The sequence below is a fragment of the Arcticibacter pallidicorallinus genome, assembly GCF_003002875.1.
GTDB lineage: Bacteria > Bacteroidota > Bacteroidia > Sphingobacteriales > Sphingobacteriaceae > Arcticibacter > Arcticibacter pallidicorallinus.
The window spans coordinates 57,672-173,014 of sequence record NZ_PVTH01000006.1 but is presented as its reverse complement, the minus strand read 5'-3'; the positions used below and the strand labels follow the sequence as shown (position 1 = coordinate 173,014).

Here is a 115,343-nt window from a genome sequence, read left to right as displayed (position 1 = left end):
TAGTTGCCGTACGGTTTTTCATATTAAAAGGCATTGAGTTACAATGTATGGATATAAATATATCCGCTTTGATGCGGTTCGCCAGACCAATGCGTTCGTACAGCGGAATAAAGACATCCTCTTCCCGGGTGTATACAACCTTAATGTCGCTGTTGCTTTCGGAGATCGCTTTTCCCAGTCGCAGGGCCACCTGCAGGGCAACGTCTTTTTCTTTAGCGAACAAGCCTCTTGTGGCTCCGTCTCTGCCACCGTGACCTGCATCAATTACTATTGTCTTTATGCGATAAGAAGCATTTTTAGAGTTATAGTCGAATGAAACAAGGGGAAATGCCAGTAACAAAAGGAGTACAGCGTAAATCGATCTCTTCAATGGTAATATTTTCATTAATTTTGGAGTTGTAAGAATATATTTGCAAAAGTACAATTCATTGTCAGATTTAAAATTCGTCAGAAGCCTTTTTGTGAGAAACATACACATTCTCTTTTTATTGCTGTTTAGTTTCAAACTAAGCGCTCAACCAGCATTAAATCGTCCGCCAGCAAATAGAACTGATACAGCAGGAACACGTTCAGCATTAACTGATTCGGTCAGACCTGACTCTGTTAGAACGGATTCTGTTGTTAAAAAGTCTGCTACAGGTCTTAATTCGGAAATTCAATACACAGCGGTGGATTCAATTAACTTCAGTATAGACGGAAATATCATTTATTTATATGGGAACGGACGTATAGCTTATGAAGATTTGGAGCTTGATGCTGATTATATCCGTATCGATCAGAAGAATAAGCTCTTATTCGCAAGGGGTAGAAACGACAAATACAACGTGTACCGGGGAAGACCGATATTTAAGCAGGGGGCAGATAATCCGGTAACAACGGACTCACTGTTCTTTAACTTTGAAACAAAAAAGGGGACGCTGTTTGGTACGGCCACTTCGATGGACGGCGGATTTATACAGGCACGGAAGTCAAAAAAGAACGAGTACAATGAGGTGTCGTTGAAGCATGGTATTTACAGTACCTGTAACCTGCCCGAGCCACATACACACTTCGGTATCCACATTACTAAAGGGCTCGTAACCGACAAACAAGTGATCAGCGGACCCGCTTATCTGGAAATTGAGCATATCCCCATTCCTTTAGGGCTGCCCTTCGGATTCTTTCCTAAGATGAACAAACGTGCATCGGGCTTTCGTTTTCCCAGTTTTGGGGAAGATGCTAACCGGGGTTTCTATATGCAGGGTATAGGCTGGTACCTGGGGATTAATGATTATTGGGATGCCGATATACTGGGAACGATATATAGCAAAGGATCCTATGATATCAATACCGCTGCAAGATACAAGGTGAATTATAAGTACAGCGGAAGCATGAATTTTGGCTATTCATCGATTAAGAGCCCAAATGCCATTGAGGGAACCGCTGGCAATACCGCCACAAAGCAATTCAATGTTCAATGGTCGCATTCACAGGATCAATCGGCGAATCCGGGAACTACTCTGAGTGCGAATGTAAACTTTGGAACGAGCTCATATTTTCAAAGGACCGCTGCCTCGGGGACCTATGATTATAATTCGATCGTCAGAAATAGTATGTCCTCCAGCGTTGCATACGGTCGTACCTTCTTCGACGGTCTTTTTAACTTTACATCGGCACTGAGGCATTCTCAGGATATAAGTGCGAAAACGGTGAATCTGACACTTCCTTCTTTCAACCTGAGCATGACCACGATTAACCCGTTCGATAAGAAAGACCGGGTTGGGGAGCAGAAATGGTTTCAACGAATTGCAGTAGGTTATACGCTGGAGGGTTCCAATACTTTTAACGGCCCGGAAGAAGGACTGTTCAAAAAAGAGAATTTGCAAAAGTTCCAGAACGGAATGCAGCACAATATACCGGTCAGTTTATCGCTGAACGTACTTAAGTTCTTGCAATTCAATACCGGGGTGAATTATTCTGAACGCTGGTCATTCCAAACGGTTAGGAAAGGCCTGGTGGCCGACTCTACAGTAAGAACAGATACCATTCCGGGCTTTGCACGAAATTATAACTACAGTCTTAATGGCGGCTTCTCTACGAAGATATACGGTATGAAGACGTTCAAAAAAGGCAATTTGGTAGCATTGCGTCATGTCATGACGCCATCTGTCAACTTCAATTATACGCCTGATTTTAGTGATCCGCGCTTTGGTTTTTATCGGGATATTGCTACAAATGGCTTTGCGGTGAATGATTCGGTAAGGAGAGTCAGCCGCTATTCCCGCTTTGAAGGGACGATGTATGGCAGTGCCGGACGAGGCAGGAGTGCTGCTATTGGCTTCTCGATAGATAATAATATCGAAGCAAAAGTTAAATCCAAAAGCGACACCAGTAATGCGTTCGAGAAAATACCTATTATACAAGGTTTGACGTTCTCGGGAAATTACAATTTTGCGGCCGACTCTATGAAACTGTCGACTATTACTTTTGGTGGAAGGACAGCGTTCTTTAAGCAAAAGATAGGTATCAACTTCTCCGGTAGTTTCGACCCTTATCAGATTATGAATGAAAACGGCAGGGCCGTTAGGATCAACAGATATCTGATTAAAGATGGGAAGCTCGCAAGATTGTCATCTCTATCGCTTTCAACCGACTTTAGCTTCAATTCCTCCGCACTGAGAGAACGAAATGAAGAACTGCGGAAGCGTCAGGATGATCCCAACATTACGCCATCCCAGCAACAGGACATTCGCAATATCCTGAACAATCCCAACTACTATGTCGATTTTACCGTTCCATGGAACTTCAGCGCTGCCTACAGCTTTAATTATTCAAACGATGGATTACGGTCTACTATCACAAACACGCTTAACTTCAATGGCGATTTAAGTGTTACGCCAAAATGGAAAGTAGTGTTCAATTCGGGCTATGACTTTCGGGCAAAAGAAATCAGTTTAACCCGGTTTAGCATAAACCGTGACTTGCATTGCTGGGATATGTCCTTCGGCTGGACGCCTTTCGGAATGTACAAAAGCTATAGCTTCGACATACGCGTCAGAGCATCCATTCTTCAGGATCTCAAACTCAGAAGAAGAAGTGCTTTACCTCTAAATTATTAATCCATGTTAGCAGAAATAATAACCATCGGGGATGAAATTCTGATCGGTCAGATCGTTGATACCAATTCTGCATGGATTGCTACGACACTGAACGATCATGGGATCCGTGTCAAACAGATTACATCAGTATCTGATAGCAAAGACCATATTCTGGAGGCTCTTGAAGCGGCTTCGCAACGTGCGGAACTGATCATCATTACCGGCGGGCTGGGACCTACCAAGGATGATATTACCAAAAAAACGATGGCAGAGTACTTCGGTGTTGGCTTCCGAAGAGACGAAGAAGCTTTGGAGAACGTAAAGCGCATTTTTACCCGGTCTAACCGACCCGTGTTAGCCATTAACGAGCAACAAGCTGACGTTCCGCAGAATGCTGTTGTATTGCAGAACCAGAACGGTACCGCTCCGGGTATGTGGTTTGAGGCAGGGAAGCAGGTATATGTTTCACTTCCGGGTGTTCCGTTTGAAATGAAATATCTGATCGAGGAAGAGGTATTGCCAAGAGTGAAGAGTCATTTCAAACTGTCGGCTATCGTTCATCATACTATTTTGACAGCAGGCCTGGGGGAGTCCTTTCTGGCTGAGGCTATTGCGGATATTGAGGACAGCCTGCCCGCGTATATTCATCTGGCTTATCTACCTAAGCTTGGGCAAGTAAGGCTTCGCCTGAGTGCATATGGACTAGAGGGGGATACTTTATCCACGGAGATCCAAAAGCATGTAGCGGAAATTATCGCCCGGATTCCTGAATATGTTATCGTTAGCGAGGATATACCGCTTGAAGTGGCTGCAATGAACCTTCTGGAAGAAAAGAATCTGACGCTCACGGTTGCCGAAAGTTGCACGGGAGGGTTCCTGTCTCATTTGTTTACTCAGCACAGTGGCGCAAGCAGCGTTTTTCTGGGCGGCGCCGTTACTTATTCGAATGAACTGAAAGAAAGGTTGCTGAATGTACAGCATTCAACTCTGCAGAGCTTTGGTGCGGTTAGCGAAGAGACGGTTGTAGAGATGGCAAATGGAGCGTGCCGGAACTTTAATTCTGACTACGCCATCGCCATCAGCGGAGTGGCCGGGCCAGGTGGTGGAACTGAAGCTAAGCCTGTTGGTACTGTGTGGGTTGCCGTTTCGGGAAAGACCAAGACCATTACTCATAAGTACTCATTTTCGGGGCGCAGGACGCAAAATATTGAGCGCGCGGCGATAAATTCAATCGTATTACTGCTTAAATTAGTTAAGGAAGAGCACAACTAAGTGCTAAAAAGGTGTAATTTTGCAGCTATACCCAATTACGACTCGTATGGCTCAATTTGAATTAGTTCTTCCGAAAATGGGTGAGAGTGTTGCCGAAGCTACCATTATTAAATGGTTGAAGAATCCCGGAGACACTGTTCATGAAGACGAAATTATAGTCGAAATAGCAACTGATAAAGTCGACTCAGAAGTTCCCTCACCGGTTTCCGGAAAGTTACTGTCACAAACCGTAAAAGTTGACGATGTAGTCAATGTCGGTTCTGTAATCGCTGTAATAGAAACAGAAGATGTTAAGCTGAACGAGCGTGAAAAGGTTCAGGAACCAGAACCGCCCGTTGCAGTAGCAGCGCATAAGGCTCCTGGTATTGATTTGTTGTCCACTCCTCCGGAGGCTACATCCAGTTATGAGAACTCATCCCGCTTTTATTCCCCCCTGGTTAAGAGCATCGCTGCGGAAGAAGGAATCTCTCTCGAAGAACTTGATCATATTACCGGAACGGGATCTGATGGGCGTGTAACCAAGCAGGATATTCTGGATTATATCAAAGGCCATAAGAAAAAACCTACTCAGACAGTTGCACCGGAGCCTTTGAAGAATAATGGTTCTTATATCGCCCCCTCGGTTCAGCATCAAGCCACTGTTGTCAGTGGAGGAGATGAAATTATTGAAATGGACCGTATGCGCAGACTTATTGCAGATCATATGGTCATGAGCAAGCAGGTAGCACCACACGTTACCTCGTTCATTGAGGCCGACGTTACTAATATTGTGAAGTGGCGGGAAAAGATTAAGTCTTCCTTTGAGAAGCGGGAGGGGCAGAAAATCACTTTCACTCCGGTCTTTATTCAGGCCGTGGCGAAGGCTATAAAAGATATGCCCATGATCAATATCTCTGTCGAGGGGAATAAGATTATAAAAAAGAAAAACATCAATATCGGAATGGCGGCAGCCCTACCCAGCGGTAATCTGATCGTGCCGGTTATCCGGAATGCAGATCAGCTAAATCTGATTGGTTTGACTCGAGCTGTCAATGATCTGGCAGCACGTGCACGAGCCAATAAGTTATTGCCCGACGAAGTACAGGATGGTACCTTTACGCTTACCAATATTGGTTCGTTTGGAAACGTCATGGGCGTTCCTATCATTAATCAGCCTCAGGTAGCCATAATGGCGGTGGGTGCAATTCAGAAAAAGCCGGCAGTGCTGGAGACTGAGTATGGTGATGTGATTGCCATCCGTCATAAAATGTTCATCTCGATGTCCTATGATCACCGCGTAGTAGATGGCGCATTGGGTGGTATGTTTATAAAAAGGGTGGCTGATTATCTTGAAAATTGGGACGTCAGTTGTGAAATATAATTCTCATCACTTTTATTCCCCCATAAAATTGCTCTTTTTGTAAAAAATTCAATACAATGAGAGTTTATTATTCTAAGGCAGCCGCATTCGTCGTCGGCTGCGTTTCATTTCTGTCTTTAAGCAATCCATCGCTTGCACAATCTCAGGTCCACAGGGCAGTGGAGGCCGAAGAAAAGGGTTACAAAATTACGCTTGCCCTGGGGCATGCGCACATCCACGAAGGGATTGAGGATGGTAACGAAAAGTGGTTAATGATGCCGTCATGGGCTTTCAATGCCGACTATGTAATCAATAAGCACTGGGCATTCGGTTTACACAATGACTTAATCCTGGAAAACTTTACAGTGGAGGAGCATCTCAATAATGAAAGACATACCGTTCTGGAACGCTCAAGACCTTTCGCCACGAAAGTTGTGGGAACTTACAAGCCGGGATCCCATCTGGGTCTGATGTTGGGGGTAGGTGATGAAATTACGAAGGAGGAAAACCTGTTTTTATCTACAGTAGGAGTGGACTATGGCGTTCATATCCATGGGGGCTGGGAAGTCGTCGGTGAGCTTACCTATGACGTTAAGTGGAAGTCTTATGACACTTGGGTACTGGGATTTGGCATAAGTAAATTCATTGGCGGTCGCCATCATAAGCACAAAGGCTAATTTTGGTAGCTGGGCTAAACAGAGCATGCGGTTAAAATACTACTGAACCGCATGCCTGGTTGATATCTGAAACACCAAAAGTTTTTTAATTATATAAAGTCCCGAATTTCGACTTTACATCCGCTACGATCTGCTTCACCTGTTGCTCATGGGATTTCTGACATATCATAAGAGTATTGTTCGATTCTACCACAATATAGTCATCCAGACCCTGCATGATTACCAGCTTGTCTTTCGGAACCTTCACCATACAGTTTGATGAATCATACATCATGACATTCTCAGAAGGAATAACCGCATTTCCGAGATAGTCTTTTTGCGCCAGTTCATAGACCGATGACCAGGTTCCCAGGTCAGACCATCCGAAGTCAGTTGGCAGCACATAAACATTCGACGCTTTCTCCATGATTCCGTAATCAATGGAGATATTGGTGCATTGAAAGTAAGCATGGTGAATAAAGCCACTTTCCGCCTCTGTGTTGAGTTTACTGGCGCCTTCCCTGAAGATGTCATTCATATCGGGCAAATGCTCGTGTAGTGCGCTCAGAATTGATTTGGCCGACCATACAAAGATACCTGCGTTCCAAAGGAAATCGCCGCTTTGAATAAACGTCTGCGCTAGTTCATAGTTCGGCTTTTCGGTAAAGGTTTTAACCTTATGGAAGGAGTTTTCTATCGTTTGAGTGGTGTACTGGATGTAGCCGTAACCGGTGTCGGGCCGTGAAGGCTTGATACCGAGAGTGATCAGGCAATTGTTTCCTGAAGCCGCTTCAAGTGATAAAAGGATGTCCTTGCGAAAAGCTTCCTGATCCAGGATCAAATGGTCGGATGGCGAAACCACTATTGCTGCGTCAGGGTTCAGCAAGCTGATCTTGTGGCTTGCATAAGCGATGCAGGGGGCCGTGTTTTTCATGATGGGCTCGCCAAGGATCTGCTCCTCTGAAATACCGGACAACTGTTCTTTGACAAGGGGAATGTAACTTTCGTTTGTGGCTATGTAAATGTTTTCAGCCGGAATTATTTTTAAAAAGCGTTCGTACGTCTGTTGAATAAGTGTCTTTCCGGTACCAAGGATATCCAGAAATTGTTTAGGATGGGCAGACCGGCTTATGGGCCAGAACCTGCTGCCGATACCTCCTGCCATTATAATGGCATAAAAGTTCTTCATTTTAGCTCAATTGGTTAAATAATTCCTTCTCTTAATAAATCGTGCAAATGTATAATACCTTTGTATATTCCAGCTTCTAAAACGATTAATTGTGTAATATTATTTGCCCGCATCATAGCAAGGGCATTCACTGCCAGTTCGTCGCTTTCAATTGTTCGCGGCGCATTATACATAATATCTTTTGCCTGCAAGCGAGCCGTCGTTTCATACTTTTCCATCATTCTGCGAATATCACCATCCGTAATTATGCCGCATATTTGATCTTCAAGCAAGACCGTTACAGCACCTAAACGGTTTTTAGTGATTTCTATTATGACTTCTCTAATGGAAGCGTCGGGGCGCACCTTCGGTTTTTCGTTGTTGATATAAAGATCACTCACCTTAAGGTAGAGTCGTTTTCCCAGGGTACCTCCAGGATGATAGCGGGCAAAATCTGAACTGCTGAACCCTCTGGATTCGAGAAGGCATACAGCCATAATGTCGCCCATTACTACCTGTGCAGTTGTGCTCGATGTGGGAGCGAGGTTTAGCGGACAGGCTTCCCTTTCGACTGTAGTGTCGAGAACGAGGTCAGCGTTGCGTGCCAGGTAAGAATCAACGTCGCCAACCATGCCGATGAGTTTGCTTCCGGCAAGTCTTAAAAGCGGAACGAGAACCTTGATCTCCGGGGTGTTACCGCTTTTGGAGATGCAGATTACAAGATCCTCATCCTGAATGATCCCAAGATCCCCATGAATCGCATCGGCTGCATGCATGAATACCGAAGGAGTTCCGGTAGAGTTGAAAGTAGCGACGATTTTTTGTGCGATAATAGCACTTTTTCCAACTCCCGTAACAATAACACGACCTCTCAATTGAAGTATGGTTTCAATTATCACCACAAAGTCATTATTCAGTTTGGAGAGCAATCCGGAAACTCCGTCAAGCTCAATCTGTAATGTTTTTTTTGCTGTCTCAAGCACGTTTAGTGGGGCTTCCAAGGAGATTTATTTTAGAAATAGATACATTTTAACCGCAAAAATATGTTATTTTGGGGTTAAGTTTAGGTTTTCTAAATTTTTCCGAAGTGGACGATGGAGATCAAGAAATCATTATTTGATAATTTACAGAATTTTTTCGGCTTTGATAATTTCAAGGGCGAGCAAGAAGCGATAATCACCAACATAATACAGAAAAAAGACACATTTGTAATAATGCCTACGGGGGGCGGTAAATCGATATGTTACCAATTGCCCGCGTTGATGAGTGAGGGAACGGCTATAGTTATATCGCCGCTTATCGCCCTGATGAAGAATCAGGTAGACCAGTTGAGAGGGTTTGGGGGGACGGAAAGTATCGCACACTTCTTAAACTCTTCATTAAATAAATCTGAGATAGCAAAAGTTAAACACGATGTTCTTAGCGGGGAAACGAAGCTACTTTACGTTGCACCCGAGTCGTTGTCGAAACAGGAGAATATTGATTTTCTCCGGCTAATCACCATATCTTTTGTGGCTGTTGACGAAGCCCATTGTATTTCTGAATGGGGGCATGATTTCAGGCCCGAGTACCGGAAAATAAGACAAGTTATCAGTAATATTGGTGACCAGATTCCCATTATTGCGCTAACAGCGACTGCTACTCCGAAAGTACAGCAGGATATCATCAAGAACCTTCAGATGACTGACTCGACGTTGTTTAAGTCATCCTTTAATCGCCATAATCTTTATTATGAGGTGAGGCCGAAGCGAAACGTCGTTAAAGAAATCATCAGGTTCATAAAATCGCATTCCGGGAAATCGGGTATCGTGTACTGTCTTAGCCGTAAGAAGGTTGAAGAGATCTCGGAAGCCTTAAAACTTAACGGTATTAAGGCACTTCCATATCACGCCGGACTGGATCCGAAAACAAGGGCGGATACGCAGGACAAATTCCTGATGGAAGATGTCGATGTGATCGTCGCTACTATCGCATTTGGAATGGGCATAGATAAGCCGGACGTTCGTTACGTTATCCATCACGACATACCCAAAAGCATGGAGGGTTACTATCAGGAGACTGGCAGGGCCGGTAGAGATGGTGGAGAAGGTGTCTGTGTTGCGTTCTATTCGGAAAAAGACATCGATAAGCTGGCTAAGTTCATGAAAGACAAACCTGTCTCTGAACGGGAAATTGGGACGCAGATATTGAAAGAGGTGATAGATTACGCGGAGTCGGCTGTCTGCCGAAGAAAGCAAATTCTGCACTATTTCGGGGAAAACTTTGACGAGGCTGGTTGTGGGTCAATGTGCGACAACTGCAGAGCAGAGCGCAGTCACTTTGATGCAGCAGAGAAACTCAAGACGACACTCATCATGATACGCGAACTGGGAGAGAAATTCGATGATCTTCATCTCCTGAACATCCTTATGGGGGTCGATACTTCCCAGGTCAGCGCTTATCAGCATAACAAGTTGCCTTATTTTGGGAGCGGTAAGGCCGATGGCTTACTTTTCTGGAAATCGTTATTACGCCAGGCTCTCCTGAATAATTATTTATCAAAGGATATAGACAATTATGGCTTGCTGCGCTTAACGAAGTCAGGCAGCGGTTTTATCGATAATCCTCATTTTCTGAAGTTCGTCATGAACCGCGAATTGGGATCGATGGATGACGACTTTGATGACCCTGATCAGCAACCCGCCGGAGCACTGGACACCGAACTTTTCAAGATGCTTAAGGATCTTTGTAAACGAATGGGCGTTGAAAAGAACCTGCCGGCGTATGTCATATTTTCAGATCCTTCTTTGGAGGAAATGTGTATACATTACCCGATTTCCATTGAGGAATTGAAGCAGATTCAAGGTGTGGGTGCTGGAAAGGCGCTTAAGTTTGGCGCACCATTCGTGAAACTGATCAGCAAATATGTAGAAGAGAAAGAAATTGACAGACCACTCGACCTGATCATAAAAAGTGCTGCAAATAAGTCGGCATTAAAGGTTTCAATTATCCAGAATATAGATCGTCATATCGCACTTGAGGATATCGCTTCCTCAAAAGGGATATCCTACGAAGATATCTTACGGGAGGTTGAGTCAATCGTCAATTCAGGCACTAAGCTCAATCTGAACTACTACATCGATGAGATGATAGATGAAGACAGACAAGATGAGGCTTTCGATTATTTCAGGTCGTCTGAAGTTGATTCTATAGATATCGCTTTGAAAGAACTTGGATCCGACGACTACACTCGTGAGGAGCTGCAGCTCATGCGAATTAAATTTTTATCAGAATTAGGAAACTAATGATCAATCAAATTCCAGGTATTAAACATACCGATACCAATAACTTCTTCCTGATGGCTGGCCCCTGCGCTATTGAAGGGGAGGACATGGCGCTGAAGATAGCTGAGCGGATAATTAATATAACCGACAGGTTGGGCATCCCCTTTATTTTCAAAGGCTCATACCGGAAAGCAAACCGGTCAAGGGTTGATTCCTTCACCGGAATAGGTGATGAGAAAGCTCTTAAGATACTGGCAAAGGTAGGCCATGAGTTCGGTATTCCAACCGTTACAGACATTCACGAAAGCAATGAGGCAGCAATGGCCGCCTGCTATGTAGATGTTTTACAGATCCCGGCATTTTTATGTCGGCAGACCGATCTGCTCGTCGCTGCTGCGAAAACAGGGAAGTTTATCAATATCAAAAAAGGGCAGTTTCTTTCCGCGGGTTCGATGTCTTTTGCAGTAGACAAAGTGAGGGATTCGGGAAATTCGCAAGTGATTCTTACAGACAGAGGTAATACATTCGGGTATCAGGATCTTATCGTTGATTTTAGGGGAATTCCTGAAATGCGCTCGTTTGGCGTGCCTGTGGTGATGGATTGTACACATTCCCTCCAGCAACCCAACCAGCCCAACGGGGTTACTGGGGGTAAGCCGGGACTGATCGAAACCATCGCTAAGGCAGCTATTGCAGTTGGCGCAGACGGGCTGTTTATAGAAACTCACCCTGACCCTTTGCATGCAAAGTCAGATGGTGCCAATATGCTCCATCTGGAATCTTTGGAACAACTCCTTGAGAAACTTGTACGGATCAGGCAGGCGCTGTAAGCCACTCATCCCGCAAATGATATAATATTCGACATCAGCTTTAACCTTAATAAAGTACATTTACATATGACAGAGGAAATTCTGGCAAAATATGATCTGGTTATCGGACTTGAAATCCATGCGCAGCTCTTAACGAACAGCAAGATATTTTCATCGGACCCTGCGTCTTTTGGCGCCGGACCGAATGAGCATACTAGCATCATTTCGGTTGGCTTACCCGGAACATTGCCAAAGATCAACGAGAAGGTGGTGGCGTATGCGGTAAAAATGGGATGGGCAACCAACTGCACCATCAATAAATACAATCGTTTTGACCGCAAAAACTATTTCTATGCAGATCTTCCAAAGGGATATCAGATTACACAGGACGAGATCCCCATCTGTCAGCGAGGATACATAACCATCCGTTTAAAGGATGGTGCGGAAAAAGATATCAGGATCAACCGAATTCATATGGAAGAGGACGCCGGTAAGAGCATGCACGACAAAGACAGTAGCTATTCGCTTATCGATTTGAACAGAGCTGGCGTCCCTCTGATAGAAATTGTTTCAGAACCCGACTTGCGTTCTGCAGAAGAAGCAGCGGCCTATATGTCTGAAATCCGCAAGATCGTCAGATACCTGGGCGTGTGCGATGGTAATATGGAAGAAGGTAGCTTACGTTGCGACGCCAATATATCCGTACGGCTCAAAGGTACCGAAGAGTACGGAGCACGATGCGAGGTAAAAAACCTTAATTCCATTCGTAATCTGCAAAGAGCCATTAATTACGAGTTTAAAAGGCAGGTTAAGCTGGTTGAACAAGGAGAGCATATTGATCAGAATACGCTGAATTTCGATGCAGCAACGGGAATTACGTCCGTTTTACGTTCCAAGGAAATGGCAAACGACTACCGGTATTTCCCTGAGCCAGACCTTCCACCTCTTGAGTTATCTGAGGACTGGATCCAGCAGCTTAAAAGCGAACTTCCAGAGCTACCCGAGCAAAGGATAAAAAGATATTCAGAAGAGTTTTCATTATCGCGTTACGATGCGTCGTTGCTCACATCAGATAAGGCGATAGCCGACTTTTTCGAGCAACTTGTGACGCATACACCTCACTATAAAGCGGCAGCCAACTGGGTGAATGGGCCTCTGCAGTCGTATGTTAATGAGACAGGTAAGGGCTTTTCTGTGCTGGACGCGTATGCAGCACAAATCGCGGAAATAATAGCGCTTGTAGAGTCGTCAAAAATTAATAATACTGCCGCCGTCCAGCAATTGTTCCCGGCGCTTGTTTCAGGAGATGGTAAGTCGGTAGACCAACTCGTTCAGGAGCTTAATCTGATTATCGACACGGACGACAGCGAACTCCTGGGCTTCATTGGAGAGGCAGTTGAGAAGTATCCCGCTAAGGTGTCTGAATACCATAAAGGTAAAAAAGGCGTTTTAGGATTATTTATGGGTGAGGTTATGAAGATCTCCAAGGGGAAAATAGATCCTAAAACCGCCAATAAACTTCTTGTAGAAAAATTAGAATCTTTAAAGTGAATAGAATAATAGTACTCCTTATTGCCTTGACGATAGCTCTGTCGGGATGCCAGAACACAACTTCCTTTACAATTGATGGCACCCTGAAGAATGCCGGAAATCTGAACAAGGTGCGTATTTACAAGGGAAATGATTTGGTTGACTCAGCCGTTGTAAATGAAAAGGGGGAGTTTCGGTTCAGGATTCCTTCTCCCGAACCTGATTTCTTCTATATCGTTGCTGATGCGAAGAATTATCTGTTGTTGGCGCAGAACGGCGACAAGCTTAAGTTTAGTGCCGATTATGCTAGTTCGGTTGGCGATTACGAAGTCGAGGGCTCTGCGGATGCGGAAAAGCTTAAAGAACTTAACAAGATCAACGGAAAATACGGGAAGGTATTCATTGATCTGAAGACGGAGTTGGACCGGCGCTCATCGGCTAATCCCGCCGCTCGCGACGCGATTATGCAGGAACTCAGCCCAAAATTTGATGAGAATATGAAAGCCTTCGGGATCGAGGTTCTGTCCTTCGCCGAGGGGAATAAAGATAATCTTGCAGGTTTCTATGCTATGAGCATGCTCGATCCGATAGAATACGAAGAACCTCTGCTATCATACGCAGAAACTTTGAAAGGTAAGTTTCCAACAAACAAGCCGGTACAGGACTTCATCGCCAAGATGAATAAGGTCAAACCAATTGCGAAAGGTCAACAGGCGATCGACTTCCAGGGTACAGCACCTAATGGCCATATTGTGAAACTGTCTGACTTCAGGGGAAAATATGTTCTGCTTGACTTCTGGGCGTCATGGTGCGGACCATGCAGACAAGAGAATCCAAATATCGTTAAGCAGTACCATGCCTTCAAAGACAAAAATTTCGCAGTGTTGGGCGTTTCGCTGGATGGTGACAGGGAAGATTGGATAAAAGCTATTAAAGATGATAAACTCGACTGGCCTCATGTTTCTGAGCTTAACCAGTGGAACAGCGAGGCGGCCAGACAATATCAGGTATCAGCAATACCTGCCTCGTTTCTGATCGATCCTACAGGCAAAATCATTGCTAAAAACCTGCGCGGAGAGGCACTTGAAGAATTCCTCAAGAAGACATTAAATTGATCTCAAGAACTTGTTAAGATATCCACCTTGTTAACAATAACTTAATATTGTAGTAACTTTGAGGTATCCTATTCCTGCTACATTAGCACTGTAATCGAAAATCATGAGTTCAGCAAAACAAAAAATTCTAATCGTTGATGACGAACCAGACATCCGGGAGCTAATTGAATACAATCTCAAAAAGGAAGGTTATCTGGTTTATACAGCCAGTAACGGTCAGGAGGGTATAAACGAGGCAAAGCGGGTTCATCCGGATCTCATCATTCTCGACGTGATGATGCCCAAGATGGATGGTATCGAAGCTTGCCGGATTATGCGGTCGATGAACGACTTTAAATCTACGTTCATGGTCTTTCTTACCGCCCGCAGCGAGGAGTATTCGGAAATAGCAGGGTTTAATGTAGGTGCAGACGATTACATCGCCAAGCCGATTAAATCACGTGCGCTGGTTAGTCGCATTAACGCAATCCTGAGAAGGAACAACCAAACAGAAGATGTTGTAGAAAACAAGATTGAAATAGGTGATCTTGTTATAGACCGGGAAACATACCTCGTTTATCAGCGCGGAGAACGGATATCTCTCGCCAAAAAGGAGTTTGAGTTGCTTTATCTACTAGCTTCAAAGCCAGGAAAAGTCTACACCAGAGAGGTGATCCTGAAAAATATATGGGAAGACTCTGTGGTGGTGACGAATCGCACAATAGATGTTCATATCCGAAAGGTGCGTGAGAAGCTAGGTGACAATTATATATCTACTGTTAAAGGTGTCGGATACAAATTTGATATTTAGGACTGAATGACCAAGCATGAGATCATAAGTTGTGAGCGTTGCTCTGCCCGGATTGAATGCAGGTCGAATGCTTATACAAGATGTCAGTGCAATACTGTACAGTTAACTCCGGACGAAATCGAGTTTATTGGCGAGGGTCATGAGGGCTGCCTCTGTGCTTCTTGTTTGCTTGAGCTGAGGAATATTTACCAGACTTCGCAGTCTGAACTAACGTCGTAGCTGCAAAATAAGGTCAAAAAGAAAAGGCGGATAAAATATTTATCCGCCTTTTTGCTATCTGTAAAACAGATAAGTATCTTACTTAGCCTGAGCTTCGATCTGAGCAAGAACAGCATTGTTCTTAGCAACCTGGCTAGAAGCAGATTCCTGAGAGCGGCTTCCTACTTCGATATTACGGCCAATCTTTAGAAATTGAACTTCAAGGCGTGAAACCGTTTTGTTTTTTCTATCTTTTCTCTTTAAACGTGTAACTCCCATTGTCTTTTTTTTAATTTTTTTAATTCCTGTGAGGTCGGAAGCGGATTCGAACCGCTGTAGAAGGTTTTGCAGACCTCTGCCTAGCCACTCGGCCATCCGACCCTTTTGTAGGGAGTGCAAAAATAATAATTTATTGGTACCCCGCAACAATTATTTGCAAAGAATTTATAAACCTCGCCGTTTTATTTCGGAACATATAATCGAGGCTGAAACCGCCACGTTCAGAGATTCGGCATCCCCAAACCTTGGAATGGTGATCTTGTCTGCAATCAATTCTATCACACTGTCAGAAATCCCCTTACCCTCGTTCCCCAAAACAATTAATCCAGGCCTGTCAAATCCAGTCTCGTAAACAGAGTCTCCCTCCAGGAAGGCGCCATACACGGGTAGTTGCATCTCCTTAATAAACGAAGAAAGATTTACATAGTGCACGGCGAGCCTCGAAAGCGATCCCATAGAGGCCTGTACCACTTTAGGATTAAACGCATCTACGGTATCGTCAGAGCAGACCATCTGAGAGAAGCCAAACCAATCTGCAGTACGTATTATCGTTCCAAGATTGCCCGGGTCCTGAATTCCGTCAAGTACCAAAGTGTATTTATCGAGAAAACTTTCTGATCTTAACGGGGTTTTCTCAGGAATCCTTATAATTGCAAGAGCATCCTGAGGCGTATTGAGCGTGCTGATTTTTTTTAGCTCCGGTTCGCTGATTTCGTGTAGTTTAATACTGGGGGACAAGTCGTTAAACTTTTCAAGGGATGAGCCTGTGCAATAAATTGAATCTACCTGATAGTTCGAATTGATGAATTCAGAAATCGATTTAGTGCCTTCTACCAGAAATAGACCTCGGTCTCTTCTGTTTTTTTTTAAATGTAATGCATTTACAAAACTGATTTGAGATTTTGAAAGCATATAAAGATTACGTTGTTTTATTATTACGTGCAAGTATACTGTTTTTAACAGTTATTTTATCAGGATGTTCCGCCACGAGGTATCTGAACGATGATCAGGCACTCATCAAGGATGTAAAGCTAAAGGGTATCAGTAAGGATTTTTCCGAAGACGCATACCAATATGTACAGCAAGACATTAGACCCAACTCGAGGATAAACCTCGCGCTGTATAATATGTTCAATACCAGAGACGGTAAATACAGGTCCGACCGTATCAAGAACATCGGAGAAGCACCCCGACTTCTCGACAGCTCGCTTGTCGATATCTCGAGTCGGGAAATCCAGAAATTTCTTGCCTATAAGAGCTTCTTTAATGCGGCGGTAACCAGCGAGATCAGGGTGAAGAACAAAAAGGCTTATATCACTTTCATAGCAGAACCCGGACCTTCATTCAAAGTTCGTAACATCAATCACGCTATATCAGACAGTGCAGTTCGCGATTTGTATGTCAAAAACCGGGAGAACTTCACGAAGCTTCACTCAGGTAATCGTTATGACGTCGATTCCATCATGTATGAGATCAACAGTATCTTCACTTTGATGAAATCTAACGGATATTACGACTTCCTTAAGCCTTACATCCACGTTGATGCAGATAGTACGCTTCTATCTAGTCAGGTTGATCTGAAACTAAACGTTTATAATCCTCTCGGAAAAATGGCCCATAAGGTCTATTATTTGAAGAATACGAATATCGACATCAGAAACAGCAATATCCGCTTCGGCAGAAGACCGCCCGACAGTGCTATAGTCGATTCCCAATATTTTTTCAGGGATTATTCCCATCGCTTCAAATTCGATAAGCTGACCCGGTATATCTTCCTGAATAAGGGTAAAAAATATAGTGTAGAGAATGAAAACCTGACATATGATCGTTTATATGAGTTGAACGTTTTCCGCAATATCAAGATAGAATACGAGAAAGATCCCGACAGTATCCATTTAAACGCCCGGATGGAGATCACTCCTCTGAAAAGAAATAGTAATAGAGTAGAAGGGGAATATACATTTAACTCAGGTAGGAACGGCTTTAATATCGGAAATACGTATACAAACCGTAACCTGTTTGGCGGCGCGGAACGACTGGACATTAAATTCCGCTACGGTATCCTCTTTGATTCAAGAGATAAGAAGCTTTTTAGCAGTATTTTTAACCGCGACATACAGGTTGGTGCCAATCTGATTATTCCCCGGATTGTCGCACCCTTCCACGTGAGAGAAAATTACCGAGCCGGGCTCCCTCATACCACCATTTCCAGCAGCATGCAGATCTTTGATCAGCCCGGGGCGTTCAGGAACAGGTTGTTTATTAATTCCATAAGTTATGACTGGACGCAGAGTAAGAATCGACTGCACAGCTTTACACCTATCAATATAGAGTATAGAGATGGAAGACTGGATCCGGACTTTAGATATCGCCTTGACACTGCGGGAAATCTTTTATATATCCGCACAAATGACAGGAGGTTTATTAACATAGGTTCGCAGTATAACTTCACTCTGAATGCTTCAAAATTATCTAGCTATACAAATTTTACTTATTTAAGAGCTTTTTTCGATATCGGAGGAAACTCTTTAGGACTTGCAGCAAAACTGTTCAGCCTTCATAAAAATAGTGATGGCGAGAGGACTTTCATGGGGCTCCCGTACCTACAATATGGCAAAACGGAAATAGACTTAAGATGGTATCGTTCCTTTGCCGGCGAACGACAGTTTGTCGCTCGTATAAATCCGGGTGTGGCCGTGCCTTACGGAAACTCTCGATCCTTACCTTTTGAACGAAACTTTTACGCAGGTGGATCAAGTGGAGTAAGGGCATGGCAGGCGAGAACCTTAGGCCCTGGAACATACAACAGAAGCGTAATTGAATCGGAAGAAACGAGAAAGAACCTAACCTATCTTGATCAGTATGGTGAGGTTAAGGTGGAGGGAAATCTTGAATATCGATTTAAGATTATGGAAAACTTTTTTGGCTCGAAACTGAGGGGAGCCACGTTTTTTGACTTCGGAAATGTATGGCTACTGGACGAAAATGAAAAGGTTCCAGGGGGAAAGCTTCAGCTCGATAAATTTTTTGACCAGCTAGCTCTGGGTGCCGGTGCCGGCTTACGTTTTGATCTTCAGTATTTCGTGTTCCGGTTTGACGTAGGAGCTAAAATCAAAGATCCACAGTTCAGCGGATCAGACAACTGGGTAATCAAGCACTTGTTTAGCAGCGAAGCTAGAAAAGAGTTTAAAGAAGAGTACATTAAAACTAATTCGCCGGATCGTTATCGTTTTTTACAATATAACTTCGGTATTGGTATGCCATTCTAACTCCGTGCGTTGGTTTTCTGACTACAAAAGTGCATTTTTCAGCCCGTCAAATATCGTTTCGAAGATCGTCGGTATCCCCAAACCCTGGTTGGAATTAAACAACAGAAGCAAGATCAAAATAATTACGGCGAAGACAATAAATTTTCTGAATATCCCCGCGATGACTACAAGGGCCAGAGGGATGATAATCAGCATCATCCAGTTAATTTTAATCGGGTTAATTCCCGACTCCTTCTTTAATACATAATAAAGCTTAGCAGGGGTCGCAGCTTCATTCTTGTGCTTCAGGTATACAAAGGTGGATTTCTCGATCTGCTGGGGCGCAATGGCAACACCCTCATTGAATTTAAGTTCCTGCTTAAAGCCATTAATTGTGAAAACGAAAGTTCCGTTTATCGTTTCTTTTGGTACCTCGTTCTCGTCAGCAGCGATGATAGCCAGCTTATCATTTTTAAGAAGATTCTCTTTAACGATGAAGTTCGTTATGGAGTCGGTTCCTGACTGGGCCATGCTGTTAAAGCCCGTTAAAACGAATAGTATGGAAAGTAGTCTTCTAAATGTAGTCATCATTTGCTGCAAGATAAGCCGGCGCAAATATAAACTTCGGCGCTCATAAACAAGTGAAGCCCTCGAACATAAAGTCGAGGGCTCCGGGAATAATTAATCATTAAGTTAAAAAGATTCGATACTCTGGGCTTAGAAAGCGTAACCTACAGAGAAAGAAAGCACACGGTTTGTTGTTTTTCCGTTATCACCATCTCCGTTTGGACGCAGATCTGAAAGACCTAATCCGTAACCTGCACCAATGTTAAAACCGCTGTTTAGTTGAAAACCTGCCAGGAAGTTAACACCAAAGTCTGTTCCTTTGTAGTCGTCTCCATTGTCGGAACCAAATTCAAGGTCTCTTTTTGTTTCGCCTTCAGCACCGAAGAAGCTTCCTGATTGTTTTCTCTCACCAGAAATTGCAAATGCTGCATAAGGTCCTGCACCCAGGTAAAAGTTTGTGCCTGTGGTTCCCAGAGGAATTTTACCAACAAGGTTTACAGGGATTTCGGCATACATAGTATTGTCTTTTCGTTCGCCATTAACGTTTGATCCGCCCCAGGTTTGCTTTCCACCCTTACCTTGTAAAGAGATCCCTGGCTGTACGGATAAACCGTTTGCTACCGGAACATCAGCATACCCTGTAATACTGAAATTAGTTGCTGACTCTGACTCGAAGTCTTCACCATTCGAATTATTAACATGCAATTTAGGCAAGTTAACACCCACTTTCAAACCGTATTTTACCGGCGGTAAAGACTGTGCGAATGCAGCACTTCCCACTAGGAATCCAGCTGCTAGTAAAGCTATTTTTTTCATGTTTTCTACTTTTTAATTTTTAAGTATGTGGTGGGATAAAGGCAAATCCCACGCCTGTATAACTAAAAAATTAAAAATTAGTTAATAATGAGCGTTTTAGTTAACACAAGGAAGATTTGAAGCAAATAAATCTGTTTTGTTTGCTGGTCATTTCTGTATTAAATAAGATACAGATCAGAGTGAGCTGGTAGCAAAAGTATCTCCGGAACGAATGTCCCCCGTCTCAAAGCCGCGCTTAAACCATCGCATCCGCTGCTCAGAAGTTCCATGAGTGAAAGCATCGGGAACAACATATCCTTGAGCCTGCATCTGAAGGCGATCATCGCCAATGGCGTTTGCCGCCTTCAAAGCTTCTTCAATATCACCCGCGTCGAGCAGATCTTTCCTCTGCGTGTGATGTGCCCATACTCCTGCAAGGAAGTCGGCCTGTAATTCAAGCCGCACCGAGAGGGCGTTCAATTCTTCCTCGCTAACCTTACCTCTCATCCGGTCTATCTTATCAGTGGTGCCCAACAAATGCTGGATATGATGCCCCACCTCATGGGCTATTACATAGGCCATCGCAAAGTCGCCAGGTGCACCGAAGCGATTCTGCAGCTCATCATAGAAACTCAGATCAATGTACACCTTGCTGTCAGCCGGACAGTAAAAGGGTCCGGTAGAAGAACTAGCCGCCCCACAACCTGATCTGACCTGATTACTGAAAAGAGTAAGCACAGGTTTTTCATATCTAAGATTCTGTGCGGTGAAAACACTATCCCAGACGTCCTCCGTTTCCGCAAGAACAACCGCAACAAAATGAGCATTCTCGTCTTGCTTAGGATCTGTGCTAAGCCCTGTCCCTTGTGTCGGTGAAGCTCCCTGTTGCGTCATCCCAATAAATTCGAGAGGGTTTTGTCCCGTAAGCAGTGCGAAAACCACTGCAATTACTGCAGCAAGTCCGCCACCTACCGCGAGTCCACCGCCGCCGCTTCTCCTGTCTTCTATATTACCACTTTGGCGCCTGCCCATCCATTTCATAATGATTATTTTTATTGAGCTGAACAACAGGCAGAAGCAATGGTTTGGATGCGCGTATAAGAAGTGAGAATTCTTTGTTTCCCACTGGGGAATATTTTCCCTTATAAATTTGCAATTACTACCTTTAACCCGTTGAGAAATGCAATTTCACGGTTGTGTAAGCTGTGAAATATGTTGGCACATATGTTGCCTTTAGTTGTGTATTCACTTATATGTTTATGAAGAGATTTTTTTTATTAGCTGTTTCCGTTCTCACCTTGACAGCTGTTTCGTGTAAGAAGGACAGTGTCACGGAGGGAGACTCAGGATCTACCGGCGAAATTACTGTACCTGCTTCATTTAATTGGGGAACATCGAGGGATGTAAGTTTCAGCATTTCCATCACAGACTCCCGTTTTGCAAATAAAATTCATGTAGTATCCATTTACGCAGGCAACCCTGAAGCGGGTGGCGAATTGCTCTCTAAAGGAAGCGCTACTTTGACAAGTTCTTTCAATACGAAGATTTATCTACCTACGGCGCTTTCAGAAGTCTATATCGTTAAGACAGCCCCTGATGGTTCTAAAGTGATCAATAAGGCTACGATTACTTCTTCGGAAGTATCACTAGCACTTGGAGCTACTTCGGTAGCTGCGTCTATGAGGACTCTTTCTGCTACTGGCTTCCAAACTGCTGCTGTACCTGAGACTAGTCCGGCCTGTGCGTCTGGCGCGGGAGTGACTACTATCACATCCTTTAGTTCAGATTTTAATGCTCAAAACAACGGGACTTACTCTGTAACAGCAAGTGACGTAACTTTAAAAATCGGTTGGGGGCCGCATAATGGGACGCTCTATATCTGCGGTAAAAATGTTAAACTGTCCGGTGGCACGCTGAATGGATTAAATGTTATTATTACCGATGCAGGAAGTGCTACCATCGAAGGTACGCAATGGAACACCGCAGCATCTATTAAAAACTTCGGGACGCTTACAATGAAAGGCGGCCAATGGAACACTCAAATTGTCGGAACGCTTTATAATGTCGGTACGCTAACCGCAGAGTACTTTACAATTAAGAATGGCGTAGGGACTAATTATGGTACGATTACTTCAAATAAAGGGATCTGGGTCGATGTTCAAAGCAGTTTCACTAATCATGGGACTGTTAACTCTTTGGGAACATTTAATGCAGAGAATGGAGGTCGTGTTTTCAACCACAGCATCTTTAAGATAGCTGGCGTGTTTACAATCGGCGCGAGGCCATCCACGTTTGAGAACTATGGGACTTTCACTAGTTCAACCGGTAACATCGTTATGAATTCTGATGCTGTCATCAAGAATTCTGGGACTTTCACTGCAGAGAGCTCCCACCTGGAGTTTGCGGGAGATTTTACAAATAACACAGGCGAAGTAAAGGTGAAGAGCCTTACTGCTCAAAGCGGAACATTTACTAACCGTTGCAAGCTTACTGTGTTGACAGACTTTTCATTGAATGGAGCAACAATGAAGAACGAATCTTTCATAGACGTGAAGGGCAACACAAATATGACTTCCAACATGACCCTCACTGCACAGGCCATGTTCAAAACAAATAACTTACTTGGTACTACTAACACGGTAAGTGGTCCTGCCGATGGTACCGAATGGGCTCTGTTCAGAGTGACCGGTACATCAGCAGACGCAGTTAATGACGCAGGAGGCATATTTACCGGACGCGTGCTCTATTGCGACAGCAAAAGAACATTAGACGCAAGACATTTTAGCAACTCTGCCAAAAGTGGCTGTGACGTTTATATCCCAGCAACTGAGTGTAGCGAAGGCTATGGCGTTGATCCTAACCCTTCGTTGCCCGATACAGACAAAGACGGCGTTATAGATGTTGAAGATGACTATCCTACAGACCCTACAAGGGCTTATAAAAATCGTCAGATTAACTATAACAACGGCGGTTCTACCATAGCATTTGAAGATAAATGGCCGTACCAGGGAGATTATGACATGAATGACGTTGTAATTAGCTATCGTTACGAAATCGGAACTAGTGCAGCCAATCAAGTCGTCTCTGTAGACGCTAATTTTAAGCTAATTGCAACTGGCGGGGAATACAAAAACGGTGCAGGTATCCAATTCAACATTCCAAAGGACAATCTGGTAAGTATTACTGGTGCTGCCGCTGAAGCAAATCAGGACAGTCTTGTTATTATCCTCTTCAATAATAGCCGCGATGAGCAGTCCAACTGGAATACTTCCGCCACTACCATTGCGGATAGCAAAGAATACACCGTAGCGTTTAGAATTAAAAATGGTCCAACGATCGAGAAATTTGGAGTAGGTAACTATAACCTGTTTATCTGGAATAATACAGGGGGCTTTGGTAGGGGATACGAAACCCATCTACCGGGTCATCAGCCAACAAAACTTGCAGACCGTGCCTTATTTGGATTAGGTGATGATAATACAACTGCCGGCAAGCCGTACTACAGCAAATCAGGTATGACGTGGGCACTCGAGATTCCTATTTCAAACTTCGCCTATCCTATTGAGAAAGCCGATATAACCCTTGCTTACCGGAAATTTGCAGACTGGGCCAGATCTGGTGGAAAAGTGGAGACTGAGTGGTATAAAAAGACTTCTTCAGACTACCTTAACCAGGAGTTGATCTTCAAGAAATAATATTCTCTAAATTTTATCTCTTTTGATGCCCCTCACGATCTCGCGAGGGGCATTTTTTTAGCATCTTTTTAATCTTCCTCCGCTTTGTTTTTTAACGCCATCAATAGGGTATAGGCTCCTTTTTGAACAATTCTTGCATCTTTCAATTTCTGCGGCTCAATGATTTCCGTCAACCCGTTTCCGCTGATACCTGTTTTTACAGCTACGAACTCATACCTAACGCTATCCAGAACTTTGAATACATAGTTTTTGCCTTCAAAAGTTAAGATACTTTCTTGGGGTAGTGCATACCTTTTATTATTCGGAATTTCTATCTCAGCATTCATATAAAGTCCCGGAATTAAGTATGCGTCAGCATTATGGAAGCGGACATATAAATCCACTGTTCGTTCTTCTGAAATGTTTTTTCCCGTCAGCATAATTTCCCCCTTGTATTTTTTGTCTGGATTATTGTTGGTGTAGGCAGCAATGGACTGACCTGTAGCTATTTTATCCCAATCCTTTTCGAAAACTTTAAGGTTCAAGTGCATGTCTTTCAAATTCACTAGTTCAAAAAGTATATCGGCAGGGGAAACATATTTGCCGGTATTAACAAAGATCCGAGAAACATATCCATCAAACGGAGCAAAAATCCGGGCAGTTCGACGAATATTATCTACCGAAACATTTGCCGGGTTGAAGTTGACTAACCTGAGCTTTTCCTCTAATGACTGTTTGGAAATGCGGAGCGTTTCGTACTCTGCCTTTGCCTGTTGATATACTTTGTCACTGCTCGCTTTGCTCCGGTTAAGCTCTTCCTGACGCTCGTATTCTGCGGATGCTTTTTGCAGTTGGGCTTTTGCTGTCAGATAGTCTTGCTGCAATTGGATATACTGGTTATCTTCCAGTACGGCAACTACATCCCCCTTTCTGAAGTGCATGCCGGGTAGCAGCCTGACAGATTTCACATGGCCTCCAAGCGCACTGCCTACCGAGACGAGATTCTGCGGAGGAACAGCGATTACTCCGTTTAGCTTTAAGGTTTGCGAAATGGAGTGTTCCTGCAGATTAACAAAGGAAAGTTCCGATAATTTTGATTGCTCCGTAGAAAGTTGCAAGACGTCTTCCGTTCCCTCCGACACTGTTTTCTGACTTGTATTTTTGTTGTTCCCGCAGCTTAAAAATAAGACAGAAACAATGATTATGACTATATTTTTCATTGTTATTTTATCGTGAAATAAGATATTGAATGTCGATAATTCCCTGATTGAATTGTAACACAGCATCGAAGTAGTCGCTCTGGATTTGCATAGCCTGATTGTTCAGTACTACCCAGTCCAGGTAATTGATTTCTCCGCCGTCAAACTGTTTGTTTGCCGTGCTGAAGATTTTTTTAGCAGCAGGAAGTAGTCTTCGATTATAGGTTTCAATAATTGTTAGCTGAGCCTGGTGGCGTTGTATAGCAGCATCATATTTGGCCTTCCATTGCGCCTTATGAACGGCCAACTCGTTCTCGGTATATAGAATTCTCTGCTGTTCAGCTTTGATGTGCGATTTTTGCGACTTCGAAAAAACAGGTATACTCAAAGCCACTTCAACAGAGTTATACCGACTTCTATTCAAGTCCTTAAAGCTCTGGTTGAAATATCCCAGGGATAGGCCAGGCAGCAGTTTCGACTTTTCCAAGCGTACAGATGCTTTAGCCTTTTCAATTTCTTGGGCTGATATCCGGATATCCGGATGTTGGTATAAATCGGTTACGGTATCCGGGAGAATGTTTTCAGCGATAATACTGCTTCCAATCGGTTCATAACGCAATTTAGCATTGAGAATCAGTTGTAACTGTATTCTCGCCAGTTCAATTTCATTTGCTAAAACCTTCAATTGAATGGCGATATGCTCTCGTTGAACTTCGGCTGCTGTTTTTTCCAGTAGATTGCTTTCGCCTTGTTCGAAGCGTAAGGCAGCCTTTTCGAGAAAACCGGTATACATATCGTCCGATTCTTTCAGCATCTTTTCTTTATCGCGCAGAACCAAGATGTGGTAAAACAGTTCTGTAACGGTTTTCCTGATTTCTATTTTATTGAGATCAACAGCAATTACCGTTGAGGCCCACTCTTCATTCAATAGTTTTTTCTGATTAGTGTACACGGTTGGGAACTGGAAAGACTGCGAAACTCCCAACTTATTGTCTGCTACCTTACTGTTGATCTGGCCATACTCCGTTGTGATAGTTGTTTGAGGCAAATCTGCCCCTGTTAACGTTAGTTTCTGATAATACTCAGCAAGTAGGGCCTTGCTTTTTTTGGACAGGTTATTTGTAGTTGCGGTGTCTACGGCTTGATCGAGCCTTATCGTCTGTCCGACTGCCGGTAGCTGCATGAGCAACAGCGCTAGTAAAGCTGTGTTGCCTTTACGAAATCTTAGTTTTGGAAATTTCATTTTCTCAACGTGAATAAAAAGAGTGGGAAGCACAAACAAGGTCAAGAAAGTAGCAAACAGTAATCCGCCTATCACCACCGAAGCAAGAGGGCGTTGCACCTCCGCTCCGGCTCCATTACTGAGCGCCATAGGTAAAAACCCGAGTGAAGCTACTAATGCAGTCATCAATACCGGACGTAGCCTCGTCTTCGAACCAACCAATGCGATATGGACCAGATCTTTTTCACCATTTTTTTTCAGTCGGTTAAATTCTGCTATAAGCACAATCCCGTTCAAAACCGCCACGCCAAATAAGGCAATAAATCCGATGCCGGCACTGATACTGAATGGCATCCCACGTAATGCCAGCAAAAATATTCCTCCTATAGCAGATAAGGGGATAGCTGAATAGATTAACAGGCTTTCCTTAACCGAGCGAAAAGCAAAAAATAAAAGGATGAATATTAATGCCAATGAAACAGGAACGGCGATCATCAATCTGTTTTTCGCCTGGTTAAGATTTTCAAAGGCCCCACCATAGGTGACATAATATCCCGGCGAAAATCTGAGTTGCTTATCCGCTTTTTCCTGGAGCTCGTTGACAATACTTTGTACGTCACGAGACCTAACATTAAAGCCAATCACAGTTCGTCGCTTAGCGTCTTCTCGTTGTATTTGCGCAGGGCCATCTTCTATGTTTACATCAGCCAACATATACAAGGGAATTGGATTGCCTTTCGGAGTCGGAATAAGCAGGTTTCTTATATCTTCTACATTCTCTCTTTGTTTTTCATCGAGTCGAAGTACCACATCAAATCGTTTTTCGCCTTCATAAACCTTTCCCGCGCTCTGACCTGCGAAAGCAGTGTTCACAATTCTGTTTACATCTGATATATTCAGTCCGGACTGAGCCATGCTTGCCCGTTTATATCTCACAATGACTTGAGGGAGACCCGTAATAGGCTCAATATAAATATCCTGAGCACCTTGTACTGTTTTGACTATCTCCCCAAACCGATTCGCATAGGCAGCCAAACTGTCCAGATCTTCACCAAATATCTTACACACTACATCTTGTCTTGCTCCGGTCATCAGCTCATTGAAACGCATTTGCACGGGAAATTGGAATCCGGTGCTGATACCGGGAACGGCCTCCAGTGATTTGCTCATCTTTGCAGCCATTTCCGGGAATGTTTTGGCAGACGTCCATTCTTTTTTATCCTTGAGAATAACCATCATATCACTGGCTTCCATAGGCATAGGATCAGTCGGAACTTCGCCGCTTCCTATTTTAGTCACAACCATATCGACCTCAGGATATTCTGTCTTAAGGATATGGGCGGCTTTTTGGGTGTAGTCGATGGTCGTTTGCAGATTACTCCCTGTCAGAACCCGGGTATCTACTGCAAAGTCACCTTCTTCCAACGCTGGAATAAACTCGCCACCTAATCTTGACAGGATGAAAATCGCGAAGATAAACAGAGCAACGACGGTACTGATAACCGTTTTGGGGAAATGCACTACTCTTCGCAGTACGGAGTGGTGCAAGTTTTCCAACTTTCCCATCATCCTGTCAGATAAGGTCGCTTTGTGGTGAATTTTTTTGCTCAAAAAAAGTGAACTCATCATGGGGATATAAGTCAAGGATAGAATGAAGGCACCGATCAAAGCGAAGATGACGGTTTGTGCCATCGGCCTGAACATTTTCCCCTCAATACCTTGTAAGGTGAAAATGGGCAGGTAAACGATTAGAATGATAATTTGCCCGAAGACCGCACTGTTTACCATTCTAGTAGCTGAAGACCCTACCTGCTTGTCCATTTCTGACTGAGTGATCTTATTTACCACCGCATACTTCTTACCCTCATGAAATTGGTGGAGCACCGCTTCGACTATGATAACGGCACCATCCACAATCAGCCCGAAATCCAGTGCACCAAGGCTCATCAAATTGCCACTTACCCCAAAGAGGTTCATCATAATAATGGCAAAAAGCATAGAAAGCGGAATGACGGATGCCACCAGAATTCCCGCACGGAAATTTCCAAGAAACAATACCAGAACAAATACAACAATCAAAGCCCCTTCCGCCAGGTTCTTTTCAATTGTCGCTATTGCGCTGTTGACCATTTTTGTTCGGTCCAGAAAGGGTTCAATGACAACTCCTTCGGGTAATGATTTTTGGATAGCGGCGATGCGCTCCTTTACGTTTCTGATGACTTCGTTGCTATTTGCTCCCTTAAGCATCATAACGACTCCTCCGGAAACTTCGCCCTGATCATTATACGTCATCGCGCCATATCGGGTCGCGAATCCTATTTTCACATCTGCAATATCGCGTATTAGTATAGGTACCCCGTCTTTTGTATTGCTCACGGAAATATTGCCAATATCCTCATCGCTGCTAATCAGACCTTCACTTCGGATATACAGCACGGTAGGCCCTTTTTCAATATAAGCGCCACCCGTATTTTGATTGTTATTTTCTAACGCAGAGAAAATGTCTTGGATGCTCAGATTCTGCGAGTGAAGCTTATTGGCATTGACGGCAATCTCATAGGTTTTTAGTTTTCCGCCGAAGCTGCTGACCTCTGCAACACCCTTCACGCCCAATAGCTGCCTGCGTACAATCCAGTCTTGAATAGTTCGTAATTCGGTAACATCATAACGACCTTCGAATCCTTTCTCAGTATGAACCACATATTGGTAAATTTCACCGAGTCCTGTCGATATAGGTCCCAGTTCAGGAGCGCCTATACCATCCGGTATTTCGTTTTGCACAGATTGCAAACGTTCTGCTACCTGTTGCCGTGCCCAATACACGTCGGTGTCATCGTCAAAAACAATGGTAACCAATGACAGACCAAAGCGGGAGAAACTCCTTATCTCGGTGATGCCGCTAATATTACTGTTAGCTTGTTCAACAGGGAAGGTGATCAAACGTTCAATATCTGTAGCACCAAGTGATGGAGCTGTTGTAATAACCTGAACCTGATTATTGGTAATATCCGGCTGTGCGTCTATAGGAAGTTTCGTGGCTTCGTATATACCGAAGATGATCAGGACTATGACAAAAAGCCCAGTGATGAGCTTATTCCGGATGGAAAGCTCAATGATTTTATGTAACATGATTAATTAATACCGTTGATAGTTGATGGAATTGCAGATTGCGGGTAATGCATGACTATAGGCTAAAACCCGAAGAGAAACATGATTAAACGGAACAAGCTAAACGTGTGTCGGCCGGGCGCCATGTAGGTCTATAGCCATAACATCCGCTGAGGGAACAGCAAGTCCGGTAAAATCAGTTTCTAAGAAATAATTAACAGTATTTTGGCGGTTGCCAGATAGAAGAAAGGAAGTGCTTCTGAACGAAGAAATCATCATGTGGCAGCACTTTCTGAAGATGCCATGAATCGCGTATTTCTGTCGCTTCAAAAAAATAAGAAGGTGTTATAACGAAACAAAAAAACAGGAGAACGGTGTTGGAAATGAAGGGGAGTCTTTGAGACTGAGCGTAATCCTCATCGTGAGGATGCCCCATTAAATGATTGTCGTAATGAAGTACCAAAAAATCGATTACAGAAAGTTGGGGACTTTTGTCTTTATGTTGGAAATAGTGCTCTATCAATACAGGAAATTTCAACAACTGCGAAAGTTCGGTAGTTGAAATCATATAAACGGTTAGTAAAAATATTACCAGCACCCTTTTCATTATTCCAAAATTACGAAAAATATGACTGCACTTTTCCTTTTTTAGCAACCTATTTGTTCAGAGGCCAACCAGAATATTTTTCCTCATATGCGTGTGAATGAATTTTCAGCATCTATCACTTCCATCTTTTGCTGTTGTCGAATTTATACGTAGATTTTTATATGATAATGTTAATTCTGTCATAAAGTGCTGATAATGACCTGTATCACTTGATTATTGATCTTCCGATGCTTACATTTGAAAGAAAGAGGAGGCATCATGATCGAGTTTTTTATATTTTCCATGTGCATAATCTATTTTATGTGGGAATTTAACCATGAGTAAGGACACTATTGCTTGACGTGGAAATAGACCTTATTCTGTAATACGATAGGAAAAACTTAAGTTTGTCCTTTCAATTACTTTAATGCTGGATATTTTATACAGGGATGAGTACCTCATCGCCGTCAATAAACCCCATGGGCTTCTCGTACACAGGTCTCCCATAGCAATGGATGTACAGGAGTTTGCCCTTCAGATCCTTCGTGACCAAATCAATCACTATGTGAATCCTGTGCATCGCCTGGACAGAAAAACAGGGGGAGTGCTATTGTTTGCACTCAGCAAAGAGGCGGAGATCGCCATGCACAAACAGTTTCAGGAAAGTAAGGTAAAAAAGAAATACCTCGCCATCGTTAGGGGGCATACCCCTGATCAGGACGAGATAGATTATCCTCTTAAGAAGGAAAACGGTGCGATACAGGAAGCATTGACCTTATATAGAACGCTGGAAAGGGCTGAAATTGATGTCGCCTTTGGTGCACATCCGACCTCCAGATATTCGCTCGTCGAAGCTACTCCGCAAACCGGTCGAATGCATCAGCTCCGCAAACATTTCAGTCACGTCTTTCATCCCATAATCGGCGATAGAAAACATGGCTGCAATAAGCAAAATAAGCTCTTTAAGGAGACCTGGGAGATGACCACCATGTTGCTGCACGCCTCTAGTCTATCGTTCAGTCACCCTATGAATTCACAGGAGGTTGTTATCGAGGCGCCCCTCCAAGCCGAATTTAAACGCGTTATGGACTTAATGTCGTGGGATATTAGTTCCTATGATGTTCCACAAGGGATAAAGTTGTAAATTTGTCGTTTCTCCTTTAAAAATTTAAGTATTGTGTGGTTAGAAAAGATTAAGCTTAGTAAACAGCTGGTAAGGTCGGTAACGGAAGCCGGGTACCTGGTGCCTAAAGAAATTCAGCTCCGTACGATGTCCCGAATTATCGGTGGACAGGATATTATCGCTGTGGGCCCCGAAGGCTGTGGCAAAACGACCACCTATATACTCGGTGTTTTGATGCGACTTAAACAAACGCCAGAGATTGCACCCCGTGCCCTCATCCTCGTCCCTGATAAGGAACGTGTAGAGGCTGTTGTAGAACAAATTAACCTGTTGAACAAGAATAAGTCGCTTCGCATCGTAAGTCTGACTCCCGGTTCCGGTATGGAAGCAGAGCTCGACGAACTGGCTGATGGAGCCGATATTATAGTAGCAACTCCGGATCGCGCAAGAGCCATCTACCTGAAGCTCGCACTCGACCTGAATAAGATACAGATGTTTGTAGTTGATGATGCTGAGCTTATCGTGAAACAGGGGCTGCAGCTGCCGGTAAATGAGCTCGCCAACAGCATTATCAAATGTCAGCGACTGGTCTTCGCTGAAGTCATGCACTCCCGGATTGAGCAGATGATTGAGCCGTTTATGCGCGATCCCAGCTTTGTAGAAGTGGAAGAGGAAGTGGAGCCCGTTGCGGAGATTTATCCCCAGGAGCTCTATAACGTTCCGAATTTCAGAACAAAGTTGAACCTTCTTAACGTTCTTCTTCGCGACTCTGAATTACCGAAGACCGTAGTTTTTGTCAACACGCGTCTTACCGCTGAGAAAGTGTATAACAGTCTTTTTTCGAAAGTTAAGTCTAAGTCAGCCATTCTGAATCCCGTGTTTTTTGAGTCTAGAGGAGTAGGTTCAATTGATGACTTTTACGATTCGGAAGAATTGGAGACCCTCATCGTGGCCAATGAGCTTACCGCTCCCGTCAATCTTCGTGGAATAGACCGCATTATTCACCTCGAGCCGCCCGTGGAGAAAGAAACTTTTATCTCCAGAGTTATCAAAGACCAGGATGAAGAGATAGATGCCGTATCTGTTGTTTTCTCAACAGACATCGAACTCGCGGATATAAAAAAGGTAGAACAGGCCCTTGGTTACAAGTTTCCAATAGTGTCATTGCCCGAAGGTGTGGTTGTGGATGCAGAAAGCAAACCGAAGGCCAAGGCGAAGCGAAAAACGGAAGAAGAACCTGCAAGGGGCGAAGCTTTCCATGAAAAAAAGGAAAAGAACAGCAAAGATTATAACATAGGCGCCGGTAAGAAAGCCAAGTTAGACAGAAAAAGAAAACATAGTTAATAAATGATGCAAGAGCCGTTTGACATAGAAGTAGGAGAGGTAGAGTATGCCGTATTCCCTGAAGAAGACGATACTTATACCATCTTTAAAGATGGTGTTGAATATCTTAAAATACAAAAAGATACTGAGAAGCTCTGGCTGAAGCTTGATAGTGAAACCGATCTTCCTCTCTTTTCGGAAGACGAGGAGGTTCGCCTGATCGGCCAGCAGATAAGTGCTTATCTCGGAGAATAAAAGAAAGCCTTTCCTGATGAATTTATATCATCGGACAGGCTTTCTTCTTTAGGAAGAAACATATTTCAGTCCGGCGATCGAAGCAATCAACGTAGTTAGAAAGAAGATTCTGCCCAACGTTGCAGGTTCTTTAAACACGATGATACCTACCAGAACGGTCCCGACCGCGCCAATTCCCGTCCATACAGCATAAGCCGTACCTATCGGCAGTGTTTGAGTCGCTTTGATGAGCAGCAACATACTGATCGTTAAGCAGACAACAAAGCCCGTCCCCCAAAGTATGGCGGTGTTACCGCTCGTCTCCTTCATCTTTCCAAGGCAAGAAGCAAAGCCAACTTCAAATAGTCCGGCTATAATGAGAATGATCCAATTCATGCAGTTTTAATTTCCTGCAAAGATGGAAAATAATCTACCACCTTTTGATTCGTTTTATCACTTTGCTGAGCTCGCCGGCTATTTCTTCATGTTCTGATAAGTCCGGATGCTCACCGCAGCCTTTGTAAAATCGTTTACTGAAGGCGTAACTGTATACGTTATCATCGCCCGTTGTCTTCATCTCGTTGATCACGGCACCGAGATTTGTTTTCAAGAACGCAAGAAGATCGCGACTCGCCATTGGGCTCGTCAGGCATAGAATAGTCGCCCGGGGGTAGTGAGTCCTCAGTTGCTTCAAGAATGCTATGTAGGCATCACAAAATGCGGTGGAGTCTTGAATTCCGTCGTTCTGCCCCAGACAAACCGTAACAACATCGGGCTGGTATTGCGAAAAATCCCATGTACCGGTATTTTCCCGCATATTCATTTTATCGAATACTTGTGGCATTTTAATATCCATGTCGCAGCAACTGTGGATCAGACCGATTCCTGAAACAGCACTCAATACCCAGTCAGCGTGTAACGAGCGGGCAGTTAGCGGACCGTAGCTCATATACGCGTTATGCTGGTCATACCACGCTCCAGTGCCGTTACAGGGAAACGACACGTCTGCACCCATCCCGCAGGTAATAGAATTGCCGATAAATTCGACCTTCCTGCTTTTTGATTCCGGGGGAGGTAACAACGTATCGCAGCGTACCCCTACAAACTCGATATATCCAATACCCGATTCCGTGCTTTTGCAGAGAAGAAATGTATGTGTCTTATCCGACAGGTTTTCAGCTATCCGGATTTTATTCGTTTTGCCCGACAGTTTTATACGCGTCGGTGCCCCATCATCAATAACCACCGTAATAAAGTTATGGCTGGTTCCGTACAAAACTTCGTCATTAACCTCAATCTCACAGCTTGACCCCTTAAATCTTCCCTGCACATATACGCCCGGCGAATAGAATCGGGGCAGGGAGGGATTTGTAAAATCCACCCGACCTGTGAACAGAAAAGCCTGGCTGGAGGCTGGATAGAACTTCTGATTATTCTTTTCTTTGGCAAATGATATCCCTGCAAAGCAAAATATGCTGAGGAATAACACTTTGCATATAAAGGAGCTGTTCATCATTGCGTTATGTTTAATTAAAAAAGTACATCACGAAAGAACAGTATTCTGCTCAGTCGTTGTAATGTTTTTTTAGCGAAATCTTGCTAATTGCGGACTTAGTAGCTGAACGAAGTACTGTCCCGGTCAGTTAAGCCTTAAAATGAAATCTTCTGTCGTAATTTAATTTTCGGCGGCTCCTGCTTGAAGCTGGAAGGGCTGGGCTGCTCGTCGACTATTTTTCCAACCCGCTTTTCCAGCTCTTTCAAAAGTCTGTTGCCATCATACCCCATCTCTTGAATCTTCTCGTGACGATCCGGGTAAGCCTCTTTGCTGAGGCGGAAGGGTTTGGCCGCCATCGGCGCCGCCTGTTCAGCCGGAAATGCCCCGATAATGGCGCAAGGACTGAAACCTTTGGTGTTCAGCAGGACATACTCCCCCGTGTGCGCTACTTGGCCATACATCAGCAGCGACATGCTCAGCATCACGATGCAGCCGGGACCTGCTTTTGCCTTCAGGGTAATGGTCTGCGGCTCCATAACCGCTGTCTTACGCACATCCAGATCCTTGATGTCCAGATACTCCAGGTACATCTGCCGGAAGTCCAATGCCACCACCATCAGCCGTATCCGGTAACGGGATGCGCTATCGGGATATCCTGCAGCCTTTTTCACATCTTCTTTGGGTTTGAACCTGCCCAGGCTTACTTCGATATTACCCTCTGCATTCCGGAATACACTGTGGCTGATTTGCAGGACTTCTGCAAGCGGACTGGCACCGTTGAAATCCATCCCCAGCAGATCCTGCAAATTGGCATCGTGAAGGTCACGCTGACCGATGCTGCCGCTCAGGCTGTTACGCAGACTGCGGTACACCTGCTGGGTGGTGCGGCTCACCGCTTCACCGTCCCGGTGGATATAAGCCGGCTCAAAAGCCCGGCGGATCACTGCCGCAGCCGAGCTGCTCAAGCCGAATTCGGTGGATGCCCGGATGCTTCCTTCAGTCTGTTCAAATTTGCGGGGCTTCCCCTGCATGATGTTCTTGCCGCGGTACATGCGGTAAATGACGGAACCTGCCTTTCCGCGTATTCTTCCTTTGTTGTCAATGCTAGCCATAATGTTATTTTGATTTAGAAAGGCAAGGTAGATCAGCAAGGGCCTGATGACGATTTTTTCCTGAAAATCGACAAAATTTTATGCTATTTTTAAAAAAACGTATCTCATATGCCGTCTGAAAGCCGGGAGACTGGGGGATATTCGATCTTGTATAAGCCTCTTTTTCGACAATATCTAAGCCGCGATATGTCCGACTATGACACCCTAAGTCGGACATATCAGGGAAGAGAGGCGCGTTATATAGGGCAGCATAGAGACGCGGATCTTTAAGGTTAGGGTTAGCGTCGGGGAATTGTTTACACATTACCGAATGCTTGGTTTTCAAGAATGGTGTTCTAACGCGCATTAGCGCGGTAAATAGTTTTGGTACGTGTTTGGAGTACTAAGGTTGGAGGCATTCTGTACGGATGCGCTCGCCATACTTATTAAGATGAAAAATATCGTGCTTCTTTGTTATGGGAAGGAAATAGAATACAATCGCGCAATCGTATCCATACTTAGTTTCCTTGCATGGAATAGAAAGGCTTCGACAGATTTTAGAATCGTTTGCTTTACCGATAATCCTGCTTACCTGAACAAGTATCTGTCAGATGTCAAGGTGGAGTATATTTATCTTAGTCCATCCAGAATGAACCACATGCTGGGCGGCACTACTTATATCCATCGACGTAAGATTTGTATTCTACAGGACGTGTATCTGCGCTATCCCGAAGATGACCTCATTTTTCTTGATTCTGACACGTTTTTTATATCCCATGCTCACGGCTTTATGAAAAAGCTGGAATCAGGTTACGCCATGATGCACGAACGTGAGTATAGAATAGAAGAAGCTCCGGAGATTTATAGGAAATATATGAGTGAGAAGCTTGAAAATGCAGCGGGTTATCCCCTGGCATTTATCAGGCAAATCGAAAGCCGGACATTCGCTGTTAAGAATGAGGAATTATCGTTCAGCATCGACCAGCATGTCTGGAATTCGGGGGTACTCGGTTTAAAGAACCAATTTTTACCTTATCTGGACTCTGTATTATCACTCAATGATGAGTTTTATAAAGAATCGAAATGGTTCATTAGCGAACAACTTGCGTTTGGCCTGCTATTACAACAAAAGACTCAAATCGCAGAAAGCTCAGCCTTCGTTAATCATTACCACCAAAGCAAGCATCATGTTGATCCGAGAATCAATAGTTTACTTGATGGGGAATTTCTTAAAATGAAACTGGTTGAGAAGTTAGCCTGCGTTAAGGCGTTTACCGTTAATGTAAACAAATTGGTGATACTGGATCGATCGTCCATGATAGCAATTGGAGCTTTCAAACGGAACAACATCATAAAAGGCTTTAAATATGCATGGAATGCACTGAGAAGTATTCCAATGCATTCCATGATTTATTCCTATACAAAGGATCGTATTGCTATGATGGCAAGCAATCGCAGATTCTAATTTTGGAGCCAGCTTCCGCGCTTTTTGTTACTATTTCTGTGTCTGACAATTTTCGTCATCTGAGACAGAATCACAAAGAAAACTTTCATTTCGAGGAACGACTCTTTGAAGCGAAGTTTAAGAAAAGCGGAAAAAAAGAATTCGATTCGTGATCTCAGGAAGACCATCAGGCAGTGATAGAAGCTCCGGTTGATATTCATCAACGTAATCAGGCAACCCACAATTTGCCGCTTATACCTTTTCTCGTAGGGGAATTTCTTCACATCAGCTAGTTGCTGCATCCTGTCATGGCATCCAAATGCTGCTGGACAAATACCAGTGTGTCCTCCATGATACATAACACGATGCATGTAGTCGTCGTCCTCTCCATAATGGGGAAAAATTGGATCAAACAGCCCAACCTTCTCAATACCTTCGCGTGAGATAAGCCAGAAAGCTGCATTAACAAAGGTTGTCGTATATACAGCCCGTTCTGTACCATTCCTTAGGATCAGGTCTGAAACCATGTTTTTGCAATGGTAGGGCGAGATGTAGAGCGAGAATCCGAAGTCGAGACTTTCTTCGGTTCCATCAAGATGTATGGGACTGAGAACATAATATTGCGGATTAGCCTGGTGAGCAGCAACCAGAGTTTCAATTGTATCAGGCATGATCCACGCATCCTGGTTTAAGAGGAACACATAATCGGCACCTTGTTCAAGAGCTTTTAGTATGGCGATGTTGTTCGCCTTCCCGAAGCCAAGGTTCTCGGAACTAATAACAACATCCACTTCAGGATATCCCTCACGGATTTTTGAAACACAATCGTCTGTAGACTGATTGTCCACAACAATTGTTTTTACGGGGAAATTTGATTGCCTCAAGCTGCCGAAGCATTTATCGACCCATACGGCTCCATTGTATGTAACGATAATCACAAATACTACTGGATTCTGGTCGGTATTCATATACATTTATTTAATAGCTAGAAGATCTGTTAGACGATATTTTGGACATGAAAATGGACATGATACTCTTAATCTCATTTTTTGAGCTGACAATCAGGTTGACGAGCATCATAAGAAGGAGAATGAGTTTAGCACCACTATGTTCAAAATAGCATGACAACCATATTCCCAGAGATAGCAAGATGATCGGAAGCCAGAAAAGCAATAGAGGCTTGAGTTTGAATTTCATCGCATTGTGAAATATATATACCATGTTGAAAGGGAGCACAAACAGTATGAAAAACAAGGAATAAAACTGTGCTATCCCCTGCAAGGAATAGTAAGCACCAATGGCGATACCGGCTATGGTAAAGAATGCGCCGAACCAGCCGCTGACCATCAAGTTTCTTTCTTTATTCATCAGAACGAGCACGTTTCCTGTTGTAGAAAGAAGTGATTGGCCGAATATCAGCAAACCGAAATAGGGAAGGAGTGTACCTACCTCGAGCCAGTTCTTTCCCCACAGAACAGAAACCAACTCAGTGGGGAACATGATAAATATGAAAGCGATAGGATAGACTATAATTGAAATGACTTTGAGTACAAAGGTGTACTCTTTATTTATATCGCCTCCCTCAGAGTTGAGTTTCTTAAGACTTGGGTATAAAACCGTACCCATCAGACCTGTGACCAGCGATAGGGGAAGAGTAAGTAAACTGTAGGCTCTATTGTAAATGCCCAGCTCGTTTACTCCGTAAATTTTACCCACGATTAGGTTGTCTGTGTTTCTGGACCAGTAGTTTACGAGGTTGAATCCCAGTAGATTCTGGATGCTATTACGGGTGTGCCTGAAGGCGATTTTTATATATTTGAAAGGATATAAGTGGTAGCCAAGATTGGTCTTATGCTCGTAGTAGATGATGCTGATAATCGAAGTAATAATCTGTGGGATGATTATCGCCCAATGTTCTGCTCCCAGGTAAGCGAGCAGTATGGTGAGGAGGATACTGACAATTGTGTTAATTAGTGTGATTTTTCCTATGTCATTGAAATTTAGAGACTTGGATAGTAGCGCTCCTCTGACGATCGATATGCTCCGGGTGACAAATGTTAGTGACAGGACTATAGCCGGTAAGATTAATGCATGATTATCGTAAAATGAAGCTATAGGCCAGGCCAGCAGGCTGGTGAGAACAAACAGTACCAGCCCTATATACAGGGCGAGCCCGTCCATACCTTTGTGGTAAGAATGGCGGTAGTCGCTTTTAATCACGGCCAGCGATATCCCACTGTCAGCAAATACGGATATGAAATTCGTGAAGACAGTAATTAAACCAACCAGACCATAATTTTCGGGGAGAAGGAGGCGTGCAGTGATAAAAGAGGATAGAAAGACGATGAGCTGGGATAAGTAATTGTAGCCGCCTGTCACTAAAACATTTTTGAAGAAAGTTTTCTTAAAGCTCATCAGAAAATTTTAACCCATTTATATTATCATCCCTGTCCTCTTACTGAAAGTGAAAAGTGTTAAAATTGCTTAACTTGGGCGATGTTTATTCGGTTAGCTAATATATGGAAGATATGAACAATGCGATAAATATTGTTACGGTATGTGATAATCACTACGCCGTTATGTTGGCAGCGTTGCTGAAATCCATTGAGGTAAACCGTGTAGGTGCGGAGCAAATCTTTCTTTATATCGTAGACGATGGGCTTAAAGCAAATAGCAAGAGGAAAATTTCGGATTCGGTTAGCGGAAATGTTTTTAAGTTAACCTGGCTTAGTCTGGATGATGTTATTTCCGACAAGTCGAGATTGCCCTTAGACAATTCCACATTTCCTTTAAATGTTTATATCCGCTTGTTTATTCCGCATTTTGTTCCTGAGTCATTAGAACGGGTGCTGTATCTCGACGTAGACATGATCGTAGAAACGGATATTGCGAAGTTATGGGAGGTTGATATGCAGGGCAAGGTGATCGCTGGTGTAGTAGACAGATCGGAGACGGTAAGTAGCAAGTGGGGCGGAATAACGAATTACGAGGAACTGGGACTTCGGCCAGAAACAAAGTATTTCAATAGTGGTCTGTTATTGATTGATCCGATTAAGTGGCGTGAAGAAGACTTGACGAATCGTATCCTTAGTTGCGTTAACGAAAACAGCCAGTATGCCGGATTTCCGGATCAGTATGGATTAAATGTTGTGCTGGCAGATCAATGGCTTGAACTAGATAGGCGGTGGAACAGCTACGCTACATCGGATGATTCTGACCCTTATGTTATTCATTTTATTGGTGTTAAGCCCATTTACATATCTTACGATTTGAACAGCGGTTTTAAGAACAGATTTTTTCATTATCTCAGTTTAACTCCCTGGAGTGGATTTAAACCGATCAGTAACAACTTCAGACTGATGAAGAAGTTGTATAATAGGATTGTTAAGAGATGGAAGGGCCTATCTTTTTAAGGCAAGCTTTCTTGCTGGAGGTCGCTGCTTTAGATAGAGTGGTAATTTTTCCAGAACATTTCTTGCCTTAATTATATATCGCTTGATCTCTCCGACCGGTTTGCTGTTTCTCCACTCAGTTTGATTTAAGTATTTATAAAAGAGTTCTTGGTATGCCTTGTTATTAAAGTAGGATTTATAAAAAGGCTTTCTATGAAAGAAATGTATATTGTACGGAGCCAGGTGCGTTCCGTCCGCATAATAATTCCAGAGGGGATCGAGTTCCAGCCACTTGCCTACAAGGTTTACGTTTAAACCATATTGATCGCTAAATTCAGTAAACTTTCTGTTATCATTTACGGAATGTATAACTTTTCTTGTGACATCTTCATCTCGCCATCTGGAGACATTCATAAGTAAAAGTCCGGAGTTAAAGTATTTTGAGTCGCCGGGCAAGCCTAGTTCTTTATAATTCTTTATGTTATTTTTGATATAGACAGCTGATGAGTCAGTTACAGCAGCCAAAACATAATTACTAACATCAGTCTGCCATAATTTACTTATGTCAAAGGTAACAATCATGTCAACGTCCATATACAATACTTTCGGTCGATTCGCTGGAATAAAATAGGGTATGAAGATCCTCATGAAGATATTGAGAGGATAGGTATTTCTGTCTAATGGTAACTTCATGTCATGAGGAATCGCTTCTTTATTTCTTATCCACAGAAGTTTAATCATCTTGCAATCAACTGAGGCTTCTAGTCTCGCCTTGTTTCTCCGGGAGATGTTGTCGTCGATGATCCACACTTCAATTAACTCACCCGATGTGTGGTTTATTTCAATTGATTTGAGGAGAGCAGCCAACATGATGACGTAGTGATTGTTGCAGGCGACCGCCAATATAATAGTATTAGGTTCTGACATAATAAGGCATATAATATTGCGTAATGATAATATTTTTACGTTAATAAACCGAATCATTTACAGTTAAAAAGTAATCCATTGCTCTTTGCATTTGGTTCGCATTTTTTTCATGCAAAATACCGGATTGAAATAGAGCAAAAAGGTTAACTTCGATGCTTAACCATAACCCAAAACATTAACGGATGGGCATTGAATTTTCCGGAGTAACACTATTAGTTACTCACTATAACAGAAGCAGTTCATTAGAAAGGTTGTTGACCAGCTTCGAGCGTCTCGACTGTAATTTTGATTGTATAGTAGTTTCAGATGACGGGAGTTCTGCGGATCAACTGAACAGCCTGATCGAGTTACAAAAGAGATACGGTTTCAAATTGATTACTACTCCCCTAAACAAAGGTTTGGGGAATAATATTAACAAGGGGCAGGATGCTGTGGATACCCCTTACACCTTGTATGTGCAAGAGGACTTTGTTCCTTCAGCGTTGTTTCCTGAACATTTTCAAGATGCCTTAACGATCATGGAGGATCGCAAAGATCTGGATATCATTCGGTTTTATGCCTACTCGCCGTATCCTTACCTTAAGCCTTACACGAAGGGATATTCAGAGATGTTAATCAAACCATGGTACACCAACTATGGTAAGATCTATTACTATAGTGATCATCCACACCTTCGCAGAAGTGATTTTCTCGAGAAATTTGGCCGTTATGCTGAGGGAATCAAGGGTGACCGAACGGAATATCGTATGTGCGTTTCGTTTATTCAAAATAAGGGTAAAGGGTTGTTTTATAATGATTTCAAGAGTTTATTCACACAAGAGAATTCGGAGGATGAGCCAAGTACTATGAAGCGAAAAAGCTGGACGACCAGCAAGAATCCCATAATATCGCTTGTTAGATACGGTTACCGCCAAATCCGGTATAATTACGATCTCTTCTTTACCAAGTATTAATAGCACGATTCAAGAGCCCTCCTATGAACTTCGTTTTTGTCAGCTTACAACGAATCAACACCGACAGAGAGTCTACATCTACCAGCTTAGCCAAAGAACTGTCTAAGGAGCATCGGGTGCTTTATGTGAACCCGCCGATAGACAGACGTACATTGCTTTCCTCGGAAAAAGATGGATATACGCAACAACACATACAGAATATTAAAGATGGAAAAGATGGTCTTGTTAAGGTAACAGAGAACCTGACTGTTTTAAGTCCTGATAAGGTTATAGAGTCAATAAACTGGATTCCATCAACTTTATTGTTTTCTCTTTTCAATCGATCGAACAATAGAAAATTTGCGTCGTGTATTCAAAGGGCGATAGATAAACTCGAATTTGAATCTTTTGTGCTGATTAACGACAAAGATATGTTTCGCAGTTTTTACCTGAAAGAGATGTTGAAACCATCGCTTGCTGTCTATCTTGACAGGGACTACACCTTGGGATTTGATTATTGGAAAAGGCATGGAACGAGTCTTGAGCCCAAACTTATGACTAAGAGTGACCTTGTCGTTTGTAATTCAATGGACTTCACAAGGCGGGCGTTAAAATACAATAAAAACAGTTTTTACATCGGTAACGGTGCTGATCTGGAGGTTTTTGATGATTCTAAAGTCTGGGAAAAGCCTCAGGAATTAAACGCATATAAACGTCCTTTGATAGGCTACGTGGGCGCACTCAACTCCATGCGTATCGATATTGAGCTTATTGCAGCTATGGCAGTAAAGAGGGGCGACTGGGATTTTGTATTTATAGGGGGCGAGGACGACACGTTCAGGAGCAGTGTACTGCATGAGATAGCAAATGTTTCGTTTATAGAGAAGAAGCATACGAATGAGGTTCCTGCTTACGTGAAGCACTTCGATGTATGCATCAATCCACAGTTGATCAATGAAATTACGATTGGCAACTTTCCTCTCAAAATAATTGAGTATTTAGCAATGGGCAAGCCGGTCGTGGCGACAGAAACAAACACGATGAAGGAAGTATTCAGCGAAGTTACTTATCTGGCGGTCGATGCTGAAGGTTACATCGCTGCGATTGAAAGCGCACTTGCTGAGGACGATGAAGAAAAACGGGCTTCGAGGATCATTTTTGCGAAGCGATATAGTTGGAAATCTGTTTCGGAAATCCTTTTGGCGAATATTAAGAAGGTCGCAGATGATAGAATAGTAGTTCTTTAGTCATCATTGGTCGAAGTCTTCGTGTCGTGAGTTTTCTCCGATCGCAGCATTTTGACCGATCTCTTGATCTCCCGGATAATCCTATTGCTAAGCGCCTTCGCAAAGCTTCCGTCTCTATCTAATGTTCGTAGGCCGGTCCATGGCCTTGCGGAGTTTGCCTTTACCGGCATAATCTTCCCAAACTTCATCATATCGAATGCGAGCCTGCCGTCTTCTCCTCTGATGTTAGCCATCACGTATCCTGCTTTTAAACCAAATTCTTTTACATATCCCATGCTGATTCCATAGGTATTCAGATAGGGACGCTTAATTTGCCTGTAGGAAGCGATAACGTCCTTCATCTTTTCCAGCATAAAGAGCTGCCATCGGGGGTATCCCTTTTCTGGAAGAAAAGAGTATCTGCCATAAACACAGACAACACCTGGCTGTTGTAAGACCTTCATCATTTCTTCAACCCAGACCTGCGGATACAAACAATCAGCGTCGGCAAGAAGTACGTATTTCCCCCGGGCATTTTCCTGGCCTAATTGCCTTGCGGGACCACAACCTTGAATGGGCTGGAAAACTTTCCTGATATGTAGACGATCCAGCGTATTCTGTGTATTGTCTGTAGAATTATTATTTACCACGAGAATCTCAAAGGGGATATCCGTCTTCATTTTAGAAAGGGAGTAAATACAGCGAAGTATATTCACTTCTTCGTTATAAGCGGCAATGAGGATCGTGATTATGGGATGGCTGCTAGTCACCTTGTCCAGATTGGTATTGATCTCATCAACGATGTTTTGCGGGATTTCGTCGTAAGTCTTATAGGGTAAGTTGACGTCGTTTATCCATTGTGGTATTTTCATAGATGTAATTATGAATGCTGAAGTTTCGGTTGACTTTGTTTCTCTAAATCTAATCGCTTTGTAACAGTGATCAGTGCTGCGAAAAGATAGAAATATATGTTTGAGGGGAACTGGACTATCGCTTCCTGAGGATAGTTTCCAATAGCATATGCGAAAATAATTACAGACATAGCCAAGCAATAAGACCTCAATTCGGGATCTTTGATAGAGAAGAAGCTGTTGATGCCTGTGATTAGCATCACCACCATTAACGTACAAATTAGAAGAAGACCAACGAATCCCGTCTCAACAGCTACACGAACATAGCCGCTGTCGGGCGGAAAATTGGCAAGAAAGGAATGTGGCGAGAATCTGGTTCCCCATACCCCCGTTGCACCCAAACCTCCACCAAATGGATGCGTTTGTATATAAGGTTGAATCCTTTTTTGGTTATGTTTTCGCACATTAAAGGAGGCGTCTTCTGAAGGACGAAAAGCAGACTGAAATCGTCTTATTGAGGGGCTGGATGATGGCGTGAAGATTAGTAAGGCCATGAATACTCCCGCGGCTAAACTAAAGATCAGCATATTCTTGTTTAACTTGAGAATAACTAACAGAAGAAGGCCTGCCGGGACAAGAACATATGCGCCTCTTGTTCCCGATAATAGCATCGCCTGTAAGAAGACCACCGCCATGACTCCCAGTATAACTTTTTTTGATTTTTTGAGGTGGCTGAAAAGCATAGTGATACAGAACAATGCCGCCGCAACCATATTGTAAGAAAAAGCAACGGGGTCAGAAAATATGGAAAACTTTCGCCAATGACCATTTATAAAGTAGAGCGCTCTAACCCGGGGATCTTCAAGTGATCTCAATTCATTTGCGGAAAAACCAATGTATTCTTGTTTAAATGCGTAAAGGGCGCCGAAGAAAGCGAGCACCAGCCAAATCTTCAAAATTGTTTTCATGAAGCTGACCGTCCTGATATTATAACTGAAGATGAAGTACATTAAGGTAACTATAGCGACTGCCCTTATTGTATATAACCAAGCCATGCGTGACTCTGCGATGGGGTTCCCAAATTGTAATACGTTGTATCCTACCCAGATAAGGATGATAATGCCGATAGGTTGCTTGAAGAGGCTCCAGTCGGGCTTCTGCTTCTGACTTATGAAAAAGCCGAGGATAAGAAGGGCTTGTATACCATCCATCACGGTACCCAGAGGGAAAGAAGCGACCATTCCATAAATCCACATGAGTAAGTAAGCGCCTATCAGTGTGATAAGTATCCCGAATTTGGGAAACCGCACAATAGCGAAAACTGCAGGCAACCCCAGCATCGCTACCAGCATTAATATACCACCCGTAAATCCTTTGCTGTAAACTAGAAAGGAAGACAAAATAGCGAAAAGCGATAAAAAGATCAGCCCTTCGGTGTTTCTCAGTTTTTCAACGAGAAATATCCGCCTGAAGTACGACGTCCAACTTTGATCGCTGAGCGCCGTTTTTTTATTCAAGGTGAGTATAATATCCTTCATTATAAAAATAACAGCTTAACAAAGAAGAAATAAACCACCAGGCAGACGAGGGCAATTGCAGCCTTACGCTTGTACTCCTGCATCTTTGATTCGAGCTTGCGGAGCTTTTGTTCGTCTCTCTTTATCGGATCTACCCTCATTTTTTGTCTAACTTATCAATGGATTCTGCATGATAATGTTTTGTAGCTACAGAGTGCTGATTGGCTTTTCTGCTCTTCAACAGCGATTGTATCTGATAAAACATGAAAAATGGAATGTTTTTCAGCGATTTGTAAATACGCGGATCCGTCGCCGATCGGGAAAGAGCGAGATAAAAGCTCCAGACAAAAAGCGCGAACGCCGTTAACCATAACAGGCTGGCTTGGGGGCTGATCCAAAGGTTGACTAAAAGACACGCGCCCGACAAAAGGATGAAGATGAATAGGGGAGGTCTTAGCAGGGTTATTCCGAATAACAGCTGGTTCAAACTTGAGTTCTTTATGCTTTCACGGATGAGAGAAAAGCCCAGCGTAAAATATTTGAACCAAGTGTTAATCCAGCGGGATCTTTGCTGAACGAGCTGCTCGGATCTTGAAGTTTTTTCGTCGTAAACAATAGCGCTGCCGGTAAAAGCGATTCTATGGTTCTTGGAAACAATAGCGGATTGGAGTACTTTGTCAAATCCTGCTCCTTCGACGTTCCTGTATTCCAGGCAGTCTCTATACAATTCGACCGAGAAAGCCATTCCTGAGCCAGATAATGTTGCCGAAGATCCTGCTTCAAAAAGGAGCTTGCCATCGTAATGGTGGTAATAGATATCCCGTGCAGCGTCAAGGCATGCGTAAGTAGTGTCCAGATTCTTTGCTTCACGAAGTCCTTGCACGGCAGAAAATCCCCGATTGAATTCTTTGTCTAACTCGTTTAAAAATTCGGGATGAACCAGGTTGTCGCTATCAATAATGGTCAGATAGGTATGGGGTCTTATAAAGCGGTGAATAGCATAGAAATGCGACTTCGTGTTACTAGCGAGCGTAACTTCGGGCTTAAGCAGGCAAACTTTTGAGCTATCGAAGCCAAGGTCTGAAATATCACATTTGTCGGCCACCACATAAATATGGTAATTGCTGTAGTTGAGTTTCTGGATGGAGGCGATTACAGCAGGCAGGGTATGCGTTTGTTCATAGGCGGTGACGATAACAGCATAATCCGGCTCTTTAAGTTGATCTCCCAGCAACTTAGGGTTGGTTTTTCGCCTTCCTTTCCAAATAAGATACAGGATGAGGGGCCACACCAGATAAAATCCTATCAGAATCTGAAAGATCGTCCAAATAATCTCTACTAGAATCATACATTGTTTTTCTTCGCTTTGCCGTCGACATGTAGCGGTTCATACTTATTCAACACCCAACCGCTGAATTCGCTTTCGAGCGATTTAAGATACTGTATATAGTTCTTTTTTTCGTCGGTTATTGTCTGTCCTGCTTCGAAAACGGCTATGACATTCCCTGCAAAAAGAATCCATTCTTTACTTTGATTCATCCTGGAAAGAGGAGGTGTTTCGATGATGATGACATCAAATTGTTCTAATAGCGCGTTTAGCTTTTTTTTGATCGTCTCTACATCTGCAATTTCCAGAGGAGACTTATCCTGGCCTTTATTGGCAAGAATGGTGACCGCGGAAGGGGGATATGAAAGGTTGATATCTAGAGTGCCTGTGAGGTAGTCTTCAATATAAAGGTTGCTGTCTAGAGACTTGCTGATGTCTGCATTGTCAAAGTTTCCGTCAATCAGCAATACTTTTTTATCAGTCATCTTCCAGGCATGAGCGAGGCTGAGCGCAAGAAGGGTCTTGCCTTCTGACTGATTCATACTGGTTATTGCAATGATCCCCGAGTTAAGCTCGCGGTCAATTTCAAATCGGATGGAACGTAACTGGTCTTTGAAGGCATCCAGGCTTGGGGAAGCCGAACCTGACCATATTGCACTCAGGTCAACCATTGATCCACGGATTTTATTGAGGTTTCCCAAAACAGGTGCGTTCGTTTTGTTTGCCAGTCCCTTTGCTGTCGTAATGGAATGATCGATGAAGAATAGGATAAACAAGACTACCAGGCAAAACACGAATGTGATGATCCCACTCAGTATGACGAGCAGCATTTTTTTTGACGGCTGGGGGAGTCCTGGCATTGCCTTTTGTACCTGATTGAGTTTTATGGAAAACCCAGATTCCATATTACTTTGGTTGAATTTATTCAAGGCATCTAGATATTCGGTGCTGGAGATCTCGACTTCCCGTTCAAGGGATTGAACTTCAGCTTCATGAGGTACCATCTGATCGAATTGGCTGTTCAGGTTCCTGACTTCCCTATCAATAGTGTTCATGCTATACCTGGAGAGATCAAGTTGTACCTCAAGCAATATCTTCTGTTGTATAAGGGCTTGTTTGGTGGCCAGCGGACTGTTCACATACTGGTCTGAGGAGATATTAATCTGGTAATTAAGGATGCGTTGAAGAGAGTCGATAGAGGCCTTATATGCTGGATCAAATTCGTTTTGTATATACAGGTCGTACAGTGATTTTAGCTCTTCTTTAGTGGAAACGAGGTTCTGATTTATCTTGGTAAGCGTTGACTCCAGATAGCCGCGTTCTCCGGGTCCAAACTTTGCTTCTATTTCGCTTACAGCACCTGCATTCGCAGAAACGTCCTTTAGGATCGCCTGTTTCTTATTATTGTATTCCAGTATTTGCGCGTAGAGCTGGCTTGATTGTTCTTCCAGGTTCAGCACGCGGTTTTGAATCTTATAGTTTCTTAAAGCGGCGATCCGGGAATTCATCTCAACTCTTTTTTCGGAAAGGAGACTATCTAGAAATACGTTTGCTCGTCTTTGATTTGTTTTAACGACAAAGGTATAGTGCTTGATAAACTCTTCGATCAGTGTATTGATCACAAATGCTGAAAGCTGAGGATTTTCAGAGTCAAATTCGGCGTTAATGAAGTCGCTATCGCCTGCTCTTCCGATACGTAATTTCCCTTTGAGGGCTTCGCTGTCGTAGTCGAAAGACTGCAGTACACTATGCAGTTTACTTTGCTGTTTATCCCAAAGATTTAGGCCCTCTGATCTGTCGTATTTTTGTTGAAAGATAGTCAGCATTTGCTTAATCTCAGCCTGACTGGATTCTTTTCGAACAGATTGCGTGTCCCGAAAAGGATTTTCGGAACTGAGATCGTGGATGATTAGTTTGTAAGACACCTGATCTAGGATCTTTTTAAGCTTCATCATCTCAATCAGGTTACTGAACTCCTGATTTACCTCGGCCCAGCCCTTTGATGAATTACCTCCGGTTAAAACTGCTTGCTGAGTATTGTCGACAATCCCCGTTGCTATCTGCGATTGGGAAACATAAGAATCCGGTAAATTCCTGACTAAAAAGAAAGTGATTATTACCGTTAGAGCCGGTATGATGATCAGTGTGAGGCGGTGCTTTTTTAATAGCCTAAGAAACTTGTAGACGTCTTCCATTTATTTGATTTCTTCCAGTTTTCTAACCAGCAGTTCCTCAATTGAGGCTTTGGCCGTAATCATGTTTGCTTCGGCCTGCACACGAGCCATCTGAGCATTAGAAAGGTTAGTTGATGCCGAATTGTATTCCTGAAACGTGATCTCGCTTCGTTGATATTTGAGTTTAAGGTCTGCAAAGGAACTTTCTGCATCAACCGTGATCTTGTTTTGCAACTTTAACAGGTTCAGACTCTGTAAGTAAAACATATATCTCCTTGTGACCTCGCTTTCCAGCTGAAGGGCATATTCGTTTTGTTCCAGCTGCGCTATCTTCACTTCCTCCTTCGCCGCCTTAATATTGAAAGGTTTCTTTAGAAGCGAGCCGGGGTTGACTGATACACCAAACTGATAACCGGTAAGCAACTGCGGGTTTACAATGTCTACCGTATTATTGTTAGATCTCAACAGGTAGGAAAATGAAAAAGGGTCTAACCAGGATGTTTTTTCACCGGACAAATTGTACTTGGCGATTTTTACCTGGTGTTCGTATGCTTTAGATTTTGGATAGTTCTCTTTGGCAACTGCAATCAGCTTTTGAACATATAGTGGGGAGTATTCAGACAAGATTGATTCCTGTGCGCTCGCATGCTGAAAGATCAGTACAAGCTGGAACAGAAACAGGATACACGATTTTTTTGTAAACATTGACAGCTGTAAAGGGGCTAAAATTAAACAACTTCCACCATAAATGTGGTTTTGCACGAGTTAATAAAATTAAGGATGTTTTTTTAATATTGATCAAGAATTTCACAGCTGGGGAAAAAACTTCACATCTGGTGTACATCGGCTCACTATGGATCGGCTACGAAAGAAATTAGCTCAAATAAAAAGATGCCATTTTAATAAAAATCCATTCATTATCAGTTTATTGCACTCGAAAATTGCTAGAATTGCAGTATAGTTGTTCGTGGCTTTGTTTTTGTTTATTGTAAATATCTGCCTGATTATCTAGAAGTATAACTGTTATATTATGTTTGTAGCTACATTTATCACGCATCTATTCAATTAAGTATGATCAAATCTTTACACTTAACCACATTTCTTTTGTTGGTTATGCTGTTTCCGAATATTTCCCAGGCGCAATTTCCCTATAATGAAAGTTTTAGAAACGCAACTGCAGAAGGAGTAGTTTTTGGGGGAGCTCCCTCAGCTTTCCTGACCGCAGCGCCCGGAACTGGTGTGAATGGAACGAGCATAGATCCGGTCGGAAGCGGTTATCTTCGTTTAACCAATAACACGAGGAACCAAAAAGGATTTGTTTATAGTACCAGTAGTTTTCCTTCTTCGCAGGGGCTTTCTGTTGACTTCGAATACTACATTTACGGCGGAACTGGTGCGGACGGAATCAGCTTGTTTTTGTTTGACGCTACAGCGAACCCCTTTGTTATCGGAGGGTTTGGCGGTTCTTTGGGTTATGCTCAAATCACTACAACCACTCCAGTCTCGCCTGGCGTGTCCAAAGGATACCTCGCCATAGGCTTGGATGAATTCGGGAACTTTTCTAATCCGACAGAGGGTAGACAAGGTGGCATTTCAGGTATCAGGGCTGGATCAGTAACCTTACGCGGTAAGGGAGACGGAGCTGCGTTAGTACCGGATAATTACCGATTTTTAACGTCGGTAAGAACTCAGGATCTGGGTTTTCCATTAACACAAGGAGGCTCTGCCAGATTCTCGGATCCTGCATCTCCGGGCTATAGGAGAGTGTATATGGAGTTGGTTCCTGATCCGCGTGGAGGATACAATATCACCGTTAGAATTACGCGTGGAGGACCATCTCCGATTTCTACCACGGTAATTGACAAATATTATTATCCCGATATTGCTCCCGCTAATCTTAGCTACGGTATAGCTTCGTCCACGGGTGATAAAACCAATTTTCATGAAATTCGTAACGTTGAGATTGATGTGATTAATTCAGCCGAGCTGGCTCCACCGACGGCTGCGGATGACGAAATCACTGGCTGCGTTGGTCAATCCATTTTTATCAACGTCACCCAAAATGACCGTTCAAATAACTTTGGAGGAGCAATCAATAGAGGATCCGTTGATCTTAATCCGGCGCAGCCGGGTATTCAGTCTTCCTTTACTATCCCCGGAGAGGGTACTTTTGCCGTTAACACTGGAGGGGTAGTTTCATTTACGCCAATAGCCGGCTTCACCGGGACATCTTCAACTACTTATACGGTAAGAGACACCTATGGAGCACAGTCGGCTTCAGCCTCCATCCGGTTTACGATCACTCCAGCTCCTGTTCAGGCCGATGCAGGAAGAGATACAACTATTAACGTTGGAGCTCAACCCCGCAGTTACAACCTACGGGGAAATTCGCCAGGGCCTGGTACTGGTTTATGGACTCAATTGACCGGACCGACAGCGGCTGGAATTACAGGATCTTCTTCGCCAAGTGTGGTTGTTAATAATCTGGTTGCCGGGACTTATATATTTCGATGGACGATAACATCCACAGGTGGTTGTGTAACCTTCGACGATGTGGTAGTCACTGTCAATTCTTTGCTATTTGATGCGCCCGATATCAATGTTGACGGAACCGTCGACGAGCGGATCGTCATCAATGTTCCGGTTCCTGAGGGTGGATCGATTGTAATTACCAGGCCGCCGGCTAACGGCACAATCACTATCGATCCGGTGACTGGTCAGGTTATTTACGTACCTAATCCCGGTTATTCCGGTCCTGACGATTTTGAATATGTTATAACTGACGGAGATGGCAACCAATCGACGCCTGGGGTGGTGACTGTAATTGTAAACCCGCCAGTAAAAATTGGACTGGCTAAGGCCCTCAGCTCCATTGTTAAGAATCTGGATGGCAGCTATAATTTGAGGTTCACATTTACAATTGTGAATTTTGGTAATGCCAGGATCGATCAGTTGAATTTAACCGACGACCTGGTTGCTGCATTTCCGAACTCCAGATTTACAGTAAGCGGACTGTCTGCCACCGGCGAATTACTCGTAAATCCGGCTTATAATGGAACATCTGACGTTGGACTGTTGCTTCCGGCCAGTTCGATAAGGGCGGAGTACAAGGAGGCGGTCTACCTTGACCTGGTCATATATGCGGATGCTGAAAGCGCCACTTATCTGAATACTGCTCTTGTCAGTGGTATTTCTGTTCGGAACGGGGCCCTGGTAACCGACCAGTCAACGAATGGGTTGGCTCCTGACTCCAGGATCTCAGGAGATCCAAGTCCGGCAGATCCTACTCCGGTATCCCTGGTAAGGCAGAACCTGTTTATTCCAGGTGGGTTTTCTCCTAATAACGATGGGATTAATGATGTTCTGATCATTCAGAACAGTCTGGGCCGTAAAATCCATCTTGAGATTTATAATCGTTGGGGGAACAGGATTTACAGGGCTGCAGACTATCAGAATGACTGGAACGGAAGGTGTACTGAGGGAATTCATATTGGGGACGACGTCCCGGTGGGTACTTATTACTACGTAATTATATTGGACGGTAAGGATAAAATGTCGGGCTATATCACAATCAACAGATAATGAAATTCGAAATAAAGGTTATAGCAGTCATGCTCTTGCTGGTCAGCGCCTCTGGCGTTAATGCGCAGCAGAATCCGATGTACTCACAATACATGTTCAATACTATGGCTATTAACCCGGCTTATGCGGGCAGTCGAAATGTAGTGTCAGCAACGGCACTGCACCGGAACCAATGGTCGGGAATGGATGGAGCGCCAAAGACTACAACACTGACAATTGACGCGCCTTTCCGGAACAAGCGGGTAGGTCTGGGTCTTCAACTGATCAATGACCAGCTCGGTATCTCAAAAACTACAGGGGCGGTGTTGAGTTACGCCTACCGGATCAGAATGGACAAGGGTTCATTGGCCTTTGGCGTGCAGGGAAGCGCTGTGCAGTACCGGGCAGATTATACGGGTGTTGATTTAGGAAATGGTGGTGCCTATGACCCGGCATTTTCTGAAAATGTGAATAAGATGCTGTTTAACTTCGGAACCGGGGTTTATTACAATTCAGACAAGTTTTACATCGGTTTGTCGGCCCAGGATCTTTTGAACACAAGAATCACAGAGTACGAGGCGCCTAGTGATTCTACAGGTGGAAGTTTTAAGAATCTTCATTTGTTCTTCGCGACGGGATATGTATTTGCGCTGGACGAGACGTTCAAGCTAAAACCTTCTGTTCTCGTTAAGGGTGTCAAAGGGGCGCCGGTAGAGGCAGATATTAACGCGATGTTGTGGGTCAACGATGTTATAGCCGTGGGAGCACAGTATCGTACCAGTGCTGATGTGGCGGGAATTCTTGAAATTCAGGCTACTCCACAGATCCGCATAGGATATAGCTACGATTACAGTGTTACACCTTTACGCAACTTTAACTCGGGAAGTCATGAGATTATGCTTCGTTACGAGTTTGGATTCGAGAGTGGTAAAATTTTATCGCCGAGATACTTCTAAGTTTATGAAATACTTTTTACAAAAATCGTCATTTATCTGCTGCCTGATATTCGTGTGCTTCGGAGCTGACGTATATGCTCAGTCACCTTCCCGCTCTAAAGCATTTAAGGCGGGGGAGTCTGCCTTCCTGTCGTATAAATATATTGATGCGATTTCGCACCTTAACAAGGTCCTGGCAGCTGACTCGGGAGACATCGCAGCTGTTGAAATGCTCGCTTATAGCTACCGCCAAACTAAAAAATACGATCAGGCTTTGCATTGGTATGAGAAGTTGAGCAAGCATCAACCTTTAAAAGCAGAATGGGCACTTTACTATGCGGAAGCACTGGCTGTGGACCAGCAGTATGAGAAGTCGGAAAGCTGGTACAGGACCTATATGAGGATGATGCCTTCCGACCGTCGGGCGTCGGCGTTCTCGCGAGCAAATCCGGGTGCGTTCTCGAAAGACGCCAGCTTTTGGAAAGTATCATTGACCGATTTAAATACTTCGGCTTCTGAGTATTCTCCGGCTTTTTATAAAGGCGGGTTACTGTTCGCGAGTAACCGGATGACTGATCGTCCGGTCAAGCGTGTCTTTCCCTGGGATAGGACTCCTTTTACAAGTTTGTATTATATCCGGAAGCTTGGGGATATCAAGAACGCAAATGATCACCCCATCGGGTCGGCGATTCGTGGTCGAAATTCAATTGCCAGGTCTAATGATGATGACACGGCTCCTACAGCAAATGATACCAAGACGCTGGGTCAATATGATCCCTCGGTCACGGGTGATTCAAGCGGTCTGGGCCAGATTTTAAATAGGGGCGTTCAATTGCTTCACGGTAACGTAAATTCCAAATATCATGAAGGGCCGGCAGCAGCTTTTCCAGACGGCTCGATTATTTTTACCCGTAACAATTATTTCAAAGGTAAGTCAGGTGTTAGTGAGCGCGGTGTGAATAAGTTGAAGTTGTATCTCGCTACAGGTAACAGCCTTTCGGTTATATCTGAGTTTCCTTATAACAATGATGAATACTCTGTGGGACATCCGGCATTGACGGCCGACGGTAATATTCTGGTTTTCGCTTCGGATATGCCGGGCGGCTTTGGGGGGACTGATCTTTATTATTCGGTGAGGTCAGGAGTACAATGGACTCGCCCGATCAATATGGGGAAACAGATCAACACCGAGGGTAATGAGCAGTTTCCGTCCTTGTCAGCCGACGGTTCTTTGTTTTTTTCGTCAACAGGACATCCGGGCCTGGGAGGTCTCGATGTATTTGAGGTGCCGCTTACTAATATGCGAGCTGCGCGCGCGCCTGTTAATCTGGGCGCACCTATTAATTCGTCGAGAGATGATTTTGGTTTCATAAGAGCGGAAGACGGGAAAAGTGGCTTTTTTTCATCGAACCGTGCAGGGAATGATGATATATATAAATTCGAGCAGGCTTCGTATCGAGTGATTTTTGCGGGTCAGGTAACCGACGGGCGAACCCGCATCCCATTGGGTGGCAGTAGGATATTACTGAGGACCCTTGACTGTGTGGATACGGTTATGACTAACGGCAGAGGGGAGTTCAGGCTAGATATGAGAAAGGAAACTGATTACGAAATTACGGCGCAGAAATTAGGTTATGTTAGTCAGCTTGTTTTCAAAACTTCTATCGGCATTGATAGAGATTCGGTTGTTAGAACAGATATGCAGTTATTCAAAACTGAGAGTCTGCAACAGTATGTAATTTCTAACTGTGATTCTTTGAAACGCGTTTTCGCGGTTGAGAATATTTTTTACGATCTGGACCGTGACGAGATTCGTCCCGACGCAAGGCGGGCTCTTGACCATCTGGCTTCGCTGATGAGACGACATCCGGAAATGAGCGTGATCACTTCAAGTCATTGCGATAGTCGCGCTTCTGAAGATTACAACCGCAACCTTTCGCTCAGAAGAGGGAATGCCGCTAAAAATTACCTGGTAGCCAGAGGCATTAACGGTAGTAGGATCAAGGTGGAGTATTATGGCAAAACACGACTGTTGAATCGTTGTTACGACGGCGTAATCTGCTCGGAGGCCGATCAGCAGCTGAACCGCAGAACGGAGTTTGATGTTATTTTGCAGGGAGTGAACCTCAGTCAGCTGAACTGCGAAGAATTATAACAAAAGGAAAAGTACTAAACCTTTTCCTTTTGCAACAGTGCGGGGAATGTTTTCATTAGTATCTTAAGGTCAAGCCAGAATGAGTAGTTGGAAGCGTAAAAATTATCAAGCTTTTTACGTTCCCTTTCAGACATATCTTCTTTCCCTCGCCGGCTGATCTGCCATAATCCGGTTAAGCCGGCAGGCCCGAGAAATCTTGTTGTCCATTCGTTGGAAGTAAGCATTTCGGCCTCATATAAAGGAAGCGGGCGGTTACCGACCATAGACATATCTCCCATTAAAACGTTTAATAACTGAGGAAGTTCATCGATACTGGTCATCCGGATGAATTTGCCAATTCTCGTGATTCTTGGATCACCTTTGATTTTGATAAAGGCCGATTTTCCCTTCTCCGCATCAGTGTACTGATTGAGGGAGGAGAGGAGTCCGATTTCTTTATCGGCATTCATCCGCATTGATCTGAATTTATAAAAGTCGAATACCTTATAACCCGTACCCACCCTTTTGCTCTTGTAAATTACTGGTCCTTTCGACTCTAGTGCTATGCACGCACCCACAATGAGAAAAAGAGGGGATAATACAACAAGTGCAAGACCGGAGGCAATGATATCAAACGTTCGTTTGTATGCAGGGAGCCTATACCGAACGTCTACCTTCCCCGATAACTCGGTAAGCGTCGGTTTAATTAATTTAAACTTTACCAGGAAAGATAATCGTTCGCAAAGATCCTCAGTAGGGAAGGGATAATTGTAGAAATCATGTACTTTGAGGGAGATCGCTTTCTTCTTCCACTGTTTATTGACGAAGGCAGATAGCACGACGATGATCATCCCACCAAGAAGGGGATTCTTCTTTATATTCGATACTATCTGAATCCACTCTCCTTTAAAGTCAGCTTCAATCAACAGGATATCGGGTAGGGTAAGTAAAGACTGGTCATTGAGAAAAGTCTCGATATTATGAATGGACAGTTCTGTGTGATGGACCTCATAGGCGGAGTTAAGATCTTTCAACAGGTAATCCTTTAGTTCACTTCCTGCATAAACGATACGTGCATTGACGCCTGAACGGTTAAAAGTGCTTAAGGTTGATTCGAGTAACATCTTAGCGTCTATTTTGAGTGTTGATGAGATTGGGAGAGCAGCTTAGTGATCTCAGCTTTAAGGGCCTCCGGATTGAAAGGCTTGTGTATGTAGGCTTCCGCCTTCCGGGTCATGTTATTGGCTACGCTGGTCAGGTCGTCATTCCCCGATAATAGAATTACGGGAATATCCCTGTAATAGCCACTTACCTTAAGATTATGAATGAAAGAAGAACCGTCAAAATAGGGCATATGCAGGTCTGATATGATCAGAGCGGGGTCATTACCTTCTTCCAACCAGCTAATCGCTTCAACACCGCTATTCTTGATGACGAGGTTATAGTCTTTTGAAAGTACAAAATTGAGAAGTTTCAATATGCTTACTTCGTCATCAACTATCAGTATCTCTTTTTTCATAGAATGAGTGTATCAACCTTTCGCATAAATGTACACGTTCTACGCTTGGAATGTGAAAAGGTTTGAAATGATTACATAAATATACACATAAATGGTATATTGTGGTTGAAATTTGAGTGTGATGTGATTTAAAAGCGTAAATTCATTATTTGAGCTTACAAAAAAATTACAATGCTATTCCATAATTAACTTTCAGGATTTACATATTTAATTAATTTTGCGTTGCAACATCCAAATATATGTCAGAAAAAGCTATTTTAAACCTAGGAGATAAAACGTACGAGTTACCAGTTACCAGCGGTACAGAGAATGAGAATGCCATAGATATTTCAAAGCTTAGAGATCAAACCGGTTACATCACGTTAGATAGTGGGTTTAAAAACACGGGAAGTACTAAAAGTGCTATCACTTATTTAGATGGTGAACATGGAATACTCAAGTACCGTGGATACAAGATCGAAGATCTTGCAGAAAAATCCAGTTTCATTGAAGTTGCATACCTATTGATTTACGGGAATTTACCTACTCACGCGGAGATCGATAATTTCAAGCATCAAATCAGCAAGCACATGCTTTTGCATGAGGATATGAAGAAATTTTATGATGGATTTCCTCCAAAGGCACATCCGATGGGGCAATTGTGTTCCCTTGTAAGCTCTTTATCCGCATTCTCCCCTGAAAGTCTTAACGCTAATCCATCTGCTGAAGATATCAATTTGAGCATTATCAAGCTTTTTGCTAAAATGCCAACAATCGTTTCCTGGATCTATAAAGGGTCATTGGGTGAGCCTTTCATCTATCCAAAACACAGCTTGAGCTATGTGGCGAATTTTATGAATATGACTTTCGGTCAGGTTACAGAAGAAGTTGAGATTGACCCAGTTGTTGTTGATGCGCTGGATAAATTGTTGATTCTTCATGCCGACCATGAGCAAAATTGTTCTACGTCAACCGTTCGTATCGTAGGCTCATCGGGATGTAACTTACCTGCGTCTATTTCTGCAGGTATTTCTGCACTTTGGGGTCCGTTGCATGGCGGAGCGAATCAGGCTGTTATTGAAATGCTTGAACTCATCAAAAATGATGGGGGTGATACAGAGAAGTGGATCAACAAGGCTAAGGATAAGGATGATAACTTCCGTTTAATGGGATTTGGTCACCGTGTCTATAAAAACTTCGATCCGAGAGCAAATATCATCAAATCAGCGTGTGATAAGATCCTTGATAAATTAGGAATTAACGATCCAATTCTGGAGATCGCCAAGAAATTGGAAGATGCTGCATTGAATGATCCATACTTCGTTGAGCGGAAGCTATATCCGAACGTCGATTTCTATTCAGGAATTATCTACAGAGCTCTTGGCTTCCCTACAGACATGTTTACGGTTCTGTTCGCACTGGGACGTTTACCAGGATGGATTGCTCAATGGAAAGAGATGAGAGAAAACAAAGAGCCAATAGGCAGACCAAGACAGGTATATGTTGGCGGAGTTGACAAGCAGTACGTTGACATAAATGACAGAGGTTAATTAGCCGTTTCTGTAGATTAACCCATAAAAAAAGGTATCCGGAATTTCCGGATACCTTTTTTTATGGGTTAATCTTTCTTCTTTTATATCAGAATTCCTGCTATTGTTGCGGAAAGATAAGATGCTAAGGTTCCGCAGATCAAGGCCTTTACGCCTAATTTTGCAAGGTCCGATCTTCTTTCCGGAGCCAGCTCACCAATTCCGCCAACCTGTATGGCTATTGAACTGAAATTGGCGAAACCGCACAGCGCGAAGCTGGTGATCACGAGGGTCTTTGGATCAATGGTATCTTTAACTTTAGCCAGGTCAAGGTAGGCAACGAATTCGTTGATCACCATCTTGGTGCCCATCAGCGAGCCTGCGGCCTGAATGTCTTTGAAAGGAACTCCCATAGCCCATGCAAACAGGGAAAACAGGGAACCTAAAATTTGATTAAGACTTAAATGGTGAATGTCTATGCCAACAAATGCCAGGGAAAGACCCCATCCTCCAAGCACGGAGCCAATTCCTCCAAGTACGTAATCCACCAAAGCAATAATGGCAATAAAACCTATTAGCATAGCCACAACGTTCAGTCCCACCTTTAAGCCGTCGCTTGCTCCATGGGAGATTGAATCTACCAGGTTTGCGCTTGTTTTCTGGACTTCAAGGGATACTTCGCCCTTAGTTTCAGAGACCTGGGTCTCAGGCCAGACAATTTTTGAAATAACCAGTGCGGCCGGTGCTGCCATAATACTGGCCGCCAGCAGGTACTCAGCGGGAACGCCAAACGAAATGTATATGGCCATTACCCCGCCGGCTATACAAGCCATGCTGCCTGTCATAGAGGCCAGCAGTTCAGACATGGTCATACCCTTAAGGTAAGGCTTGATCATGATCTGAGCTTCGACCTGCCCAACAAATGCACTTGCAATGTTAGAAAGCGCTTCGGCTCCTGAGACTCCCATAAGTTTATAAACTGCGTATGCGAAGACTTTTACGATCCGCTGCATGATGCCGAGATAGTAGGCTACGCTAACCAGTACGGCTACGAAGATGATGGTGGGAACGATGTTGAAAAAGAAGATGGTGTCGACGCCGAAAGCGGTGTTGAGGGCGACTTTGTTGGCCAGAGGACCGAATACAAAGTTAGCGCCGGCATGAGAAAAGTCTAAAACCTTGGTGACTCCTGCGCCTAGCCAGGCGAATATGGCTTTGCCGGCTGGAACTTTTAAGATGAATACGGCTAGAACGAGTTGGATGGCTAAACCTGAGAAAACGAGACGGTAGTTGATTGCCTTACGGTTGTTAGACATCAAAAAAGCAATGGCGAAAATTAGTACGATACCAATTATGCCGGTGAATCTTTCCATTTATATGTTGCTGTAATTGTGTTTTGCTTTTTGTGGCTTATGAAGACTTTCTTTTGGAGAGTTCATCGCGAATTTTTACAGCCTTTTCATAAGCTTCTTCTGCTAAAGCCTGCTGTAGTTTCTCTTTAAGCTCGTCGTCGCTAAAAGAGGAATAGCCTGACGTCGCTTCTGGCTTTTCTTCACCGGCAGCTGCATCGATGTTTTCAAGAAACACAAAATCATTTCCCTCTATCATTATGCCTGCGGAAGCGAGTATAAATTCATATGTGTGAATCGGACAGCCAAAGCGTACGGCCAAAGCAACTGCGTCTGATGTTCTTGCGTCGATCTCCTGTACCTGGTTTCCGTCACTGCATATTAATTTCGCGAAAAATATTCCGTCTACAAGGTTGTAGATAATTACCTCCTGAATGTTGATCTGGAAGGCGACTGCGAATGATTTGAATAAGTCGTGAGTAAGGGGACGGGTTGGTGTCATTTTCTCAATTTCGACGGCAATGGCCTGAGCCTCTGAACCACCGATGATGATAGGCAATCGGCGTCTTCCGTTCACTTCGCCGAGCACAAGGGCATAAGCGCCGGATTGCGTCTGACTATATGACAACCCTACAATTTCCAATTTGATTTTTTTCATTCCGTTTACCCTTAATCGCCTGTTTTGTTTTATTTTGCAAAAATAGATTAAAAAAGCAGTTTTTTATAATGAACGACGACCGATTGCAAAAGCTTTTCGCTTTTTTAGAGAACGACCCCTCCGATCCATTCATTAAATATGCTCTGGCAACTGAATATACGAAAAGACAGCAGCTTCAAGAAGCGTTATCTTACTTTGAAGACTTGATGGCCAATAATGAGGATTATGTAGGAACCTATTATCATGCAGGCAAACTGTATGAAAAGCTTGGAAGGCAGGAGGAGGCTATCAAAACTTATCAAAAAGGCATGTCAGTTGCCAAGGCGGTGCGCAATATGCATGCTTTTTCAGAATTGCAAACGGTATATCTGTCTGCGACAGGTCAGGATTACGAAGATGATTAGGCTGAACGCTAAAAAGCTGTTATTCCTCAAAGATGTAGTGATCTTTACTTTAACGGCTTTTGGCGGTGCGCAGGCGCATCTCGCAATGATGCTGAAGGACTTTGTCCTCAAGAGAAGGTACATTAGTGAGGAGGAGCTCCTGGAGCTAAACGCGATGACTATGGTTCTTCCCGGGCCGTCTTCTACGCAAACTCTAGTGGGAATCGCATACAAGGTCGGCGGCATTTATTTATCTCTCATCACATTTCTCATCTGGATATTTCCTTCGGCAGCGTTTCTGTGCTTCATCGGGATTATCTATTCCCTATTGGGTGAAAAATCGGGGTTTCATCATGTGATGGCTTATATTCAGCCGATTGCCGTTGGTATTGTCGGTTACGCGTCTATTAAACTCTCCCGCAGTCAGCTGAAGACGAGACTGTCGTTGTGGCTTGCATTCGGAGCTGTAATTGTTACGCTGATTCTGAAGAACGCATTCGTATTTCCGATTCTGATTCTGATCGGTGGAATCATTTCCGCTGCTTTGGATAGCTCTTCAAGGGAGCGAGGCTTGCATCCGAGCATTTTCCGGAATATAAATCAAAAGAAGGTTCTATACTTTATCGGGATTTTATTGTTTTTTGCATCGCTGGGTGCCGTCATCAATCAAACTTCACCCTTCAGTCTCCCCATTCGCCTGTTTGAAAACTTTTATCGAAACGGTATCATCATCTTTGGCGGAGGGCAGGTTCTTGTTCCGCTGATGTTCACGGAGTTTGTGGAAATGAAAGGCTATTTAACATCCGACGAGTTCCTGAGCGGCTATGCGTTCCAGCAAATCCTACCCGGGCCTACGTTTTCTTTCACTTCTTTTGTCGGTACAATGGCCATGAAAAATGCCGGAAACGGTATTCCTGGCCAGATAGCGGGAAGTCTTGTAGCGACTTTAGGTATCAATCTGCCGGGAGTTATATTGGTCCTTTTCTTCGTTCCTTTTTGGGATGATCTCAAGAAAATAGGAAGAATCAGGAATTCGCTGTCGGGAATAAATGCCGTGGCTGTTGGCTTTGTAATTGCCGCTTTTCTCTTTCTTCTACAACCGATGCTTTTGAAGAGTGAAGGGTCGTCTCTCTTCGAGTTGGGAATTATCGCCGCGACGATCTGCCTTTTATGCTTTACCAGGATCAGAACCCCATGGTTGATTCTAACCGGGGTCCTGCTGGGTCTATTGTTCTAAAATGGTGCCTCATCGTCCATGTCGTCCATACGCGATGGTCGGGTGATGAAACTGTTAGGCTTGTCAAAGTCGGTTGAAGGGGCCATTCCTGCGAAAGGGTCAGTGTTTACAGGTGCTGAGCTGACATTGAAATCGTCTTCCAGGTCGGCAAACTTTACATACTTGCCGATGAAGCGGAGCGGAATTGTTCCTGTTTCACCATTACGGTGCTTGGCAATGATTACCTCGCCGATACCTACTGTTGACCGGCCTTCTTCGTCCTCGGTAAGACCATAGTATTCAGGCCGGTAAAGGAAGAGTACCATGTCGGCATCCTGCTCAATAGATCCAGATTCACGTAAATCGGAAAGCATTGGCTTCTTATTTCCTCCCGGGCGACTTTCTACGGCACGGCTTAACTGCGACAGGGCAATAACCGGTACGTTGAGTTCCTTAGCTACGGATTTAAGAGCCCGGGATATACTACCGATTTCCTGCTCACGGTTACCACCTTTTCCTTCACCTTTTCCATGCATGAGCTGCAAGTAGTCAATGATGATCATCTGAATATCGTACTGCGCTTTCAGACGTCTACACTTAGCCCTGAACTCAAAAATGTTCAAAGCCGGAGTATCATCTATAAAAAGAGGTGCTTCGGTCAAGGTCCCTATCTTGGAGTGAAGCTGCTGCCATTCCCACTCAGCTAAATTCCCTTTACGAATCTTCTCTTGCTCTATTTCCGTTTCTCCGGAAATTAACCTGTTGACGAGCTGAACAGAGGACATCTCCAAAGAGAAGACCACTACAGGTTTGTTGAATTGAACTGCGGCATTTCTTGCACAGCTAAGCACGAAAGCAGTTTTACCCATTGCAGGACGTGCCGCAATGATGACCAGATCCGAAGGCTGCCATCCAGATGTCATCCTGTCTAAAGCGGTAAAGCCTGATGGTACTCCTGTGAGCCCGTCCACACGATCGCGCAATTTTTCAAGCGAGTCTAATGATTCACGGATGATGTCATCCATTTTCCGGGAATCGCGGCGAAGATTGTTCTGCGCAATGTCGAAAAGGTTCTTTTCGGCATGATCCAGAAGGTCGAATATATCGGTAGTGTCTTCGTACGCGTTCTGGATGATCTCTGTAGATATTCGGATCAGTTCTCTCTGAATGAACTTCTGAGAGATGATACGGGCATGATATTCGATGTTTGCAGCTGATACTACACGATTTGTAAGCTCGGTGATATAATATGCACCTCCTACCATTTCCAGGTCTCCTTGCTGCCTGAGCTGGGATGTAACCGTCAGGATGTCGATCGGAGACGACTTCTGGAAAAGCGTTGCTATAGAAGCGAATATCTTTTGATGTGTTTCTTTATAAAAGAGCTCTGGTTTCAGAATGTCGATAACTGCAGACAGGGCATCTTTTTCCAGCATGAGTGCACCTAATACGGCCTCTTCCAAATCGATTGCCTGAGGAGGAAGCTTTCCTAGTCCACTCACCATATTTGTAAGACGAGTTCTCCTGTCTGTCCCCGTGGATTTTCTGTCGGGGTTGAATCCCCCGTTTTCCATTTCTAAACTCATTATGCAAAAATACACAATCGGTTTGTCTAGTTCTGCACAACTAATGAAAGGATCCCGATTTTTACAACAAGACTGTTTTTAGATATTAACATTGCTATGTGGATAACATGTTAGTGGAGGCGCTTTATCAGGGTGTTAATAGTCGCTAGATAGTGTTGAAAAGTTTCCATGATGTTAAAAACGAAAGCTGCGGGGAATTTATTAAGTATAATATGCGCAAAAAAACAGTAATTTGTCAGATAAATTTTTATGAATGAATACTAATTCCGACAGAGTCCGCAGGGAGCATAATCAAATGATCTTTGGTATCAGAGCGTTGATTGAAGCGATTAAAAGCGGACAGGATATTGAAGCAGTGTATGTACAGCGGGGCCTTACGGGTGCTTTGTTCAATGAGTTAAGAGTGTTACTAAAGGAAGCTGAAATAACCTATCAGCAAGTGCCCGTGGAGAAGTTGAACCGCATAACGCAGAAAAACCACCAGGGCGTAATCGGAATGGTGTCACCGATAACATACCAAAAAATTGAAGATATTGTTCCTCTCGTTTACGAAAAGGGTGAGGTTCCCTTGCTGTTGATATTGGATGGCATCACCGACGTGAGGAATATGGGTGCGATAGCTAGAACCGCTGAGTGTTCGGGGGTGCATGCCATCATCGTTCCTGTGAAAGGCTCTGCGCAGATTAATCCGGATACCATAAAGACATCAGCGGGCGCGCTATTTAACATTCCGGTTTGCCGTCATGAGAGTCTGAGCAAGGTTGTTCGATACCTGCAGGAGTCTGGTATACAAATTGTTGCCTGTACGGAGAAGACGAATGATTATTTGTACAAGGTTGATTTCAAAGGCCCTACAGCTATCGTGATGGGTTCAGAAGAGGATGGGATTTCTTCTGAAATTATCCGCGTGGCAGACCACTTGTCCAAGATTCCGATGAGTGGTACGATCGGTTCGCTTAACGTTTCCGTTTCTGCGGGAGTGATACTTTATGAGGCAGTAAGGCAAAGGACCATTTAAGAGGTCTTCGTAGTTTATTGAAAGGACATTAAACTAACCAATGAATTAAAGGTGAATGATTACTATTTATTTATAGATACTGAAACTTCAGGCCTGCCCAAACGCTGGGACAGGCCTTACTCTAAGGAAGGGAACTGGCCACATATTGTCCAGATATCCTGGGTGGTGTACTCCAGGAAGGGGGAGGAGCTTCTTCAGAAAGACCACTTCATTAACGACGAAGACTTTGTGGTGTCTCCAGGTTCGTTCAAGATACACGGGTTTTCGGATGAATACCGAAAGGAACACGGGAAGTCACGGCTCGAGATAATGAAAGACTTATCTGCAGATCTTTCGAAATACAAACCGATCATTGTGGGACACTTTACAGAACTGGATCTGCATATGATCGGAGCAGACTATTACCGTGCCCGGCTTCCAAACATGGCTCTATGTTGTCCGGCTTTCTGTACCATGATGGCGACAGTAAAGCTGGTCAGGAACCCGAGTGCCAGTTTTCTGAAACTGGGACAGCTGTATGAGCTGCTGTTTAATGAAAATCTGCGAAATCCTCATAATGCGTTAGATGATTCCATTGCGACTGCCAGGTGCTTCTTTGAACTCGAACACAGGGGCCTGATAACCGGCGAGATCGTTGCCTCCCAGCAGGGGCCTTTAAATAAAGTGAAGTTTACATCGAAGAAGTTCTCGTCTGTGCTTCCTGTGCTGTTCCTTTGCTTACTTACGATACTTATCACATTTCTTTTCTAAACAACTATGACACGTGCTGAATTTCTAAAAAATGTCGTCCCGTTCAATGTCCTGCCTGAAAAAGTGCTCCTGGGTGTTGCTGATCTCTTTCATGAAGTAAGATATGTTAAGGATACCGTCATCTATCAGCAGGAAGTGACTAAGATGAAGGGAATCGACATCATTGTTGAGGGAAAATATGAATCGTTTTTTTATGACAGTTCGCACGCCAGGCGCCTCGAAGAGCATCATGAGGCCGGCTTCTGTTATGGTGGAGTCTCGGTTCTCCTGAACAGGAAGCGCTCATTAAGGACCGTGATCGCAAAAAAAGGCACAGTGGTGTATTTTCTGCCGAGAAAAGATTTCAGGGCTCTATGTAATGCTTATGATGAGTTCTTTCATCATTTCACTGCCGACTTCGGTCGCAGGATGCTGAACGAAGAGTTCGCCCACTTCGCCAAAAAGCCCACTTCATTTGAAGAAAGTTATCTTGCCTCTGAACAACTTTACTCACGGCGGATAGAAAGTATCGGTTATCGGGATATTGTATATTGCTATCCGGATACACCCATATTTAAGGCTGCGGGGATTATGGCAGAGAATAAAACAAGCTGCATGATCGTCCGGAGTCCTGAAGGTGTGGTGGAAGGTTTTGTCACCGATATCACCCTGAGAGATAAGGTGATTGCTGCAAGGGGAGATGTTAATGCGCCCGTTATCGAGGTGGTTGACAATCCAGTGGTGACAATCAGCAGCCAGGCTTTTGTTTATGAAGCGGTGCTGATGATGTTTTCCACAAAGACGAAATATCTGCTCGTAGAAGAAAACGGCGTTTATAAAGGTATCATCAGCCGTAACCGCTTATTAAGCGAACAGGCGCAATCACCACTGGTATACGTGCAGTCGGTTAAGCTTGCGGTATCCGTTGAAGAGCTCCGGTCTAAGTGGCAGCAGGTGCCACAAATGATTACGCAGCTGCTGGGCCGTGGTGTAAATGCGGAGATCATTAATCAGATCATTTCTACAATTGCCGACACGATAGCTCAAAAAGTTATTGAAGAAGTTATTAAGCGCGTTGGCGAGCCACCAGCGAAATTTGTTTTTATGGTATTGGGGAGTGAAGGACGAAAGGAGCAGACCCTTAAAACAGATCAGGATAACGCGATCATCTACGAAGACAAGGCTAATGAGCAACGTGAGTTAGTGAGGGACTATTTTTTGAACTTTGCGAAGATCGTCTCCGAGAAGCTTAATTATATCGGCTTCAGTTATTGCACCGGTGGGTTTATGGCCAGCAATCCCAACTGGACTCATTCACTTTCCCATTGGAAACGCAATTATGAAAGCTGGATGGAGGAGTCACTTCCTGAGACCGTTATAAAGTTTTCAACCTTTTTCGACTGCAGATACATCTACGGCGATAAAACCATTATTTCCGAATTGCATAGCTTTCTCGACGCAAAGCTTCATGAACCGATGGAAAAGCTGTTTTTCCACATGGCGAATAATGCCGTTCAATATCAGCCTCCGCTGACGTTCTTCAAAAATATACGAACGATTACCGTAGGAGAGCAGGAAGTGTTCGATATAAAAAAGGCCATGACTCCTATCGTCGACCTTGTTCGCCTGTACTGTCTAAAGAACAGGATTTTCAAGACCAACACGGGCGAGCGTCTCAAAGCTTTGAAGGATATTAAGGTGTTTTCTGAATCAGAATTTCATGAATTAAACCAATCTTACTATTATCTGATGGCGATGCGATTAAAGAAGCAAGCCAGCCAGATTATACATGATAAGGCAGTTCCTGAGAATTATATCGATCCAAATAGTCTCACAAAGATTGAGCAGGTAACACTTAAGGAGATTTTCAGGACCATCGAGTCATTTCAATCCAGACTAAGACGTGAGTACACCAGTAATTTGTTTGGTTAAACATCTGATTTTAAATGACAACTGTCATTGAGGTTGTTGACAGCTGTCATACGCTTCAACATGGTAGGTAGGTATCTTTATACCATCAAATCACATAGATTAAACGTAATCAAATGAAACCTACTAACGCAGAAAAGCTTATCCAAAAAATTGAAAGAGTTCGTGAAGCTCAGAGATTGTACTCAACATATAGTCAGGAACAGGTTGATGAAATTTTTCGTCAATCGGCTATGGCTGCAAACAATGCCAGGATTTTACTGGCTAAGCTTGCAGTTGAAGAAACAGGAATGGGTCTGGTAGAAGACAAGGTCATTAAAAACCATTTCGCTTCCGAATATATATACAACCAATACAAAGATTCCAAAACATGTGGGGTTATCGAGACTGACGAGGCCTTTGGTATTACAAAGATCGCTGAGCCGATCGGTGTAATCGCCGCTGTTGTACCCACTACTAACCCCACTTCCACAGCGATTTTTAAAGCACTCATAGCGCTTAAAACCAGAAATGGTATCATCTTCTCACCGCATCCACGAGCCAAGAAATCAACTATTGCTGCTGCTAAGATTGTTCTGGACGCTGCTGTTGCTGCAGGGGCACCTAAAGACATCATTGGCTGGATCGATGAGCCATCAGTAGAATTATCTCAAATTGTCATGTCAGAGTGCGACCTTACGCTGGCCACAGGTGGACCAGGAATGGTTAAATCTGCCTATTCCTCCGGAAAGCCCGCAATTGGCGTTGGAGCAGGTAATACACCCGCAATTATAGATGAAACGGCCCATCTTAAGATGGCAGTAAATTCCATTCTGTTGTCTAAGACTTTCGATAACGGAATGATATGCGCCTCTGAGCAGTCTGTTATTGTAATTGACAGCATTTATGAGGAGATTAAGCAAGAATTCGAAGACAGGGGCGCTTATATCCTGAACGAAGAAGAAACGGAAAAAGTAAGGAAAGTGATTCTCGTAAATGGCGTTTTAAATGCCGGAATCGTAGGTCAGTCAGCTTACAAAATTGCCCAATTGGCAGGTTTTCAAGTGCCTGAGTATACCAAAATCCTTATCGGAGAGGTTGAATCTGTTGAAAGGGAAGAAGCCTTTTCCCACGAGAAACTTTCTCCGCTCCTGGCCATGTATAAGGCAGGTACGTTTGACGAAGCTTTAGAGAAATCTGTCCGCCTGGTTAAGTTAGGAGGCTTCGGACATACTTCAGTTTTGTATACCGATGAGGTTAAGTCGCATGACAGGATTGAATTGTTCGGCACTAAGATGAAGACAGGCCGTACGATTGTTAACATGCCATCTTCTCAAGGCGCGATAGGCGATATCTTTAACTTCAAATTATCTCCTTCATTGACTCTGGGATGTGGTAGCTGGGGAGGAAACTCTGTTTCTGAAAACGTAGGTGTTAAACATTTATTAAATATTAAGAGTGTGGCAAGCAGAAGAGAAAATATGCTGTGGTTCCGGGTTCCTGAAAAGGTTTATTTCAAATACGGTTGCATGCCTGTAGCATTGCGTGAGCTAAAGGATCTCGGCCGCAAAAGGGCTTTCATCGTAACCGACAAAGTATTATACAAGTTAGGGTTCATTGATCCGGTAGTTAAGGTATTGGAAGAGTTAGGAATTGAACATACTGTATACTTCGATGTGGAGCCAGATCCAACACTGGATACTGCAAGACGCGGAGCCGCTGAGATGATCAGCTTCCAGCCGGATACGATTATCGCACTGGGCGGTGGTTCCCCAATGGACGCAGCTAAAATTATGTGGGTGTTGTATGAACATCCTGAAGTGCGCTTTGAAGATCTGGCCATGCGCTTTATGGATATCCGGAAACGCGTTTACCGTTTCCCTGCAATGGGCGAGAAGGCAATGATGGTGGCTATTCCAACTTCTGCCGGAACAGGATCTGAGGTAACTCCTTTCGCTGTTATCACCGATGAGGTATCAGGTTTGAAATACCCCCTTGCAGATTATGAGCTGACGCCAGATATCGCTATCATAGATGCTGAGCTGATGATGAAAATGCCTAAAGGGCTTACATCCGCTTCGGGGATCGATGCGCTGACGCATGCTCTCGAAGCCTATGTTTCTGTCCTTGCTTCTGAGTATACCAACGGACTTGCGCTGGAAGCCATCCGCTTAATATTCAAGTATCTACCGGATGCATACAACGAAGGAGAAACCAATGTTAAGGCACGTGAAAAAATGGCGCATGCTGCAACCGTAGCAGGTATGGCCTTCGCCAATGCTTTCTTAGGTATATGCCACTCGCTTGCCCACAAACTGGGCGCTACTCACCACGTACCGCATGGAGTTGCCAATGGAATGCTGATCACTGAAGTGATCCGGTTCAATGCTGTCGACAATCCACGCAAGCAGGCTGCCTTCCCTCAGTACAAATACCCTAACGCAAAATGGAGATACGCCAGAGTAGCAGATTACCTGAACCTGGGTGGCGAAACTGATACAGAGAAGATCGAACTGCTTATCGCTGCTATTGATGATCTGAAAGCCAAAGTCGGCATACCTGCATCAATTAAAGAATTCGGTATATCAGAGAAAGCTTTCTACCCTACGTTAGATGCCATGTCTGAGCAAGCTTTTGACGATCAGTGTACAGGTGCTAACCCGAGATATCCGCTGATAAGCGAAATGAAGCAATTATATATTAATGCCTTTGAAGGAAAACCGAAGGCACCAACTGAAGAGCTCAAACTTGAAGTAGTGGTTGTAGACTAAATTAACTAAACTAAAGGAGAGAAACCCGGGAGCGTCAGCTTCCGGGTTTTTTTATGAATGTATAGTGAGATCAGAAGAGTTTTGATCTGCGGATGAACATTTCGCTATTCTGATTGCTTATAGACAGAAGGCGAAGTATCGTCTCGTATTTCGATTTAAACTTTATAATTATGTCGCAAAGCTTTTTCATGGTATTGATTGATGGCGTGCCTACCCGATTTGAAAAAGGTAGGATAATAGAGATAGAACCTTCCGGTAATGGAGGTTCAAAAATAATCATGGACGCGTCTCATGAGGCTGAGGAGCCTATTATATATTTCACTTCAGAGGCCTATGACGATGTAATGAAGTCATTTTTGTCTTAAAATTTAGTAGTTTTATGCTGTCTTATGAGCTTAAACTACAAACGTATTGTAATCAAAGTTGGATCAAACGTCCTAACAAAAGCAAACGGGCTACCGGATCTTGAGAGGATCGAACACCTGGTTGATCAGATCTCACGAATAAAAACGCAAAATACAGAAGTTATTCTTGTATCTTCAGGAGCTGTCGCCTCAGGAAAAAGCCTTCTGTCTGCGTCTGATAAATTCGATGCGGTTGCTACCCGGCAGCTATTCGCTTCTATCGGGCAGGTTAAATTAATCAATAAATATTCCGAGCTATTTGAGAAAAAGGGACTGGTATGTGCTCAGGTGCTTGTTACTAAAGAAGATTTCAGAGACAGGCTTCATTACCTGAATATGAAGAACTGTTTCCATATTCTTTTGAAACACAATGTAATACCTGTCGTCAATGAAAATGACGTGATATCGGTGACTGAACTGATGTTTACCGACAACGATGAACTGGCCGGATTAATTGCCTCCCAGCTAAATGCCGATGCATTAATTATTCTCACCAATGTTGACGGCATTTTTGACGGCGATCCTAAAGAAGCCGGTTCTAAAGTAATTGAACAGATCGACCAGGATTTCAAAGGTTTTTCGGGCATTATATCAGCTAAAAAGTCCGAATTTGGAAGGGGAGGAATGATGACGAAGTCCACTATGGCACAGAAAGTCGCCCGTTTAGGTATTGCAGTGCATATCGCAAATGGTACAACCCCCGATGTCCTTCCACGCTTACTGAAGAGGGAGGTTTTAAGCACTTATTTTGTACCCCAGAAAACCGCTTCGGGGAAAAAGAAGTGGATTGCTCACTCTGAGAATTACGCCACAGGGCTTGTCAGAATCAATGACGGTGCGAAAGTAGCATTGACATCCGCTAAGGCCAGCAGCCTTCTTCCTGTAGGACTGGTCGCTGTAGAGAAAGATTTCAAAAAGGGCGAAATTATCCGACTCATTGATGAGGCCGGTCTGAATATTGGTCTTGGCATTGCCGAATACGGTTCTGAAAAGGCTCGGGAGCGTCTGGGGGTTAAGAACCAGAAGGCCCTGATACACTACGATTATCTTTTCTTAAATCCACAAAATTAACAATATGAGTCTGAATAGCGTTTTTGAGGGAGCAAGATCTGCTGCCAGGTCTTTAGGCTTAATTACTGCCGAGAAAGTGTCCAGCGTTTTAAATGAGCTCGCTCATGAACTTTTGGTTAACCAGGAGTTCATGATTACGGAGAACCAGAAGGACCTGGGCAGGATGAATGTAGACGATCCAAAATACGACAGGCTGAAGTTGTCTGCCTCCCGACTGGAAGATATCGCGTCTGACCTTAGAAGTGTCTCACAACTGAATAGCCCCGTTGGTGGTGTCTTAAGTGAAAGGGAGCTTCCAAACGGACTTCAGTTAAAGAGGGTGCGCGTACCCTTAGGGGTTGTCGGGGTGATCTATGAGGCACGGCCGAATGTCACTATAGACGTTTTCTCTCTTTGCTTTAAAACCGGAAATGTAGCTGTTCTCAAAGGGGGAAGTGATGCTTCTTTCTCTAACGAAGCACTGATTTCTATCATTCATGGAGTGCTTGAGGCGAATAATATCGATAAGAATGTGGTGGTTTTGTTACCTCCGGACCGAAGTGCTACCGAGGCCTTGCTAAACGCAGTGAACTATATAGATGTGATTATCCCTCGCGGGAGTCAGCATTTAATCACTTATGTAAGAGACAACGCCAAAGTGCCGGTGATAGAAACGGGTGCAGGCATCGTGCATACCTTCGTAGATGCGTCGGCCGATCTGGAGAAAAGTAAAGCGATCATCCTCAATGCAAAGACCAGAAGAGTTAGCGTCTGTAATTCGCTCGACTGTTTGCTGGTACACAAACAGACTATCAATAACCTCGCTTTTCTGGTAGAAGATCTGCGCAGTTCAAATGTGGTTATCTATGCGGACGAAGAAGCCTTTAAGCAACTGAAAGGAAATTATCCCGATCATCTTCTCCTCCCTGCCAGTGATGAGCATTTCGGAATCGAGTTTCTAGATTATAAGCTGGCTATCAAGACAGTGTCTGATCTCGGCGAGGCTTTAGATCATATTGCCACCTATAGTTCAAAGCACAGTGAAGCCATACTTTCTGAAGATGAAGCGAATATTGACGCTTTTCTTACTCAGGTTGATGCAGCGGCTGTTTATGCGAATGCATCAACAGGCTTTACGGACGGTGGACAATTTGGATTGGGTGCTGAGATAGGAATAAGCACGCAGAAGCTACATGCCCGCGGACCGATGGGTCTTGAGGAATTAACTAGCTACAAATGGATAGTGAAAGGAAATGGACAGGTGAGAGCTTAAGCTCTCACCAATGCCAGCTTCGGGAAACCTTTTTCAAGTAGATAAAAGCCGCCGAATAATATTGTTCCGTAGATTGCATCTGCGATGATCATGTTTCTCAGGAAGGGAAGTCCCATTACATATGACTGAATCACTCCTCCCATATTGTGAGGATACCATGGGTATAGAAAAGCGAAATTTGTAATAAGGAAAAAGAAAATAGCTCCAGCAATTGAAGAAAGGGCTATTGATGTAGGGCTCACCTTACCGCGGATAGCGATACCACATGCTACCATCACGATAAAACCAATGTAAACAGCCATATTGAAACCGTTTCCGAGGAATATATCAGACACTGCCATAGCCATCAATGGAACTAAAAAAGCCAATGTCTTATTCTGAAACTGCGCACCTGCGAAAATAGCCAGAGCGCCGACTGCTGTAAAGTTCCAGATATGCGGAATATAAAGAGGAAGAGCCCTTGTGCAGGCAGCCAATAAGATTAAACCGGTTAGCACCAGAAATCTGGAGGAGAGTACCATTTTTGTCATAATACCAAAGTTAAAAGGAAAAACTGAAAGCAGAAAGCTTTATGTTTTTTTAGTGGTTCCAGTACCCGGCACTGCAGGCCTGAAACGGTGGAGGGCAAGGATTATCACTAACGAACGATCTTACCCACTATGCCACTTGTTGCTGTTGGAAGAAGCGGCATAGTGAGTGAGATGGAAGGCTACTCTGATCTTTTCAGACCATACTTCTCTATTTTGCTATACAAATGACTTCTCTGGATGTCGATATCATCCGCCGTTTTGGAAACGTTCCAATTGTTTTTCTGGAGTTTGTACTTGATATAATCCTTCTCCGATTGATCCTTGTACTCCTGAAAACTTGCAAACTGGTCAAAGTTAACCTGGGTGTTTTGCCAAGCAGCTGCTGTAGCGGTTGCCGGCTGCTCGGCTCCGGAAGGGTTCGCAAAAGTGCGGACATCATTCTCAGTGATCGTTTTTTCGCTCAGAATGATGAGCCTCTCGATCATATTCCGCAATTCGCGTATATTCCCCGTCCAGGGAAGCGCCTTGAGTGCATCAATAGCACCATCGCTGAATTTTTTAACCGGCATACCGTATTCTGAACAAATCTCATTGCAGAAGCTCTCGGCAAGTATAGGAATGTCGTCTTTACGATCAGATAGCGGCGGTACATGTATCAGGATTACGCTCAGCCTGTGGTAAAGGTCCATTCTGAAGTTGTTCATTTCGATCTCCTTCTGCAGATCTTTGTTCGTCGCAGCGACGACCCTAACGTTCACTTCAATTTCTTTCTCTCCACCCACGCGTGTGATCTTATTCTCCTGCAATGCACGAAGAACCTTAGCTTGCGCAGAATGACTCATATCCCCAATTTCATCAAGGAACAAAGTGCCTCCGTTGGCTTGCTCAAACTTGCCTATACGCTGTTTAACAGCCGACGTAAAAGATCCTTTTTCGTGACCGAAAAGCTCACTTTCTATAAGCTCTGAAGGGATGGCTGCACAATTTACCTCGATTATCGGTCCGTTGGCGCGGCTCGATTTCTCATGTAGCCATCTTGCTACAAGCTCTTTTCCGCTTCCATTGGCACCCGTTATCAAAACGCGCGCTTCAGTAGGTGCGACCCGGTCAATGGTGTCTTTAATCTTGGAGATAGCGGGTGAATTTCCGAGTATCTCCCTTACTTTGCTGACTCTTCGTTTTAGAACTTTCGTCTCTGTTACGAGATTTCCTCTTTCGAGAGCATTGCGGACGGTAATCAGCAAGCGGTTCAGATCGGGTGGTTTGGAAATGAAGTCGTATGCACCCTTCTTGCTGGCTTCTACGGCCGTTTCGATAGTGCCATGACCGGAGATCATAATAAAAGGAAGGTCTGGTTTGATAGCAAGTCCTTCAGAAAGGACCTCCATTCCGTCCATTTTGTTCATTTTGATATCGCAGAGAACGAGATCAAAATTTTGCTTTTGTATAAGAGCTAAGCCGTCAATGCCGTTATCGACATCTTCCACTTCATAATCTTCATATTCGAGTATCTCACGTAATGTATTACGAATAGCCCGCTCGTCGTCAACAATTAGAATTTTAGCCATAGTGTTCTATTTTTTGAACGCACAAAAGAAGTTTTTGTTTTTGCTAATGTATACAATTATATACAGTTTTGATTAGGTTGGTTAGAAAAACGCAACAAGTGGTATCATACGTGAAATACCAATAGACTGAGTCATGAAACCCACGTTCAACGTGACCACCGGTGATCAGCCTTCTAGACGCTGACGGTCAACGGTTAGCCTGCTGAGGGCTAGCGAGTGATCCGCGTGTGGCCAGCCGGTGGGTGAGGCCAGGGTGATGCCGCAGTGAGGCCACAGTGAGGCCACCTTTTACCGGGAAAAACGTGGCCTCACTGTGGCTCCACTGTGGCTGCATGGTAGCTACACCTACCGGCAAACCAGAGGCTGACCTAAAGCAGACTAGCAGCCGACCTAAGGTAGATCACCGGTAGTGCTGAGGTAAACCGCCGCATGGTATTCGGGATATTCACAACTTGAATGAAACGAAAAAGAGGGTGACCATGATTAATGATACACCCTCTTTTATAAGGTCTGTAAGCCGGGTTCTGTCACCCAAAGAGGGCTTCCATCATTTATCTAGCCATGTCATCGCTGACATGATCAAACGACCTACCCGCTGGCGCATTTGCGAAGCAAAACTAAGACGAGCAGCCTTCAGTCGCCAGCATATTTGGTCTTTCAACTCCTGGGGTTTACCGCGATGCATGTTGCCATACAAAGCCGTGAGCTCTTACCTCACGTTTTCACCTTTTCCCGAACCGCAAGCAATCCGGGTAGTTTGTTTTCTGTGGCACTTTCCGTACACATCAAAGATGTGCCCTTCCCGTTAGGAAGCAAGACGCTCTGTGTTGCCCGGACTTTCCTCCTGATATAAATACCCGGCGATGGAACAACCGTTACAAAGTTAAATTTATTTACTGATAATGCATGGCTTAAGATCAGTGGCTGCGTTATTTACATCGTATAAGCCCCGGTTGTTTCCAAATGTATTGGTTATATACGTTACCAGCGCAGCAATGTCGATATCCGGGAGCGTCGGGTTAGCGGGCATCTCCGAAGCATAAAGCACATTGTTAACTAGCATACTGTCGCTTACTCCATGCTTGATCCAGCAGGCGATCTCTGACTTGTGCTTTTTGAGGAAAGTGGTATCGGTAAGGGGTGGAATCAATTTACCTAAGCCCTGACCGTCGGACCCGTGACAATTCTGACAGTGCAGGTCGTATAACTTTTTCCCGTTGGTGTAATACCGGGCGTAGTTTAAGTCGTTCTCCGACTGGCAAGAATAGATGACCGAGCATACAGCTGTTATACAGAAAAGAAAGCCTGCGATCCTCCGCTTACTCATCGGTTTCTTTTAGCAACGTTTCCATATCGCCCATGAGCTTCGAAACCTGGTCTTCCTTGGTGCCGTCGTATGCGCCTCTAAGCCGTCCTTGCTTATCAACCAGAATGAACCAGCCCTGATGAATATATCCTCCCGGAGCATTGGCGTCTTCATTTACGGCGACGAGATAGTTACGCTCGGCCAGTGTATATACAGAGTCACGAGATCCTCTCAAGAACTCCCATTGGTTTCCTTCAATCCCCAGCTTCGTAGCATACTCCTTCAGTTTTTCGGGGGTGTCATATTTATAGTCAATGGTATGAGATGCTATTTTGACGTCCTCGTTGTCCTTGAATTTGTCATAGACCTTGAGCATATTACGGTGCATGACCGGACAGATAGAAGGGCAGGAAGTGAAAAAAAAGTCGGCTACGTAAATCTTGTTTCTAAAATCTTTCTCGGTTACAACCTTATTGTCCTGATTTACAAAACTGAATGAAGGGATAGTTTGATAGATCGTGTCGGTAACGGTTTTCCCGTCAACCGTACGGGTCACAGCTTCCCTGTTGCCAAGTATAGGCAGCTTTTCAGACTTTTGGTTGCAGGATAAAAACAGAAAACAGGATACCGGGATTATCAGACGAAGATTCATAGCGGCAAATCTAGCTCTTACTCAACTGGAATACAAGAAATTGATTTAAAACTGCTGTTTATATCATCCTTATTTCGCTGATAGTCTATATTTGTTACATGGCTGGAATTGTTAAAAGGATAAGTCTGGAAGGGGTAAAGATCTTCGCTTATCACGGTTATTTCCCGGAAGAGCAGATTGTCGGAACACCTTTTTCCGTTGATGTTTCTACAGAAATGGAAAGTACCGATGACGACTCTGATAAGCTGGAGCTGACAGTGGATTATGGACGTCTATTTGAGATCGTATCCGAAGAGATGAAGATAACCCGCAAGTTACTTGAAAAGGTAGCCTACAGTATTCTTAACAGAATCAAAGACGAATTCCCTGCAGTAAGTAAAATAACGGTTAGTATAACCAAACTCTCCCTTCCAATTAAGGGAGAGATCAGGAATTCCAAGGTAGAGCTTGCTTACGTGCGCTAGCCCCGCATTAGCATACCAAGGCTTCAAAATCGATTAACTTCTGGCGTTGTATTTCCGGGATCCTTTCGGGCCGGTTCTTTTCGTAATTGTAGAATATGCATACCGTTTTGCCCGTAGTGCAAATATCCTCACCACCATGCGTTTTGATGGTCAGGATGTACTCCACGGTAAAGCTGCAATTTTCAATCTTCGATATTTTAACGTAGGCATACAACTCGTCGTTGAAACGCACAGGCTTTTTATAACTCACCTCCGCTTTGCCTATAATGATTCCTCTGGTGTTACTCTTCCAGTTCACGATTTGCTTCCAATAGCCTGAATGGGCGATTTCGAAATAGGAAAGAAAGACGTCATTGTTGACCACTCCATAGGCGTTCAGATCGCCGAAGCGAATAGGGATATACGTTTTAAAATTGTAAGAATCAATGTTCATTTAACGGGGTTTTTGATGCAGGCTGGTTGGTTCTGCAGATGTATTTTCATAAACTATATTTGGAAGCTTTTTGTTTGGACCGACATGCGGAGGGATAAAAGCGAGTCGTTTTTTTGCTTCTACTGAATCAAAAGGCTAGTTTTGTGCATGGTCAGAGAAATACCCGAAACCAAGAGGAAGGCGCTAAAAATTAACTTAAACCCTAATATTTACGGTACGTTTGCGGAGATTGGTGCAGGTCAGGAAGTTGCACGTAACTTCTTTACAGCAGGTGCTGCTTCGGGGACGATAGCGAAAACGATGTCTGCCTATGATATGGTCTTTAGCAACGAAATTTATGGAGCTGAAGAATCAGGACGATATGTGAGCAAATCGAGACTGATCAAGATGTTGACCCATGAGTTTGATCTGTTAACCGAAAGGCTTGAAGGTCTGGCTTATGATAACAGGTGCTTTTTCTCCTTTGCCAATACAGTTACGACTTTAAACTACAACAAAACCAATGAGCCGCATGGCTGGGTTGGAATACGTTTTCAGTCTGAACCACATGGCAAAGCGAACGAAATTATACTGCATATACGTCTGTTAGACAGCGATGCCAGTTTACAGCAAAATGTATTGGGTATAATCGGCGTGAACCTTGTTTACGCTGCGTTTTTCCTGAACGGTGATGTACAGACCATGATTGAATCGCTGGTTGATAATCTCTCCATAGGATCTGTTGAGATTGACCTCATTAATCTGAGAGGACCAGTTTTCCAGCATGCCAATGATCGTCTGGTGAACCTTTACCTGATTGCCAAGGGTTTCTCGAGTGCAGCGATTTTTGATAAAGAAGCTGAGGTTCAGCAGTCTAAAGACCTGCTTTACAAGAAAAATATCATGATCCTGAGAACCAAGTACAGGCAGAAGTCGACGCCTAACTTTGATCTCTTCAACCGTGCTGTTGAGCAGTTTAAGCGCACTCAGGGTATCGATGATTCTAACCTGATCGTGCTTATTGAAGTGTTGATGTCGAACATGTTCGATGAAAAGAATGAGATCAATAAGGAGGATCTGGAAGAGTTTGCAAAGCGCGCCGAGGAGCTATGTGCTACGGGCAACCACGTCATTGTTTCTCACTTTTCGCGGAACCATAAGCTTGCTCAGTACCTGGCTAAATGCAGACCGAGCAGCGTAGGGATATCCACGAATATCGCGAATCTTAGACGAATCTTCAACTCCGCCGAGTATGGCGAGAACTACACCGACGAACTTTTGAGCTATGTCAGCGACTTGTTTAGCAAGAACGTGAAGCTGTATGCGTATCCTTACCTGAACAAGGTAACGAACGAAATTATTACCACGCAAAATATGCCCGTAAGTTATCAGGCGAAGCCGCTTTACGATTTTCTTATCCTAAACAACTACATCACCGACATCGAGAGCTACGATAAAAAAGACGTAAAAACGGTCTGATTTAGCTCCTTGGATGATATTGACGGATCATATCTTTCAGATAAGATTTGTCCAGATGCGTGTAAATCTCTGTTGTTGTAATGCTTTCATGTCCGAGCATGTCTTGCACTGCTCGTAAGTCTGCGCCGCCTTCAATCAGGTGGGTGGCGAAGGAATGTCTGAAGGTATGCGGACTGATATCTTTTTTCAAATTGATCTTTTGCGCAAGATTTTTGATAATCAAGAAGACCATCACACGGCTCAGTGCAGCGCCGCGTCTGTTTAAAAAGACATAATCTTCGAAGCCCGGCTTAACAGGCTGATGAACTCTGGATTCCTTAAGATAGATGTTCAAGTACTTAATGGCCTCTCCACCGATGGGCACCAGACGCTGTTTGTCGCCTTTGCCGATTACCTTGATGTATTCCACATCTAAAAAGAGATCAGAACGCTTGAGGTTTATCAGCTCTGAAACACGAAGTCCGCATCCATACAAGACCTCGATCATAGCCTTATTGCGCATACCTTCAGGTTTAGAAAGGTCGATAGCGTTGATAAGCTCCTGTATCTCCAGGATATTTAGCGTGTCTGGCAGGTTCCTGCTAAGGCGAGGGCCTTCCATCAGGGCAGCGGGATTATTTTCGAGACCCGCTTCCAGAACCAGATAATGGTAAAAGGTTTTTATGGCCGATAATACCCTTGCCTGCGAGGAGGGAAGCATGCCCAACTCATTCAACCAGCCCAGGAATACGCGCAGATCGTCTGTACTAACCGATTGCGGGTCCTGCCCTCCGGAGCTCCTGCAGAACTCCCGGAGTTTGCCTATATCCCTCATATATGCCTCAATGGTGTTTTGGGCCATTGCCCTTTCCAGCATGAGGTAAGACTTAAAACCTTTTATCGAAGTACTCCAGTTCATATTTTACTATATGACATCTTCAATTAAACTAGTATGTTTGAATACTCTCAGGATACACCTGAAAGCATCAAAGATGCTTAATTCAATTAAAACGATCACAATTAACCGGAAATACATTGTAGATGAAATTACAGATCATTAATGGGCCCAACCTTAATCTGCTTGGGAAACGAGAGAAATCAATTTACGGAGATACCAGCTTTGAGCCATTTTTCAGCAGCTTGCAGCAACAATACCCGCAGCTTCAGCTGGAATATTTTCAGAGTAATTGGGAGGGAGCGATAATTGATAAAATCCATGCTACAGGATACGAATTTGATGGCATAATCATCAATGCAGGCGCATATACCCATACGTCTTTGGCTATTGGAGATGCCATTGCCGCAGTTACCACGCCGGTTGTAGAAGTGCATATTTCAAACGTCCACGCCAGGGAGGCCTTCCGACATCATTCTTTTCTCGCCAAAAACTGCGTCGGCGTCATTGCAGGATTTGGCTTGAATAGTTATAAGCTGGCTATTGAAAGCTTTATTACAGAAGGGACTAAATAGATGACTTAGCCTGGTCGGGATGTTTGGTTTTGAAGGCCTTTTCGCCGATCTGTGCGGACGGTCTTCAAGGTTTTCTTATTGCGCTTTTTGATGTGTGGTTTTTCCCCCGGTTCTTTGAGGGAGTTGATGATCGCGAATACGGACAAAGCGTAATTTGCGCGGGCCTGCTTCATTAGCTGACGGGCCGCACTGCAGTTATCGTCCTTTTTCAATCGCTTGTTTTCCGTTTTGTATAAGGTACCGCCGGAGCCGTAACCAGCAGCTGCCTCAGCAGAAAACGCGGTGAATGACCCGAGGTTCATGCCAAAAAAAAGTTTTTGGTTGCCTTTCTCCAGCAGGTTGTTCCCTATGCTGAAGTATTTTGCATCAGACAGGGCCAGATGATATAATGTAGGAAATATGTCCTTATGCGAGCCGAACCGGCTAGTATCCATGCTACCATCCGGCTGATAACGTTCAGGAACATACACGTACAGCGGCACACCTCTCTGATCTGCCTGGCTTGACTCGTCAAAGTCGAACAGCATTAAGTTGTTATGGTCTCCGGTAGCCACGACGATCGTGTTTTTGGCGAGTGATGAATGCTTGATCTTGTCGAGAAATGCTCCCAGGCAATTATTTGAATACTGGAGAGCATTTAAGTTCTTGATGGCAAGACTTTCATCCACCAGCAGACGGTTTTTAATATCAGCGCTCAGTTCGATTTTGCCAGGTTTATAGCTTGCCGGAAGGTCAAACGGAGTATGATTGGTGGTGGTCTGAATGAACATAAACTGCGGGGCCTTATTCGTCGCCGACAATCTCTTGAATGCATATTCGAATAGATGTTCATCATAAGCTCCCCAATGATTTCCCTGAGCGTTTGCCATTTCACTGTAGATGTCGTGTTTGCCCAATAGCTTGTCAAATCCCTGATTTGGTGCAAGCTCGTGGATATTTCGCCAATTAGTTTCTCCACCGGTAATAAACGTCGTTTCATAGCCGGATTTCTTGAAAGGCAATGCGGTGCCGGTGGGCAGGGGCTTAAATCTGTAGCGGGACTGCGTTAAACTAACCGGGCTGTTGGTAATGAGGAATTCCAGGCTCTGAACGGTGGTGTTTCCGCTGGAAACAAAGTTTCTAAATACGATATCAGAGCGGAAATGTGGTTTAAGTCTTCCCATGAGGTCTGCCTTATCAGAGTCAAAGGTCATGTTGTAGTTGCTCATGCTCTCCATGAATACAAAGACTATGTTCGGTGGATTCTGCTCTAAGAAGGCACTTACCGGAGTAATGGAAAAAAGCTTCCCGAGGGCAGCCTCGTCGGAAAGCCTAGCCGGTATATCACCCCCTTGGAAATAATCTCTCGCCGCTTCTGCCGCATTGTTATAACCCAGCTCTTTCACTACATCTAACGCAGCGTGCTCAAGGTTTTCAGCTTTACCTCGCTCTGAAAAAGCTGTTTTGAGCGCATATACTCCATTTGTTGTGAGGAAATTAATAGCCTGACTGGGAGAAACAGCCGTGTCATGAGGCTGCAGGGGGAAGGTGCTTACCGATTGCCTGATGGCAAGAACAAAGATAATCAGCATGGCCACTGAACCGGTTATGCTCACCCATACTGGTACTTTTAGCCGGAAGCGACCTCTTTTGAATAGTTTGTTAACGAAGATGGCGTATAATGAGAGAACAGCGCCCCACAGAAGGAAGATCTTCAAAATCGGATAGTCTGACCATACCGAGGTCATAACGGCCTTGGTATCGTCGTCAATAAGGCCAAAGATCAAGATGTTGATATGAGACTGGAAGTAATTATAAAAGTACTGGTCTATAAACAGGATCAAGAGAAACAGACTGATCACCAGTCCGCAAAATGCCCAGACAAACTTTTCCAGAAATATCCGGTATCTGTCAGAGGAGCTGATCAGCAATGTAAGATACAGGATGAAGGGTACAATAAGGCCATAGCTGATCACCATGGTATCGAACTGGAATCCTCTTACGAATGCCCTGGCTGTGTCGGCCGGCATGCAGAAAATGTCGGAGTTGTGGAGCCTAACGATAAACGAGATGCGGAAACAGGTAAAAAGCAGGAGTTGAAACAGGTAGACACAGAATAGCTTGTAAACGCTAGTGTAAAAATGCTCGAACCTTTTGTTCATGATTGATAAGGGCGTGTAAATGACGCCGCCAAAAGTAGAATTATTTACAAAAGATTTTGAAAAAGTTCCCTAATATTTCTTCTGAATTAAGTATTCTACACAAAGGAGGTGTTAAGGCTTGACATTGAATAAGATATGAAGGCTGTCTTTTCCCACAGCAAGCACTTTTTCGTTTTCCGCCGGAAGGGTTGGGCCCTTGAGTCCCTGTCCCCAGTGCTGGTCACTTATGAAGATTCTGGCTTCGTCCCACAAGTCGGCTTTAATAAAAAGGTCTAGGGTAGCAGCCCCACCTTCGATTATAACCGACTGAATATCCAGGATATAAAGTTGATAAGCGATCATTTGAGGAAGATAATGATCAAAGTTTTCGATCTCCAGATATTTTACCTGTCCGTTATACTCCGTTTTGAGAGCGTTGAAAATAATGGTAGGCTGTGACTGATCCAGCAAATTGGACGAAAGCGATAGTTCAAGATTTTTGTCTATAACGATGCGGAGGGGTGGGCGGCCGTGCCATTCCCGGACATTTAATTGGGGGTTATCAGATACTGCTGTCGTCTTTCCTACCAAAATCGCATCTTCTTCCGTTCGCCATTTATGAGTTAGCACCTTTGCTTCGGGTCCGCTGATCCATTTCTGAGAGCGATCAGCAGGAGCAAAATATCCGTCGGCAGTCTGCGCCCATTTTAAAATGAAGTAAGGCCGTTGTTTGGTAATTCTCGTGAAGAAACGACGGTTTATAAAGTTTGACTGTTCTACGCAAAAATTCTCTGTTACTTTTATTCCGGCATTCCTTAGCTTCAACACACCCTTCCCGTTGACGGGATCGAAAGGATCCGGAGATCCGATGACCACATGCGGAATCTCATGTTTAATGATGAGGTCTGAGCAGGGTGGAGTCTTGCCAAAATGTGAGCATGGCTCCAGATTTACGTAAATGGTTGATTGGCGCAGGATTTCTGCAAAGTTATTAGGATAGCGTTGGATGACGTCATTAATGGCATTCACCTCTGCATGAGCTTTTCCATACTGCCGGTGGTATCCTTCTCCCACAACTTTCCCATTGTGGACCACCACGGAACCGACCAAAGGATTTGGGCTCACCGATCCCATACCCAGTTCCGCCAGTTCGAAACAGCGGGTCATATATTTTGCTTCAGGTTCTTCCAGATTGTTCCGCGTCATAATCAAGGCAGCAAATTTAGTTAATCATTTGTAGAATAATTTTTAATTTGCCCGAATATGACGATAGGAGAGATGGAACAGCGATTTGTAGCGGAGCTTACCGGGCAGTATGGTGAGGGCGAAGCGGTAAGCCTTGCAAATCTGGCAATCGGGGATGTTTGTGATCTTAGCTATGGTAGATCTTTTCAAAACAGAAGTAGGGATTTGTCGCCGGAGCAGGAGCTGCTTCTCTCGGAGATCCTTGATGGACTTAAAAAAGAAGTTCCTCTACAATATCTGATGGGAGTGGCTGATTTCTTTGGCTTGAAATTTAAGGTTGCTCCGGGAGTACTCATACCACGACCTGAAACAGAGGAACTGGTTGACTGGATACTGAAGGATGTAGCAAAAGATTGGACCAAAGAACGTCCACATCTGATCGTTGATATCGGAACGGGTAGCGGCTGTATACCCATTGCGCTGAAAAAAAAGCTGCCAGAGGTGGAGATTATTTCGGTTGATGTGTCAGAAGATGCGCTCGGGATAGCCTCGGCAAACGTGCTGCTCCACGAAGTCGACGTGAAGCTTATTAAAGGCGACGTGCTGGCCGGTTTGACGAATTTTGCTGCAGGTTCCGTCGATATTATTGTAAGCAATCCTCCGTATATCACCGGCTCCGAAATGGAGGGAATGCATGCTAATGTTTTAAATAACGAACCAGAACTAGCGCTGTTCGTGCCCGATGAAGATCCATTGTTGTTTTATCGTGTTATACTTGAGCTCGCTCAACACTGTCTTGTACCGGGAGGAAGCGTATATTTTGAGATCAATTCACAGATGGGAAATCAAATGCTTGCGCTGCTGGACAGATATGACTTTAAGGGTGAACTGAGAAAAGATATTTCCGGGCAAGACAGAATGATCAAAGCCCGGAGGAGTTTGTAAAGGTAAACCCAGGGGGTGTTGTATGGTAATTCCTACATGTAGCTATTATCATACAACGTTTGTATACATTAATGCCGGTAAGGCTGGTCTTACACGGCGAGTTCGTCAAGGTAATTTGTTAACCTCGGAAGATGGATTACGTTACTGTGCTGCTCGGTTTTCATTGACCAGAAGCTTCCGGCCAGCTTGAAGATCTTAAAAAGTTGTGTTGATTCATGGAGGAGGAAGAACTCTGTCCATTGACTGATCGTCATTCTCCCCAACACTGCATGTGTTCCAACCCTGGAAGCGCATTCTTCGTCAGCCTTTTCCAATAGTGCGCAGATCTCCTCCCTGAGGCGGTACATTTCATGTAATAATGAACCGGTTGATTTGGCGCAACTGAATCCAAACTCAGGGTCGTAATCAGGCTTGTAAATCTCAAAAAAGGGATTTACTTCTTTTATGATGGATTTTAAGCGGTAAATAAATACGTGATGGTACCGGGTTAAGTAGGCTATTGTTTCATGGATGGAAAACTTATCAGCTGACAGTCTGCTGTAGATTGCTTCCGGAGGAAGATCGTCGATATACGATTTAATCGTCTTATGCTGATTCAAAAACCGCTCTGTAGTGTGATCTTGCAAATTCATATAGAATAATTCAGGTATGGTGGATTAACATAATGCATAATGTGTGCCAGTTTCTGCAAAGCTAGGGCGCACACATTAATGCAAGATGAAGCGGTTATTACCTAATTGCGAGGGTATCATCTACGGAAAGTACAATTTTTCCAATATGGGTGCTTTCTTCCATGAGGGCATGAGCTGAAGCTGCATCAGCGAGCGGGAAGGTTTTATAGATAGGGGGCTTTAGCCTGCCGGCCTCAATAAGTGGCCAAACATTTTCCAGAATCTCATGTGCCAGTGCAGATTTGAATTGATTCTCTCTGGCTCTCAAGGTGCTACCGGTTATCGTCAGTCGTCTTCGCATGATGTCGGAGATATCGATTTGTACCTTGCTGCCCTTCATCGCATTGATGTGGACCAGCCTTCCTTCTTCTTTCAGGAGCTTGATATTTCTATCGGTATAGTCGCCGGCAATCATGTCAAGAATAACGTCCATTCCAACGGATCGGAGCTCGGTGTAGAAGTCCGCTTTTTTATAGTTGACACACCTTAGGGCACCAAGATCCCCGGCGGCTTTGCATTTTTCGTCGGTTCCCGCTGTTGCATAGACTGCAGATCCCAGAGCGGTGGCTAGTTGGATAGCAGTGGTTCCTATACCGCTGCTACCACCGTGGACGAGCAGGGATTCCCCTTTTTTTAATCTCCCTCTCTGAAAGACGTTGTGCCAAACGGTAAATATGGTCTCTGGGAGGGCTGCGGCTTCTATGAAGCTTAATCCTGTTGGAACAGGCAGGCATATATCGGCATGCGCGGTAACGTATTCGGAATAGCCTCCGCCAGCGATCAGGACGCATACTGCGTCGCCCGGCTGCCACCGGGTAACCGCTTCGCCGCAAGTTCCGACAATTCCGGATACTTCGAGGCCGGGAATGTCTTCCGACGCACCCGGAGGGGCAGGGTAATGGCCTTTTCTTTGAAATACGTCGGGACGGTTAACGCCCGCCGCTGCAACTTTGATAAGGACTTCATCAGGTCCGCAGAAAGGAATTGCCCTTTCTGCGAGTTGAAGAACTTCAGGCCCGCCGGGCCTGGAAATCGTAATTGCTTTCATAAGTAAATGCTTATAAAGTTTCCTTTAGCCACTTAAAAAATTCGCGCTGCCAGACTTGTGCGTTCTGAGCACCTATTACCCAGTGATTTTCATTGGGGAGATACAGCAGACGGCTTTTTATTCCTTTTAGCTGTGCGGCTTGGAATGCTTCGAGACCTTGCTCAATAGGCACCCTATAGTCTGTTCCACCCTGAATGATCAGGACCGGGGTGTTCCATTGGTCGACAAGTTCGATCGGACTAAACTTTTTGTAGCCGGCAGGTGGATTGCTTCCCCAATATGGACCGCCAACGTCTTTATTTGCGAACCATAGTTCTTCGGTGGTGCCGTACCAGCTGCGGAGGTCAAACAAGCCATCGTGTGCGATAAATGTTTTGAACCTGTTCTGATGTATCCCGGCGAGCATGAATACCGAATATCCACCGTAGCTTGCGCCGATTGCTCCTAATCTGTCTTTATCTACATAGGGCTCTTTTGCAATATCGTCTATAGCAGACAAGTAGTCCTGGATGGGCTGTCCGCCCCAGTCTCCGCTGATCGCCTGATTCCATTTTACACCGTGTCCGGGCATGCCCCGTCTATTGGGTGCGATAATGATATAACCGTTAGCAGCCATCAACTGAAAGTTCCAACGGAAGGAGTAAAACTGGCTGAGTGCTGACTGTGGGCCCCCCTGGCAGTATAACAATGTTGGATATTTCTTAGTGGGATCAAAATCAGGAGGATAGATCACCCATGCGAGCATATCCTGATTGTCTGTTGTACGTATTTGCCTTTCAGATACTTTTCCAAGGGAAAGTTTGCTAAAAGTTGCTGTGTTTACCTGCGTTAGAGCTGTAAGTTTGCCCGTGCTCAGGGCTACTTTGTAAAGCTCGGCAGCGTGGTTCATATCTTCCTTCTTAACGATAAGCTCGGCGCCGGACTGCCCTACGATGGCGTTGATATCATGCTGTCCGTTTGTGACCTGTCTGATGGGTTTCTTAAGGGATTTTTCGTTTACCTTGCTGATCTCAAAAAGCTGCTCCGTTCCTTTGACTGCTGCCAGGAAATAGATCTTTGCATCATCTTGATCCCATTTGAATGAGGCGACGGTGCCATCCCACTCTTTGGTTAGGTTGGTAACAGCTCCTGATTTAAAATCGTATATCAGCAGATCGTTCTTATCTGATTCATAACCATCTTCGGCCATGCTCAGCCAGGCGATTTTGCTTCCTGACTTGTTAAACTCCGGACTGGTGTCATAGCCCTTGAGTTTTTCGGTTAGATTGAGGGTTTTTTTAGAGTCCAGGGAATAGACAAACAAGTCAGTGTTGGTGCTCACTGCATATTCTTTTCCGAACTTCTTTTTGGTTACATAGACGATAGATTTGCTATCGGGACTCCATATTGCGTCTTCCGAACCGCCAAAGGGCATCTGCGGACAGTCGAACGGCTCGCCGGGCATCAGATCCACCTCATTGCTAATATTTCCGTCAATATAATCGGCTACGAAGACGTGCTGGAACTTACCATCCTCCCATGTATCCCAATGGCGATAGTTAAGATCGTCGTAAACGTAGGCATCTGACTTATCTAATTCCGGATATCGGTCTTTGCTATGCACTTTCAAGATCTGCACCTCCCTGGAGAAGAGGATTCGTTTTCCGTCAGGCGAAACGCGGACATTGCTTAAGGGCGTACTGAAACGGCTGATTTGTTGTTTGTTTCCACCATCCTTATCCATCGTCCATATTTGTCCGCTTTGCAAATAGGTGATTTTGCCTGATTTGGCGTCGGTAGAGAGAACGCTCTTTCCGCCTTCTTCGGATGTCAGCCGGGATGCTTCACCTCCCTTTAGGGGGACAGAATAAAGGTTTCTTGTGCTCTTGTTCTCTTTAACATCGTAGGTCGTTACTCCATAAATGGTGTTTTTTCCATCGGCAGTAACCACCTCACCACTTACCCTGCCCAGCTGCCATAATAGTTCAGGGGTCATCGTTTCTTGTGCGTTAACAGCAGTGACAGCCATGATAAGCCCCGTTCCAAGTATTCTTCTCATTATTTACGTTTAGTAATTTCCCTCTTTTTCTTCTATTAGTCCAAGCAGAAGGTACTTTGCTGAAGCCATGTTGGTAGCCAAAGGAACGTTATGGACATCGCAAACGCGGAGCAGCATCTGAACATCGGGCTCGTGTGGATGCTTACCCAGGGGATCTCTGAAAAAAATGATAGCGCTAAGGCTGCCTTCTGCTGCCATTGCTGCTATCTGAGCATCACCACCGGCCGGTCCGCTTAGCTTTCGGGTAACCGCTAAACCTGTTTCCTGAATTTTTGATCCCGTTGTTCCGGTCGCAATCAAATTCATAGGCGCCAAAATGTCGTGATATGTTTTGACGAAAGCTACCATTTCATCTTTTTTTCCATCATGAGCGATGAGGGCAATTGTTTTCTGTACCATGATTTTTATTTAAAAAATATATAAGCAATAAATATAGCTGCAACTAAGCCTACGAAATCGGCTATTAATCCACAAGTTAAAGCATACCGAGGTCGTTTTATGTTTACTGATCCGAAATAAACCGCCAGTACGTAGAATGTTGTTTCGGTAGAACCCTGGATAATGCTGGCAAGCCGTCCCTGGAACGAGTCGGGGCCATATGTGGTCATTACATCAACCATCAATCCTCGCGCGCCGCTTCCGCTGAGGGTTTTCATTATGCCTACGGGCAGGGCAGGAACAAACGAAGTGTCGAGTCCACAGACGGCTACAAGATATCCTATGCCGTTTACCAGGTAGTCCATGCAGCCCGTTGCACGGAAGGCGCTGATCGCAACAAGGATGGCAATCAGGAAGGGAATGATCATCACTGAAGTTTTGAATCCCTCCTTAGCACCGTCGATGAACGCCTCGTAAACGTTGATCTTTTTAATGGCGCCGTATCCTATAAACACGGTTATTATGGAGAAAATGATAATACCACCCAGCAGACTGGTATATATTTCGATTTGGTCGGGAGGTAGTCCGCCGAGCCAGGAATATAGGCCGAACATCAATGCCATGAAGGCTCCGATAAATACCAGTATGGGAAGCTTAAACAGGTTAATCTTTTGGTAGAGCGCCACAGCGATCATGCCGGAAACAAAGGATATAAATGTGCCTATAAGGGATGGTATGAAAATATCTGCCGGATTGGCGGCTCCATTTGCCATTCGCAGGGCGATGACAGAGGTGGGAATTATTGTCAAACCTGCAGTGTTGAGCACGAGAAACATAATCTGCGAGTCGCTGGCGGTGTCTTTTACAGGATTCAGATCCTGCAGATCTTTCATCGCCTTAAGCCCCATAGGAGTAGCAGCATTGTCGAGTCCGAGCATATTAGCCGAGAAGTTCATGATGACAGAGCCTGACGCCGGGTGACCTTTTGGAATGCCCGGAAATAGCTTACTAAAGAATGGGTTGACGGCCCTCGCAAACATAGCAATCATGCCGGCATTCTCGCCGACCTTGAGGATACCGAGCCAGAAGGTCATTATTCCGATTAGCCCTAAAGAAATTTCAGCCCCGGTCTTCGCACTGTCGAACATTCCGTTCATCACCGCAGTGAAGACCAAAGTGTCTCCGAAGAAGACCAACTTTATGAGAGCTACTATAAACGATATTAAAAAAAAGGCAATCCAGATGTAATTTAGAGCCATATGCTACTGTTGTTCCCAATTTAATCGGCTAAATCTACAAAATTTCATCACAAAAGCCGGACTACCTTAAATATGAAGAGCAAGCGAAAGTTTCATACTAACAGCGCAGAACTATTGCAAATATTTGATACAAAATAGTGATTTCTTTCAAAATTAACTTCAAGTTACGCTAAACTATGACGGTCGTCATTTCAGGATTAGCGGAGTATGTTTACCATTGCATTGTATATCATTGGGGTCGCAATCTCAGATTAGCATTATGGAAAAATCCTTATTTAAAAAGTTTGTTCTTCCTCTGGAACTGGAAGGGATAATCGAAACGAAAGAAATAATCCTTGCGGAGAGCAGGGAAGATCTTAGCGATTTAGCTCTGGGCCGAATTCAGGGTCATACTTACGAAGTATCTTATGAAACTCCCGGACTTGGAAAAGTCGTCGAGGCAACGGTAGTCAGGTGTAAAAACGGGGTATCGGTAAATTACACAGATCCATACCTTAGAAGGCGAGATCCAGATTGTATGGTGATTGCAGACAGTAACCCAACAGATAAGCCCAAGTTTGCTGATAAATATGGAACAGATTTTACCGATTTGCGGACAGCCACGTTCGAATGGCTGAAGGAGCAGGAAGAGCTGATACTTGTTCCTTTTATGGCGGGTGGTGACGATACGGGATATCCTTCGTTGCTAGTTGCCCCTGCGAATGCCGGATTTTTCGCGGCAGCCCTTGCGGATCTGCAGGGCTTCATTCCAAGAAGTAAGATACCACATGATTTTAAACCGAGGGCTGTGATTTATCTGGCACCGCCGTTCAGACATACGCATTTCGGAGGGAAGCAAGTGGTTGTTCATAACCGCCTGAACAAAATGCACGAGATGTTTGCCTATAATCTGTATCCTGGTCCAAGTGCCAAAAAAGGTATCTACGCGGTGTTGCTGGATATTGGTGAAGAGGAGGGATGGACATGTCTGCACGCATCAGCGGTTAAAATTACGACACCATACGAGAACGAATTTACCATCATGCATGAAGGTGCAAGCGGTGGCGGGAAAAGTGAGATGACAGGCGCTCTTCAAAGAGAGGCAGACGGACGTTTGCTTCTGGGTACTAATCTGAAAAGTAAAGAGAAGTACTATCTGGATATAAAAGATTCTTCAGAGCTTCAGCCGGTAACAGATGATATGGCGCTGGCGTTGCCAAGCTTTCAGAATGGCAAGAAACTTGTCATAAAGGATGCAGAATACGGATGGTTCTTAAGAATCAATCATATCGACCAATATGGTACCGATCCCGATATAGAAAGAGCTACTATTCATCCTCAGGAACCTTTGGTGTTTTTGAGTATAGATGGCAAGCCTGATGCCACTTGTCTGATCTGGGAGCATACCATGGATAGCCCTGGAAAACCTTGTACCAACCCAAGGGTAATTTTGCCGAGAAGATTCGTGCGTAACACGGTTGATGTACCTGTAGAGATCGACATCAGAAGTTTTGGAATAAGAACTCCTCCAAGCACCAGGGAGAATCCTAATTACGGGATAATCGGCATCTTCCATATCCTTCCGCCAGCATTAGCGTGGTTGTGGAGGTTGGTGGCTCCAAGAGGACATGCAAATCCGAGCATTATGAGCACAGAGGGGATGAGCAGCGAGGGCGTTGGGTCTTACTGGCCATTTGCGACAGGAAGACGCGTCGATCAGGCAAATCTTCTGCTTGAGCAGGTCCTAAATACGCCTTTAACACGGTACATCCTCATTCCTAATCAACATATTGGTGCTTATGAAGTTGGTTTTATGGGCCAGTGGATCGCTCGGGAATATCTTTCTCGCAGAGGAAACGTGAGCTTCAAGAAAGAGCCTCTGGTTCCTTCAAGGACGCCCTTACTCGGCTACGCGCTTGAATCATTGAAGATAGATGGTCAGGTGATTCCGAAACACTTCCTGCAGGTAGAATTGCAGAAAGATAATGGTACAGAAGGATATGACGCAGGTGCGGCTATTCTGACTGACTTCTTCAAAAGGGAATTGCAGACGTACCTGGTACCCGATCTGCATCCACTGGGAAGAAAAATAATCGAAACTTGTTTGAATGATGGCACACTGGGAGATTATGTAGATCTGATACAGTATCCTTTAGAAAGCAAGATAATCGAAGCTACTATAGCATAAGAACGTTATTGTTACGTTCGTAAGGACTGTGCGGTCCGGGCGCCCCTGGTGGCGCTCGGGCAGCCTTCCAGAAAGCGATTGATGATTTACCTGAACCCAGAGCGTTCGGAAATGCAGATAACATAGTGAAAAACAAGTTATGTGTCATTAGAATTACAGTTTCTTAAATTAAAAAGCCGTACATTTGAATAAATTTTAAAGTTTTAATGAAGATATTTATTGCAGGTCTTCCTTTCGAAGTAGAGGAAGCAGAATTAAGAGCGGTCTTCGGTGATTTCGGCGTAGTTAAATCACTAAGAATTATTAAAGATCGTGAGACAGGCAAGAGCAGAGGCTTTGGTTTTGTCGAAATGCCGAATGATGATGAGGCTAAAGAAGCTATCAAGAACATGAATGGTGGAGATTACAATGGAAGTAAGATCACCGTGAAGGTAGCTGAAGATAAACCAAATGACGGTCAAAGTCGCGGCTTCAGCCGTGGTGGTGGCAGCAGAGGCGGTTACAACCGATAAAATATAGAAAAGGGCTGTTTTACGGCCCTTTTGCTATTTTAGGACTATCTTATATTCTCATAATGTCAAGGGTAGCCCTCCTTCAATAGTATATTTCGCATCCATCAATTTGTCTTTTGCGATTTCCTTAAAAGAAATTGTCTTGATATGATAAAGGCGCAACTCCCGTTTAAAGTTCATGCCGGTTACTCTAATTTAACGACTCTAAACGATTAATTAGTTTGCTTTACTCGAGGCATATTCTTTATAATTGCATATAGATGAAAGTATTTGTAATCCTGTTTGCACTTTTACTGTCTTCTCCGTCTTTGACTGCTCAAAGTATAAAGTATTTTGTAAGAGGGACATTGCAGGATACAACAGGTACCGGAATCTCGGGTGCGACAGTGCTTCTTACCTCAGATGCTGATTCCATTAGTGTGCGGACAAATGAAAGGGGTTTTTACTCGTTTCAGGAGGTAGCTTCATCAGCATTTAAACTTTCATTGTCTAATCTTGGGTATCAGTCGCTGGAAAAAGAATACGTACTGGATCCGGATAATTTCTACATTGAGCTTGAACCTTTGCAATTGCAGGCCCAGTCTTATGAACTCAACCAAATCCTGATAACCGGAAAACAGCTTCTGGTTATTAAAAAAGATACGATAGAGTATCACTCCCGAAACTATAAATTGCGTGAAAATGCATACACCGAGGACCTTATGAGGTTGTTGCCGGGAATTATCCTTGGTCGTGATGGTAACATCATAGCGCAGGGTAGGCAGATCTCTAAAATCACGGTAAATGGAAGAGATTTTTTTGGCGGTGATATAGAGACCGTGATAAAAAATATTCCAGCCAATCTGATAGAGAAAATTCAGGTGATCAATGACTATGGCGACAAGGGCCGGCTGACAGGAACCGGTGACGGGAGGGCACAAAAAATTATTAATATCAAGACATGGGCAAATCTGCGCAAAGGGTATTTTGGAAATGCGAACGCAGGAATAGGGACAGAAGGCCGATATCAGGTTTCTGCGCTGGCTAACTATTTCAATAATAACCGGGAAACGGGAGTCTACGGCAATCTCAACAATAATAACTCTAACCTGAGCGGCTCGGGCTATACGTTGAAGAATGGCGGTGAGAATGGACTGACGACGCTCAATGCTTTCGGACTCAACCATCGAGAAAAACACAACAAGAACTTAACTTCTTTCGGTAGTTATAACTTTTCCAATGCTCAGAACGAGCTGCTGTCAGAGACTTTTAGGCAGAACATTTATCCTGATAATACCAAAATCACGAACAATGATACCAGCAGCGTGGAAAGCAATGCTTACGACCATCTCTTTCAGTGGAATATTGAGTATGACAGGAATAAAGTGGATTATATTCAGATCACTCCCTCCATCTCTTATAATAGAAAGAAAACGGGAAGAGAGGTTGACCTGAGTCAGAATAAATTGCTCAACTCGTTTCTTGCTGATAGTTTGCGGCAGGTTACAGATGAGGAGATATTTAATAGTAGTCCGCTTTTGGGCCTCAAAGTCGTGGCCAATCACAGATTTGCAAAGCCGGGGCGCAATATTTATGCGGAAGTGAATGTCAAGAATGGCCAGAATACCTCCCGCCAAAGCTTGAACGCTCGTTTGAATTATTTCGACAGAAGAGGAAATCTCAGTGTTGACTCCATTCAGAGAACATTTCATCGAAATGCAAACGAAAACTTTTCCGCGTCAGGCCGGGTCTCTTACATAGAACCTGTAGGCAATGGATCGCGCGTTGAGCTTGGCTATACGTACGATTATTCGGGTTTTTTGAATGACCGTGAAACGACGCGTGCTGATCAGAGAAGGCGGATAGACTCACTTAGTGATAAATATGAATATTCTTTCATGACCAATACCGTGAGCCTATCTTTCAGGCATAATGGGCAGAAGCACTCTTACGCTCTTGGTGTTAGTGTGCAGCCCACACAGCTATCGGGCGAATCTATCAACAGGAACATTTATGTGAATAGAAACGGATTGAATATCGTTCCTGAACTGAACTATACCTATACGTTTTCTTCAGAGAAATCTTTCGCATTTAATTATGCCGCCACCAGTAATCCACCTTCCTATTTGCAACTACAGCCCGTTAGAGATGTGACTAACCCTCAATATCCGGTTACAGGTAACCCGACCTTGAAATCAGAGCTGTGGCATACCGTCGATTTTTCGTATAATAGTTTTGACTTCGACACAGGTAACACGCTGTTTACCAATTTGAATGCATCTTTGGTACAGGATCAGGTTGTTTCTAACACTGTGCTTGTTTATCAGGAAGGCAACATCGTTACCCAGGAAACGTTTTTCGAGAACGTGAACGGAGGCTTTCAACTGGGAGGGATCTACAATGCTTCACTTCCGCTGGTTGGACGTAAATTAATACTGGACATAAACGGTAGTGTTAATTATAACAATAACGTCTCTCTTAGCAACTATACCCGTATTAGTGGAAAGAACTTTGTTGCATCGCAAAATTTCCGGATGCAGGTGAATCCGGGTGGTAAGTTTGAACTTAACCCTTCGGTTACGTATACGTTTAATAAAACGGCTTATTCAATTGATGAATATGAAAAGAATAATCTTTCTTCCTGGGCGCTTAGTGCCTCCGGCCGCTGGAACATAACACCTTCTTTTATTTTGGGATCAGCGTTCGATAAGAACTTTTACAACGGATTAGCAGGCTCTGTGAAGACTAATCCGTTAATTCTAAACACCTACCTGGAACTTCAGTTCTTGAAGGCCAAGAAGGGAGCTTTGAGGTTTACCGGTTTTGATCTTTTTGATCAGAATGCAAACGTCCAGCGTATGGTACTTAACAATTCGATATTCGATAACAGAAGTAATAAACTGGGCAGATATTTTATGCTGTTGTTTACCCTCAATTTAAACAAATTCGAAACATAAAAAAGGCCCTGGCTGTTTCAGTCAGGGCCTTTTTTATGTCGGGTTTCATTATTGCTTTGGAATCAGCACGTTGTTGATGACATGTACTGTTCCGTTTGTGCCTTCAACGTCGAAAACGGTGACAAGCGCTTTGTTTCCGAATGCGTCAGAAAGTTCTAAATTTTTATTTTCGTTAACCTTCAGCGTTACTGTTCCTCCTTCTATGGTATTTAAGGTTGCAACCCCCTTACCGGCAGTTAATGCTTTGATGATATCATCTTTGGAATACTTTCCGCTGATGATATGATTTTTCAGTGCTGCCGCTAATTTCGGCTGTTGCGTGAGCAGGCTGTCGCCTGCAGGTACCGAGGCAAAAGCTTGGTCGGAAGGGGCAAAGACAGTAAAAGGACCTGCACCTTTAAGCGTGGTCTCAAGACCCGCAGTTTTTATAGCGGTAGCCAGACTAGCGTTGTAGCCGGAAGCTCCGATAGCTTGGGTTACGTCACCAGTCGGCGCAGCTTGTGTTGGTTGAGCAGTAGCATTCGCCTGTGTTGAATCGGCAGTCTGTGCCTGAGCGTTCGTTAGAGCTATTAGGGCTGCGAAGGCAGCTGATAAAATTACTTTTTTCATATGCTTAATTGTTATGTCGACTACCTTGAAAATACTTTGCCAATCAATTGTCGATTCTGTATTTTGCTGTATATCTGCTGTATATGGGCGAAAGAAAAGTTTTTCCTGATCAATTTGTTGCGGGATGCTACAACGAAATGTGGGATAAAGCACCGGATCTCCAGATCATTAATAACATTATGGCTATTATATACGTTAGAATTGGCGTATGAAAAATGTAATTTATCTGTTTCTGCTGGCTTTCTTTGTTTCCAGCTGTGGTGTGAACAAACAGTTTAAACAAACTAAAGCATTCGAGAAATGCAAATATGAAATCAGATCTGCAGATAGTCTGTACCTTGCCAATGTTAACGTGCTCGAAACTTTCAAATCGGGGAACTTTGATATTGTTAAGTCTCCAAGACTCGTCCTTGCATTGCTGCGGAAGAACGTGCCTTTGGAAGGAAATATCAATCTGGAAATAAAGAATCCTACTCCAGACCTTGCAGCGATACGTCAGTTTGAGTACAAGCTGTTAATAAAAGATCAGGAAATTGCGAATGGATTCGTCGATCAGACGATTAATGTGCCACCTAACGGAGGTCAGACGGTTGTACCTATAAAAATCAGTTCAAATATTTATGGTTTTTTGTCTGATAGCGGAACGCAGCGCGCTATTCTCGATTTTCTGGATAGCAATTCCAGCAGCAAGAAAAGTGTTCTAACTATCAAAATACGACCGACGATAGGATTAGGAAATAAAGCGATCAAGTTCCCCGGTTATATTACAATAAACAAAGAGATCACGCGAAGTATCCTGCTGTAAGCAGGATGCTCTGCTAGGCTGGAATAAGCTTCACGAGATACTGGTCTGTAGCTTCCATCAGCAGAAGCTCGAAGTTCCAGCCCTCTTCTTCGGCAACCTCTTGAAGTGTATATTGATCGACGTATAGCCATTGAAACCATTCCCCCAGCTGATCTTTATATTTATATTGATACCCTATCTCACCGTAGTAATGGTCTTTGGGGAACGGCTGTGTCTGGTAAAGATAGCTGAGATCAGAGGAATCGAAAATCAGACAGCCATTTGGTTCCAGCAACTGGCGTGCATGTTTTAAGAACGTATTCAGGTTAGAAAGACTGGAACAAAGTCCGATACCATTCATCAAAAGAAGGATTGTATCGAACTTTCCGGTGTTGAACGTGAAGAAATCCGCGTTCACGACATTTTTCACACCTCGCTCACTCATGATATCACAGGCCGCTTTAGAGATTTCTAAAGCTGTTACATCCACGGACCTGTTTTGTAAAAACAAAGCATGTGAACCTACTCCAGCTCCAACATCCAGGATTTTTCCTTTGCAGTACTTCAGTGCGAGCCGCTCCAGTTCCGGCATGTCGTCAATGTCTCTGAAAAAAATATCAACAGGCATCTCTTCCGGCTCGCCATAGGTGTTATATAACCATAGCGTCGACACCGGCTTGTCGTCAAAATAATCCCTTAATGCCTTACCAAATACGTCCATCTTTGCAAAGAAAAGAAAATCCTTAGAAATTGATGATGATCCTTTTTATACTGGTCGACAAGATGTGACCGAATGTTTAACCTGGAATGAATGCCGATATAATAATCCGGCAAGGGCAGGGTCACAATATGTGGAAATAGCCCCTGTATCAATAGTATGCGTCCCAACCGGCGCGATATGGTTGAATTCTTCAAATATTACACTGTTATTTCATTTTCTCTTACAATTACTTAATAAAACTTATAAATTTGGCGCTTTACTAACACGAGCTATACCATGAAATATAATTTCGGCGCTGGACCCTGTATTTTGCCACAGGAAGTTTTTAAACAAGCATCAGAGGCAGTATTAAATTTTAACAATACCGGACTTTCCATTCTTGAGATTTCTCACCGAGCTCCAGAATTTGAAGCTGTCGTAGATGAAACATTATCGTTGATAAAAGAGTTGCTGAACGTTCCGGAAGGCTACTCGGTACTCTTGCTTCAGGGAGGTGCAAGTTTGCAGTTCACTATGGTTCCGATGAACCTTTTAGGTGAAGGTCAAACCGCAGCCTATCTGGATTCTGGAGCCTGGTCAAGTAAGGCGATTAAGGAAGCAAAGCTTTTCGGTAATGTCAACGTTGTAGCATCATCCAAAGACGCTAACTACACGTTCGTTCCCAAAGATTTTGAAATTCCTGCCGATGCAGCGTATTTCCACTGCACGTCCAATAATACGATATTCGGAACAGAGCTTTTTAACTTCCCAAAAACATCCGTTCCAATCGTTTCTGACATGTCTTCAGACATCTTAAGCCGTGAGATCAATGTAGCTGATTTTGGAATTATCTACGCTGGTGCTCAGAAAAATATGGGACCTGCCGGTCTTACTCTGGTAATCGTTAAAGACGAGCTTATGGGTAAATCTGGTCGTAAGCTTCCTTCGATGCTCGATTATAAAGTGCATGCAGACAACAAGTCGCTGTACAACACGCCTGCAGTTTTCTCTATCTACGCATCATTGCTGAACCTCAGATGGCTGAAGGCTAAGGGTGGTGTAGCAGCTATTGAAAAAGAAAATATCGAGAAATCAAATGCTCTTTACGCGGAGATTGATCGTAATCCATTGTTCAAAGGACCTTGTAACGTAGAGGATAGATCTCGGATGAATGTTTGTTTCGTGATGGAAAATCCCGAGCTTGAAAAACCTTTCCTTAAATTCGCTCAGGAGCGCGGGATGGTAGGAATCAAGGGGCATCGCAGTGTTGGAGGTTTCAGAGCTTCTATTTACAATGCTCTTCCTCTTTCTTCCGTTCAGGCACTCATCGACACGATGAAGGAGTTTGCAGAAAATAACGGTTAGTTTAAACAAATACAACGTAATGATAAAAATACTTGCAAATGATGGTATAGACGCTGTCGGTAAGAGATTACTCGAAGAGGCTGGCTTCACCGTCGAAACTCAAAACATTCCTCAGGAGCAGCTTCCTGAAGCTTTGAAAAACTTTGATGCTATCACTGTCCGCAGCGCTACTAAAGTTAGAAAAGAGCTGATCGACGCCTGCCCTAATCTGCGCCTTATCGGTCGCGGTGGAGTAGGAATGGATAATATTGATGTTGATTATGCACGTGAAAAAGGTCTGGCGGTGGTGAATACTCCTGCTGCGTCTTCGCCTTCTGTTGCAGAATTAGTATTTGCTCATCTTTTTACCGGAATCCGTTTCCTGCATGATTCGAATCGTAAAATGCCTGTTGAGGGCGGTACTAAGTTCAATGCACTTAAAAAGGCATACGGAAGCGGTATTGAGTTAAAAGGTAAAAAGATCGGTATTATCGGATTCGGTCGTATCGGCCGGGAAACCGCTAAGATCGCTCTGGGCTTAGGAATGGAAGTTCTGGCATACGACTTATATGACGTTCCAGCTACTTTGCAGTTAAATCTGGCTGGCGGAGTTAACGTGGACGTTCCTGTAACGAAAGTTGAGTTCAACGAACTGATCACAGAAAGTGATTTCATCAGTCTTCATATTCCGTTTCTTGATAAACCTATCCTTGGAAAACATGAATTCGAAAGAATGAAGTCCGGGGTGGGCATCGTGAACTGTTCGCGCGGAGGCACAATAGACGAGCAAGCCCTTCTTGAGGCACTGGATAATGGTACAGTAGGTTTTGCCGGACTGGATGTTTTTGACAACGAGCCAACACCTCGTCAGGAGATCCTGACTCATTCCAAAGTTTCGCTTACACCTCATATTGGAGCTGCGACAAACGAAGCTCAAGAGCGTATAGGAGTCGAGTTAGCCAGTCTGATTATAGATTTTTTCAAAAAATAAGGAATAAGTTTCTTTCTTGATACTATTGCAAGGCCGCACGTAAGTATGCGGCCTTTTTTTTGAACCGATTTTTGCCGTTTAGTGTTGTCATCTTTTAAGTATCTTGTCAAAGTAAATTATAAACAGATCAAATGTCGTTAACAAATAAAAAAAGCCGGATTGTTATAATAGGAGCGGGAGCCGTAGGATCTACTACCGCTTATACACTACTCTTGAGAGAGCGTATGGATGAATTGGTCCTTATTGATGCGAACCAGGAAAAGGCTATCGGCGATGCTTTGGATATGAGTCACGGTTTACCTTTTCTTGGACAATCCAAGGTCTGGGCGGGTACTTACGAAGATTGCAAAGGCGCAGATATAATCATCATCACTGCCGGTGCAGCACAGCGCGATGGAGAATCGCGTATAGATCTGTTGAAACGCAACGTAGCCATATTTGAGAGCATTACGACCGAAGTTCTGAAGTATAATACGGACGGAATTCTACTTATCGCGTCAAATCCTGTCGACGTAATGAGCTACTTTACCTGGAAAAAGTCAGGATGGCCCACCAACAGGATCATCGGATCTGGAACATTGCTCGATAGTGCACGTTTTCGATACCTGATAGGTGAGAAGCTGAATATTGACTCCAGAAGCGTACATGCCCATATAATCGGTGAGCATGGAGATTCAGAGCTACCCATTTGGAGCCTTGCGAATGTTGCAGGTTCGGGTTTATCACTCTCTGATGAGGATAAAGAGGAAATCTTTTCCAATACCAAAAACGCGGCTTATCAGATAATCAAAGCAAAAGGAGCAACTTTTTATGCCATAGCGTTGGCACTGGATCGAATCTGCACAGCAATTCTTCATAATGAAGCTTCAGTCCTAAATGTTTCTACACTGCTGCAAGATTATCATGGCGTATCAGATGTTTTCCTCGGAGTGCCTTGTATTGTCGACAGAGACGGAATCAGAGAAGTGCTTACCCTGGAGATTAATGATGAAGAAAAGGGATTGCTTGAGCAATCAGCAGCGAAGCTGAAAGATATTATTGGCACGGTTAGCATGTAGAGTATTAACGAATGCATTCAATGGATTTTATACAAAGATCAGCAATAATAGTGCTGATCTCATGCGCTCTCACACAGTCAGCTATTGCTCAGCAAACCTTCAGGAGGTTTAGTATAGGCATCGGAGGAGGACTAGCAGATTCTTATACGGATCGAAGCCAGTCAGATGGCGGATACATAGGACTGGGAACATTGGACTATTATTTCACGCCGTATTTAAATGCGGGGCTGGAGCTTCAGGCAGGTACTATCTCCGGATATAGCAAGAATTCCCAGACGGGGGCAACGGAAGGTTTCAATGGCGAGCTGGTGACGCTGCAAGTTCGCGGCAAAGTGCATGCCGGTGAATTTGCCGCACACCCACGTCGATATAAACTGGTGCGTCATTCTTTCGTCAGCCGGGCTCTGAAAGGCTTCTACCTCGGCACGGGCGGGGGCATAATCTTGATCAGGAGCAGGGTTCACTCCGAAGCAACTTACAACAATAAGGAACTCTACCTTCCTGCGATGGCCGGAATTGATCTCTATCTCAGGCAGGATTCACGCTTGCTACTCAACCTGAATTACCAGGCAAATTTTGTATTAGGTGATAAAATAGACGGCGTTGCCATACCAGGATCGAAGAATGACATGTTCAGTTCATTAACGATCGGTTTTGCCTACACTTTCGGCAAGCTTTCATACCTGTAAGAGGGATTTTGAGGCTAAGGCATTTAAATGACTTCTGCCACTACGAAAGTACTGCCACCTACCAAGATCAGATCTTCAGGCGAAGCGCTCTCTCGCGCCGCCATTAATGCCTCAGCGACGCTGTTGTAAGCTTCACCGTGCAGTCCCAAAGCTGACGCTTCTTCCTTTAAAGAAATAGCAGGCTTGGCACGTTCAATGTCCGGTGCGCAGAAGTAATATTCAGCCTGTGCAGGCAGCATATTAAGAACCTTTTGAATGTCCTTATCCTTTACCATACCGATCACGAAGTGAAGCGTTTCATAATGAAGTCGCTTCAGGTTGCTTAACACTTCCCTAACGCCGTCTTCATTATGGCCTGTATCACATATCGTCCTGGGTTGATATCCGATGGTCTGCCATCTTCCCATCAAGCCCGTGAGTGTTGTAACCTTTTTGAGCGACGAATAGAGCTGCTGATCATTGATAGAGAAGCCTAATTCTCGTATCTGACCAATCGCTGACAATACCGTTTTGATATTCTTCATCTGGTAGAAGCCAGTGAGGTCAAGGGAGAGCTTGAATTTTGGTTCGTAGGTTGGGCCTGAATCGATAACCCTGGTAACTTGAAGATGAAGCAATTCTTCATTCATCTCCTCCTGAGTATCGACGTCCCACTCTTCAGCCGAAAAGTATATCGGTGACCCTTCCAATGCGGCCTTTTCAAGAAAGACCTGTCTAACCTCGCCAGTCGCTTCACCAATCACAACGGGAATACCAGCCTTTATGATACCGGCCTTTTCGCGAGCAATCTGTGGCAGTGTATCACCTAAGATAGCGACGTGATCAAACCCAATATTGGTAATGACAGACAGGATCGGCCTGATAATATTTGTAGAGTCAAGGCGTCCGCCAAGACCTGTTTCAATAATTGCGATGTCGACATTCTCCCTGGCGAAGTAATCAAAAGCCATTCCCACGGTAACTTCAAAAAACGACGGGTCGATTTTTTCGATAAGTTCCTGTTGTTCCTGGACGAATGATACAACCATTTCCTTCGGAATCATTTCACCATTTATTCGAATTCGCTCACGGAAATCACGCAGATGAGGAGAGGTATATAAACCTGTCTTATACCCGGCTACCTGAAGTACCGCAGCGAGCATGTGAGATACAGATCCCTTACCATTGGTGCCCGCAACATGAATCGTTTTGAACTTGTGATGTGGGTTGCCGAGACTCTCGCACAGCAGTATGGTGTTGTGCAGGTCTTTTTTAATGGCCGATGCGCCTTGTCTTGAAAACATGGGCAAGCGTGAATACAAGTATTCAACTGTCTGAAAATAGTCCATTTTTTTTCGAGGGTTATCGCCGATATGTTTTACTTCACTTTGAAGTTAAACACTACAACACCTACCTGAACATCCGGAGCTGACTCCAGCTGATTTAAACTTGCACCCATAACAGCCGCTTCACATTTCCTCCAGAGAGACTGGTCGGATAGAGTAGTACCTTTTACACCAGCTCTGGCGAAAACCACTTTTCCGCGTTTATCTACACGGATTTCCACATGAATACGGCCCGAAAGTTGCCCTTCATCGGTTATTTTCGGAAGGTTCATGAACCTTCTGCTGGCGAGATCCAACTTAACATTCCCGAACCCAGATCCGCCGCTGCCATAATTAGGAGCCAGAGGATCGCCATCCACGTCACCCTGGTTACCTGGCGTGCTGCCAGTACCATCGCCCAAACCAGAGCCTTTACTCTTCTTGCCCTTGTACAGTGCATTCTGGTTTACCGCCGGCTTGGTTGGTTTAGTTTCGGTAGCCGTAGAAGGAGTAGCCGCTGCCGTCTTCTTAGGAGACGCTTTAACCACCGGTGCATCCTCATTTTCCTGAGTAACGACCGTCTTGTCGCTGGTCTCCGCTGCAGGCGCAGTTTCAGGCTGCGTTTCCTCAATCACTTTGTCGGGAGGGGTGTTATTTGCATTGGGGTCCATTGAAGGTTCTTCGATGCTCATATAATCATCTCCCATTCCTTCCTCAACAGTTCCGTAGTTCACAACGATTCCACCGGTACCGACTTCATCCGGCGTGTTCATTCCAAAGCGCAGAATATAACACAGCACTAAGAATGCAGTCATTAAAGCTCCTGCAATCATAAACGCTTTTGGATAATTATTTTCTTCCTGGTACTGCATACCTTTACTTTGGTTCTGTTGCTAAAACAAGTTTGATAGCCATTCTGTTAGCGATATCCATGATCTGAACAACGTCCTGGATGGCTACGGTGCGGTCCACATACAATACAATCGTCAACTCATCAGTTTGTTGTTTCAAACCCTGAAGTCTTGCTTCAAGTTCGGTAACAGGTACCTGCTGTTTGTCTAAAAAGTATTCGAGGTCCTTAGTTACTGAAATGGTAACGGTTTTCTTCGATACAGATTGTCCGGTGTCTGATTTTGGAAGCAAAAGCTTGATGACATTCGGATTGGTTACTGTAGAAGCGATCAGGAAGAACAGCATCAAAAAGAACATGATGTCGTTCATCGCCGAAGTGTTCACTTCAGCGGCGGGCCTATTTCTTTTTCTTAAATTCATGCCTGTTTATCTCCCCGGTTCGTCTAACAGATCTACAAATTCGATAGCGTCTGTCTCCATTCTTAATATTACTCTGTCAACCATGATGTTCAGGATATGATAACCCACATAGGCCAGGATACCAATGGCAAGACCTGTTGCTGATGTGATCATCTTCTCATACAGACCACCAGATATGGCACCAATGCTAATGTTATCCTGTAACGAGATATTGTAAAAAATCTTGATTACACCTAAGATCGTTCCTACGAATCCAAGCATGGGGGCGATACCCGCTACAATACCGAGGATACTGATGTTTTTCTCCAGCTTGGAAACTTCCAGCTTACCCAGGTTTTCAATTGCTCCCTCAATGTCTTTGATTGGACGACCGATACGAAGAAGTCCTTTTTGCAACATACGGCCCAGAGGAGAGTTACTATTTCTGCACAATGCAATCGCAGAATCAAGATGTCCTGTCAGTACGCTTTGCTTTACTTGCGACATGAGATTAGCTTCATTTCTTGAAGCTTTTCTGATGGTGATGTATCTTTCAATAAAAATAACTAGTGCCAGAAAGAATAAAAGCGCCAACGGAAGCATCACCCAACCGCCTTTCAATAGCAAGTCGAAGAAACTAATGTCCTGCATTTCCTGGGCAGTCTGAGTCGCAGCAGTAGCAACGGTATCCGGTGTAATGGTGTTAAAGGAGTCGATTTGTAATAAAAACATGTGTGTTATTTTTTAGCTTTATCGTTTAAGGTTAAGATCCAGGCTTCTTTATTAAATGTACTTTGCACGCGCCGTTTCTCAACGTTGGCTGCTTCATAAGTAGTGAATGAGCCCAGACTGATTTTATATTTTGGTTTTCTCTTGTCTTCTATCACCTTGGCTTTAATGCCACGACTTTTCATCAAATTGACATAAGTATCCGCTTCCGAGGGCAGAGCGAACGATGCACCAATCACCTCAAAAGATGGTGCAAGAACGGGGGATTCAGAAGAAACCGCGGGGGCTATTTTCTTGACCGTATCCTGAGCAACGGCCGAAATCGAAGGTGCAGCGCTATCCTTAGCGGTTTGAACAACAGCTGGTTCTGAAGTAGTTTTTGCTGCCGGGGAATCGACTTTTGCTTTATTCCTTTCCGTGATTGGCTTATCCGCAGATAAATTGAAAAGGGAAGGGTTGAATATGTATAAGATACCGGCCGTAATGAGGAGAACGATGAGAACGATCGTCGCTATTTTTCCGCCGCTCGCAGAGCCGGAAGACTCATTTTCTATCCCGGTGTTTACCGCTTCATTTACGACTGCGACATTCATTGGCCTCACACGCGATGAATAGCTTGGATCTTGAATAGCCTGTAATCCGAAATATGCGGGAGATTCATGGTTGCCAATAAGTTGAAGCCCTGATGGCCCTTTCTTAAGAACACCAATGGGTTGTAACTCCACCTGATTGTCAGACGTTAGACTCTGTTGTATACTGTTTGTAAATTTATTGATGAAATACCTCGAGGAAGCAACTGAAATCTTTTTTACCTCACTGATGTAATTAACAAGAACATCATCACCATCTGCCTTTGGTCTAAAGCGCACCCTATCGAAAGGCGCGTTAAACACGCCTGAAGCTTCGTTAAAAGACGCAGGAGTACGTTCCTTATAGAATGTGCCTATATCGGAAAGACATACCTCATCATAATCTCTTAGCAATTCCGATATATATAGCGAAATATTCATTCCCGTAAAATTAAACTAAAAAGTCAATCAAGCAAAGATATCAGAATGAATAGTTGATGCCTCCAAGCACATTCATGCCCAGTTGAGGATAGTATAAAAACCTTTGATATTTGTTACCAATGATGTTGTTAACTCGCAAGAAGATACCCACTTTCTCCTGGTAGAGATATTCCGCACCGGCACTAACGTCAGCATAACTCTTAACCTTTACAATACTTGGGGTAGGAGTAGATAAGAATGCCGATGTAGCATCATTGAATACCAACTCTCCATCAAGCGTAAGCTCTTTAGTGATTTTTACACGCGCATTGGTGAACAATTTGAAATCTGGTTTGAACCAGGCCTTTTCCTGCACATCCATATTATAGTTATTGATGGATACGCGTCCCAGCCAGCTAAACGCTTCAGAAACCTTCACATTGATTTCTCCCTCAAGTCCCGTAACATTTGCGTCATCATAAATTACGTCAAAACGCTCAGGGTTAACCGGATTATTGATGAACAACGGCATGTTCTCAAGCTTCTTATACGATAGGGTAGCTTTATAGCCAAATCCTGAGCCCGCATTTCCTTTTATACCACCGTAGAAATTAGCGCTTTCGTTCACATTAAGAATGTTAATGTTTCGGTTTAAATAAGGGTTTTCAATAGAAAAGTCTCTGAGTGTAGACTTGTTGACATCACCCGTAAATCCTGCAAAGATGGTTGCGAACTCCGGAACGATAGGCATTTCCGCCGTGATAGCAGGGTAGAGGTTGAAGCCGGAATTGCTGCCGAACTCCTGTACCAGGTTTGCACCCAGCGTCAGCTTGAAATTAGCTCCTTGTAGCTTGATATACGGGTTAGCTCTGAAAATATGGTTACCCAGAGATACAGAATCTTTGGTCTGGGTGAAATCAAGAGAGGTGTTTACGCCAACGTTAAACTTATCCCAAACTTTATTGACAAATCCGCTCAACACAAAGGCGTTCTCTTTCGCATTAAACTTGTCTGATAAGAAATAAGCATCAGCTTTCAGTGCGTAATCGACCTCATCTTCCTCGCGATAGTTCTTTAGCATTTCACCTCTCAGCGTGAATGTGTTATACCGCTGTTTTTCCGGATCAGCGCTGAACTGCTGTTCTGTAAGCGGATCAATGCCGTAGAAAGAAGTACCGAATTTATCAAATCCCAGTTCTCCGAATAAGGATACCTTTTCCTGGATACTTTTGCCAAATATTCCGGCGCTCTGACGGGTAAATTTCTGCCCTTCATAATCGCCTTTCTGATTGAGATGTTTCAAAAAGAAGCCCGCTTGAAGCGCCTCATCACTTCCTGTATTCAGATAAAGCTCTGCTAAACCCGTACTGAAGTTGCCCAGTCCAAACTTGGCATAATTGTTTTTAAATGGCGGACGGTCTCCCTGAACGACCTCCTGTGCCTGCAATTGCCTTATATCCGTGTTGATTTCCAGTTTTTTATCAAATATGGAGTAGGTTAGCGGACGTCTGTAAACGCTGTTGCTGTTCAGGTCCGGACTTCTTCTAATCTTTGCGGCATCCGCCAAAACAGGTTTATAAGGTCGTTCAACAACAATCTCTTCTGTTAATGAGCTTCTTGCTGGTTCAGCTTTCTTCGGATCCTCTGGTGTTTGTGCATAAGAAACCGATGAGATCAAGAGTGCGCAGATCGCTGTAGTATATGGAATATGATTCAGTTTCATTCTAGCCTATTTGTTCTTAGTATTCAGTTGTTCAAGCTTCGACTTCGCTGTTGGAAGTACGTCATCTTTACCTTCATAATTGTCCAGTACGCTTTGTAAAGTCGCTTTTGCCTGGAAGTTGTCTTTAAGAGCAACGTAATTGTCTGCCAGTAATATATACGCTTTGGCGACCCAGTAGTCCTGAGACTCCATTCTCTTTACCAGATCAAGGATGTTTTTTTGTGATGTCTTATAATCCTTTTTCAGGTATTGAACGTTAGCGACAGTGTAAAGAGCTTCAGCGCCGATAGCTGTGGTGGTTTGAGCAGCTACTGCAGACAGCTCCTTCACCGCTGTGGTTGTATCGCCTTTCATCAGATAAGCTTTTCCGCCGTATAAGCCAGCTCTGTTTTTGTCATCTTCGGATGAACGGTCAAATAACCTGACGAGCTTCACATATTTAAGGACATCATCAGGCATGTTCATGCTACTGTACGCCTGCATGAGGTTGTTCACCGCGAAGCTGTAGTTCGCTTTATATTCTGATGTGGTTTCCAGCTTCTTCAAGTAAACAACAGCTTCGTTGTATTTCTTCTGGTTAAGATAGAGCTTCGATATGCTGATCAGCGCGCGCTCCGTGTAATCACTGGTCCAATCATTCAAAATGAACGTATAGTCTGGAATAGCCTCATCCGGACGCCCTAGTTTAACAAGACTTTCCGCACGGATAAACTTCGCATGTTTTTCATAGATCGGCTTTGGAAACTTGTCGAAGTATGCATTGATCGCATCGAAGGCACCCTGAGAATCTCCCTTTAAAAAAAGGTTGTTAGCAGCCTGGAAGGTGATGTTATCTTGTTCGGACGTCGACAGATTACCGATGCTCGTTGTGTTTGCGTAAGCAAGGAAACCATTCGCGTCAGCCTTATCCAAATAGATGTTTTTAATGGATTCCAAAGCAAGTTTCGCCTCATCCGTTGTTGAATAGTCCTGCACAACTCGTTGGAAGGTGGTCAGAGCCGCGTCGTTCTCATCATTGTTATACTGAACCAGGCCGATTGTAACCAATGCTCTGGGTACATAGCTGCTTCGCGGATATTTTTCAATCAGTGACAGAAGATCAGTTTTGGATTTCTCGTTATCACCCTTTACGAAGTAGGTATAGGCGATCTCGAATCCGGCATCATCAGAGTAATTCGAATTCGGGAATTTACGAAGCAGCGACTCATGAGTAGCTATTTTCACGTCGTTCTGACCCTGCAGTCCCTGAATCATCCCTTTCTGAAATAGTGCATAGTCTTCACCTGGACTGTTCCAGGCGATGATTTTGTTGTACTGTGCCATCGCCGCATCATAGCTTTTCATCACAAAGTAAGAATCCGCAAGTCTCAGGGTAGCGTCCACTATCGTGTTCTGATCTTTGTCGTTTCCACTCAGGAAGCGCTGAAAGTAATTCGAAGCCTTGCTATAGCTCTCATTCTGGAAAGCTGAGTAGCCCAATGCATAGTTCGCGTAGTTATAGACGTCAGTTTTCCTTGCAGCCGACATCGCCAGGAATTTTTCAAACTGAGCGACAGACTCTCCATACTTACGAACTTCAAACATCGCCTCTGCGAGCCAGTAGGTCGCCAGTGCAGTGATCTCAGGATCGATAGGGTTGTTCTGAGAACGCATGAACATCGAAATACTGTTCTCAAAAGCACGCTCGTTATAAAACTCCAGTCCCCGGAAATAGGTCACCCGTTGATAGACCATCTGAGACTCTTCATTCTTGTTCTGAATCGTTTCAAGAATATTTACCGCTTCTTTAAAATTCCTGGTAGAAAGAAGGACCTCCCCAAGCAGAGTTTTCGCCTCATTAATCCGCGGAGAACGCGGATATGTCTTTATGAATTCCTGAACGGCATCCAATGCTACAGTATGGAATTCCAGCTCCTGTGAAAGCTTTGCATAATTCAGCAACCCTTCTTCTTTCAGGTTTGGATCAAAGTCCAGACGCGACGCTCTAAAGAAAGCGTTACGCGCACTTTGCTTGTTGTTTGTTTTAATCAGCGCATTACCCAGAACAATCATACCATTTTGATAATGAATGTCCGGAGTGCTCATTTTTTCCAGTTCAGTGATCGCTTTTTGATATTCCTTTTGCTGAACATAGATATAGCCAAGCTGGTAGTTATCTTGGTTGTTCTGTGTCTTTCCTTTGTCCAGATCCTGGAATTTTAAATAATAGCTCAGTGAAGACTTGAAGTCTGACTTCGCGAAATAGGTCGCTGCCACAATCCGGTACATCTCTGCTTTATATTGCTGATCGATTGTCTCGATAGCAGGAATAGTATAAGCGAGGACATCGTCATAACGCTTGTCAAGGAAATACAACGCCGATATATAATAAGGATAGCTTGCCTGATAGCGTGTAGAATTCTTCAGACGCTCAAACTCGGTCAAAGCTGTTTGATAATCCGCACTCAGGTAATTCAGATATGCGAAGTAATAAATAGACGATTCAGCGTATTCGCTCTTGCCGTCTTTCAGCTCTGCAAACAGGGGCTCTGCACCATTATAATTTTTAGCAACAAAGTAGGAATAACCAAGCTTAAAGCGATACTCATCAGCCTCTCTGCCAGCCAGGTTTCCGGCTTCTGTCTTGCTGAACCATTCCACTGCCTTTTCGTAGTTCTTACGGTCGAAGTATGACTTTCCGATCTGGAAGTATGCCGACTTCGTATTGGCGCTGGCTGGATTCTCTTTGATAAAGTTTAAAAACAGACTTTCAGCATTATCGTTCCCAAGTTCAAGAGCACAAACAGCCTGATAGAACTGGGCGTTTTCTTTTAGAAGCGAAATTTGCTCATTTTCAGGAAGAGCCTGTGAAGAAGGAGAAAGGCGGGATTGCTCCACGCGGCTGAACTGTTCACTTGCAGCCACATATTTCTTTTTCTCGAAAAGCTCTAATCCACTTTTGTAAGCCTGGTTAATGTTGAACCATTCTGATTGCTGGGCTTCTGCTAAATGAAAAAAGCATACAAATGACGTAGCAAGTATATATTTTCTAAGCATATCAAATTTTAAAATCGCTAAATAACAAGTTATAAACCACTTTGCACACAATAGATGTTAACAAATGTGGAAATCTGCCAAAATTAACGTTTAAGCAGCGAATAGTAGTATATATTTACGAAAAGTATTTTCCCCGAAATGGGTGATCTATAATAACCGGGTCATCCTAAGGCTTTTGTCCTGCCAGGAGGTATAATACTGCCATGCGAATAGCTACGCCGTTTTCTACCTGATCGAGTATAATAGACTGTTTGCTATCAGCAACATCACTCGTTATTTCGACACCCCTGTTGATCGGTCCCGGGTGCATAATTACGATTTCTTTGTCCAGAGAATCCAGGATCTGCTTATTGACCCCATACATCATGGAGTATTCCCTTAATGAAGGGAAATATTTGATGTCCTGCCTCTCCATTTGTATACGAAGCATATTGGCTACGTCACACCAGTTCAGGGCCTTCATCAAGTCAAATTCAACCTTTACGCCCAGACTTTTTATGTATTTCGGAATCAGTGTCGTCGGTCCACAAACCATCACCTCAGCGCCAAGCATCTGCAGGCATAGAATATTAGACAAGGCAACACGGGAATGAAGAATATCACCAATAATGGCAACTTTCTTGCCTGCAACATCACCAAACTTCTCGCGAATGGAGAAAGCATCCAGCAGGGCCTGGGTAGGGTGCTCATGTGCACCATCCCCGGCGTTTACGATCTGAGCGTTCACCTTTTTACTCAAAAAGATGCCTGCTCCAGGGTAGGGGTGACGCATGACGATCATATCGACCTTCATCGCCAGGATGTTATTTACGGTGTCAATAAGTGTCTCACCTTTGCTTACCGAAGATGATGATGCCGCAAAGTTGATGGTATCGGCAGATAGTCTTTTCTGTGCGAGCTCAAAAGAAAGTCGCGTACGAGTGGAGTTTTCAAAAAAAACATTGGCTATAGTGACATCCCTGAGTGAGGGCACCTTTTTTATAGGCCTGTTTAAAACATCTTTAAAGGTATCAGCGGTTTCAAAGATCAGCTGGATATCGCGCTCGTTCAGATCTTTGATGCCAAGAAGATGTTTTGTACTTAAGCCCTTATAATTATCTGCCATGGATATGGTGTGTTTTTATCTGAATTTAACCTTAAAAAATCATTAGTCTTTATCAGACAGGAGGATGATCGTGTCTTCCTGATCTGTCTCTTTCCATGAAACAATCACACGTTGGGAGTTTATTGAGTCTACCCGTATTCCGATATAATCCGGTTCTATAGGCAGATCACGCGAAAACCGTCTATCAACCAGTACCAGGAGTTCCACCTTTTTAGGCCGGCCAAATGCCAGCATGGCATCCATAGCCGAGCGTATGGTACGCCCCGTCCAGAGTACGTCATCTACCAGAATAACCTTCTTTCCTTCAATAATAAAATCAATGCTGGTGGCATTAGGCAGGAGCGGAGCTTCTCGTCTGCGGAAGTCATCCCGGAAAAATGTGATATCCAGGTTGCCGTTCAGAATATTTGCCTGTGGTAAGATCTGCTGCAATTCGTAAGCAATCCTGTTCGCCAGATAAATACCCCTGGGCTGAATCCCAAGAATCACCGAATCTGAAAAGTCGTCATGATTTTCAATCAGCTGATGACACAGCCGCTTAATCGTAATCTGGAACTTTTGGCCGTCAAGCAGAGTTAGATTTTGCATGTTTTGATTTGGGCAAAAATAAAAAAAATAAACTATACTCATAAAAAAAGCCCCGCCGTATTTACGGCAGGGCTTTTTTATTAGAATGACTGTTATTATTCAGCTTCTTCGTCTGAAGGCTTAGACTGGCGTGCCTGACTTTCAGCACCTTCCATCTGTTGCTTCAATTGAGCCAATACACTAAGATCTCCTAATGTAGATTTTTCAACTGAATCTTTAACCTTCTTCACTGCACTTGAAGTAGCTTTCTGATCATTTTTCTTCTGAGAAACCTCAGCAGATCTAGCGTCAGAACGTGCATCTTCCCAGATACGTGAATGAGAAACTACGATACGTTTAGCATCCTTGCTGAATTCAATGATTTTAAATTCTGCAGTTTCTTCAGCCTTAAGCGCTTTTCCATCTTCTTTGATAGAATGCTTGCTTGGAGAGAAACCTTCTACTCCGTAAGGTAAAGCAACGATAGCTCCTTTTTCAGTAACCTTCAAAACAGTTCCTTCGTGGATTGAATCCATAGTGAAGATTGTTTCAAAAGTATCCCAAGGATTTTCTTCTAATTGCTTGTGACCCAGGCTCAGTTTACGGTTATCCTCATCAAGTTCAAGAACAACCACGTTAAGAACTTCACCTACCTTAGTAAATTCGTTCGGGTGGTTAACCTTCTTAGACCATGAAAGATCTGAAATGTGGATTAGTCCGTCGATACCTTCTTCGATCTCAACAAATACACCGAAGTTAGTCATGTTCTTAACAACAGCTGTGTGCTTGCTTCCGATTGGATATCTCTCAGCGATGTTCTGCCAAGGATCTGGAGTCAATTGTTTAATACCCAGGCTCATCTTACGCTCGTCGCGATCTAATGTTAATACCTGAGCTTCGATCTCATCACCAACCTTCAGGAATTCCTGAGGATTACGCAAGTTCTGAGACCATGACATTTCTGATACGTGGATCAGTCCTTCTACACCTGGAGTGATTTCAAGGAAAGCGCCGTAATCAGCAACAGTAACAATTTTACCTTTAACCTTAGAACCGATCTCGATTGTAGTATCAAGAGAAGCCCATGGGTGAGAAGTAAGTTGTTTTAAACCAAGGGCGATACGTTTTTTCTCATCATCAAAGTCAAGTACAACCACGTTGATCTTCTGATCAAGTGCCAATACTTCCTTCGGATGCTCGATACGACCCCATGAAATATCTGTAATGTGCAATAGTCCGTCAACGCCACCAAGGTCGATAAACACACCGAAATCAGTGATGTTTTTAACAGTTCCTTCAAGAACCTGACCTTTTTCAAGTTTAGCAACGATCTCTGTTTTTTGGTTCTCAAGATCGTCCTCAATAAGAACTTTGTGAGATACAACCACGTTTTTAAACTCGTGATTAATTTTCACAACCTTGAACTCCATAGTTTTACCTACATAGATATCGTAATCGCGGATCGGCTTGATGTCGATCTGAGATCCTGGAAGGAATGCTTCAACTCCCATGATATCCACGATAAGACCACCTTTAGTACGGCTTTTAACGAAACCGTTAATGATCGTGTCATTTTCCAAAGCTTCGTTGATGAGCTCCCATGACCGCTGAGTCTTAGCACGTTTACGTGAAAGAACCAATTGACCATTAGCGTCTTCCTGTGATTCTACAAATACGTCAACTGAATCGCCAACTTTCAAATCCGGAGTATCGCGGAATTCAGATAGTGAAACCATACCATCAGACTTAAATCCGATGTTCAATACTACGTCTTTGTTGTTAATCGATACAACAATACCTGAGATGATCTCACCTTTGCTGATCGAATTAAATGTTCCGGCATACAGTTGTTCAAGTTTGGCACGCTCTTCATCGCTGTAGTTACCAAATCCTTTTTCATCTGCATCCCAGTCAAAATCGCCGGCTGGCGTAATTAGGGTTTTAGACTTAATGTCTTCAATTGACAAAGAATCAGCTTCTGATTCAATGTTTTCTTTAACCGTGTTGGTTTCGTTGTCATGGAGTTCCGCTGATTTAGCTTGTAGCTCCTTTTCTGCTTCTTGTTTTTTGGCCATTAATTAATTTATCTCCTTTTCCCGATTTAAATCGGAATCGCAAAGGTAGGCAAGGTATTTTGATATTTAAAATTTATTTTACTGATTTTTAGGTATTTTCTAAGCAGGACTCAGGCTGAAACAATGGTCTTTCTAAACTGTTAGTTCTAGAACGTAATATCTATAGAATATGGAAAACCAAAATAAAGAAAATCCGATAAGAGAAAACAAGCCTTCGGGCAATAATGATGATCAGAAGATCACCAAAAAAAATGAAGATGACGCGTTTAAGACTTCAGATCGTGAGCACCGTCTGGGTTGGGAACAACCCAGTGAGG

Annotated in this window: 98 protein-coding genes, 1 tRNA gene and 1 other RNA gene (2 of these 100 cut by a window edge); 45 read left to right on the top strand and 55 right to left on the bottom strand. The window is 43.9% G+C overall.

What is annotated here, in order from left to right; translation table 11 throughout:
* On the bottom strand, positions 1 to 385 hold the 5' end (the start) of the coding sequence (locus tag B0I27_RS11630) for an N-acetylmuramoyl-L-alanine amidase family protein (RefSeq protein WP_106293478.1). The gene continues 425 nt to the left of window position 1, outside the view; only the first 385 of its 810 coding nucleotides appear in the window; its start codon is at positions 383 to 385; the stop codon falls past the left edge of the window.
* 76 nt (positions 386 to 461) lie between these two features.
* On the opposite strand from B0I27_RS11630, the gene B0I27_RS11625 reads away from it, so the two are divergent.
* Genes B0I27_RS11625 through B0I27_RS11610 form a run of 4 tightly spaced genes read left to right on the top strand, consistent with a single transcriptional unit; the run spans position 462 to position 6,365 of the window.
* On the top strand, positions 462 to 3,098 hold the full coding sequence (locus B0I27_RS11625; RefSeq protein ID WP_245925497.1) for a putative LPS assembly protein LptD: 2,637 nt from the start codon (positions 462 to 464) through the stop codon (positions 3,096 to 3,098).
* Positions 3,099 to 3,101: 3 nt separating this feature from the next.
* A complete protein-coding gene (locus tag B0I27_RS11620) occupies positions 3,102 to 4,349 on the top strand; it encodes a competence/damage-inducible protein A (protein ID WP_106293474.1) in 1,248 nt (415 codons plus the stop codon).
* A gap of 46 nt (positions 4,350 to 4,395) precedes the next feature.
* Positions 4,396 to 5,709, top strand: a complete 1,314-nt coding sequence (locus B0I27_RS11615) for a dihydrolipoamide acetyltransferase family protein (protein ID WP_106293472.1) — start codon at positions 4,396 to 4,398, stop codon at positions 5,707 to 5,709.
* A gap of 56 nt (positions 5,710 to 5,765) precedes the next feature.
* Entirely contained in the window at positions 5,766 to 6,365 is a 600-nt protein-coding gene (locus tag B0I27_RS11610) for a hypothetical protein (protein ID WP_106293470.1), read from the top strand.
* Positions 6,366 to 6,450: 85 nt separating this feature from the next.
* Here B0I27_RS11610 and B0I27_RS11605 read toward each other — a convergent pair whose 3' ends face one another.
* Together B0I27_RS11605 and B0I27_RS11600 are read right to left on the bottom strand one after the other, a co-directional pair.
* Entirely contained in the window at positions 6,451 to 7,533 is a 1,083-nt protein-coding gene (locus B0I27_RS11605; RefSeq protein ID WP_106293468.1) for a mannose-1-phosphate guanylyltransferase, read from the bottom strand.
* Between the two features lie 14 nt (positions 7,534 to 7,547).
* A complete protein-coding gene (locus B0I27_RS11600) occupies positions 7,548 to 8,513 on the bottom strand; it encodes a KpsF/GutQ family sugar-phosphate isomerase (RefSeq protein WP_106293466.1) in 966 nt (321 codons plus the stop codon).
* 93 nt (positions 8,514 to 8,606) lie between these two features.
* Between B0I27_RS11600 and recQ the strand changes: the two genes are divergently transcribed.
* From recQ to B0I27_RS11570, 6 genes are all read left to right on the top strand, one after another.
* Positions 8,607 to 10,796, top strand: coding sequence for a DNA helicase RecQ (gene recQ / locus B0I27_RS11595; protein WP_106293464.1), 2,190 nt, complete (start codon positions 8,607 to 8,609; stop codon positions 10,794 to 10,796).
* A complete protein-coding gene (kdsA, locus tag B0I27_RS11590; protein WP_106293462.1) occupies positions 10,796 to 11,605 on the top strand; it encodes a 3-deoxy-8-phosphooctulonate synthase in 810 nt (269 codons plus the stop codon). Before recQ ends, kdsA begins: the two co-directional genes overlap by 1 nt.
* 66 nt (positions 11,606 to 11,671) lie before the next feature.
* A complete protein-coding gene (gene gatB, locus B0I27_RS11585) occupies positions 11,672 to 13,135 on the top strand; it encodes an Asp-tRNA(Asn)/Glu-tRNA(Gln) amidotransferase subunit GatB (RefSeq protein WP_106293460.1) in 1,464 nt (487 codons plus the stop codon).
* Complete coding sequence (locus B0I27_RS11580) at positions 13,132 to 14,229, top strand: TlpA disulfide reductase family protein (RefSeq protein ID WP_245925496.1); 1,098 nt, start codon at positions 13,132 to 13,134, stop codon at positions 14,227 to 14,229. The genes gatB and B0I27_RS11580 overlap by 4 nt, the downstream gene beginning before the upstream one ends.
* Before the next feature lie 103 nt (positions 14,230 to 14,332).
* Entirely contained in the window at positions 14,333 to 15,019 is a 687-nt protein-coding gene (locus B0I27_RS11575) for a response regulator transcription factor (RefSeq protein ID WP_106293458.1), read from the top strand.
* 6 nt (positions 15,020 to 15,025) lie between these two features.
* On the top strand, positions 15,026 to 15,238 hold the full coding sequence (locus B0I27_RS11570) for a cysteine-rich CWC family protein (protein WP_106293456.1): 213 nt from the start codon (positions 15,026 to 15,028) through the stop codon (positions 15,236 to 15,238).
* Between the two features lie 78 nt (positions 15,239 to 15,316).
* Here the strand turns inward: B0I27_RS11570 and B0I27_RS11565 are convergent, their stop codons facing one another.
* From B0I27_RS11565 to B0I27_RS11555, 3 genes are all read right to left on the bottom strand, one after another.
* Positions 15,317 to 15,496 (bottom strand): spore protein, encoded by a 180-nt coding sequence (locus B0I27_RS11565; protein WP_106293454.1) that lies wholly within the window; start codon positions 15,494 to 15,496, stop codon positions 15,317 to 15,319.
* 31 nt (positions 15,497 to 15,527) lie between these two features.
* Positions 15,528 to 15,598 (bottom strand) — tRNA-Cys (locus B0I27_RS11560).
* A 63-nt stretch (positions 15,599 to 15,661) separates the two neighbouring features.
* On the bottom strand, positions 15,662 to 16,408 hold the full coding sequence (locus B0I27_RS11555; protein WP_106293452.1) for a TrmH family RNA methyltransferase: 747 nt from the start codon (positions 16,406 to 16,408) through the stop codon (positions 15,662 to 15,664).
* Here B0I27_RS11555 and tamL point away from each other — a divergent pair.
* A complete protein-coding gene (tamL, locus tag B0I27_RS11550) occupies positions 16,399 to 18,765 on the top strand; it encodes a translocation and assembly module lipoprotein TamL (RefSeq protein WP_245925495.1) in 2,367 nt (788 codons plus the stop codon). The two genes, B0I27_RS11555 and tamL, sit on opposite strands and share 10 nt — an antisense overlap.
* A 21-nt stretch (positions 18,766 to 18,786) precedes the next feature.
* Here tamL and B0I27_RS11545 read toward each other — a convergent pair whose 3' ends face one another.
* From B0I27_RS11545 to ypfJ, 3 genes are all read right to left on the bottom strand, one after another.
* On the bottom strand, positions 18,787 to 19,335 hold the full coding sequence (locus B0I27_RS11545; protein WP_106293450.1) for a hypothetical protein: 549 nt from the start codon (positions 19,333 to 19,335) through the stop codon (positions 18,787 to 18,789).
* Positions 19,336 to 19,461: 126 nt separating this feature from the next.
* Positions 19,462 to 20,127 carry an outer membrane beta-barrel protein gene (locus B0I27_RS11540; RefSeq protein WP_106293447.1) on the bottom strand — a complete coding sequence of 222 codons (666 nt, stop codon included), beginning with the start codon at positions 20,125 to 20,127 and terminating at the stop codon, positions 19,462 to 19,464.
* A gap of 174 nt (positions 20,128 to 20,301) precedes the next feature.
* Positions 20,302 to 21,147, bottom strand: coding sequence for a KPN_02809 family neutral zinc metallopeptidase (gene ypfJ, locus B0I27_RS11535; protein ID WP_106293445.1), 846 nt, complete (start codon positions 21,145 to 21,147; stop codon positions 20,302 to 20,304).
* A gap of 218 nt (positions 21,148 to 21,365) precedes the next feature.
* Here ypfJ and B0I27_RS11530 point away from each other — a divergent pair, with 218 nt between their 5' ends.
* Entirely contained in the window at positions 21,366 to 23,801 is a 2,436-nt protein-coding gene (locus B0I27_RS11530) for an LruC domain-containing protein (RefSeq protein ID WP_181276760.1), read from the top strand.
* Positions 23,802 to 23,869: 68 nt separating this feature from the next.
* On the opposite strand, the gene B0I27_RS11525 is transcribed toward B0I27_RS11530, so the two are convergent.
* From B0I27_RS11525 to B0I27_RS11515, 3 genes are all read right to left on the bottom strand, one after another.
* Complete coding sequence (locus B0I27_RS11525) at positions 23,870 to 25,000, bottom strand: efflux RND transporter periplasmic adaptor subunit (protein ID WP_181276759.1); 1,131 nt, start codon at positions 24,998 to 25,000, stop codon at positions 23,870 to 23,872.
* A gap of 7 nt (positions 25,001 to 25,007) precedes the next feature.
* Positions 25,008 to 29,330, bottom strand: a complete 4,323-nt coding sequence (locus tag B0I27_RS11520; protein WP_106293439.1) for a CusA/CzcA family heavy metal efflux RND transporter — start codon at positions 29,328 to 29,330, stop codon at positions 25,008 to 25,010.
* Positions 29,331 to 29,523: 193 nt separating this feature from the next.
* The gene (locus B0I27_RS11515) at positions 29,524 to 29,877 is read right to left on the bottom strand and encodes a hypothetical protein (RefSeq protein ID WP_146133123.1); all 354 of its coding nucleotides are present in this window, start codon (positions 29,875 to 29,877) and stop codon (positions 29,524 to 29,526) included.
* A 445-nt stretch (positions 29,878 to 30,322) separates the two neighbouring features.
* Here B0I27_RS11515 and B0I27_RS11510 point away from each other — a divergent pair, with 445 nt between their 5' ends.
* The 3 genes from B0I27_RS11510 to B0I27_RS11500 are packed head-to-tail and all read left to right on the top strand — an operon-like array spanning position 30,323 to position 32,596.
* The gene (locus tag B0I27_RS11510) at positions 30,323 to 31,039 is read left to right on the top strand and encodes a pseudouridine synthase (RefSeq protein ID WP_106293435.1); all 717 of its coding nucleotides are present in this window, start codon (positions 30,323 to 30,325) and stop codon (positions 31,037 to 31,039) included.
* Positions 31,040 to 31,072: 33 nt separating this feature from the next.
* Complete coding sequence (locus tag B0I27_RS11505; RefSeq protein WP_106293433.1) at positions 31,073 to 32,362, top strand: DEAD/DEAH box helicase; 1,290 nt, start codon at positions 31,073 to 31,075, stop codon at positions 32,360 to 32,362.
* 3 nt (positions 32,363 to 32,365) lie between these two features.
* Complete coding sequence (locus B0I27_RS11500) at positions 32,366 to 32,596, top strand: hypothetical protein (RefSeq protein ID WP_342751876.1); 231 nt, start codon at positions 32,366 to 32,368, stop codon at positions 32,594 to 32,596.
* A 48-nt stretch (positions 32,597 to 32,644) separates the two neighbouring features.
* Here the strand turns inward: B0I27_RS11500 and B0I27_RS11495 are convergent, their stop codons facing one another.
* From B0I27_RS11495 to B0I27_RS11485, 3 genes are all read right to left on the bottom strand, one after another.
* Positions 32,645 to 32,971: a DMT family transporter gene (locus tag B0I27_RS11495; protein ID WP_106293431.1), complete on the bottom strand. Its 327-nt coding sequence runs from the start codon at positions 32,969 to 32,971 to the stop codon at positions 32,645 to 32,647.
* 34 nt (positions 32,972 to 33,005) lie between these two features.
* The gene (locus B0I27_RS11490) at positions 33,006 to 34,091 is read right to left on the bottom strand and encodes an SGNH/GDSL hydrolase family protein (RefSeq protein WP_245925494.1); all 1,086 of its coding nucleotides are present in this window, start codon (positions 34,089 to 34,091) and stop codon (positions 33,006 to 33,008) included.
* Between the two features lie 134 nt (positions 34,092 to 34,225).
* Positions 34,226 to 35,182, bottom strand: a complete 957-nt coding sequence (locus B0I27_RS11485; RefSeq protein WP_146133122.1) for a hypothetical protein — start codon at positions 35,180 to 35,182, stop codon at positions 34,226 to 34,228.
* A gap of 370 nt (positions 35,183 to 35,552) precedes the next feature.
* Between B0I27_RS11485 and B0I27_RS11480 the strand changes: the two genes are divergently transcribed.
* Complete coding sequence (locus B0I27_RS11480; protein WP_219905015.1) at positions 35,553 to 36,626, top strand: hypothetical protein; 1,074 nt, start codon at positions 35,553 to 35,555, stop codon at positions 36,624 to 36,626.
* On the opposite strand, the gene B0I27_RS11475 is transcribed toward B0I27_RS11480, so the two are convergent.
* Together B0I27_RS11475 and B0I27_RS11470 are read right to left on the bottom strand one after the other, a co-directional pair.
* Positions 36,623 to 37,573 (bottom strand): glycosyltransferase family 2 protein, encoded by a 951-nt coding sequence (locus tag B0I27_RS11475; RefSeq protein WP_181276758.1) that lies wholly within the window; start codon positions 37,571 to 37,573, stop codon positions 36,623 to 36,625. The two genes, B0I27_RS11480 and B0I27_RS11475, sit on opposite strands and share 4 nt — an antisense overlap.
* A gap of 10 nt (positions 37,574 to 37,583) precedes the next feature.
* Complete coding sequence (locus tag B0I27_RS11470) at positions 37,584 to 39,020, bottom strand: oligosaccharide flippase family protein (protein ID WP_106293422.1); 1,437 nt, start codon at positions 39,018 to 39,020, stop codon at positions 37,584 to 37,586.
* Positions 39,021 to 39,133: 113 nt separating this feature from the next.
* Here B0I27_RS11470 and B0I27_RS11465 point away from each other — a divergent pair, with 113 nt between their 5' ends.
* On the top strand, positions 39,134 to 40,018 hold the full coding sequence (locus B0I27_RS11465) for a glycosyltransferase family 8 protein (RefSeq protein ID WP_245925493.1): 885 nt from the start codon (positions 39,134 to 39,136) through the stop codon (positions 40,016 to 40,018).
* Here the strand turns inward: B0I27_RS11465 and B0I27_RS11460 are convergent.
* Positions 40,007 to 40,924 (bottom strand): glycosyltransferase family 8 protein, encoded by a 918-nt coding sequence (locus B0I27_RS11460; RefSeq protein WP_106293418.1) that lies wholly within the window; start codon positions 40,922 to 40,924, stop codon positions 40,007 to 40,009. The genes B0I27_RS11465 and B0I27_RS11460 overlap by 12 nt on opposite strands.
* A gap of 182 nt (positions 40,925 to 41,106) precedes the next feature.
* Between B0I27_RS11460 and B0I27_RS11455 the strand changes: the two genes are divergently transcribed.
* Together B0I27_RS11455 and B0I27_RS11450 are read left to right on the top strand one after the other, a co-directional pair.
* Positions 41,107 to 41,877 (top strand): glycosyltransferase, encoded by a 771-nt coding sequence (locus B0I27_RS11455; protein WP_106293415.1) that lies wholly within the window; start codon positions 41,107 to 41,109, stop codon positions 41,875 to 41,877.
* A gap of 23 nt (positions 41,878 to 41,900) precedes the next feature.
* Positions 41,901 to 43,103, top strand: coding sequence for a glycosyltransferase (locus B0I27_RS11450; RefSeq protein WP_106293413.1), 1,203 nt, complete (start codon positions 41,901 to 41,903; stop codon positions 43,101 to 43,103).
* Here the strand turns inward: B0I27_RS11450 and B0I27_RS11445 are convergent.
* Genes B0I27_RS11445 through B0I27_RS11425 form a run of 6 tightly spaced genes read right to left on the bottom strand, consistent with a single transcriptional unit; the run spans position 43,100 to position 49,656 of the window.
* Positions 43,100 to 43,954 carry a glycosyltransferase family 2 protein gene (locus B0I27_RS11445; RefSeq protein WP_106293411.1) on the bottom strand — a complete coding sequence of 285 codons (855 nt, stop codon included), beginning with the start codon at positions 43,952 to 43,954 and terminating at the stop codon, positions 43,100 to 43,102. The two genes, B0I27_RS11450 and B0I27_RS11445, sit on opposite strands and share 4 nt — an antisense overlap.
* An 8-nt stretch (positions 43,955 to 43,962) precedes the next feature.
* Positions 43,963 to 45,471 carry an O-antigen ligase family protein gene (locus tag B0I27_RS11440; RefSeq protein WP_106293409.1) on the bottom strand — a complete coding sequence of 503 codons (1,509 nt, stop codon included), beginning with the start codon at positions 45,469 to 45,471 and terminating at the stop codon, positions 43,963 to 43,965.
* Positions 45,471 to 45,611, bottom strand: coding sequence for a hypothetical protein (locus tag B0I27_RS17490; protein WP_181276757.1), 141 nt, complete (start codon positions 45,609 to 45,611; stop codon positions 45,471 to 45,473). The genes B0I27_RS11440 and B0I27_RS17490 overlap by 1 nt, the downstream gene beginning before the upstream one ends.
* Complete coding sequence (locus B0I27_RS11435) at positions 45,608 to 46,798, bottom strand: glycosyltransferase (protein ID WP_106293407.1); 1,191 nt, start codon at positions 46,796 to 46,798, stop codon at positions 45,608 to 45,610. The genes B0I27_RS17490 and B0I27_RS11435 overlap by 4 nt, the downstream gene beginning before the upstream one ends.
* Positions 46,795 to 48,972, bottom strand: coding sequence for a GumC family protein (locus B0I27_RS11430; protein WP_106293405.1), 2,178 nt, complete (start codon positions 48,970 to 48,972; stop codon positions 46,795 to 46,797). The genes B0I27_RS11435 and B0I27_RS11430 overlap by 4 nt, the downstream gene beginning before the upstream one ends.
* Positions 48,973 to 49,656, bottom strand: a complete 684-nt coding sequence (locus B0I27_RS11425) for a TolC family protein (protein WP_106293403.1) — start codon at positions 49,654 to 49,656, stop codon at positions 48,973 to 48,975.
* Between the two features lie 366 nt (positions 49,657 to 50,022).
* Here B0I27_RS11425 and B0I27_RS11420 point away from each other — a divergent pair, with 366 nt between their 5' ends.
* The 3 genes from B0I27_RS11420 to B0I27_RS11410 are packed head-to-tail and all read left to right on the top strand — an operon-like array spanning position 50,023 to position 55,602.
* Positions 50,023 to 52,533, top strand: a complete 2,511-nt coding sequence (locus B0I27_RS11420) for a T9SS type B sorting domain-containing protein (protein ID WP_106293401.1) — start codon at positions 50,023 to 50,025, stop codon at positions 52,531 to 52,533.
* Positions 52,533 to 53,468 (top strand): PorP/SprF family type IX secretion system membrane protein, encoded by a 936-nt coding sequence (locus B0I27_RS11415; RefSeq protein WP_106293399.1) that lies wholly within the window; start codon positions 52,533 to 52,535, stop codon positions 53,466 to 53,468. The genes B0I27_RS11420 and B0I27_RS11415 overlap by 1 nt, the downstream gene beginning before the upstream one ends.
* Positions 53,469 to 53,472: 4 nt before the next feature.
* Positions 53,473 to 55,602: an OmpA family protein gene (locus tag B0I27_RS11410; protein WP_106293397.1), complete on the top strand. Its 2,130-nt coding sequence runs from the start codon at positions 53,473 to 53,475 to the stop codon at positions 55,600 to 55,602.
* Between the two features lie 14 nt (positions 55,603 to 55,616).
* On the opposite strand, the gene B0I27_RS11405 is transcribed toward B0I27_RS11410, so the two are convergent.
* On the bottom strand, positions 55,617 to 56,705 hold the full coding sequence (locus B0I27_RS11405) for a sugar transferase (protein ID WP_106293395.1): 1,089 nt from the start codon (positions 56,703 to 56,705) through the stop codon (positions 55,617 to 55,619).
* 8 nt (positions 56,706 to 56,713) lie between these two features.
* Positions 56,714 to 57,100: a response regulator gene (locus tag B0I27_RS11400; RefSeq protein ID WP_106293393.1), complete on the bottom strand. Its 387-nt coding sequence runs from the start codon at positions 57,098 to 57,100 to the stop codon at positions 56,714 to 56,716.
* A 239-nt stretch (positions 57,101 to 57,339) separates the two neighbouring features.
* Here B0I27_RS11400 and B0I27_RS11395 point away from each other — a divergent pair, with 239 nt between their 5' ends.
* Positions 57,340 to 58,629 carry a citrate synthase gene (locus B0I27_RS11395; protein ID WP_106293391.1) on the top strand — a complete coding sequence of 430 codons (1,290 nt, stop codon included), beginning with the start codon at positions 57,340 to 57,342 and terminating at the stop codon, positions 58,627 to 58,629.
* A gap of 83 nt (positions 58,630 to 58,712) precedes the next feature.
* On the opposite strand, the gene B0I27_RS11390 is transcribed toward B0I27_RS11395, so the two are convergent.
* Together B0I27_RS11390 and B0I27_RS11385 are read right to left on the bottom strand one after the other, a co-directional pair.
* Positions 58,713 to 59,981: a NupC/NupG family nucleoside CNT transporter gene (locus tag B0I27_RS11390; protein WP_106293389.1), complete on the bottom strand. Its 1,269-nt coding sequence runs from the start codon at positions 59,979 to 59,981 to the stop codon at positions 58,713 to 58,715.
* A gap of 37 nt (positions 59,982 to 60,018) precedes the next feature.
* Positions 60,019 to 60,615 carry a bifunctional nuclease family protein gene (locus tag B0I27_RS11385; protein ID WP_106293387.1) on the bottom strand — a complete coding sequence of 199 codons (597 nt, stop codon included), beginning with the start codon at positions 60,613 to 60,615 and terminating at the stop codon, positions 60,019 to 60,021.
* Between the two features lie 68 nt (positions 60,616 to 60,683).
* Between B0I27_RS11385 and B0I27_RS11380 the strand changes: the two genes are divergently transcribed.
* Positions 60,684 to 61,019 (top strand): tetratricopeptide repeat protein, encoded by a 336-nt coding sequence (locus B0I27_RS11380; RefSeq protein WP_106293385.1) that lies wholly within the window; start codon positions 60,684 to 60,686, stop codon positions 61,017 to 61,019.
* A complete protein-coding gene (gene chrA, locus B0I27_RS11375; protein WP_106293383.1) occupies positions 61,012 to 62,235 on the top strand; it encodes a chromate efflux transporter in 1,224 nt (407 codons plus the stop codon). The genes B0I27_RS11380 and chrA overlap by 8 nt, the downstream gene beginning before the upstream one ends.
* Here the strand turns inward: chrA and dnaB are convergent.
* Positions 62,232 to 63,800: a replicative DNA helicase gene (gene dnaB / locus B0I27_RS11370; protein ID WP_106293381.1), complete on the bottom strand. Its 1,569-nt coding sequence runs from the start codon at positions 63,798 to 63,800 to the stop codon at positions 62,232 to 62,234. The two genes, chrA and dnaB, sit on opposite strands and share 4 nt — an antisense overlap.
* Positions 63,801 to 64,053: 253 nt before the next feature.
* Between dnaB and rlmB the strand changes: the two genes are divergently transcribed.
* The 7 genes from rlmB (at position 64,054) to B0I27_RS11335 (ending at position 72,953) form a co-directional block, all read left to right on the top strand.
* Positions 64,054 to 64,818, top strand: coding sequence for a 23S rRNA (guanosine(2251)-2'-O)-methyltransferase RlmB (gene rlmB, locus B0I27_RS11365; protein WP_106293379.1), 765 nt, complete (start codon positions 64,054 to 64,056; stop codon positions 64,816 to 64,818).
* Positions 64,819 to 64,869: 51 nt separating this feature from the next.
* Positions 64,870 to 65,568 carry a 3'-5' exonuclease gene (locus tag B0I27_RS11360; protein WP_106293377.1) on the top strand — a complete coding sequence of 233 codons (699 nt, stop codon included), beginning with the start codon at positions 64,870 to 64,872 and terminating at the stop codon, positions 65,566 to 65,568.
* A gap of 6 nt (positions 65,569 to 65,574) precedes the next feature.
* Positions 65,575 to 67,479 (top strand): DUF294 nucleotidyltransferase-like domain-containing protein, encoded by a 1,905-nt coding sequence (locus B0I27_RS11355; RefSeq protein ID WP_106293375.1) that lies wholly within the window; start codon positions 65,575 to 65,577, stop codon positions 67,477 to 67,479.
* A gap of 113 nt (positions 67,480 to 67,592) precedes the next feature.
* On the top strand, positions 67,593 to 70,226 hold the full coding sequence (gene adhE / locus B0I27_RS11350; protein ID WP_106293373.1) for a bifunctional acetaldehyde-CoA/alcohol dehydrogenase: 2,634 nt from the start codon (positions 67,593 to 67,595) through the stop codon (positions 70,224 to 70,226).
* Between the two features lie 170 nt (positions 70,227 to 70,396).
* Complete coding sequence (locus tag B0I27_RS11345; RefSeq protein WP_106293371.1) at positions 70,397 to 70,591, top strand: hypothetical protein; 195 nt, start codon at positions 70,397 to 70,399, stop codon at positions 70,589 to 70,591.
* 24 nt (positions 70,592 to 70,615) lie between these two features.
* Positions 70,616 to 71,701, top strand: coding sequence for a glutamate 5-kinase (gene proB, locus B0I27_RS11340; protein ID WP_106293370.1), 1,086 nt, complete (start codon positions 70,616 to 70,618; stop codon positions 71,699 to 71,701).
* Positions 71,702 to 71,705: 4 nt separating this feature from the next.
* A complete protein-coding gene (locus B0I27_RS11335) occupies positions 71,706 to 72,953 on the top strand; it encodes a glutamate-5-semialdehyde dehydrogenase (RefSeq protein ID WP_106293369.1) in 1,248 nt (415 codons plus the stop codon).
* Here the strand turns inward: B0I27_RS11335 and B0I27_RS11330 are convergent.
* From B0I27_RS11330 to B0I27_RS11310, 5 genes are all read right to left on the bottom strand, one after another.
* A complete protein-coding gene (locus tag B0I27_RS11330; protein WP_106293368.1) occupies positions 72,950 to 73,483 on the bottom strand; it encodes a DUF6580 family putative transport protein in 534 nt (177 codons plus the stop codon). The genes B0I27_RS11335 and B0I27_RS11330 overlap by 4 nt on opposite strands.
* Before the next feature lie 179 nt (positions 73,484 to 73,662).
* Positions 73,663 to 75,051, bottom strand: a complete 1,389-nt coding sequence (locus B0I27_RS11325; protein ID WP_106293367.1) for a sigma-54-dependent transcriptional regulator — start codon at positions 75,049 to 75,051, stop codon at positions 73,663 to 73,665.
* 497 nt (positions 75,052 to 75,548) lie between these two features.
* Positions 75,549 to 75,932: RNase P RNA component class A (gene rnpB, locus B0I27_RS11320), an RNA gene on the bottom strand.
* A gap of 8 nt (positions 75,933 to 75,940) precedes the next feature.
* Entirely contained in the window at positions 75,941 to 76,378 is a 438-nt protein-coding gene (locus B0I27_RS11315; RefSeq protein WP_106293366.1) for a c-type cytochrome, read from the bottom strand.
* A complete protein-coding gene (locus B0I27_RS11310; protein ID WP_181276756.1) occupies positions 76,371 to 77,009 on the bottom strand; it encodes an SCO family protein in 639 nt (212 codons plus the stop codon). The genes B0I27_RS11315 and B0I27_RS11310 overlap by 8 nt, the downstream gene beginning before the upstream one ends.
* Positions 77,010 to 77,107: 98 nt before the next feature.
* Here B0I27_RS11310 and folB point away from each other — a divergent pair, with 98 nt between their 5' ends.
* Positions 77,108 to 77,473 (top strand): dihydroneopterin aldolase, encoded by a 366-nt coding sequence (gene folB, locus B0I27_RS11305; protein WP_106293365.1) that lies wholly within the window; start codon positions 77,108 to 77,110, stop codon positions 77,471 to 77,473.
* 7 nt (positions 77,474 to 77,480) lie between these two features.
* On the opposite strand, the gene B0I27_RS11300 is transcribed toward folB, so the two are convergent.
* Complete coding sequence (locus tag B0I27_RS11300; protein WP_106293364.1) at positions 77,481 to 77,906, bottom strand: acyl-CoA thioesterase; 426 nt, start codon at positions 77,904 to 77,906, stop codon at positions 77,481 to 77,483.
* A 147-nt stretch (positions 77,907 to 78,053) separates the two neighbouring features.
* Between B0I27_RS11300 and B0I27_RS11295 the strand changes: the two genes are divergently transcribed.
* Positions 78,054 to 79,364, top strand: a complete 1,311-nt coding sequence (locus B0I27_RS11295) for a nicotinamide mononucleotide adenylyltransferase (protein ID WP_106293363.1) — start codon at positions 78,054 to 78,056, stop codon at positions 79,362 to 79,364.
* 1 nt (position 79,365) lies between these two features.
* Here the strand turns inward: B0I27_RS11295 and xerD are convergent, their stop codons facing one another.
* Positions 79,366 to 80,262 (bottom strand): site-specific tyrosine recombinase XerD, encoded by an 897-nt coding sequence (gene xerD, locus B0I27_RS11290; protein ID WP_106293362.1) that lies wholly within the window; start codon positions 80,260 to 80,262, stop codon positions 79,366 to 79,368.
* A 122-nt stretch (positions 80,263 to 80,384) separates the two neighbouring features.
* Between xerD and aroQ the strand changes: the two genes are divergently transcribed.
* Positions 80,385 to 80,813 (top strand): type II 3-dehydroquinate dehydratase, encoded by a 429-nt coding sequence (aroQ, locus tag B0I27_RS11285; RefSeq protein WP_106293361.1) that lies wholly within the window; start codon positions 80,385 to 80,387, stop codon positions 80,811 to 80,813.
* A gap of 5 nt (positions 80,814 to 80,818) precedes the next feature.
* On the opposite strand, the gene B0I27_RS11280 is transcribed toward aroQ, so the two are convergent.
* Together B0I27_RS11280 and ribD are read right to left on the bottom strand one after the other, a co-directional pair.
* Positions 80,819 to 82,954: an LTA synthase family protein gene (locus tag B0I27_RS11280; RefSeq protein ID WP_106293360.1), complete on the bottom strand. Its 2,136-nt coding sequence runs from the start codon at positions 82,952 to 82,954 to the stop codon at positions 80,819 to 80,821.
* A 111-nt stretch (positions 82,955 to 83,065) separates the two neighbouring features.
* A complete protein-coding gene (gene ribD, locus B0I27_RS11275; RefSeq protein ID WP_245925492.1) occupies positions 83,066 to 84,139 on the bottom strand; it encodes a bifunctional diaminohydroxyphosphoribosylaminopyrimidine deaminase/5-amino-6-(5-phosphoribosylamino)uracil reductase RibD in 1,074 nt (357 codons plus the stop codon).
* A gap of 57 nt (positions 84,140 to 84,196) precedes the next feature.
* On the opposite strand from ribD, the gene prmC reads away from it, so the two are divergent.
* Entirely contained in the window at positions 84,197 to 85,063 is an 867-nt protein-coding gene (prmC, locus tag B0I27_RS11270) for a peptide chain release factor N(5)-glutamine methyltransferase (protein ID WP_219905014.1), read from the top strand.
* Between the two features lie 89 nt (positions 85,064 to 85,152).
* Here the strand turns inward: prmC and B0I27_RS11265 are convergent, their stop codons facing one another.
* The 5 genes from B0I27_RS11265 to B0I27_RS11245 all read right to left on the bottom strand — a co-directional run bounded on the left by B0I27_RS11265 (position 85,153) and on the right by B0I27_RS11245 (position 90,457).
* Positions 85,153 to 85,695 carry a DinB family protein gene (locus tag B0I27_RS11265; RefSeq protein WP_106293359.1) on the bottom strand — a complete coding sequence of 181 codons (543 nt, stop codon included), beginning with the start codon at positions 85,693 to 85,695 and terminating at the stop codon, positions 85,153 to 85,155.
* Between the two features lie 97 nt (positions 85,696 to 85,792).
* Entirely contained in the window at positions 85,793 to 86,782 is a 990-nt protein-coding gene (locus tag B0I27_RS11260) for an NAD(P)H-quinone oxidoreductase (protein ID WP_106293358.1), read from the bottom strand.
* A gap of 10 nt (positions 86,783 to 86,792) precedes the next feature.
* Positions 86,793 to 88,820: an alpha/beta hydrolase family protein gene (locus tag B0I27_RS11255; RefSeq protein WP_106293357.1), complete on the bottom strand. Its 2,028-nt coding sequence runs from the start codon at positions 88,818 to 88,820 to the stop codon at positions 86,793 to 86,795.
* Positions 88,821 to 88,829: 9 nt separating this feature from the next.
* Positions 88,830 to 89,219, bottom strand: coding sequence for a methylglyoxal synthase (locus B0I27_RS11250; RefSeq protein WP_106293356.1), 390 nt, complete (start codon positions 89,217 to 89,219; stop codon positions 88,830 to 88,832).
* Positions 89,220 to 89,224: 5 nt separating this feature from the next.
* Entirely contained in the window at positions 89,225 to 90,457 is a 1,233-nt protein-coding gene (locus B0I27_RS11245) for a nucleoside recognition domain-containing protein (RefSeq protein ID WP_106293355.1), read from the bottom strand.
* 259 nt (positions 90,458 to 90,716) lie between these two features.
* Here B0I27_RS11245 and B0I27_RS11240 point away from each other — a divergent pair, with 259 nt between their 5' ends.
* The 3 genes from B0I27_RS11240 to B0I27_RS11230 all read left to right on the top strand — a co-directional run bounded on the left by B0I27_RS11240 (position 90,717) and on the right by B0I27_RS11230 (position 96,072).
* Positions 90,717 to 92,624, top strand: coding sequence for a DUF4914 family protein (locus tag B0I27_RS11240; protein WP_106293354.1), 1,908 nt, complete (start codon positions 90,717 to 90,719; stop codon positions 92,622 to 92,624).
* A 206-nt stretch (positions 92,625 to 92,830) separates the two neighbouring features.
* Entirely contained in the window at positions 92,831 to 93,136 is a 306-nt protein-coding gene (locus B0I27_RS11235; protein ID WP_106293353.1) for an RNA recognition motif domain-containing protein, read from the top strand.
* A gap of 260 nt (positions 93,137 to 93,396) precedes the next feature.
* Positions 93,397 to 96,072, top strand: a complete 2,676-nt coding sequence (locus B0I27_RS11230; protein ID WP_106293352.1) for a TonB-dependent receptor — start codon at positions 93,397 to 93,399, stop codon at positions 96,070 to 96,072.
* 48 nt (positions 96,073 to 96,120) lie between these two features.
* Here the strand turns inward: B0I27_RS11230 and B0I27_RS11225 are convergent, their stop codons facing one another.
* A complete protein-coding gene (locus B0I27_RS11225; protein ID WP_106293351.1) occupies positions 96,121 to 96,681 on the bottom strand; it encodes a fasciclin domain-containing protein in 561 nt (186 codons plus the stop codon).
* Positions 96,682 to 96,889: 208 nt separating this feature from the next.
* Between B0I27_RS11225 and B0I27_RS11220 the strand changes: the two genes are divergently transcribed.
* Positions 96,890 to 97,486, top strand: coding sequence for an LEA/WHy family protein (locus B0I27_RS11220; protein ID WP_106293350.1), 597 nt, complete (start codon positions 96,890 to 96,892; stop codon positions 97,484 to 97,486).
* Between the two features lie 13 nt (positions 97,487 to 97,499).
* Here the strand turns inward: B0I27_RS11220 and B0I27_RS11215 are convergent, their stop codons facing one another.
* A complete protein-coding gene (locus B0I27_RS11215; RefSeq protein ID WP_106293349.1) occupies positions 97,500 to 98,186 on the bottom strand; it encodes a class I SAM-dependent methyltransferase in 687 nt (228 codons plus the stop codon).
* A 276-nt stretch (positions 98,187 to 98,462) separates the two neighbouring features.
* Between B0I27_RS11215 and serC the strand changes: the two genes are divergently transcribed.
* The 4 genes from serC (at position 98,463) to B0I27_RS11195 (ending at position 102,247) form a co-directional block, all read left to right on the top strand.
* Entirely contained in the window at positions 98,463 to 99,530 is a 1,068-nt protein-coding gene (gene serC, locus B0I27_RS11210) for a 3-phosphoserine/phosphohydroxythreonine transaminase (RefSeq protein ID WP_106293348.1), read from the top strand.
* A 19-nt stretch (positions 99,531 to 99,549) separates the two neighbouring features.
* Complete coding sequence (locus B0I27_RS11205) at positions 99,550 to 100,500, top strand: D-2-hydroxyacid dehydrogenase (protein WP_181276755.1); 951 nt, start codon at positions 99,550 to 99,552, stop codon at positions 100,498 to 100,500.
* A 131-nt stretch (positions 100,501 to 100,631) separates the two neighbouring features.
* A complete protein-coding gene (locus tag B0I27_RS11200; RefSeq protein WP_106293347.1) occupies positions 100,632 to 101,558 on the top strand; it encodes an L-lactate dehydrogenase in 927 nt (308 codons plus the stop codon).
* A gap of 20 nt (positions 101,559 to 101,578) precedes the next feature.
* Positions 101,579 to 102,247: an outer membrane beta-barrel protein gene (locus tag B0I27_RS11195; RefSeq protein WP_181276754.1), complete on the top strand. Its 669-nt coding sequence runs from the start codon at positions 101,579 to 101,581 to the stop codon at positions 102,245 to 102,247.
* 23 nt (positions 102,248 to 102,270) lie between these two features.
* On the opposite strand, the gene B0I27_RS11190 is transcribed toward B0I27_RS11195, so the two are convergent.
* From B0I27_RS11190 to rpsA, 10 genes are all read right to left on the bottom strand, one after another.
* Positions 102,271 to 103,530: a bifunctional folylpolyglutamate synthase/dihydrofolate synthase gene (locus B0I27_RS11190; protein ID WP_245925491.1), complete on the bottom strand. Its 1,260-nt coding sequence runs from the start codon at positions 103,528 to 103,530 to the stop codon at positions 102,271 to 102,273.
* 74 nt (positions 103,531 to 103,604) lie between these two features.
* A complete protein-coding gene (locus tag B0I27_RS11185) occupies positions 103,605 to 104,423 on the bottom strand; it encodes an energy transducer TonB (protein WP_106293344.1) in 819 nt (272 codons plus the stop codon).
* Positions 104,424 to 104,427: 4 nt separating this feature from the next.
* A complete protein-coding gene (locus tag B0I27_RS11180) occupies positions 104,428 to 104,823 on the bottom strand; it encodes an ExbD/TolR family protein (RefSeq protein ID WP_106293343.1) in 396 nt (131 codons plus the stop codon).
* 6 nt (positions 104,824 to 104,829) lie between these two features.
* Complete coding sequence (locus B0I27_RS11175; RefSeq protein ID WP_106293342.1) at positions 104,830 to 105,534, bottom strand: MotA/TolQ/ExbB proton channel family protein; 705 nt, start codon at positions 105,532 to 105,534, stop codon at positions 104,830 to 104,832.
* Positions 105,535 to 105,539: 5 nt separating this feature from the next.
* Entirely contained in the window at positions 105,540 to 106,541 is a 1,002-nt protein-coding gene (locus B0I27_RS11170; RefSeq protein WP_106293341.1) for an SPOR domain-containing protein, read from the bottom strand.
* A 40-nt stretch (positions 106,542 to 106,581) separates the two neighbouring features.
* Positions 106,582 to 108,243, bottom strand: coding sequence for a TonB-dependent receptor (locus B0I27_RS11165; protein WP_106293340.1), 1,662 nt, complete (start codon positions 108,241 to 108,243; stop codon positions 106,582 to 106,584).
* A 6-nt stretch (positions 108,244 to 108,249) separates the two neighbouring features.
* A complete protein-coding gene (locus tag B0I27_RS11160) occupies positions 108,250 to 111,279 on the bottom strand; it encodes a tetratricopeptide repeat protein (RefSeq protein WP_106293339.1) in 3,030 nt (1,009 codons plus the stop codon).
* 166 nt (positions 111,280 to 111,445) lie between these two features.
* Positions 111,446 to 112,384 (bottom strand): aspartate carbamoyltransferase catalytic subunit, encoded by a 939-nt coding sequence (locus B0I27_RS11155; RefSeq protein ID WP_106293338.1) that lies wholly within the window; start codon positions 112,382 to 112,384, stop codon positions 111,446 to 111,448.
* A 42-nt stretch (positions 112,385 to 112,426) separates the two neighbouring features.
* Entirely contained in the window at positions 112,427 to 112,972 is a 546-nt protein-coding gene (gene pyrR, locus B0I27_RS11150; protein ID WP_106293337.1) for a bifunctional pyr operon transcriptional regulator/uracil phosphoribosyltransferase PyrR, read from the bottom strand.
* 95 nt (positions 112,973 to 113,067) lie between these two features.
* Complete coding sequence (rpsA, locus tag B0I27_RS11145) at positions 113,068 to 115,026, bottom strand: 30S ribosomal protein S1 (RefSeq protein WP_106293336.1); 1,959 nt, start codon at positions 115,024 to 115,026, stop codon at positions 113,068 to 113,070.
* Positions 115,027 to 115,195: 169 nt separating this feature from the next.
* Here rpsA and B0I27_RS11140 point away from each other — a divergent pair, with 169 nt between their 5' ends.
* Positions 115,196 to 115,343 carry the 5' portion of a hypothetical protein gene (locus B0I27_RS11140; RefSeq protein ID WP_106293335.1) on the top strand. It continues 53 nt past the right edge of the window, so only the first 148 of its 201 coding nucleotides appear in the window; its start codon is at positions 115,196 to 115,198; its stop codon lies off the right edge, out of view.

What these genes read in the sequence shown, in the direction of transcription:
- B0I27_RS11620 (WP_106293474.1), top strand. Translation starts at nt 3,102, where the DNA reads ATGTTAGCAGAAATAATAACCATCGGGGATGAAATTCTGATCGGTCAG.
- B0I27_RS11615 (WP_106293472.1), top strand. Translation starts at nt 4,396, where the DNA reads ATGGCTCAATTTGAATTAGTTCTTCCGAAAATGGGTGAGAGTGTTGCC.
- B0I27_RS11610 (WP_106293470.1), top strand. Translation starts at nt 5,766, where the DNA reads ATGAGAGTTTATTATTCTAAGGCAGCCGCATTCGTCGTCGGCTGCGTT.
- B0I27_RS11605 (WP_106293468.1), bottom strand. Translation starts at nt 7,533, where the DNA reads ATGAAGAACTTTTATGCCATTATAATGGCAGGAGGTATCGGCAGCAGG.
- recQ (WP_106293464.1), top strand. Translation starts at nt 8,607, where the DNA reads ATGGAGATCAAGAAATCATTATTTGATAATTTACAGAATTTTTTCGGC.
- kdsA (WP_106293462.1), top strand. Translation starts at nt 10,796, where the DNA reads ATGATCAATCAAATTCCAGGTATTAAACATACCGATACCAATAACTTC.
- gatB (WP_106293460.1), top strand. Translation starts at nt 11,672, where the DNA reads ATGACAGAGGAAATTCTGGCAAAATATGATCTGGTTATCGGACTTGAA.
- B0I27_RS11575 (WP_106293458.1), top strand. Translation starts at nt 14,333, where the DNA reads ATGAGTTCAGCAAAACAAAAAATTCTAATCGTTGATGACGAACCAGAC.
- B0I27_RS11570 (WP_106293456.1), top strand. Translation starts at nt 15,026, where the DNA reads ATGACCAAGCATGAGATCATAAGTTGTGAGCGTTGCTCTGCCCGGATT.
- B0I27_RS11565 (WP_106293454.1), bottom strand. Translation starts at nt 15,496, where the DNA reads ATGGGAGTTACACGTTTAAAGAGAAAAGATAGAAAAAACAAAACGGTT.
- B0I27_RS11555 (WP_106293452.1), bottom strand. Translation starts at nt 16,408, where the DNA reads ATGCTTTCAAAATCTCAAATCAGTTTTGTAAATGCATTACATTTAAAA.
- B0I27_RS11545 (WP_106293450.1), bottom strand. Translation starts at nt 19,335, where the DNA reads ATGATGACTACATTTAGAAGACTACTTTCCATACTATTCGTTTTAACG.
- B0I27_RS11540 (WP_106293447.1), bottom strand. Translation starts at nt 20,127, where the DNA reads ATGAAAAAAATAGCTTTACTAGCAGCTGGATTCCTAGTGGGAAGTGCT.
- ypfJ (WP_106293445.1), bottom strand. Translation starts at nt 21,147, where the DNA reads ATGAAATGGATGGGCAGGCGCCAAAGTGGTAATATAGAAGACAGGAGA.
- B0I27_RS11530 (WP_181276760.1), top strand. Translation starts at nt 21,366, where the DNA reads ATGAAGAGATTTTTTTTATTAGCTGTTTCCGTTCTCACCTTGACAGCT.
- B0I27_RS11525 (WP_181276759.1), bottom strand. Translation starts at nt 25,000, where the DNA reads ATGAAAAATATAGTCATAATCATTGTTTCTGTCTTATTTTTAAGCTGC.
- B0I27_RS11520 (WP_106293439.1), bottom strand. Translation starts at nt 29,330, where the DNA reads ATGTTACATAAAATCATTGAGCTTTCCATCCGGAATAAGCTCATCACT.
- B0I27_RS11515 (WP_146133123.1), bottom strand. Translation starts at nt 29,877, where the DNA reads ATGATTTCAACTACCGAACTTTCGCAGTTGTTGAAATTTCCTGTATTG.
- B0I27_RS11510 (WP_106293435.1), top strand. Translation starts at nt 30,323, where the DNA reads ATGCTGGATATTTTATACAGGGATGAGTACCTCATCGCCGTCAATAAA.
- B0I27_RS11500 (WP_342751876.1), top strand. Translation starts at nt 32,366, where the DNA reads ATGATGCAAGAGCCGTTTGACATAGAAGTAGGAGAGGTAGAGTATGCC.
- B0I27_RS11495 (WP_106293431.1), bottom strand. Translation starts at nt 32,971, where the DNA reads ATGAATTGGATCATTCTCATTATAGCCGGACTATTTGAAGTTGGCTTT.
- B0I27_RS11490 (WP_245925494.1), bottom strand. Translation starts at nt 34,091, where the DNA reads ATGATGAACAGCTCCTTTATATGCAAAGTGTTATTCCTCAGCATATTT.
- B0I27_RS11485 (WP_146133122.1), bottom strand. Translation starts at nt 35,182, where the DNA reads ATGGCTAGCATTGACAACAAAGGAAGAATACGCGGAAAGGCAGGTTCC.
- B0I27_RS11475 (WP_181276758.1), bottom strand. Translation starts at nt 37,573, where the DNA reads ATGAATACCGACCAGAATCCAGTAGTATTTGTGATTATCGTTACATAC.
- B0I27_RS11470 (WP_106293422.1), bottom strand. Translation starts at nt 39,020, where the DNA reads ATGAGCTTTAAGAAAACTTTCTTCAAAAATGTTTTAGTGACAGGCGGC.
- B0I27_RS11465 (WP_245925493.1), top strand. Translation starts at nt 39,134, where the DNA reads ATGAACAATGCGATAAATATTGTTACGGTATGTGATAATCACTACGCC.
- B0I27_RS11460 (WP_106293418.1), bottom strand. Translation starts at nt 40,924, where the DNA reads ATGTCAGAACCTAATACTATTATATTGGCGGTCGCCTGCAACAATCAC.
- B0I27_RS11455 (WP_106293415.1), top strand. Translation starts at nt 41,107, where the DNA reads ATGGGCATTGAATTTTCCGGAGTAACACTATTAGTTACTCACTATAAC.
- B0I27_RS11450 (WP_106293413.1), top strand. Translation starts at nt 41,901, where the DNA reads ATGAACTTCGTTTTTGTCAGCTTACAACGAATCAACACCGACAGAGAG.
- B0I27_RS11445 (WP_106293411.1), bottom strand. Translation starts at nt 43,954, where the DNA reads ATGAAAATACCACAATGGATAAACGACGTCAACTTACCCTATAAGACT.
- B0I27_RS11440 (WP_106293409.1), bottom strand. Translation starts at nt 45,471, where the DNA reads ATGAAGGATATTATACTCACCTTGAATAAAAAAACGGCGCTCAGCGAT.
- B0I27_RS17490 (WP_181276757.1), bottom strand. Translation starts at nt 45,611, where the DNA reads ATGAGGGTAGATCCGATAAAGAGAGACGAACAAAAGCTCCGCAAGCTC.
- B0I27_RS11435 (WP_106293407.1), bottom strand. Translation starts at nt 46,798, where the DNA reads ATGATTCTAGTAGAGATTATTTGGACGATCTTTCAGATTCTGATAGGA.
- B0I27_RS11430 (WP_106293405.1), bottom strand. Translation starts at nt 48,972, where the DNA reads ATGGAAGACGTCTACAAGTTTCTTAGGCTATTAAAAAAGCACCGCCTC.
- B0I27_RS11425 (WP_106293403.1), bottom strand. Translation starts at nt 49,656, where the DNA reads ATGTTTACAAAAAAATCGTGTATCCTGTTTCTGTTCCAGCTTGTACTG.
- B0I27_RS11420 (WP_106293401.1), top strand. Translation starts at nt 50,023, where the DNA reads ATGATCAAATCTTTACACTTAACCACATTTCTTTTGTTGGTTATGCTG.
- B0I27_RS11415 (WP_106293399.1), top strand. Translation starts at nt 52,533, where the DNA reads ATGAAATTCGAAATAAAGGTTATAGCAGTCATGCTCTTGCTGGTCAGC.
- B0I27_RS11410 (WP_106293397.1), top strand. Translation starts at nt 53,473, where the DNA reads ATGAAATACTTTTTACAAAAATCGTCATTTATCTGCTGCCTGATATTC.
- B0I27_RS11405 (WP_106293395.1), bottom strand. Translation starts at nt 56,705, where the DNA reads ATGTTACTCGAATCAACCTTAAGCACTTTTAACCGTTCAGGCGTCAAT.
- B0I27_RS11400 (WP_106293393.1), bottom strand. Translation starts at nt 57,100, where the DNA reads ATGAAAAAAGAGATACTGATAGTTGATGACGAAGTAAGCATATTGAAA.
- B0I27_RS11395 (WP_106293391.1), top strand. Translation starts at nt 57,340, where the DNA reads ATGTCAGAAAAAGCTATTTTAAACCTAGGAGATAAAACGTACGAGTTA.
- B0I27_RS11390 (WP_106293389.1), bottom strand. Translation starts at nt 59,981, where the DNA reads ATGGAAAGATTCACCGGCATAATTGGTATCGTACTAATTTTCGCCATT.
- B0I27_RS11385 (WP_106293387.1), bottom strand. Translation starts at nt 60,615, where the DNA reads ATGAAAAAAATCAAATTGGAAATTGTAGGGTTGTCATATAGTCAGACG.
- B0I27_RS11380 (WP_106293385.1), top strand. Translation starts at nt 60,684, where the DNA reads ATGAACGACGACCGATTGCAAAAGCTTTTCGCTTTTTTAGAGAACGAC.
- chrA (WP_106293383.1), top strand. Translation starts at nt 61,012, where the DNA reads ATGATTAGGCTGAACGCTAAAAAGCTGTTATTCCTCAAAGATGTAGTG.
- dnaB (WP_106293381.1), bottom strand. Translation starts at nt 63,800, where the DNA reads ATGAGTTTAGAAATGGAAAACGGGGGATTCAACCCCGACAGAAAATCC.
- rlmB (WP_106293379.1), top strand. Translation starts at nt 64,054, where the DNA reads ATGAATACTAATTCCGACAGAGTCCGCAGGGAGCATAATCAAATGATC.
- B0I27_RS11355 (WP_106293375.1), top strand. Translation starts at nt 65,575, where the DNA reads ATGACACGTGCTGAATTTCTAAAAAATGTCGTCCCGTTCAATGTCCTG.
- adhE (WP_106293373.1), top strand. Translation starts at nt 67,593, where the DNA reads ATGAAACCTACTAACGCAGAAAAGCTTATCCAAAAAATTGAAAGAGTT.
- B0I27_RS11345 (WP_106293371.1), top strand. Translation starts at nt 70,397, where the DNA reads ATGTCGCAAAGCTTTTTCATGGTATTGATTGATGGCGTGCCTACCCGA.
- proB (WP_106293370.1), top strand. Translation starts at nt 70,616, where the DNA reads ATGAGCTTAAACTACAAACGTATTGTAATCAAAGTTGGATCAAACGTC.
- B0I27_RS11335 (WP_106293369.1), top strand. Translation starts at nt 71,706, where the DNA reads ATGAGTCTGAATAGCGTTTTTGAGGGAGCAAGATCTGCTGCCAGGTCT.
- B0I27_RS11330 (WP_106293368.1), bottom strand. Translation starts at nt 73,483, where the DNA reads ATGACAAAAATGGTACTCTCCTCCAGATTTCTGGTGCTAACCGGTTTA.
- B0I27_RS11325 (WP_106293367.1), bottom strand. Translation starts at nt 75,051, where the DNA reads ATGGCTAAAATTCTAATTGTTGACGACGAGCGGGCTATTCGTAATACA.
- B0I27_RS11315 (WP_106293366.1), bottom strand. Translation starts at nt 76,378, where the DNA reads ATGAGTAAGCGGAGGATCGCAGGCTTTCTTTTCTGTATAACAGCTGTA.
- B0I27_RS11310 (WP_181276756.1), bottom strand. Translation starts at nt 77,009, where the DNA reads ATGAATCTTCGTCTGATAATCCCGGTATCCTGTTTTCTGTTTTTATCC.
- folB (WP_106293365.1), top strand. Translation starts at nt 77,108, where the DNA reads ATGGCTGGAATTGTTAAAAGGATAAGTCTGGAAGGGGTAAAGATCTTC.
- B0I27_RS11300 (WP_106293364.1), bottom strand. Translation starts at nt 77,906, where the DNA reads ATGAACATTGATTCTTACAATTTTAAAACGTATATCCCTATTCGCTTC.
- B0I27_RS11295 (WP_106293363.1), top strand. Translation starts at nt 78,054, where the DNA reads ATGGTCAGAGAAATACCCGAAACCAAGAGGAAGGCGCTAAAAATTAAC.
- xerD (WP_106293362.1), bottom strand. Translation starts at nt 80,262, where the DNA reads ATGAACTGGAGTACTTCGATAAAAGGTTTTAAGTCTTACCTCATGCTG.
- aroQ (WP_106293361.1), top strand. Translation starts at nt 80,385, where the DNA reads ATGAAATTACAGATCATTAATGGGCCCAACCTTAATCTGCTTGGGAAA.
- B0I27_RS11280 (WP_106293360.1), bottom strand. Translation starts at nt 82,954, where the DNA reads ATGAACAAAAGGTTCGAGCATTTTTACACTAGCGTTTACAAGCTATTC.
- ribD (WP_245925492.1), bottom strand. Translation starts at nt 84,139, where the DNA reads ATGACGCGGAACAATCTGGAAGAACCTGAAGCAAAATATATGACCCGC.
- prmC (WP_219905014.1), top strand. Translation starts at nt 84,197, where the DNA reads ATGACGATAGGAGAGATGGAACAGCGATTTGTAGCGGAGCTTACCGGG.
- B0I27_RS11265 (WP_106293359.1), bottom strand. Translation starts at nt 85,695, where the DNA reads ATGAATTTGCAAGATCACACTACAGAGCGGTTTTTGAATCAGCATAAG.
- B0I27_RS11260 (WP_106293358.1), bottom strand. Translation starts at nt 86,782, where the DNA reads ATGAAAGCAATTACGATTTCCAGGCCCGGCGGGCCTGAAGTTCTTCAA.
- B0I27_RS11255 (WP_106293357.1), bottom strand. Translation starts at nt 88,820, where the DNA reads ATGAGAAGAATACTTGGAACGGGGCTTATCATGGCTGTCACTGCTGTT.
- B0I27_RS11250 (WP_106293356.1), bottom strand. Translation starts at nt 89,219, where the DNA reads ATGGTACAGAAAACAATTGCCCTCATCGCTCATGATGGAAAAAAAGAT.
- B0I27_RS11245 (WP_106293355.1), bottom strand. Translation starts at nt 90,457, where the DNA reads ATGGCTCTAAATTACATCTGGATTGCCTTTTTTTTAATATCGTTTATA.
- B0I27_RS11240 (WP_106293354.1), top strand. Translation starts at nt 90,717, where the DNA reads ATGGAAAAATCCTTATTTAAAAAGTTTGTTCTTCCTCTGGAACTGGAA.
- B0I27_RS11235 (WP_106293353.1), top strand. Translation starts at nt 92,831, where the DNA reads ATGAAGATATTTATTGCAGGTCTTCCTTTCGAAGTAGAGGAAGCAGAA.
- B0I27_RS11230 (WP_106293352.1), top strand. Translation starts at nt 93,397, where the DNA reads ATGAAAGTATTTGTAATCCTGTTTGCACTTTTACTGTCTTCTCCGTCT.
- B0I27_RS11225 (WP_106293351.1), bottom strand. Translation starts at nt 96,681, where the DNA reads ATGAAAAAAGTAATTTTATCAGCTGCCTTCGCAGCCCTAATAGCTCTA.
- B0I27_RS11220 (WP_106293350.1), top strand. Translation starts at nt 96,890, where the DNA reads ATGAAAAATGTAATTTATCTGTTTCTGCTGGCTTTCTTTGTTTCCAGC.
- B0I27_RS11215 (WP_106293349.1), bottom strand. Translation starts at nt 98,186, where the DNA reads ATGGACGTATTTGGTAAGGCATTAAGGGATTATTTTGACGACAAGCCG.
- serC (WP_106293348.1), top strand. Translation starts at nt 98,463, where the DNA reads ATGAAATATAATTTCGGCGCTGGACCCTGTATTTTGCCACAGGAAGTT.
- B0I27_RS11205 (WP_181276755.1), top strand. Translation starts at nt 99,550, where the DNA reads ATGATAAAAATACTTGCAAATGATGGTATAGACGCTGTCGGTAAGAGA.
- B0I27_RS11200 (WP_106293347.1), top strand. Translation starts at nt 100,632, where the DNA reads ATGTCGTTAACAAATAAAAAAAGCCGGATTGTTATAATAGGAGCGGGA.
- B0I27_RS11195 (WP_181276754.1), top strand. Translation starts at nt 101,579, where the DNA reads ATGGATTTTATACAAAGATCAGCAATAATAGTGCTGATCTCATGCGCT.
- B0I27_RS11190 (WP_245925491.1), bottom strand. Translation starts at nt 103,530, where the DNA reads ATGTTTTCAAGACAAGGCGCATCGGCCATTAAAAAAGACCTGCACAAC.
- B0I27_RS11185 (WP_106293344.1), bottom strand. Translation starts at nt 104,423, where the DNA reads ATGCAGTACCAGGAAGAAAATAATTATCCAAAAGCGTTTATGATTGCA.
- B0I27_RS11180 (WP_106293343.1), bottom strand. Translation starts at nt 104,823, where the DNA reads ATGAATTTAAGAAAAAGAAATAGGCCCGCCGCTGAAGTGAACACTTCG.
- B0I27_RS11175 (WP_106293342.1), bottom strand. Translation starts at nt 105,534, where the DNA reads ATGTTTTTATTACAAATCGACTCCTTTAACACCATTACACCGGATACC.
- B0I27_RS11170 (WP_106293341.1), bottom strand. Translation starts at nt 106,541, where the DNA reads ATGAATATTTCGCTATATATATCGGAATTGCTAAGAGATTATGATGAG.
- B0I27_RS11165 (WP_106293340.1), bottom strand. Translation starts at nt 108,243, where the DNA reads ATGAAACTGAATCATATTCCATATACTACAGCGATCTGCGCACTCTTG.
- B0I27_RS11160 (WP_106293339.1), bottom strand. Translation starts at nt 111,279, where the DNA reads ATGCTTAGAAAATATATACTTGCTACGTCATTTGTATGCTTTTTTCAT.
- B0I27_RS11155 (WP_106293338.1), bottom strand. Translation starts at nt 112,384, where the DNA reads ATGGCAGATAATTATAAGGGCTTAAGTACAAAACATCTTCTTGGCATC.
- pyrR (WP_106293337.1), bottom strand. Translation starts at nt 112,972, where the DNA reads ATGCAAAATCTAACTCTGCTTGACGGCCAAAAGTTCCAGATTACGATT.
- rpsA (WP_106293336.1), bottom strand. Translation starts at nt 115,026, where the DNA reads ATGGCCAAAAAACAAGAAGCAGAAAAGGAGCTACAAGCTAAATCAGCG.